Genomic DNA, 113,712 nt, shown 5'->3' on the forward strand with positions numbered 1-113,712 from the left:
ACGGCGGGCAGAGCTGGCGGATGCTGCGCGGCGACGAGGTGGGCGTACTGCTCGCCGACCACCTGATGCGCCGCGGGGTGACCGGGCTCTACGCCACCACCATCGTCTCGTCGTCACTGCTCCGGGCGATGTGCGCGGCCCGGGGGCTGCCCTACGACGAGACGCTGACCGGCTTCAAGTGGATCGTCCGGGCCGGCGGCGGGAGCGCGCCGCTGGTCTACGGCTACGAGGAGGCGCTCGGCTACTGCGTCGCCCCGGAGCACGTACGCGACAAGGACGGCATCACCGCCGCGCTGACCGTGGCCGAACTGGCCGCCGGCCTCAAGGCGCAGGGTCGTACGCTGACCGACCGGCTGGACGAGCTGGCCGCCGAGTTCGGCGTGCACCACACCGACCAGCTCTCCGTCCGGGTGGACGACCTGCGGGAGATCGCCCGAGCGATGGCCCGGATCCGCGCGGCCACCCCGACCACGCTGCTGGGCCACCCGGTCGACAGCACCCAGGACCTGCTGCCGGAGGCGGACGTGGTGATCCTGCGCACCGGGGCAGCCCGGGTGGTGATCCGGCCGTCCGGCACCGAGCCGAAGCTCAAGGCGTACCTCGAGGTGGTCGAGCCGGTCACGGACGGCGACGTCGCGGCGGCCCGGACCCGCGCGCAGGCCGCGATCGCGCAGCTCCGCACCGAGATCGCCGCCGCCCTCGGCCTCTAGTGCGAGGAAGGGCCCCTTGCCGACGCCTGGTGCGTGGGCAAGGGGTCCTTTCGTGTCGGGGTCAGGCGCGCTTGCCGAGGGCCTGGTCGACGGCCTTCGCCAAGGCGGCGACGACCAGGCCGACCGAGGGGCGGACCACCGAGTCGTCGGTGCTCACCTCGCCGGAGAAACCGGCGCCGGTGGCGATCTCCGCCAGCCGGCGGCGGGCGTCCGCGGCGGCCTCGCCGGTCACCCCGAGCGCCGATTCCATCCGGAGCACCACGACCAGGGTGGCCAGCGCGGCGGTCCGCTCGTCCGGTGCGGCCACGCCGGTCAGCGCCTCGGCCAGCCGCAGCCGGGTTTCCGCCTCGACGGACGTGTCCACCACCGGGTAGCGGTGCACGTGGATGAAGCCCAGCTCGGTCTCGTCGATGTCCCGGACCACGCCCTGCCGGCACAGGTCACCGAGGATCCGGTCGCGCAGGCCGTGCCGCAGGCGCTGCACCCACGAGGCCGGGGTGTGCGGGGTGTCGGCGGCGATCCGGCCGAGCACCTCGTCGGTGACCGGCTCGCCGGTGGGCGTCGGGTCGACCACGGTCAGGGACCCGTCGGCGTACGCGATCCGGCCGGCCAGGGCCAGCTCGACCAGGACCGCGGCGGCCATGCCCAGGTCCAGGCTGATCCGCGGCATGGTCGCCTTGCCGGTCGTGTCGTCGTAGGCGAGGAGCAGCAACTCCTCGGCGAGCGCAACACCAGTCATGGCCGGAGACGGTAGCGGGTCCGCGCACCACCGCGCGCGAACCCGCCGGACCCGGCACCGACCGGGGTAACGCGTCAGAAGCGGGGCATGCCGCCGAACTGGCGGTCGCCAGCGTCACCGAGCCCGGGGACGATGAACTTCCGGTCGTTGAGCCCCTCGTCGATCGAGGCGGTGACCAGCCGCAACGGCAGGCCGGAGCGTTCCAGCCGCTCGATGCCGACCGGCGCGGCCAGCACGCAGAGCACGGTGATGTCGGTGCAGCCCCGATCGGCCAGCAGCTGGCAGCAGTGCTCCAGCGAGCCACCGGTGGCCAGCATCGGGTCGAGCACCAGCACCGGCAGCCCGGACAGCTCCCGGGGCAGCGACTCCATGTACGCGCGCGGCTCGTAGGTCTCCTCGTCGCGGGCCAGGCCCACGAAGCCCATCGAGGACTCGGGCAGCAGGCCGAGCGCGGCGTCCGCCATGCCCAGGCCGGCCCGCAGCACCGGCACCAGCAGCGGCGGGTTGGCCAGCCTGGTGCCCACGGTGGCGGTGACCGGCGTCTGCACCGGGTACCGCTCGACGGGGAAGGAGCGCGCCGCCTCGTACACCAGCATGGTGGTCAGTTCGTGCAGCGCGGCCCGGAACGTCGAGGAATCGGTGCGCGAGTCCCGCATGGCGGTCAGCCGAGACTGGGCCAGCGGGTGGTCAATGACGTGTACGTCCACGATCGCTCAACCTACCGGTCCGTCCGGCGTGGCGGTGCGGCTGCGGCCGGACCAGCGACGCCGCTCACGCCGGCGCGTCACCGGGCGGGCGTGAGCAAGATCACTCAGTGGTCCCGTGCGTAGACTTCTCGGCATGACGGCGACAACGACGTCGGCCCGGTCGGAGCTCTCCGAGCTGGGACGATCCGAGACCGCTCTGCGGACCTTCCTGCACGGCCTGCCCGGCGTGGACCAGGTCGGCGCGGAGCAGCGGGCGGCACAGCTCGGCACCCGCTCCATCAAGACCACCGCGAAGGCCCAGGCGATCGACCTGGCCATCCGGATGGTCGACCTGACCACCCTGGAGGGGGCGGACACCCCCGGCAAGGTGCGCGCGCTGGCCGCGAAGGCGCTGCGCCCGGACCCGGCCGACCCGTCCTGCCCACACGTCGGCGCCGTCTGCGTCTACCCGGCGATGGTCCCGTACGTCGCCGAGGTGCTGCGCGGCAGCGGAGTGCACCTGGCCAGCGTGGCGACCGCCTTCCCATCGGGCCAGGCGCCGCTGGAGATCAAGCTCGCCGACACCCGGGCCGCCGTCAAGGCCGGTGCCGACGAGATCGACATGGTCATCAACCGGGGCGCGTTCCTGGCCGGGCGGTACAAGGAGGTCTACGACGAGATCGTGGCCACCAAGGAAGCCTGCGGGGACGCCCACCTCAAGGTGATCCTGGAGACCGGCGAGCTGGCCACCTACGACAACGTGCGTCGGGCCTCCTGGCTGGCCATGCTGGCCGGCGGCGACTTCATCAAGACCTCCACCGGGAAGGTCCCGGTCGCCGCGACGCTGCCGGTGACCCTGGTGATGGTGGAGGCGGTCCGCGACTTCCGGGCCGCCACCGGGCGGCAGGTCGGCGTGAAGCCGGCCGGCGGCATCAAGAACACCAAGGACGCGATCAAGTACCTGGTGATGGTCAACGAGACCGTCGGCCCAGACTGGCTCGACCCGGACTGGTTCCGCTTCGGCGCGTCCAGCCTGCTCAACGACCTGCTGATGCAACGCACCAAGCTGACGACCGGCACCTACTCCGGTCCCGACTACTTCACCCTGGACTGATAGCCGATGTTCGAATACGCACCCGCCCCCGAGTCCCGCTCGGTGGTGGACCTCAAGCCCTCGTACGGGCTGTTCATCGACGGTGAGTTCGTCGACCCGACCGACGGCGGCAGCTTCAAGTCGATCAACCCCGCGTCCGAGGAGGTGCTGGCCGAGGTATCCGAGGCCGGCACGCAGGACGTGGAGCGCGCGGTACGCGCCGCCCGCAAGGCGTACGAGAAGGTCTGGGGTCCGATGCCGGGCCGGGACCGGGCCAAGTACCTGTTCCGGATCGCCCGGATCATCCAGGAGCGCTCCCGTGAGCTGGCCGTGCTGGAGTCGCTGGACAACGGCAAGCCGATCAGGGAGTCCCGCGACGTCGACCTGCCGCTGGTCGCCGCGCACTTCTTCTACTACGCCGGCTGGGCCGACAAGCTGGAGCACGCCGGCTTCGGGTCGAACCCGCGGCCGGTCGGTGTCGCCGCGCAGGTCATCCCGTGGAACTTCCCGCTGCTCATGCTGGCCTGGAAGATCGCCCCTGCCCTCGCGGCGGGCAACACGGTGGTGCTGAAGCCGGCGGAGACCACCCCGCTGACCGCGCTGCTCTTCGCCGAGATCTGCCAGCAGGCCGAGCTACCGGCCGGCGTCGTCAACATCATCACCGGCGCCGGTGACACCGGCCGGACGCTGGTCGAGCACCCCGGCGTGGACAAGGTCGCCTTCACCGGCTCCACCGACGTCGGCCGGGCCATCGCCCGGTCCGTCGCCGGCACCCGCAAGAAGCTCACCCTGGAGCTGGGCGGCAAGGCTGCCAACATCGTCTTCGACGACGCACCGATCGACCAGGCCGTCGAGGGGATCGTCAACGGCATCTTCTTCAACCAGGGGCACGTCTGCTGCGCCGGCTCCCGGCTGCTGGTCCAGGAGAACGTCGCCGACCGGGTGCTCGAGTCGCTGAAGCGGCGGATGGCCCAGCTGCGGGTGGGCGACCCGCTGGACAAGAACACCGACGTCGGTGCGATCAACTCCGCCGCCCAGCTGGAGCGGATCCGCGAGCTGTCCGACGCCGGCTCGGCCGAGGGCGCCGAGCGGTGGTCGCCGCCGTGCGAGCTGCCCGACCGGGGCTTCTGGTTCGCGCCGACCATCTTCACCGGGGTCACCCAGGCGCACCGGATCGCCCGCGAGGAGATCTTCGGCCCGGTGCTGTCGGTACTCACCTTCCGCACCCCGGCCGAGGCCGTGGAGAAGGCCAACAACACGCCGTACGGGCTGTCGGCGGGGATCTGGACCGACAAGGGTTCCCGGATCCTCTGGATGGCCGACCGGCTGCGCGCCGGCGTCGTCTGGGCCAACACGTTCAACAAGTTCGACCCCACCTCGCCGTTCGGCGGGTACAAGGAGTCGGGCTACGGTCGCGAGGGCGGCCGACACGGGCTGGAGGGCTACCTCAATGTCTGAGCGGGTCGCGGTACGCAAGACGTACAAGCTCTTCATCGGCGGGAAGTTCCCGCGCAGCGAGTCGGGACGGTCGTATCTCGTGCAGTCCTCGAATGTGTCACTGGCCTCCCGCAAGGACGCCCGGGACGCGGTGGTCGCCGCCCGCGCCGCCGTGAAGGGCTGGGCCGGGGCGACCGCGTACAACCGGGGTCAGATCCTCTACCGGGCCGCCGAGATGCTGGAGGGTCGCCGCGAGCAGTTCGTGGCCCTCGGCGTGCCGGGCGACGAGGTGGACGCCGCGGTGGACCGCTGGGTCTGGTACGCCGGCTGGTCCGACAAGCTCCCCCAGGTGTACGGCGGCGCCAACCCGGTCGCCGGGCCGTACTTCAACCTGTCTTCGCCCGAGCCGACCGGCGTGGTCGCCGTCGTCGCCCCGGAGCGCCCGGCGCTGCTCGGCCTGGTCAGCGTGATCGCACCGGCGATCGTCACCGGTAACACGGTGGTGGTGGCGGCCTCCCCGACCGAGCCGCTGGCGGCGGTGACGCTGGCCGAGGTGCTGGCCACCTCCGACCTGCCCGGCGGGGTGGTCAACATCCTCACCGGCAGGATCACGGAGACCGCGCCGACGCTGGCCGCCCACATGGACGTCAACGCGATCGACCTGACCGGGGTGACCGACGCCGAACTGGCGGCCGACCTGGAGGTCAGGGCGGCGGAGAACCTCAAGCGGGTGCTCCGGCCGGCCCCGGCCGACCAGGACTGGTCCGCCGACCCCGGCCTGGCCCGAATGACGAACCTGCTGGAGACGAAGACCGTCTGGCACCCCAAGGGGGTGTGATCGGTCGGTCCCGGCCGTGGGGTTTCGGGGGGAGCCCGCCCGCTCCGGGCGGTCAGGCTTGATCCCTCCGCAGGCGGGCTCCCCCCGAAACCTGACCTGGGCCGGGTCCGCCCGGGTATTCGATCTTGCTGGCCGGCGCCTCCTGTGGGGGTCACCGGCCAGCGGTGTATCCGGTCGACCGACCACGCCGGTGATCATGGGTTGGCGAAAAGGATCGATCTCGCCCGACCCAGCCAACCTGATGATCGTCGGTGGCGGGGCGGGTGACCTCTCGGGGTGGCGGATCTACTACCGGGGGTAGGATTGCGGGGTGACTCGGTTGGGCGATCTTGAGCGTGCGGTGATGGACGTGCTGTGGGACGTGGTTCCCGGCACGTCGGACGGAGTGACCGTGCGCGAGGTGGCCGACGCGCTCGACGGCCGCGAGCTGGCGTACACCACGGTGATGACCGTGCTGGACCGGCTCGCCGGCAAGGGCATGGTGCAGCGGGAGCGGGAGGGCCGGGCCTGGCGGTACCGGCCGGCGGCCAGCCGCGAGGCGCACATCGCCCAGCTCATGCTCGACGCCCTCGACCTGGGCGGCAGCCGGGACGCCGCGCTGGTGCGCTTCGCCCGCTCGGTCACCGGCACCGAGGCCGAGGTGCTGCGCGCGGCCCTGGGGAGCGAGGCCGGGCTGACCCGGCCCGCGCCCACCGAAGGGGCCGAGCTGACCGACCGGGTGGACGGACCGGCGGGCCGGCGGGCAGCCGACGAGGCAGCGGAGCGGTAGGGCGCCATGGCGTACGCCGCGCACTTCGCCGCCACCATGCTGGCCTGCTATCTGACCGCGCAGGTACTGGCCCGGTCGACCTGGACGTGGCGTAGCCCTCGGGTGGCGATCATCTGCTGGCAGGCCGTCGGGTTGGCGCTGGGCCTCTCCGCGATGGGCCTGCCGATGGCGCTCGGAGTGAGCGGGTACGACCTGCCGACCGGCAGCGCACTGCTCGCCCTGACGACCGACCTCGCTCACGGCACCCTGCCGGTCGGGGAGACCGCCTTCCACCTGGCCGGTGTGGGCGTGGGCTTCGGCATCGGGGCGGTGCTGGTCACCACGACCGTGCGCAGCATCCACGGCACCGTACGCGCCCAGCGCCGCCACCGGGACCTGCTCACGCTGGTCGCCCGGGACGACCCGGCCGCGCCCGGCGCGCTGGTGCTGGACCATCCGAGCGCCGCGGCGTACTGCCTGCCGGGGGTGAAGCCGCAGGTGGTGGTCAGCGCCGGCACACTGACCCTGCTGGACCGGGCCGAACTGGCGGCGGTGCTCAGCCACGAGCGGGCGCACGCCCATGAGCGGCACGACCTGGTGCTGCTGCCGTTCACCGCGCTCTGCCGCGCGTTGCCGTGGTTCCGCTGGGTCCGTGACGCACACGAGCGGGTCGCCCTGCTGGTCGAGATGCGCGCCGACGACAAGGCACGCGAGCTGCACGCCGAGGCACCGCTGGCGGGCGCGCTGCGCCGGTTCGCCGCCGCCGGCCACCGGATCACCCCGGCCGGGGCGCTGGGCATGGGCGATCGGGACCTGGACGTACGCGTGCAGCGCCTGCTGGTCAGCGACCAACCGCCCCGGGTCCTCGGCGCCGCGGCCCTCGCGGTCGCCAGCACGCTGGTCGCCCTCCCGATCAGCCTCTTCCTGAACTGACCCGCACCCGCGCCGGCGCACTGCACCGCGCACCCGCACACCGCGCGACTTCGCGCCGCGCCGCCGTGCCCGTGCCTGCGCCCATTCAAGATCGCGCTCGATCCAGGATGTAGTGGCCTCTCGGGTCCGTGAGGCCACTACATCCAGGTTTGAGCGCGATCTTCCCCGAACCCACAACTACTACGTCTTGTCGTAGACTTTCTTACGACGGGGCGTAGTAGTTAATGTGTAGCCAAGCTACGTGTAGGGTGGCTATGACAAGGGAGCCAACGCTTACGGAGAGCCGGACATGGACACGCTGCTCCTCGCTCGCCTGCAGTTCGCCACCACCACCTCGATCCACTTCCTGTTCGTGGTCGTCACGCTCGGGCTGGTCACCCTGCTGGTCGGGATGCAGACCGCCTGGGTGGTCACCGGCAACCCGACCTGGGAGCGGCTCACCCGGTTCTGGGGTCAGCTCTACGTGATCAACTACGTGCTCGGCATCGCCACCGGCATCGTCATGGAGTTCCAGTTCGGTCTGAACTGGAGCGGCCTGTCGCGCTACGTCGGCAACGTCTTCGGCGCACCGCTGGCCATCGAGACACTGGTGGCGTTCTTTCTGGAGTCCACGTTCCTCGGCATGTGGATCTTCGGCTGGCACCGGCTCCGCAAGGGCGTGCACCTCGCGCTGCTCTGGGGCGTGGCGCTCACCGCGTACGCCTCGGCGTTCTGGATCATGGTGGCCAACTCCTGGTTGCAGCATCCGGTCGGCTACGAGGTGCGCGACGGGATCGCCCACCTCACCGACTTCGGCGCACTGCTCACCAACCCCAGCCTCGGCATGGCCTTCGGGCACGTGGTCTCGGCGGCGTTGCTGGTCGGCGGGATGCTGATGGCGGCCATCAGCGCCTGGCACCTGATCCGGCGCACCCCCGACTTCGCGCTCTTCCGCACCTCGCTGCGGATCGGCCTGGTCACCGCGGCGGTGGCGATCACCCTGGTGCAGGGCTTCGGCTTCGCCCAGTTCGGCCCGGTCGGCGCGGTGCAGCCGACCAAGTTCGGCCAGGGCCCGGAGGCGCAGGCGCTGATCGCCGAGTGGACGGCCCGGTTCGGCCCCGGCGACTACACCCCACCGGTGCTGGCCAGCGTCGGGCTGGGCTTCATGATCCTGATCGGCTTCACCCTCGGCTGCGTCTGGTTCCTGCTCCCCCTGCTCTACCGGGACTGGATCATCCGACTGCGCTTCCCGCTCTGGCTGGTCCTGCTCGCCCTGCCGCTGCCGTTCGTCGCGGTGATCCTCGGCTGGATCTCCCGGGAGGTCGGCCGTCAACCCTGGGTGGCGTACGGGCTGCTCCCCACCGAGCAGGCGGTCTCCCCGGTCGGCGCACCGGTGATGCTCGCCTCGCTGATCGGCTTCAGCCTGCTGCTGGGCACCCTCGCCGTCACCAACTGGGTCCTGCTCGCCCGGCACGCGGCCCGCGGCGCGGGCGACCCGCCGCTCGGCCGCCCGCCGGCAGTGCCGCAGCAGCCGTCCCAGCCCGAACCCGCCCTCGCCTGAGGAGATCTCCGTGGACCTCGCCTGGTACACCCTGCTCGGCCTCTTCTTCTGCGGGTACCTGGTGCTCGCCGGGTACGACTACGGCGTCGGGCTGCTGCTCGCCCGGGGTGGTGGTCCGGCCGGGCGGCGGGCGACGCTGACCGCGCTCGGCCCGTTCTTCCTCGGCAACGAGGTCTGGCTGGTCGCTGCCATGGGCATCCTCTTCGGTGCCTTCCCGGTGCTGGAGGGCGAGTTGCTCTCCGGGTGCTACCCGGCCGTCGCTGGCGCGCTGACCGGGGTGATCCTGGTCACCGCCGGGGTGCAGCTTCGCAGCAGACCCACCGACGAACGGATTCGGGCCCGTTGGGACCGGGTCGTGGTGGTCGGCAGCGCGCTCGCCGCGGTGGGCTGGGGCGTGCTGCTGGCCGCGCTGCTGCAGGGCATGCCGCGACAGGCCGACGGGCACGTCGCCGGGGTGTCGCATCTGGCCACTCCGTTCGCGGCCACCGCCGGGCTCGCCATGGTCGCCCTGGTCGCGGTGCACGGTGCGACCTTCCTCACCCTGCGGCTGCCGGCCGCCGACGCCGCCGCGGTCGGCCGGTTGGCCCGCCGGCTGGTTCGGGTGGCGCTCACCGCGGTCGCCCTGGCCACCGTCGTGGGCCTGCTCTCCGCCCGGGTACGCGACGCCGTCCAGCGGCCGGCGGTGGCCGTACTCCTGCCGGTGCTGCTGGCGGCGGCGCTGCTGGTGGCCCGCGCGGCGCTGACGAGGCATCGGCCGGGGTGGGCGCTGATCGCCACCGGCGCAGCCCTGGCGCTGCCGGTGGCGCTGGTCGGCGCGGCCCTCTGGCCCTACGTGCTGGTGTCCACGACCGACCCGGGCGCCTCGCTGACGGTGGCCGACGCCGCCGCCAGCGCACCGACGCTGCGGCTGCTCGGCTGGGTGGTGCTGCCCCTGCTGCCGGCCCTACTAGGCTTCCAGGCAATGTGTTGGTGGGTTTTCCGGGGACGGACCGACGGCAGGGCACCGGTGTACTGGTGAACCGCCGTCCCTTCGACCCGCGTCTGCTGCGCCGGGTCCCCGAGGCCCGGCGTGATCTTGCCGTGCTCGCCCTGCTCGGCGTGCTCGCCGCCGGGTTGATCGTCGCGCAGGCCACCGCGCTCGCGACGGCGCTGGCCACGGCCTTCGACGGGCGGCTGGACCGGCCGGCGCTGGCCGGCTTCGTGCTCACGGTCGCCGCCCGTGCGGCGTTGGTCTGGGCGCAGGGCACGGTCTCGGCGCGGGTCGCCGCCACGGTCAAGGCCACGCTGCGGGCCGACCTGCTCGGCGCGGTGGGCCGGCACGGGCCGGCCTGGGTGGCCGGTCAGCGGGCCGGTCAGCTCGCGACCCTGACCGGGCGCGGGCTCGACGCGTTGGACGCGTACTTCACCGGATACCTGCCGCAGTTGGTGCTGAGCGTGACGGTGCCACTGGCGGTGCTGGCCCGGGTCGTCCTCGCCGACTGGAGCTCGGCGGTGATCATCGCGCTGACCCTGCCGCTGATCCCGGTCTTCGGCGCGCTGCTCGGCTGGCAGGCGCAGGCCGCCACGGAGCGGCAGTGGCGCCGGCTCTCCCTGCTGGGCGGGCACTTCCTCGACATGGTCGCCGGGCTGCCGACGCTGCGCGCGTTCGGGCGGGCCCGGGCGCAGACCGAGGTGGTCCGCCGGATGGCCGACGGGCACCGGGTCGCCACCATGAAGACGCTGCGGATCGCGTTCCTCTCCGCGCTGGTGCTGGAGCTGGTCGCCACCCTCTCGGTGGCCCTGGTCGCGGTGCCGGTCGGCATCCGGCTGCTGGGCGGCGGCCTGGCCCTGCAGACCGCGCTGCTGATCCTGCTGCTCACCCCGGAGGCGTACCTGCCGCTGCGGGCCGCCGGCAGCCGCTTCCACGCCAGCATGGAGGGGCTCACCGCGCTGGACGAGGCGCTCACCATCTCCGCCGCGCCGGCCGCACCCCGGGCCGCCGAGGGCGCGGCCACTCCGGACGGCCGGGGCGAGATCCGGTTCGAGTTGGTGACCGTGGCGTACGAGCGGACCACCGCACTGCGCGACGTGACCCTGACCGTCCGGCCCGGCGAGCGGATCGCCATCATCGGGCCCAGCGGCGCCGGCAAGAGCACACTGCTCGGCCTGCTGCTCGGCTTCGTGACCCCGACCAGCGGCCGGATCACGGTGGACGGGGTCGACCTCGCCGCCGCCGACCCGGACGCCTGGCGCAGGCAGTTGGCCTGGGTGCCGCAACGGGCCCACCTCTTCGCCGCCTCACTGGCCGACAACATCCGGCTCGGCGCGCCGGACACCCGGCCCGAGGCACTCGCCGCCGCCGTACACGACGCGGCCCTGGACGACGTGGTGGCCGGCCTGCCGGACGGGCTGGACACGCTGCTCGGCGAGCGCGGGCATGGCCTGTCCAGCGGGCAGCGGCAACGGGTGGCCCTGGCGCGGGCGTTCCTCCGGAACGCTCCGGTGGTGCTGCTCGACGAGCCCACCGCCCGGTTGGACACCGCAGCCGAGGCGGTGGTGCTCGACGCCACCCGCCGGCTGGTCGCCGGGCGGACCGCGCTGCTGGTCGCGCACCGGCCGGCGCTGCTGGCCGACGCCGACCGGATCCTGCGGATCGAGGACGGCCGGGTCACCGAGCTGACGCCCGAGCCGACCGGGAAGGTGACCCGATGAGCACGGCACCCGATCCCCTGGCGGCCGGGCCGGGCCCGCTGGACGCGATGCCGGAGTTGGCGGCCGGCGCGGCACCGGCCGGGCGGGCGGCCGCCGAGCGGACGGTGCTGCGGCTGGCCCGGCCGTACCTGAGCCGGCTCGTCGGCGCGGGGCTGCTCGCCGCTGCCACCGAGTTCGCCGGGCTCGCCCTGATGGCCACCGCGACCTGGCTGCTGATGAGCGCCGCCGGCCAGCCGCCGCTGGACCGGCTCACCGTGGCGATCGTCGCGGTCCGGGCACTGGCGATCAGCCGGGGCGTGTTCCGCTACACCGAACGGCTCGCCGGGCACGACGCCGTGCTCCGCATGATCACCGACGTTCGGGCCCGGGTCTTCGCCACCCTCGCCGCCCGCCGCACCGCCGGGCACCGCTCGGGGGACGTGCTGAGCCGGCTGGTCTCCGACGTCGAGGCGGTCCAGGACCTGCTGCTGCGGGTGCTGGTGCCGGCCTCGGCGGCAGCCCTGGTCGGGTTGTTGGCGGTGGGCGGGGCGGCGTTGATCTCGCCGCCGGCCGCCGGTGTGCTCGCCATCGGCCTGCTCGTGGCCGGGGTAGCGCTGCCCGTACTGGCCACCGCGGTCACCCGGCGTAGCGCGGCCGAGGTGGCCCCGCTGCGCGGCGCACTGGCCACCGACGCGATCGACCTCACCCACGGCGCCGCCGACCTGGCCGCGTTCGGCGCGACCGACACCGCTCTGCACGCCGCCGAGCAGCGGGCCGGACGGCTGGCGCGGCTGGAACGCCGGCTGGCCGCCACCGGGTTCGCGGTGGACGCGGCCGGCGTTCTCGTCGCCGGCCTGACCGCTGCCGCGGTGGTGCTGGTCGCGCTCGCCGCCGACGTGCGGGGGGTACTGATCGGCGTGCTGGCCGTCGGCACCCTGACCGCCGTCGAGGTGGCGCTGGCCCTGGTCGCGGCGTCCCGCCAGTGGACCCAGCTACGGCCCGCCCTGACCCGCGTTGCCGCCCTGCTCGATGCGGACGCACCGGCTCCCCCGGCCGCCGGTCTCAAGCCGGACGGCGTGGACCCGGGCGGCCCGCACGAGCTGCGCTTCGTCGACGTGACCGTGCGGTACCGGGCCGGTGCCGCGCCCGCGCTGGACCGGGTGAGCCTGGACCTGCCGGCCGGGCGGCGGATCGCGGTGGTCGGCCCGAGCGGCGCCGGCAAGAGCACCCTGGCGGCCGTGTTGACCGGCGCGGTCCGGCCCGCGTCCGGCCGGGTCACCCTGGACGGCCACGACCTGTCGGCGTACTCCGAGGAGGAGCTGCCCCGCGCGGTCGGCGGGCTGCTCGCCGAGGCGTACGTCTTCCACGCCACCGTGCGGGAGAACCTGCTGCTCGGCCGGGCCATGGCGGACGACGAGGAGCTGACCGCAGCGACCGCCGCCGCTGGCCTGCTGGACTGGGTACGCGCCCAGCCTGCGGGTTGGGACACCCTGGTCGGCGAGGAGGGCGCCCAGCTCTCCGGCGGCCAGCGGCAGCGGCTCGCGCTCGCCCGGGCCCTGCTCGCCGCGCCGTCGGTGCTGGTGCTCGACGAGCCCACCGAAGGGCTGGACCCGACCGCCGCGGACGCGGTGCTCGCCTCCGCCCTCGCCGCCACCCCCACCGGGCACTCGGTGTTGCTGATCAGCCACCGGCTCAGCGGGCTGGCCGACCTGGACGAGATCGTCGTCCTCGACGGCGGCCGGGTGATCCAGCGCGGCCGGCACGCCGAGCTGATCGCCACCCCCGGCTGGTACCGGGACCAGTGGCTGCTCCAGGCGGCGGCCGAACGCGGATATCTGGCCCTCGCCCCCTGACCGGCCTCCGGGACCGACCAGGGTTTTCCCGGACGTCCGCGCACCGACGTCCGTGGCAGGGTGGTGCCATGCCGCGCTGTGAGGACGTGTTGGTGGAGGAGCACCTCCGGGAGCTGGCCGCCCGGTTGCAGGGGCCCGCGCGGCTGAAGACCGACCTGCTGACCGAAGCCCGGCACGGGCTGCTGGACGCCGTCGAGGCGTACCGCGAGGACGGGGTGCCGCCCACCGAGGCGCAGCGGCGGGCGGTGGCCGAGTTCGGCACACCGGCGCAGCTGCTCCCCTCCTGGCAGGCCGAGTTGGCGGTGGGTGCGCTGCGCGGGCTCTCGCTGCGGATGCTGGCCGTGGCCGGGGTGCTGGTGGTGGCGGGCGACCTGACCTGGAGCGGGGCGACCTGGAGCGATGGCCCGCGCCCGCCAGCCGTCTACCTGCTGCTCTCCGCCTCGGTCGACTGGATCTGGATGGGCGCACTGCTGTTCGCGGTGGCCGGTCTGCTGGTGGTGGTGGCGAGCGGCCGGTCCGCCCGGCCGGGCCTCGTGGTGGCGCAGCGGGCGGTGGGCGCCGGCCTGACCGGCGCCCTGGTCCTCGGCATGCTGGCCGGCGGCGCTCTTTTCGCCTGGTCGATCGGGCTCTGGGACGCGGCGCTGAGCTGGCCGCCGATGATCATCGGGGCGGTGCTGATCAGCGCCGCCTACTTCTCGCTGACCCGCGCGGCGCGCGGCTGGTTGCGGGCCACCGCCCGCTGAGTCGGCGGGCGGGCTCAGGCCGGGGTGCCGGGAGGTGGGCTGCCCGGGTCGAGGAACTGGCCGACCGTCGTGCGGAACTCGCGCCAACCCGCCCGCTCCCCGGCCAACGCCCGCCGGCCGGGGTCGGTGAGCTGATACGTCCGCCGCTCCCGGCCGTTGACCGTGCTCCAGGTGCTCGCCACGTGCCCGGCGCGCTCCAGCCGGCGCAGAGCCGGGTAGATGGTGCCGGTGGGCAGGTCGAGGTTGCCGTCGCTGCGCGCCCGCAGCGCCTCGATGATGGCGTAGCCGTGCAGCGCGCCCTGTTCGAGAACGGCGAGCAGCAGTGCGTCAAGGTGGCCGTGCAACGCCTGGGCCTTCATGCGTAGCAAGGCTACTTGTCCGACGGCCGGTCCGCCACCGGCAGCCCCCGGAGACGCCGGCGGTAACCTGTGGCTGCCGGCGCTGACCCGCAGGCCCGAACCGGTGCACCGCCCGGCCTTCGGGGTGCGGGCACCGGCCACCCAGACCCGCCGACTAGGGTATGTGCCCAGAGTCACTCGCCGGTCGGAGACGCCGGCGGGTGGGCAACCCGAAGCACACGGAGGTCAGCGTGGCCCGCCAGTCGCCCCAACGGCCCGACGCCGACGAGCCCGAGCTCGACGACACCACCGGCCCGGCCGAGCCAGACGAGGCCGACGAGACCGGCCGCGCGTCGACGCCGGCCGACCGGTCGCTCTGGGACGAGGTGCGGATCGACCCGGTGGAGATCGCCCTGCCCGCCGGCACCGGCTTCACGCTGCGGGCGTACCGGACGGCGGGGGAGCTGACCCCGACCGACGTGACCGAGCGGGACCAGGACGACCCGTTCCTCGCTCGCCGTCAGGTGGTCGAGGAGGAGGACGACGAGACCGTCGTCATCCTCGACGAGGAGTTGGCCGAGGAGTTCGCCGAGAGCGACGAGGAGGAGCCGTCGCGCCGTCGCCGCGACGGTGCCACGGACGCCGACGCGACCAAGGACGACGAGGACGAGGACGTCGCCAACGAGGCGGACGACGAGGAAGTGCCCGCCTTCCTCAGCCACCGGGGCAAGCTGCTGCTGTTCAAAACCCCCGAGTCGTTGGTGAGTTTCATCCGATCCGGCGCGCCCAACGATCTGTCCCAACTGGACAGCTGGAATGAATTGGCCGAACGGGTAGAGCCGGCCGATATCGCGCCGCTGGACGAGGACACCTACGAGCTCGACCTCGTGGTGGAGAACCTGCGCGGCGGGCACGACAGCTGGGATTCGACCCTGCTGATCGAGGCTGGTGAGGTCGCCCGTGACCTGTCGTACGCGTTGCGGCTGCCTGCGGTGTTGGACATGCTCTCCGCCGGGTCCAGCCTCGACGATCTGGACGAGGCGCTGCGGGCCACCGTCAACGGTGGGATCGGCGGTTTCATGGGCCGACGGCGGCTGAAGAAAATCGGGGCACAAACCGCAAGTCTGGGTTGGCGCACCATTGTCGGCAAGATCTCTGCGGTCGTGGACTGGCGCGACTGACCCGTACCGGGGAGCATCAGTTGCTGGCAGAGGAAAGACCTGTCCCGGGAGGAGGACGACGCCGTGGCGCTCGTGCGCGTGTACTGCGGTCTGGCCTCGGCGGACCCGGCTGATCGATCGGCCTCGGCCGGTTCGACGCTGACGTCCGCTGTGGTCGACGACGCAGGCCGTCTGCTGCATGTCTGCGAGATCGGCGACGACCCGGCTGGCTACGCCCAGCTCGTCGCGCTACTCGTGGAGCGGTCGGGCGGGCCGAGCGGTGCGGCCATCGCCGCCGACAGCGACGACCACACGGTCACCTCGCTGTTGAGCGCGGCGGGTCGGCCCCTGGCGATCGCCGACGACGACTCGGTGGACGACTTCGCCGAGCGGTTCGCCGACGACGACTCCCTGGAGGAGATGCAGTCGCCGCCGGCCGAACGTCGGGCTGTCGGCCTTGCCCGCGCGTTGCAGGCCGGCGCGCTCTCCGCGGTCACCCTGCCAGCACCGCGGGACCTCGCCGGCTACAAGCAGGTGCTCTCCGCGCACGCCGCGCTGGCCAGCGGTCGTCACTCCGCCGCCGTGGCCCTGCGCGAGGTGCTGCGCGAGCTCTACCCGGCGGCGCTGCGCGCGTACCCCGATCCGGCCGAGCCGGTCTCGCTGGCGGTGCTGGACGCGCTGCCCGAGCCGGGCATGCTCGGCGGCACCGTCGCCCGGGGCCGCGAGGTCTCGGTGGCGGCCGACGCCATCGCCGCGCACCTCGCCGCGGACGGGGTGGCCGACGCCGACGAGATCAACGATGCGGTCACCGCGTTGCGGGTCGCCATCTCCGAGACGCCGCGCCGCGCCGCGGTGAACCGGGCGCTCACCTCAGCGGTGGCCGAGACGGTCCGGCAGGCGGTCGCCTCGGTGCGCGCCTGCGACGCCGGTTGCGAGGCTCTGGTGAGCGCGCTCAGCTCGCGGGTCAGCACTCCCGCACCGGCGCCCGGCCGCCGGGCCGCCACCCGTCGTGGCGAGTCGATCAGCGACCTGGCCGGCATGGCCAACACCAGCACCGGGTTGCGGACGGTCCGGCCGACCTCGGCCCCGGCCGCCGCCGAGCCCGCACCCACCGGTGGTCGGCGCAGCCGCCCCGAGCCGGTCCCCGGCGGCGCCCCGCTGGCGTCGCCCCGCCCACTCGGGCCGCCGCCGGTCGCACCGGCTCCGGTCACCCCGCCGCCGGTCGCGCCCGCTCCGGTGGCCCCGGCCGCGTTCGCCGGCCCGCCGGTGTCCGCCCCGCCCGGGCGAGCCGAGTTCGGCCCGAGCCGGATCGACGGTCCGACCAACCGGCCGGTCTCCTCGCCGCCGCCCCCGCCTCCGGGGATCACGCCGATCGCACCGGCGCAGCGCGGCACGGTCCCGCCGGCCGAGGCCGGCGAGCCGTTCCGGCCGACGCTGACCACCGCCGCGATCAACAACGCGCGGGCCGAGCGGCAGCGCACCGTCATCCCGCCCCGCCCGAAGACCAACGGCCAGCCCCGCCCGAACCACCTGCAGCGTCCGGTCGAGGAGCCGCCCACCGGCGGGTTCAGCGCCACCGACCTCAGCATCCCGGTGCCCATCCCCCGGCCCGACCAGGAGTCGGCAGCGCCGGGCTCCCGGGCCAACTGGCCGCTGGTCAACAACCCGGAGGACCCGGCCGACAGTTCGCCGAACAACCCGGCCGCCTACTCGTATGGCGGCGGCCGTGGCATCGACGCTCCGACCGACCCGGGTCGCGCCGACGGCCGCGTCACCCCGCCCTGGCTGGCGGATGACCTGCCCCAGGAGCCACCCATGCTGCGGCTGGTGGAGCCGCCGCCGCTGGCCGATCGGGCGCTGCGCGAAGGGCTCAACCCGGCCGCTGACCCGCGCCTGGAGACGCCGCCGCTGCGGTTGGTCGACGCGGAGCAGGCCGCTCGCAACAGCCGCCCCGCAGCCCGCGCCGAGCGCGCTCCCGAGCACCGGCCGGCGCCTCCGGTCGAGCACCGGCCACCGCCGGTAGCAGACGAGGGCGACGGTGACCTCCTGATCTTCGCGCAGGCCAAGTCGGCCTGGTTCGTCGGGCAGACCGAGGAATCCGACCTGGACTGGTCGACGAAGGCCGACACCGGGTGGCAGGCCGCCGAGCAGGCCGCCCGCCCCGCGGTGGGTGCCGAGACGACGGCCGGGCTGCCAAAGCGGGTGCCGCAGGCCAACCTGGTCCCGGGTTCCCCGCTGCGCGAAGAGCGTCCACTGCGGATAGTGCGTGACGCTGCGAGCCTCGCCGAGAACACCACCGGCTACTTCCGCGGTTGGCGCCGCGGCCAGGAGATCGGCGGGTTCGCAGTGGGCGGCCGGCCGGGTCGCGAGGCCGCTGGCGGCTGGGACTTCAGCCGCGACCACGGCGACCGCGATGACGACCGGGAGTACGAGTACCGCTCCGCCGGCTACCAGTCCTGAGCGCTGTCAGCCACTCCGGCTGACAGCCCAGCGACACAAGCGCAGACCGACGACAAACGTCCGGGGTGAGAGGTCTCACCCCGGACGACGTCTATGTAAAGACCTCGGAAGGGACCTACCCTCCAGGGGTCGGATCCTTCCACGATCTCCGACGGTCGCGCACCGACCGGTCCTGGACAGCATTTAGCGCCCGGTGGCGGCCGAAGCTACCACCGGGCGCTGATCGCCCGATCAGGCCGGGGCGACGGCGCGCGTACGACGCATGGTGAGCACGTACTCGACCAGCGAGATCAACACGTGCTTCGTCGACTCCCGGTTACGGGCGTCGCAGGCCACCACCGGCACGTCGCTCGAGATCGCCAGCGCGTCCCGAACGTCCTGCGGGTCGTGGTACTGCATCCCGTCGAAGCAGTTGATGGCCACCAGGTACGGAAGCCGCCGGTGCTCGAAGAAGTCGATCGCCGCGAAGCAGTCGGCCAGCCGGCGAGTGTCCACCAGCACGACCGCACCGATGGCGCCCCGGACCAGTTCGTCCCACATGAACCAGAATCGGGTCTGACCCGGCGTACCGAACAGGTACAGGATCAGGTCACGATCGATCGAGATCCGGCCGAAGTCCATGGCCACCGTGGTCGTCGTCTTGCCCGGCACCTGCCGGGTGTCGTCGACGCCCACGCCGGCGGAGGTCATGATGGCCTCGGTGGTCAGCGGCGTGATCTCCGAGACCGAGCCGACCAGCGTCGTCTTGCCGACGCCGAATCCACCGGCGATAACGATCTTCGCCGACGTCACGCGCGCGCTCGGGTTCGGCGGGCGGTGCGACATGTCAGAGCCTGCGAAGTCCACTCAGCACCCTCTCCAGCAGTTCAGTGCCCACCGCGTCGTCGGAGTCGTCCAGGATGGTCGGCTCGTGGACTGCGACCAGGCCGTCCGTCGCCATGTCGGCGATGAGCACCCGGGCCACACCGAGCGGGAGCTGCATCCGCGCCGCGATCTCGGCGAGCGATTGCACGCGTCCGTCACACAGCGCGGCGATGTACTGGTGTTCGCGGCCCTGGCCGCCGTTGCCATTGGCAGCGGCCCGACCGCGCACCGTCGTCTCGACGAGCGCCTCCAGCGCGATGTCGAGCCGGGGACGGGTACGACCACGGGTAACGGCGTATGGACGGACCAACGCTCCGGTCGGTTCGTCACGATCGGCCATGTCGCCGCTCACCTCCTTCGTACCCCGTACCGGCTCCCACCGGTGACACCCGTCGTTGTTGTCGTTGCAGTTGCGCCGACCTCACGATCGGCGCGACGTCAGCCCAGCATTCCCGCGGCCGCACGCGGCTGCGGGGTCAAGGCGTCGCCCACCCGGTCGACCAGCAACGCCATCTCGTAGCCGACCTGCCCGACGTCAGAGCTGCGGGCGGCCAGTACGGCGAAGGACGAGCCATCCGAGATGGACATCAGGAACAGGAAGCCATTGTCCATCTCCACGACGGTCTGCAGTACGGCGCCTCCCTCGAAGCAGCGAGCCGCCCCCTGGGTCAGGCTGACCAGACCGGACGCGATCGCGGCGAGCTGGTCGGCCCGGTCCCGTGGCAGATCCCGTGACGACGCGAGGAGCAGGCCATCCGCCGAGACGGCGACCGCATGCGCGACACCGGGAACCCGGTCGGCGAAGTTGGCCAGCAGCCAACCAAGATCCTGCGTAGTTGTCATCCTTCTTGCTCCTTCTGCCCGCTCCCGGCCGCTGAGCCTGAGCCAGACTGCGAGGATTGCTGCCCTCCCGGAGTCGCCTCCGGGCTGGTCGGGTTGTCCGAGGTGCTACGCCCTCGCTGCACGCCCCGGTGGTAGGCGGAGAGCAGGCCACGGACCGCCTCCGGGGAGCGCCGCTGGACCGAGGTGGTGGGCTTCTCCACCGCGCCTGGCACCAACTGCGCCATCGGCTTGCGCTTCGGCAGACCGGTCGTGGTGGTCTCGCTCACTGGCGCCGTGCTGGCCGCTGCCGTGGCGGCACGCCAGCCGTCGTCGGCGGCGGTCTGCCAGCCGTTGGTCTGCTGCGGTTGGGGCCGGCGGGTCGGCAGGCTCTCGGCGAGGCTGGGGCGAGCGCCCCCGTTCGCTGTAGACCCGTTTTCCCGCGGCGCTCCTCCGGCCGTCGGAGTGTCTGCCATCGGCGTGTTACCTGTCGTCCCGGGTGGTGTCTTGTGGACGGCCCGACCGCTGGCCTCGACCGTAGCGAACTGCTGTGTCGCGGTGCCGCCGTTCGCCGCCGGCTGGGCTGCCGGGGCCGCCGCCTCATCCGTACCCGGCCGGCGGGTACGGAACCAGGCCGACTCGAGCTCCCGGAAGATCGGCAGCTCCATGGTCTCGTCCGCGTACCGCTGCCTGTTCTGGGCCTGCGGCTGGCGCGGCGCGGGCCGGCTCTGCGCCGGTGCCGCCGGGGTCGGTGCCGGCGGCTGGGCCGCGGCGGCCGACTGCTCGGGTCGTTGCACCCGTGGCAGTTCCGTCGTCATGTCCAGGGCGGCGGCGAGCCGCTCGGGAACCGGCGGGGTCGCCGCGTCCCGGTCGCCACCCGGCACCGGCGGCCAGGCCGGCGGTGCGGGGGCGTTGGGCGTCGACGCGGGCGGGGCGGATCGGGGCGCGAAGCCGCTGAACGACTGGCCGGAGGCCGGTGGCGCCGAGTACGGCTGACCGGACGCCGGGGTGGCCGAGACCGGCGACGCGGACACCGGAGGGCCGGCGTACGGCTGCCCGGAGGCCGGGGCGGCGGACACCGGCGAACCGGTGTACGGCGCACCCGAGTACGGCTGCCCGGAGTACGGCTGGCCGGAGGCTGGCGAGGCGGAGACCGGCGCACCGGAGTAGGGCTGGGCAGAGACCGGCGGCAGTGGCGGCGCGGAGACCGGCGGCGGCGAGTACGGGCGCGTCTCCGGGCTGCTGGGCAACTGCCTCGGGATGGCCTGCTGCTGACCGGTGTTCTGGGGCTCGTCACCGGACCGGCGCTGCGGCAGCGGGTCGATCGGCTGGCCGTTGGCCGTCCGCGGGGTGAACCCGTCCCCGCCGTTCGTCCCGGCCGCACCGGTGAGGTCCGACCAGGCCGGCATCGAGCGGTACGCACCGGTGTTGGCGGGGGTGCCGGCGCCGTTGCGCGAGGCCGGATCGAACGGGCGACCGCCCAGGGTGACCTGGTTGCCGGACTCGCTCGGGCGAGGACCGTTGCCCAGAGCGGGCAGCGCGCCGAAGGCCGGCGCGGGCCCACCGTGCTGCTGCGGGCCGCCGGCAGCCGGCAGCGCCGGCGGCTGCTGCACCCGGCCGGAGAGCGCCCGGGGCACCAGCACCGAGGTCGGCAGGGTCACGTCGGCGACCGTGCCACGGTCACCGCCGGGACGCAGCTCGACCCGGACCCCGTGCCGGGACGCAAGCCGGGCGACCACGACCAGGCCCATCATGCGGGACACGGCCACGTCCACCTGCGGCGGCGTGGCGAGCCGCTCGTTGAGCTCGTACAGCTGCTCGCGGCTGATGCCGATGCCGCGGTCCTCGACGTAGAGCGAGGCACGGTCGCCGACCCGGCGGGCCTCGACCATCACCTGCGAATCCGGCGGGGAGAACGCGGTGGCGTTGTCGAACAGCTCGGCGACGAGGTGCACCAGGTCGTTGACCGCGTGCGCGGCGACCTCGATGTCCCGGTCGATGACACCGAACTCGATCCGGGTGTAGTGCTCGACCTCGGACTGCGCGGCGCGCAGCACGTCGATGAGCGCAGCCGGCTCGCGCTGGACGCGGGTGGAGTCGGCGCCGGCGAGCACCAGCAGGTTCTCGTCGTTACGGCGCATCCGGGTGGCCAGGTGGTCGAGCTGGAACAGCTCGGCCAGCCGGTCCGGGTCTTCCTCGCCGCGCTCCAGCCGGTCGAGGTGACCGATGAGGCGGTCAACCAGGATCTGCGATCGGCGGGCCAGGTTGACGAACATGGTCGCGACGGAGGCGCGCAGCGCCGCCTGCTCGGCGGCCGTCCGGACGGCCTCCAGGTGGACGGCGTTGAACGCCTCGGTCACCTGGCCGAACTCGTCCTTGCTGCGCACCGGCAGCGGCTCGGCGATCTGGTTGGCCAGCTGCACCGGGGACAACTGCCCGACGACCTGCGGGTCGCGCAGCCGGGCCACCGCCTGCGGCAGACCGTACTGGGCGACGGAGAGGGCGCCCTGCCGCAGCTCACGCAGCGAGCGGGCCATCGAGCGGGCGACCAGGTAGGCGAAGAGGATGGCCAGCAGCAGCATGCTGAGCAGCAGGCCGGTCTCCAGGAACACCTGGCGCTGGACGTCCGAGCGCAGGTTGTCGGCCTCGGCGACCACGTCGCGGTCGAGCTTCGTCTCGACCGAGCGGATCAGCTTGGCGTTGGCCGTCATGGCCGAGTCCCACTGGTCCGGACCGAAGATCGCGCCGCGCATGTCGCCGGTGGTGTTGCCGTCCATCCAGCCGATGTAGTTCTGCGCCTCGCGGCGGTCACCGCCGGCGATCGTCTGATCGTGGAACGCGGCCTCTTCGGGGGTGGCGACGGCCTTGAAGCTCTGCTCCGCCTGCTGCTGGCCGGTGCCGCTGGCGATGTAGTCGGTACGCAGCACCGGGGTCAGCTGCTTCTGGTCCAGTGCGCGGTGCACGACGACCCGGCGTACGGAGAGGAACTCCTTCTCCCGGGCGACGGCCGCGGCGGCTCGCATCCGGTCGCTCAGCTCGTTGTTACCGGCGAGCTGGGTGGCCGACTCACGGATGGCGAGCAGGTTGTTGATCAGACCCTCGTACGCCTGGACGGTCTCGGTGAGCTTGAGCTTGCTGTTGTACACCTGGCTACGGGCGCCCGGCAGATCCTTCAGGTCCTGGTCGATCTGGTCGAGCAGGCCCTCCAGGCTGGCTGGCAGGTCCTCGATCTCGGCCCGCTGTTGCAGGTAGGGACCCTTCGCCTGGTCGACCCGGGAATTCACCCGGTTGTAGGCCTCCTGGTACTGCGCCTTCGGCTGCAGCCCGTCCGCCGCGGACAGCAGCACGGCGGCCGTCCGCTCGTCCTGCAGCGTGTCGACCAGGTCACCCGAGTAGCTCGACAGGTTGGCCAGGTCGCCGGCCCGGTTGGCATTGTTGAGGGTCTCCAGGTGGTCGACCAGACCACTGGTACCCACAACGACCGTGGCGATGGTCGGCACGATCATGATGAGACCGAGCTTGGACCAGATCGGCATGTCCCGGAGCCGGCTGGCCGGCCGGCGCAGCCGCGACAGGAAGGAGCCCGCCGTCTTTGGCCGTTTGCTCACGTCACCGCCCTCGCGATTACAGCTTCAGCGCGTTGCCCCGGGCAACGCCCAGCGACCGACCCGGCGGGTCGGACCCCCGAGATTCCACCATGTCGCCCGGCAAGAAGAAAGCCCAGGTTGTCACCGGCCGAATGTGTGATGAGATGTTGATACGATTTGATAGCAGTCCGTCTGGCCGGAGTAACTGAAGGTAATGGAACATCCGCACCGCGTTGTCCTGCTCGCCGGCCCTTCTGGCTCCGGAAAGTCCTACATAGCACAGCAAACCGGCCTACCGGTTCTCTGCCTGGACGACTTCTACAAGGACGGCGATGACCCTACGTTGCCGCACCGAAACGGTCAGGTCGATTGGGAATCACCTGAGTCGTGGGACGCCCTGACCGCGGTGGAGACGATTGCCCGCCTCGCCCGCGAAGGTCGGGCGGAAGTGCCGGTTTATGCGATCGGCGCAGATCGACGGGTGGCCACCCGGCCATTTGACGTCGCCGGATCGCCACTTTTCGTGGCCGAAGGGATCTTCGCCGCCGAGATTGTCGAGGAGTGCCGGCGCCGAGGGCTGCTCGCTGGCGCGTACGCGCTGCGTCGCCCGCGCGGCGCGACCTTCCTGCGCCGGTTGGCCCGCGACCTGTCCGAGCAGCGCAAAGCACCCCGCGTGCTGGTCCGACGCGGCGTGGCGCTGCTGCGCGCCGAGCCCGCGGTGTTGCGCCGGCAGACCGGGCTGGGTGCGGAGGCGGCCCGGGCCCGGGAGGTGCTGCACCGCGTGGCCGGCCTGCTCGCCGGCCACCCGCGCGGCTGACCGGTCAGGGCAGCAGCTTGGCGTACGCCGGCTTGATCACCTCATCGATGATCCGCAGCCGCTCGTCGAACGGGATGAAGGCGCTCTTCATCGCGTTGATGGTGAACCACTGCAACTCCCGCCAGCCGTAGCCGAACGTCTCCACCAACAGCGCCATCTCCCGGGACATCGAGGTGCCGCTCATCAGCCGGTTGTCGGTGTTCACGGTGACCCGGAAGCGCAGATCCCGCAGCAGGCCGATGGGATGGTCCGCGATCGAGTCCACCGCACCGGTCTGCACGTTCGACGACGGGCACAGTTCCAGCGGGATCCGCTTGTCCCGGACGTACGCGGCCAGCCGGCCGAGCACCGGCACCCCGCCCGGGCTGATGTCGTCGACGATCCGTACCCCGTGGCCGAGCCGGTCCGCGCCGCACCACTGGATCGCCTGCCAGATCGACGGCAGGCCGAACGCCTCGCCGGCGTGGATGGTGAAGTGGAAGTTCTCCCGCTGGAGGTACTCGAAGGCGTCCAGGTGCCGGGTGGGCGGGAAGCCCGCCTCGGCGCCGGCGATGTCGAAGCCGACCACCCCGCTGTCCCGGTGCCGCACGGCCAACTCGGCGATCTCCTGCGAGCGGGCCGCGTGCCGCATCGCGGTGAGCAGAGTGCCCACCCGGATACTCAGACCCGCCTCGACGGCCTGGGCGGTGCCCTCGGCGAACCCGGCCAGCACCGCCTCGACCACCTCGTCCAGGCTCAGGTCCTGTTCGAGGTGCTGCTCCGGGGCGAAGCGCACCTCGGCGTAGACCACCCCGTCGGCGGCCAGGTCCAGCGCGCACTCGCGGGCCACCCGGCGCAGCGCCGGCGCAGTCTGCATGACCGCCACGGTGTGCGCGAACGTCTCCAGGTAGCGCTCCAGGGAGCCCGAGTCGGCCGCGTCGACGAACCAGCGCCCGAGCGCCTCCGCGTCGGTGGTGGGCAGTTCGTGGCCCACCTCGGCGGCCAGCTCGACGATTGTCGCCGGCCGCAGCCCGCCGTCGAGGTGGTCGTGCAGCAGCGCCTTCGGGACCTTGACGATGTCCTCGTAACGGATTGTCGCGACCATGCTCAGACCCTAGTCGGCCGCACCGGGCCGGCCGACGGGACCGGCACGGACCGGTGGTCGGTGCGCCGCCCCGCCGGCACCAACTTCCGCACCGTTCCGGCCGGACGCCCCGCGTCGCCCGGCCGCAACGGCCGGCATGGCCTGACCGGCGCCGGTCAGGGACGCCAGCCGTACACCCGCTCGACGGCGAGCCGGAGCACCAGCCGGCCGTCAGCGACCATCGCCGCACGGTACTCGGCCCAGTCGGGGTGCTCGCCGCGGATCCGCCGGTAGACCTCGACCAGTTCCTCGACGCCTGCGTCGTCGAGCGCCGCCGCCGGCGGGGTGAATGTGACCACGCCCTCCGCGACCGCGTACGCCCCGCCGTCGGCGGTGGTGACGTGCAGGCTGGCCCGGGGATCGCGGCGCAGGTTGCGCACCTTGGCCCGGTCGCCGGTGGTGGAGCAGCGGATCAGGCCGGGTTCGGCGAGGTAGTCGAGGTTGGACAGCTGGGGCCGCCCGTCGCGGCGCAGGGTGACCAGCACGCCCCGGCCCCGCTCCCCGAACAGCTCCCACAGCCGTGCGTTCACGCCGGCACCCGCAGCGGGGCGAGGGCGGCGGCGAGCCGGTCCAGCTCGCCGAGCATCGTCTCGGCGGCGGCGTCACGCGCCGGGTTCGGCACCAGCTCGCCGGCATCGTCGAGGGCCTCCCGCAGGAACACGGTCACCGCCTCGTTGGCCGGCATCATCTTGAGGGTGGTCACCACCTGCTTGATCATCTGGACCGCGCGCAGGCCGCCCGAGGTCATGCCGTAGCTGACGAAGCCGACCGGCTTGTACTGCCACTCGGTGTAGAGGTAGTCGATCGCGTTCTTCAGCGGCGCGCTGAAGCCGTAGTTGTATTCCGGCATGACGAAGACGAAGGCGTCCCCGGCGTCGACGGTGGCGCTCCACTCCCGGGTGTGCCGGTGCAGGTAGTGACCCTCGGAGGGGTGGTGCGGCTCGTCGTGGAAGGGCAGGCCCACCTCGGCTAGGTCGACGAGGCGTACGTCGTCGAAGGCGTAGTGTGCGGTGGCGATGGCGGTGAACCAGTCGCCGATCCGGCGGCCCACCCGGCCGGGCCGGGTGCTGGCGACGATGACGGTCAGGCAGGGCATGGCGGTGTCGCTCCTGTGGTGGCGGGCCGGCGCGGGGCCGGCACGGTGAACGTGGGGATGAGGCGCTGCGCCAGCGGTCCGATGCTGACGGCGAAGAGGAGGGTGCCGGGGCCGACGGTGCCGCCGAGCGCCCAGCCCAGCGCGAGCACGCCGAGCTCGATGGCCGTGCGTACCCGCCCGATCGGCAGGCCGCGGGCGGCCAGCCCGGTCATCAGGCCGTCGCGTGGCCCGGGCCCGAGGCGTGCCCCGAGGTAGAGGGCCGTGGCGAACCCGTTGAGCAGGATGCCGGCGACCAGCAGGCCGATCTGGCCCGCGACCGGGGTCACCGGCGGCAGGACGGCGAGCGCGGCGTCGGCGGTGAACCCGACCACCACCGCGTTCGCGAGGGTGCCGACCCCGGGGCGCTGCCGCAGCGGGATCCAGAGCAGCAGCACGACCACGGCGACCAGGTTCACCACCTGGCCGAGGGGCAGCCCGGTCCGCTCGGCCAGCCCTTGATGCAGCACGTCCCAGGACGCGAGGCCCAGGTCGGCGCGGACCATCAGGGCCACGCTGACGCCGAACAGCACGAGGCCGGTCAGCAGGCGGACCAGCCGGCCCGGCAATCTGGTTGACATGTCACCAACCTTAGGCAGTGGATTGATGACATGTCAACCAGATGGCTAGGATGGTCGGCATGGACGAACCACGCTGGCTCGACGAGCAGGAGCAGAGCGCCTGGCGGGGCTACCGGCAGATGCGCCGCCTGCTCGACCTGGAACTGGCCCGCGAGCTGATGCGGGACGCGGGGCTCTCCGAGCCCGACTACGACGTCCTCTCCGACCTGTCGGAGACTCCCGACCAGCGGCTGCGACTCAGCGAACTGGCCGACCGGATGCTCTGGTCACGCAGCCGGCTCTCCCATCACCTGACCCGCATGCAGCAGCGCGGCCTGGTCACCCGCGAGGAGTGCGCGACGGATGGGCGGGGTGCCGTCGTCGCGCTCACCGCCGAGGGTCGACGCGCCATCGAGGCGGCGGCCCCCGGCCACGTGGCAGCGGTCCGCCGGCACTTCATCGACCTGCTCACCCCCGACGAGATCGTCGCGCTGGACGCGCTGGCCCACCGCGTGGTCGACCACCTGACCGGCCCGGACGACGCGCGGCGGTGACCGATGGTGGTGCAGGCACCACCATCGGACCGGCGTACGCGCACCATCGAAGTGACCCGTCCGGCTGCCTAGCGTCAACGGCATCACCAGAAGCCGACGCGGGGAGAGTTGCACGTGTTCACCACATTGGCCACAGCGGTGGTCCGCCGTCCGGGTCGGGTGATCGCCGGCTGGCTGCTCGCCATCGCCGCGCTCACCGCCGCCACCTTCGCCGTCTACGGGCCGACCGGACCGCGCCCCGCCGACAGCCAGGCCGACTTCCTGCCGGCCCGGTACGAGTCCGCGCAGGCCGCCGGCATCGCGGCGCGGATCTTCCCCGCGCAGCCCGGCAGCAGCGCGGTGCTGGTCGTCCGCCGGGCCGACGGGACCCCGCTGACCGCCGACGACAGCGCCCGCATCGACCGGCTGCCGCAGGAGCTACGGGTCGCCGGCGTCACCGAGGTGACCCCCGGCGCGGTCGCACCGGACGGGCGGCTGCGGCTGGCCGAGGCCCGCCTGTCCGGGGACGCGTACGAGGAGACCACCATCGCGGCGGTCGGGCGGCTTCGGGACGCCACCGACGATGCTCTGGCCGGCAGCGGACTGGTCGCCGGCTGGACCGGGGAGGCGGCCGGCGCCGCCGACAGCTTCCTGCTCGACATGATCGTCAACGGCGCCATGATGCTGGTGATCCTGCTCCTGCTGCTCGTCGTCTTCCGCAGCCCCACGATCGCGCTGGTCAACCTGTTCCTGGTGCTGCTGGTCGCGCAGGCCGCCACCGGCCTGCTTGCGCTGGGCGGAAAGGTCTTCGGGTACGCCCTGGACGCCTCCACCACGGGCCTGCTCCCGGTCGTGCTGCTCGGCATCGGCACCGACTACGCGGTCTTCCTGCTCTTCCGCTACCGGGAACGGCTGCGGGCCGGCGAGGACCGGCGCGCAGCGATGGTCCACGCGGTCGGCCGCATCGGCGGCCCGGTCACCGTGTCCGCGCTGGTCGTGGCGGTGGCGTTCGGCGCGTTGGTGCTCTCCCAACTGGCATCGTTCCGGGTGCTCGGGCCTGCCCTGGCCGTCGCCGTCCTGCTCATGGTGGCGGCCGCGCTGACGCTGTTCCCCGCGGTCTACTCGCTGCTCGGCCGCCGGGCGTACTGGCCGGCGAAGCTGGTCGCGTCGGGTGACGGCGGGACGCCGGGTGACGGTGCCGCCGCGCCGACCGGTCTGGCGGCCCGCGCCGGCCGGCTGGTCGCCCGCCGGCCCGCCCGGGTCGTGCTGGCCACGGTCGCCGCGCTCGGGCTGCTCGGCCTCGGCGCGCTGCACCACCGGCCGAGCTACGAACTCGACGCGCTGCCGCCCGGCTCCGAGTCGGCCCGGGCCCTGGACTGGCTCCGCTCCGGGCTGCCGGCCGGGACCCTCTCCCCGACCGTCGTCTACCTCACCGGGCCCGGGGTGGACGCGATCACCGCCGAACGGTTCGCCGCACGGCTCGCCGAGGTGCCCATCGTGGCGGCGCCGGGCGGGGTCGATGTCAAGGGGGACGTGGCCCAGGTTCAGGTGCTGCTCGCCGAGCCGCCGTACTCGCAGCGCGCCATGGACGCGGTGGAGCACCAACTGCGGCCGGCCGCGCACGCCGCGGCGCCGCCCGGCACCCAGGTGTACGTCGGCGGGGAGACCGCCACCTTCGCCGACATCCGGACCGTGCTCGACGAGGACCTCCGGCTGGTCTTCCCGGTGGGCGCCGGGCTGATCGGGCTGCTCCTGCTGCTGATGCTGCGCGGCCTGCTCGCCTCGCTGGGACTGCTCGCCGCCGTCGCGCTCGGCTTCGCCGCCACCCTCGGCACCAGTGTGCTGGTGTTCCAGGTCCTCGGCGGGCAGTCCGGGCTCAACTTCCAGCTGCCGCTGGTCGTGTTCCTCTTCGTCACCGCGATCGGAACCGACTACAACATCCTGATGGTCGCCCGGCTCCGGGAGGAGCTGCGCGCGGGACGCTCGCCCCGCCAGGCCGCCGAGGAGGCGGTACGCCGGGCCGGGCCCGCCGTCGCCGCGGCCGGGGTGATCCTGGCCGGCAGCTTCGGGGTGCTCGTGGCGTCGCCGATGATGGCCCAGATCGGGCTCGCCGTCGCCGTCGGCGTACTGATCGCCACGTTCGGGCTCTCCTGGTTGCTGGTGCCGGCGTCGACCGCGCTCACCGGCCGGGTGGCCTTCTGGCCGGCCCGTACCCGTCCCGAGCCCGGTGCGGCCACCCTGCCGGCGGGCGACACGGCCTCGGCCCCCGCGCTGGCGGCGGACGCCGTGACGGCTGGGACAATGGCCCGATGAGCGGGGTGCGGCGGGCCTGGGGCGAGCTGAACCAGTTGGCCGTCACGGCGGGGCTGGCCTGCGCGGGTATCGGCTTCGCGCTGGCCACGCTCCTGACCGCCGGGCTCAGCCTGCTCGGCGTCGGCCTACCTCTGCTCGACCGCACCCTCACCGGCACCCGGGCGCTGCTGGAGCGGCAGCGTCACCGGGTGCCCGACCCGCCGATCCGGTCGGCGTACCGGCCGGTGTCGGGCGGGCTGACGGCCCGGCTGCGGACGATGGCCGGCGACCCGGCCACCTACCGGGACCTCGCGTTCCTGTTCGCCCACTTCGCCTACGCCCCGGTCGCCGTGGTGCTCGCCGTGGGTATCTGGCTCGGCGCCGCGCAGGGCCTCGCCATGCCGGCGATCCACACCGTGGCGCCCGGCGCCGTCGACAACTACCTGGGCCTGCCGATCGACTCGCTGGGCAACGCGGGGCTGGCCGTGGTGCTCGGGCTGCTGGTGGGGGTCGGCGCGTACTGGCTGCCCCGGGGGCTGCTCCACCTGGACGAGGCGCTGACCCGTGCGCTGCTCGCGCCGACCGCCCGGGCTGCCCTCGCCGAGCGGGTGGTGGAACTGGCCGATACCCGCGCCCAGAGCGTCGATGCGCAGGCGGCCGAGCTGCGCCGCATCGAGCGGGACCTGCACGACGGCGCGCAGGCGCGGCTGGTCGCGATGGCGATGAACCTCGGCCTCGCCGAGGAGCTGCTGGCCCGCGACCCGGAGGCAGCCCGCGGGCTGGTCACCGAGGCCCGTACGAGCGCCGGCACCGCCCTGTCCGAGCTGCGCGACGTGGTACGCGGCATCCACCCGCCGGTGCTGGCCGACCGGGGGCTCGCCGGCGGCCTCGCCGCCCTCGCCCTCGGCGCGGCCCTGCCGGTCGACCTGGACGTCAACCTGCCCGACCGGCTGGCACCCCCGCTGGAGTCGGCGCTCTACTTCACCGCCGCCGAGCTGCTCACCAACGCGGCCCGGCACAGCGGGGCGGCGCGGGTGGCGATGCGGCTGCGCCGGGTCGGCACGACGGTCCGGCTGACCGTCTCCGACGACGGCCGGGGCGGCGCCGACCCGGAGCGGGGCACCGGGCTGGCCGGCATCCGGCAGCGGCTCGCCGTCTTCGACGGCCGCGTCCGGATCAGCTCGCCGGCCGGTGGGCCTACCGTGGTCGACGTGGAGCTGCCGTGCGAGTCGTGATCGCCGAGGACCTGGCACTGCTGCGCGACGGGCTGATCCGCCTCCTCACCGCGTACGGCGACGAGGTGGTGGCCGCCGTGGAGACCGGCGACGAACTGCTCGCCGCCCTGCTGGAGCACCGTCCCGACGTGGCGGTGGTGGACGTCCGCCTCCCGCCGACCCACACCGACGAGGGGCTGCGCGCCGCGCTGACCGCCCGGGAACGGCTTCCCGGCCTGCCGGTGCTGGTCCTCTCCCAGTACGTCGAGCAGCTCTACGCCCGGGAGCTGCTCTCCGACGGCGCCGGGGCGGTGGGCTACCTGCTCAAGGACCGGGTGGCCGACGTGACGCAGTTCGTCGCCGCGGTGCACCGGGTCGCCGACGGCGGGATGGCGATGGACCCCGAGGTGATCTCGCAGTTGCTGGCCCGGCCCGCCCGGGCCGCACCGCTGCGCCGGCTCACCCCGCGCGAGCACGAGGTGCTGGCGCTGATGGCCGAGGGACGCTCCAACGGCGCGATCGCCCAGCGCATGGTGGTCACCGAGAAGGCGGTCAGCAAGCACATCAACTCGATCTTCGCGAAGCTCGACCTGCGCGACTGCGACGACGACCACCGCAGGGTCCGCGCGGTGCTGACCTACCTGGACGCCTGACGTGGACCCCCGCATCGTCGACCGGCTCCGCTGCCCGGTCTGCGCCGAGCCGCTGGCCGAGGTCGCCGCTGGCGGTGCCAGCGCGCTGCGCTGCCCGCGCCGGCACAGCTTCGACGTGGCCCGCCAGGGTTACGTGAACCTGCTCGCCGGCCGCGCCCCGCACGTCGGGGACACCGCCGAGATGGTGGCCGCCCGCGCCGACTTCCTCTCCGCCGGCCACTACGACCTGATCTCGACCGCCCTCGCCGCCGCCGCGACACAGGCCGTTGAGCACCTGGCCGGGGAGCACCTGGCCGGGGAGCGCGAAGCCGAGGAGCACGAAGCCGGGGAGCGCGCCGTCGGGTCGTACCCCCTGGTGGTGGATGCCGGGGCGGGGACGGGCCGGCACCTCGCGGCGGTGCTGGCGGCGCTGCCGGACGCCGCGGGTCTCGCCCTGGACGTGTCGAAGCCGGCGCTGCGCCGGGCCGCGCGGGCGCACCCGCGCGCGGCGGCGGCGCTCGCCGACACCTGGCAGCGGCTGCCCCTGGCCGACGCCGGCACGGCCGTGCTGCTGAACGTCTTCGCCCCGCGCAACGGGGCGGAGTTCCACCGGGTGCTCGACCCGGCCGGGTCCCTGCTCGTGGTGACGCCGGCCGAGGACCACCTCACCGAACTGGTCGGCACCCTCGGCCTGCTGCGGGTGGACCCCGCCAAGGCCGACCGGGTCGCCGAGAGCCTCGGCGGACACTTCACCCCGGCGACGTCGACCGTGCACCGGCGGGAGCTGGCACTGACCGGCCCGGAGGTCGCGACGCTGGTCGGGATGGGCCCCAGCGCCTGGCACACCGACCCGGCCGGGCTCGCCGCCCGGGTGACGGCCCTCGCCGAGCCGGTACGGGTGACCGTCGCGGTGCGGCTGACCGTCTGGCGCCCGATGCCCCGCTGACCGCCCGCCGCTCCCCGTGCCGGGACCCGACCCGGCCGGTCAGGTGGAGAGGTCGACCTCTTCCCAGCCGGGGGGCTCGTCGTGGTACGGCCCGCGCAGGATCACCGCCCACTCCAGCGCCCAACGCCGCTGCCCGATCGCGTTCGCGTCGACCAGCCCGGGCACCGGCCGGCCGCTCCGCTCGGTCTCCAGGTACGCCCAGTCCAGGCAGTAGTGCAGGTCGAGCAGGGCGGCCACGTCGGCGGGGTGCTGCGGCGCGGTGAGGATCCGGGATCGCCAGTGCGGGAACATCTCCCCCGCGGCGATGTGCGGCAACCGCTCCATCAGCTGCTCGTCCACGGCGAGGGTCGGGTCGAGCTGCTTGGTCAGCCCGAGCACCCAGGCGAGCGCGAAGAGCGCGTCGTGGTGCAGCACGAACGAGCGGTGGTCGCCCTTGCCGCCCATCACGAACTGCCACTCCGGCGGGGTGACCATCTCGACCAGGTGCGAGCCGAGCAGCCAGCTCATCGCCGCCTGCGGGGGCATCCCGAAGCAGCGGGCCAGGATCAGGTGCAGCACGGCGATCCGCGCCTCGATCTCCGCCGTGGGGCGCAGCTCGATCTTGTCACCCGGCTCCCAGACGAGCGGGAACTGGGCCGGCGGCAACGGCAGGCCGAGCCGGGACAGCTCGTCCAGGCTCGCCTCGCGCACCTCACGGGGGTTGGGGGCAGGTACGGTCACAGCGGAGTCTTCCTGTCTGCTCGCGACGGCTCAAGGCCGGCTATCCCCCCTTGGCCTGCGAGAATAGCGCCCCCTGGTGACGGGCACCATGCCACCCCGACTCCGCGCTTGGTCAGCCGATCCGCTCGATGACCAACGGCGTCGCCGCTGGTGCGGTCGGCGCGATCCGCATGGCACGGGCAGCCTCTGCCAGCGCCGCCGGGATCCGCGCCGGGTCCTCGGCGCGCAGCTCGTAGAGGGGGTCGCCGGCCCGTACCGGGTCGCCCGGCCGCTTGTGCAGCACCACCCCGGCCGGCACGCTCACCGGGTCCTCCTTGCGGGCCCGGCCCGCGCCGAGCCGCCAGGCCGCCACCCCCATGTCGTACGCGTCGACGGCCGCGACGTGCCCGTCCTGCTCGGCGCGGACCACCTCGACCTCCGGGGCGACCGGCATCGGCGCGTCCGGGTCGCCGCCCTGCGCCCGGACCATCGCCCGCCAGGAATCCATCGCCCGGCCGTCCCGCAACGCCGCCGCCGGATCGGCGTCCGACAGGCCGGCCGCGTCGAGCATCTCCCGGGCCAGGGCCAGCGTCAGCTCCACCACGTCGGCCGGACCGCCACCGGCCAGCACCTCGACCGACTCGGTCACCTCGACCGCGTTGCCGATCGCCAGGCCGAGCGGCGTGGACATGTCGGTGAGCAGGGCGACCGTCCGGACGCCGTGCGCGCCGCCCAGCTCGACCATGGTGCGGGCCAGCTCGCGGGCCTGGTCGACGGACTTCATGAAGGCACCGGAGCCGACCTTGACGTCGAGGACCAACGCCCCTGTGCCCTCGGCGATCTTCTTGCTCATGATCGAGCTGGCGATCAGCGGGATCGCCTCCACCGTGCCCGTCACGTCGCGCAGCGCGTACAGCTTGCGGTCGGCGGGGGCGAGCCCGGCGCCAGCCGCGCAGATCACCGCGCCGACGTCGCCGAGCTGCGTGATGAACTCGTCGTTGCTCAGCGCGGCCCGCCAGCCCGGGATGGACTCCAACTTGTCCAGCGTGCCGCCGGTGTGGCCGAGGCCGCGCCCGCTCAGCTGCGGCACGGCCGCGCCGCACGCCGCCACCAGCGGGGTGAGCGGCAGGGTGATCTTGTCGCCGACGCCGCCGGTGGAGTGCTTGTCGACGGTCGGGCGACGCACCGCCGAGAGGTCCAGCCGCTCACCGCTGGCGATCATCGCGGCGGTCCACCGCGCGATCTCCGGCCCGGTCATGCCGTTGAGCAGGATCGCCATGGCCAGCGCCGACATCTGCTCGTCGGCGACCACCCCCCGGGTGTACGCGTCCACCACCCAGTCGATCTGCGCGTCCGACAGCACACCCCCGTCCCGCTTCACTCGAATGACATCAACAGCAGCAAAACCACTATTCATCAGAAGATCTCTCTAGTCGTATCGAGATACCGGCCCGCAACCGTGACCGACGTACGGCCGTGCCCACGACGGGGCCGGGGCCAGCAACAAAGATCAAGACCAGCGAACCGGGATCTCCATCGGCGGCTCACCCTCACCGGCCCAGAAGATGGTCCCGGTCGCGTCGACCACCACCACCCGGGGCGTCCGGGCCATTCCCCAGGTGATCGCCTCTGCGGGGTCGTCCCAGCTCGGGGCCTCCTCCAGCACACCGGTTTCGGCGCCCGCGTCGTCCCCGGCCGACCGCTCCCAGTACGCCGTCCAGACCTGCTGCCCGGCGGACATGTCCGGGTGTACGAAGACGGTGCCGCGTCCACGCCAGGCGGCCAGCCGCTCCGGAACCACCGGCACCGGCGTCTCGCCGGTCACCGCCTCCAGGTCCTCCACGCCGAAGGCGTGTGGCAGCAGCTCGGCCATCCGCAGCGGGCGGTCCCTGGTCTCGATCAGGCACTCCGGCCCACCGTGCTCCCAGAGCAGCTGCCGGCACCGGCCGCACGGCATCAGCGGCTCACCCGTGGCGTCGACGCAGGAGAGCGCGACGAGCCGACCACCGCCGGTGGCGTGCAGGCTGGAGACCACCCCGCACTCGGCGCAGAGGGTCACCCCGTAGGCGGCGTTCTCCACGTTGCAGCCGACCACCACCCGGCCGTCGTCGACCAGAGCGGCCGCACCGACCGGGAACGTCGAGTACGGCGCGTACGCATGCCGCATCGCATCCGTGGCGGCGGCGCGCAGGCGCGCCCAGTCGATCTCGGTCATCCCATCATTCTGCCGCACCGCCATCGTGGCCTGCGGCGGGACCACCTCGGCCCCGCCGCGTCGGCCACCGGGCGTCAGCCCTTGATGTACGGCTTGCCGTCGGCGGCCGGTGCCCGGACCCGGCCGACCAGCCCGGCCACCGCCAGGATCGTCGCCAGGTAGGGCAGCATGGCCAGGAACTGGCTGGGGATCGCGCTGTTGATCGCACCGAGATAGGTGGCGAGCTGGTCGGCGAAGCCGAAGAAGAGCGCGGCGAGCAGCGCCCCGGTCGGGTTCCACCGGCCGAAGATCAGCGCGGCCAGCGCGATGAAGCCCTTGCCGCCGATCATGTTCTTGGTGAACGAGTAGAGCGCCAGCGTGTAGGAGGCACCGCCGATGCCGGCGACCACACCGGCCAGCAGCACGTTGCGGTACCGCACCCGCAGCACCTTGACGCCGAGCGTGTCGGCGGCGGTCGGGTGCTCACCGACCGAGCGGGTACGCAGCCCCCACCGGGTGCGGAACAGCGCGATGTGGATCACCAGCACCAGGAGCAGGCCGAGGTAGAGGAAGATGTTGCCGCGGAACAGCGCCGGGCCGAGCACCGGGATGTCCTTGAGCAGCGGGATCTCCCAGTTGCTGAATCGGGGAGCGCTGTTGTACCGCTCGATGTTGGTCTGCATCAGCCGCTCGTAGAGGAAGCCGGTGACGCCGACCGCGAGCAGGTTCAGCACGATGCCGATGACCACCTGGTCGACCAGGTAGCGGATGGCGAAGATGGCCAGCAGCAGCGAGATGAACGCGCCGCCGAGCGCGGCGGCCACCAGGCCCACCCAGACGTTGCCGGAGATGCTGCCGAAGAGCGCGCCGCTGAACGCGCCCATCAGCAACTGCCCCTCGATGGCCACGTTGACCACACCGGAACGCTCACAGAGCACGCCGGCCAGCGCACCGAAGATCAGCGGCAGAGCCAGGATGAAGGTGCCCCGGATGATGTTGACCAGCGGCATGAAGTTCTGCCCGGTCGGCGCGGCGGAGACCTGCCAGCAGAGGAACGACAGGACGAAGCCGATCAGCCCGACCCCGAGCACGGTGGTGAACCAGCGCTTGGGCACCCCGGCGAGCAGGGCCGCGCCGGCGGCGATCGCGATGATCCCGAACAGGATCGCGCCGATCGTGCCGTTGATCTCCAGCGCGGCGCCGCCCGCGTCATCGCTGAGCGTGAACCGGGCCTGCTGGTCGGTGGCGAGCGCGCCGAAGAGCACCGCCGAGAGCAGGCCGAGCGCGAGCAGCACGAGGCCGACCTTGCGGTTCCGGGTCCAGAAGCCCTCGTCGACCGCGGCGACCGCCACGTCGGGGACAGCCATGGTGGACATGAGTTACCAGCCCTTCGCCAGGCTCGTCTGCAACCGGGCTGCTCGTGCGGCCCGGAGCTGGAAGATCGCCTTCACCAGGGCGGGCGCGGCGATGAAGATGACGATCAGGGCCTGGAGCACCGTGACCAGCTCCAGTGAGATCCCCGAGTACGACTGCATCCGGTTGCCGCCGGCCTGTAGCGCCCCGAACAGCAGCGCCGCCAGCAACACCCCCCAGGGCTTCACCCGCCCGAGGAGCGCCACCAGGATGCCGTCGAAGCCGATCTGCGCGACCACCAGCGGGGTCAACGCGCTGGCGGTGGAGCCGAGCACCATGTTCGAGCCGCCGAGACCGGCCAGGATCCCGGCGAAGACCATGATCAGGATGTACGTCCGGGTGACGCTGATGCCGGCGGTGCGGGCGGCGTCCGGGTTGGCACCGACCGCGCGCAGCTCGAAGCCGAGCGTGGAGCGGTTGAGCAGCCAGGCGACCGCCCAGGTGGCCAGCACGGCGAGCAGGATGCCGGCGTGCACCCGCAGGTTGTCGCCGAGCAGCCGGGGAAGCTGCGCGGAGCTGTCCACCGCCTTGCTGATCGCGTCGGTGCGGTTCGGATCCTGCACGCCGTTCTGCACGATGAGCCAGGTCAGGAAGTACGTGGCGACGTAGTTGAGCATGATCGTGTTGATCACCTCGTGCGCACCGGCACGGGCCTTGAGGATGCCGGGGATGAAGCCCCAGATCGCCCCGCCCAGAGCGCCGGCCAACACCGCCACCAGCAGGTGCAGGCCGGGCGGCAGCGGCAGCAGGAAGCCGGCCAGCGCGGCGAAGATCACGCCGATGGTGGCCTGGCCCTGGGCGCCGATGTTGAACAGGCCGCCACGGAAGGCCAGCGCCACCGACAGGCCGGTGAAGACCAGCGGCGCGCTGTAGGTGAGCGTCTCGGAGATCGGCGCGAGCACGGCCTCCCAGCCGTTGGTGCCGTTCAGCCAGCCGGAGAACGCCTCCGGGTCGAAGATCGAGCCCTTGAACAGGTTCGCGTACGCCTCGCTGACCAGCGTCCAGCTCGAATTGAGCGCGTCGGACGGGCGGGAGGTGATGTACGAGTAGGTGGCGAGCACGTCCGGATCAGAAATGATCATCAAGACCGCGCCGACCACGATCGCCAGCACCAGAGACAGCAGGGTCACCGTGAAGGTGTTGGCCGCCCAGAGGTTGTCCAGGAACAGCCGGCCCAGGGCGGGCTTCGGCTCCGGCGCCGGCCGGCCGGGCGCGGTCGCCGACTCGGCCTGTTCGGTGTTGCCCAGAGCGGTCTGCGCGGCCTGCGCCTCGCTCGCCGGTTCCTTGTCCGGCGAGCCGGACTGCGGGTTGGGGTCGCTCATTCCTCGTCCTCGCTCGCGGGGCGTGCGGCGCTCGCCGGGCCCCCGTCGGTCACCGGGCCGTCGGTCGGCGCACCGTCGGTGGCCGTTCCGCCGGTAGCCGTGCCGCCGGTCGCCGTGCCGTCGGTCGGCGCGGCGTCCGCACCGCGCTCGGGAAGCGCGTCCGGGCTGATGCCGGCCATCAGCAGGCCGATCTCCTCGCGCGGGGTGTCCGGGCCGACGATGCCGATGATGCGGCCCCGGTACATCACCGCGATCCGGTCGGCCAGCCCGATCACCTCGTCGAGTTCGCTGGAGACCACCATGACGGCGGTGCCGATGTCCCGCTCGCGGATGATCCGGCTGTGGATGAACTCGATCGACCCGACGTCGACGCCGCGGGTCGGCTGGGCGGCGATGAAGAGCTTCAGCGGCCGGGACATCTCCCGGGCCACGATCACCTTCTGCTGGTTGCCGCCGGAGAGGGTGCCCACCGGCGCGTCGGCCGATGAGGTGCGCACGTCGAACTGCTCGATCCGCTCCTTCGCCGACGTCGCGATCGCGTCCGGCTTGAGTGCGAGCCCGGCGCCGAACGGCGGCCGGTCGTAGATGTCCAGCACGAGGTTCTCCGCGACGCTGAACTCCTTGACCAGGCCGTCCACGCTGCGGTCCTCGGGCACGTAGCCGACGCCGGCGCGGAGCACCTTCTTGGTCTTCCAGCCGTCGATCCGGTCGCCGGCCAGGCTGACCGTGCCGGCGAGCAACGGGCGCAGGCCCATGATCGCCTCGATCAGCTCGGTCTGGCCGTTGCCCTGCACGCCCGCCACGCCGAGCACCTCGCCCGCGCGCACGGTCAGGTCCACGCCGTCGACCGCCCGGATCTGCCGGTCGTCGTCGACGACCAGCCCGGCCACCTCCAGCACCGGCTCGCCCGGCGTGGCCGGGGACTTCTCCACGGTGAGCCGGACGTTGCGCCCGACCATCAGGGCGGCCAACTCGTCGCGACTGGCCTCCGGCAGGGCGGTGCCGACGGTCTTGCCGCGCCGGATCACGGTGATCCGGTCGGCGATCGCCTTGACCTCGCCGAGCTTGTGGGTGATGAAGACGATCGACTTGCCGGCGGCCTTGAGCGACCGCATGACCGTCAGCAACTCCTCGGTCTCCTGCGGGGTGAGCACCGCCGTCGGCTCGTCCAGGATGAGCAGGTCGACATTGCGGGTGAGCGCCTTGACGATCTCGACGCGCTGCTGGATGCCGACCGGCAGGTCCTCGATCACCGCGTCCGGGTCGACCCGCAGGTTGTAGCGCTCGGACACCTCGGCGACCTCGCGCCGGGCCCGCCGCCGGTCCAGGAAGCCGGCGATGCCGCCCCGGACCTGCTCGGCGCCGAGCATGATGTTCTCCGCCACGGTGAAGACCGGCACCAGCATGAAGTGCTGGTGCACCATGCCGATCCCGGCGGCGATCGCGTCGGACGGGCCCTTCAGCTTCAGCGGCTTGCCGTCGACCAGGATCTCGCCCTCGTCGGGCTGGTAGAGCCCGTAGAGGACGTTCATCAGGGTCGACTTGCCCGCGCCGTTCTCGCCGAGCAGGGCGTGAATCTCTCCAGGCTCGACCGTCAGATCGATGTGGTCGTTGGCGACCAGATCACCGAACCTCTTGGTGATGCCGCGCAGTTCGAGTCTCAGCGCAACCTCCTGGAGTGCGAGCGATGGTGCAGCGTAGCTGCCGTTGACCGAGCCGGACTGGCCCGGTCACCGTGGCGCGCGATCGGCCGCTCCGGCCCCACGGGTGGTTAACCCGCGGCGCCGGAGCGGCCGGATCGGTCGTACCTGTCCCCCGCCGACCCTCCCGATGATCTCATCGGAGGGACCGGCCGGTCGTCACTTGGTCGGCTGGGCCTTCGAGGTGACGGTGATGGTGCCAGCGGCGATGTCCGCCTTGATCTTGTCGACCTCGGCCTTCAGCTCGGCCGGAACCTTGCTGTCGAAGTCGTGGTACGGGGCGATCGAGACACCGGTGTTGGCCAGGGTGCCCACGAAGCCCGGCTTGGCCTGCAGCTTCTCGCCACCGGCAGCCTTGAGCACGGCCTCCTTGACGGCCTCCGGGATGTTCTTGACCACCGTGGTGATGATCGCGGAGCAGTCCGGCGTGCTCTCGCAGCCGTCGACGTCCACCCAGATGGTGTTGTACTTGCCGCCCGAGGCCTTGGCCGCGGAGGTGGTGCCGAGGCCGGCGCCGCCGGCGACCGGCATGATGATGTCCGCGCCCTGGGCGACCAGCGCGTCGGAGACCTTCTTGCCCTCGTCCTGCTTGGCGAAGTCGTTGGTGAAGGAACCCTTCTGGGTCTCCTTGTTCCAACCCAGCGCCTGGACGTTCTTGCCCTTGGTCTGGTTGTAGTACGCCACGCCGTCGACGAAGCCATCCATGAAGATGGTCACCGGCGGGATCGGCAGGCCGCCGTAGGTGCCCACCTTGCCGGACTTGCTCATCCCGGCGGCCAGGTAGCCGGCCTGGAACGCGGCCTGCGCGGTGTCGAACTGCATCGGGTAGACGTTGGCGTCACCCGGGTTGGCGTCGACGATGCCGAACGTCTGGTTCGGGTTGGCCTTGGCGATCTTCGAGGTGGCGTTGGCCATCAGGCCACCGACCGCCAGGATGAAGTCGCACTTCTGGTTGACGTACTGCGTCAGGTTCGGCTCGTAGTCGGCCTCGGCCTTCGACGCCACGAACTTGGTCTCGATGTTGCTGTTGGCGGCCTTGGCCTCCTCGAGACCCTTCCAGGCCGAGGTGTTGAACGACTTGTCGTCGATGCCGCCGACGTCGGTCACCATGCAGGCGCTGAACTTCTTGGCGCCACTGCCGGCGTTGTTGTCATCATCGGGGGCCTCGCCACACGCGGCGGCGCTGAGCACGAGCCCACCCACCGCGAAGATCGAGGCGATCCGCATCCCACGCACCGAGCGCAAGACGTCTCCTTCCCATTGCACACCGCGCCTAGTGCGGTGGCAGCCCATCAGCCGACCTGCGGTGTGCCGCCGGCTGTCCCACGTTACGGACGGGAGCGTACGCCCGCGCCCACCCACCGGCCGACAATCGTGCACGACTGTTGAGTGCCTGTTACCCGCGTGTAACCCTTGCGTGGGGCAAGTCACTCATCGTGCTGGTAGGCGAGCAGCCGAGGCGCCCCCAAAGTCCCGTTTTCGAGGGGTGGCCCCCCGTCGGACGTTACCGCCAAAAGACCGCGACCGCCGCGTTGACCAGGGTCAGGCCGGCAATCGCGAGGAAGTGGCCACGGTTGACCGCGTCCCGCTTCCGGGAGAAGAAGACCATGACGAAGATCAGCAGCGCGAGCACCAGCTTCGTCACAATTTTCGCCGGTGCCGGCTCGTCACCGTCCCGCAGCGGGGCGGAGAGCCCGATCCCGGTCAGCAGACCGATCACGGACCCCCACAGCATGGCCGGGTTGATCCGTAGCCGGCCGCTGACGTACTGGGCGATCGTGCCGCCGAGCAACAGGGCGAACCCGATGAGATGGACATAGAGGAGAGTCAGTCTCAGTGCTTCCACGCCGCCCATCTTCCCCTATCAACGACAGTTTGTAGTAGCCCGGTCGTGGCGCTCGGCGCGTCCGAGCCACCGCGGCGGCGTTCAGCACAGCCGCCAGACCTGGAAGGTGGGGCCGTCCGCGGGCAGGGTCAGCGCACCGTCCGGGCCGGGCCGCAGCGCCGGCGCGCCGCCGTACACGTTCTCCGCCGCCGGCAGCCCGGCCAGCCGCACCGGCGCCCCGGCCGCCCGCCGAGCCAGCACCAGCACCGCCCCGGTCGGTGCCTCGCGCAGGAAGACGATCGTGTTGGGGTCGTGGTGCAGCCGGCGTAGGCCCCCGTGGCGCAGCGCCGGTTCGCCGCGGCGCAGCGCGATCAGCGCCTGGTACGCGGCGAGCGTGCCGGCGTCCCAGCTCTGCGGGCGGTGCCACGGCATCGGGGTACGCGAGGACTCGCCGTTCGTGCCGACCAGACCGAGCTCGTCCCCCGCGAAGATCATCGGAATGCCGGGCATGGTGGCGAGCAGACCGGCGGCCACCTCCTGCCGGGCGGCGTCGCCGACCACCGTCCGGATCCGGGCCGAGTCGTGCGAGCCGAGCAGTTGCCAGGAGTGCGTGTACGAGCGCCAGGAGATCAGCGACCGGTAGGCGTCCATGGTGCCGAGCACCGCGTCCGCGTCCCGCCGTGGCACCCCGCCCGGGGTGCCGAGGAAGTTCGGCACCGGCTGGTCACCGTGCCGCAGCCAGGACCAGACCGGATCGGTGAAGCCGACGTAGTTCATGGTGCCGTGCCAGCCGTCGCGGTCCAGGTCGCCGGTGTGGTCGTGGCCGTGCTCTGCCATCAACAGGCCGTCCGGCCGATCCGCGGCCAGCACCGAGCGGAGCAGCGCCGCCACCTCGTGGGTGTACGCGTCGGCGCCCCGTCGACCGGTCATGTTCGCCACGTCCACCCGCCACCCGTCCAGCCCGTACGGCGGGCGGAGCCAGCGGCGCAGCGCCGCGTCGTCGGCGGTGGCGAAGCGGCGGCGCAGCTCGGCGCTGCCCCAGTTCAGCTTCGGCAGCGACTTGATCCCGTTCCAGGACTCGTAGTCCCCGGTGATCTCGTCGAAGTAGTACAGCTCCCGCTCCGGGGCACGCACGTCGGAGGAGGCGGCGGTGAACCAGTCGTGCGCGTCGCCGGTGTGGTTGCTGGTGATGTCGCCGAGCAGCCGCCAGCCACGGGCCCGTACCGCGTCCGCGAGCCGGGCCAGCGCGCCGTCCCCGCCGAGCAGCGGGTCGACCCGGTCGAAGCTGGCCGCGTCGTAGCGGTGGTTGGAGCGGGCCGGGAAGATCGGGGTCAGGTAGACCGTGTTCACCCCGAGCCGATCCAGGTGGTCCAACCGCTCGGCGATCCCGTCCAGATCGCCACCGTAGAGCTGGTGCGGCGTTTCCGGGCCACGGCCGACCACGGGAGTGTCCCAGTGGCACGGGATCGCCCAGTCCGGCAGTGGCCGGGCGTCGGCCGCGGCGGACCGGGCGAACCGGTCCGGGAAGATCTGGTAGATCACCGCGTCCCGCGCCCAGGCCGGCGGCGGGGCGTGGGTGACCAGCTTGAAGTCGCCGTGGTCGGGCACGTCGTGGTCGACCAGCCCCGCCGCGGTCAGCCACCGGGGACCGCGCCGCCCCGAGAGCAGGAAGCGGTAGTTGCTCACCGGGTTGCGGGCCGGCACCTCGGCCCGCCACCAGACGTCTCCGCCGTCGGTGCGATCCACCACCGCCTCGGTGAACCTCGGCTCACCGTCACCGGTGGTGCGTACGTGTACCTGGCGGACGTCGGCGCCGGCCGGCGCCCGGACGAAGACGTCGACGACCTCCCCCAGCGTGGGCTCCTGCTGCGGGACGTAGCAGGCGGATCCGTCATGGTGCGGCTGCACGGCTGGCTCTCCTTTCGGGTGCACTCGGGGGTACTCGCGGACGGGCGCCGACGGCTACCCCTTCACGGCGCCGGCGGTCAGCCCGGAGACGATGTAGCGCTGGAGGAGCTGGAAGACCAGCACGGTGGGGATCGCGGTGAGCAGGGTCCCGGCGGCGAAGATCCCGAAATTGTTGTTGCGCTCGTTGCCCTGCAACATGCCGTACATGCCGACCGCGAGCGTCTTCGAGTCGCTGCTGGTGAGGAACACGTTGGCCATCAGGAACTCGTTGATGGTGCCGATGAACGCCAGTAGCCCGGTCACCGCCAGGATCGGCGCCACCAGCGGCAGCATGATCCGGAAGAAGACCTGGGCGTGCGAGGCCCCGTCCATGGTGGCCGACTCGTCCAGCTCCCGGGGCAGGGTGTCGAAGAAGCCCTTCATCAGCCAGGTGTTCACCCCGAGCGCGCCACCCATGTAGAGCAGCAGCAGCCCCCACGGGGTGTTGAAGCCGATCGACGGCCACAGGTCGGTGATCGTGCCGAAGATCAGGTAGATCGCCACGATCGCCAGGAACTGCGGGAACATCTGGATCAACAGCAGCGAGAGCAGCCCCACCCGCCGGCCGCGGAACCGCATCCGGGAGAAGGCGTACGCGGCCAGCGCGGAGAGGAACACCGACGCGAACGAGGCCACTCCGGCGATCAGCAGCGAGTTGACGAACCACCGCTCGAAGGCGGTCCGTTCGAACAACTCGCCGAAGTTGCCGAGCGACACCCCGCCGGTCGGCACCAGCTCGGTGGTGGAGAGCGTGCCGAGCGGATTGAGCGCGGCGGAGAGCACGAACACGATCGGGAAGAGGCTGAACAGCACGCCGAGCACGGCGACCAGGTGCCGCCAGCCGACCTGGGCGAACCAGCGGTTGCGGCGCCGGCCCGTGGCGTTGCGGTTGGCCGCGGGCGGCCGGCCCGCCGTGTCGCCGGTACGCGCGGCCCCGGTGAGTGTGGTCACGAGTACACCTCCTCCTGCTTGCGGGTCCGCCGGAAGCTGACGGTCGAGACCACCGCGACGATGGCGAAGATGAACAGCGAGATCGCGGCCGCGAAGCCGAACTCCGCGCCCTGCCCGCCGAAGGCGAGCCGATAGGTGTACGTGATCAGCAGATCGGTGGCGCCGTTGGTCGGGTTGTCGGCCGGGAAGGGCGCGCCCTCGGTGGTCAGGTAGATCGCGTTGAAATTGTTGAAGTTGTACGCGAACGACGAGATCAGCAGCGGGGAGAGCGCGATCAGCAGCAGCGGCAGGGTGACCGCGCGCAAGGACTGCCAGGGCGAGGCCCCGTCGACCGAGGTCGCCTCGGTCAGCTCCCGCGGGATGGCCTGCAACGCGCCGGTGGCCACCAGGAACATGTACGGGTAGCCGAGCCAGAGCTGCACCAGGATGACCGCGAGGCGCGCCGTCCACGGTTGGCCGAACCAGTCCACGTCCAGTCCGAACAGGTTGTTGATCAGCCCGAAGTCGGCGTTGAACATGTCCCGCCAGGCCAGCAGCATCGCGAACGACGGCATGGCGTACGGCAGGACCAGCAGCACCCGGTAGAGGTTGGTGCCGCGCATCCGGGGCGAGTGCAGCACGAGCGCGATCATCATGCCGAGCAGGAACGTCCCGCCGGTGGACGCGATGGCGAAGGCGAAGTTCCAGATCAGGGTGCTGAGGAAGGGGCCGGAGATGTTCTCGTCGGTGAGCACCCGGGTGAAGTTGCTCAGCCCGACGTTGACCTTCCAGCCCTGGGCCAGCCGCTCGCCGTCGGCGGCGACGAAGGCGCCCACCTCCTCGTCGGCGGTCCAGGTCTGCCCGGTCCCGGTGTCCCGGACGCAGTCGCACCCGGCCTCGTACGCCCGCACCGCCTTGCCCTCGTAGGCGCGGGACAGGCCGCTGGAGCGCAGCGCGCCGCCGGCGGTGGGCACCACCAGGTCGGTGATCTCCTTGCTGCGGGCGCTGGCCTGGCCGAAGTTCAGCACGGTGTAGCCCTCGGCGGCGGTGACCTTGCCGCCCGCGGCGACCGTGACGTCGGCGGCGTCGAGCTGACGTAGCCCGCCGGTGTCACCGGCGGAGACCGTTCCGGTGGTGGGGTCGGTGACCAGGAAGACCAGCGGGGCGGAGGCCGGGTCGCCCTTCGTGGCGATCGACAGGGCGTACTCGGCGGAGCCGGGCACCTGGGTGACCGAGGAGGTCTGGATCGCGACGATCGCGTCGTCCTTGCTGCCCCGGTGCCCGTCACCGAAGTTGGTGAAGGCGGTGCTGGCGGTGTACAGCACCGGGAAGACCTGGAAGGCGATCAGGAACAGGGTGCCCGGGACCAGGTACTTGGCCGGGATGTGCCGGCGGGTGAGGTACAGGTAGAACAGTCCGGCGGTGGTCGCCGCCAGCAGGGCCAGGCCGGCCCACTTTCCGCCGTCGATGAGCGGAAAGGCCGCCCAGACCGCGATACCGGCGGTCAGGCCGAGCAGGAGCACCTTGCCGGCGAGGCCGGTCAGGGTGATCGGCGCGTGGTCACGCGCGGCACGGGAGCGCGGGGGCCGGGAGCCGACCGGCCCCCGGCCCGGGGTCCGCGTGGCGGACCCCGGGCCGGACTGCGGCGTGCTCATTACTTGATCTGGCCCGAGATGGCCTTGCCGGCCGCGGTGATGGTGCTGGTCGGGTCTGCCCCACCGATGACGGCGGCCTGGGCCTTGCCGAACGGGTCCCAGATCGCGGCCATCGCCGGGATGGCCGGGAGCACCTGACCGTTCTTGCCGGCCTCCTGGAACTTGGCCAGGTCCGGGTCACTGCCCTTGACCTGGTCGAGGGCGGCGGTCAGCGCCGGCGGCCGGGGCTCGGCGTTGTACAGCGCGACGGCCAGCTCGGGCGTCGTGGTGTAGTTGGCCACGAACTCCTGGGCCAGCGCCTTGTTCTTGCCCTTGGCGGCGACGTAGAACGCCTGCACGCCCACGAACGGCTGGGCCTCCTTGCCGCCGGCGAAGCCGGGGATGGCGGAGATGTCGTACTTGATGTTGGCCTTCTTGACGTCGGCCACCGCCCACGGGCCGGAGACCAGGTAGGCGCACTTCTTACCGGTGAAGGTGGCGATCGAGTTGCTGTCCGAGATGGAGCGCTTGAGCACGCCCTCGCCCTTCTCGCCCAGCGCGCCGATCTTCTTGAACGCCTCGATCGACGCGGGCTTGCCCACGCCCAGGTCCTTCGGGTCGTAGTCGCCGTTGGCGCCGGCACCGAAGAGGTAGCCGCCGGCCGAGGTGTACAGCGGGTAGATGTGGTACGCGTCGCCGTTCTGGCCGACCTGGAGGCAGAGCGTCTCGGTGGCCTTCTTCGCCGCCTTGAGCTGCTTGCCCTGGGCGACCAGGTCCTCGATGGTCTTCGGCGCCTCGGGGGCCAGCTCGGTGTTACGGATCAGCGCCAGGTTCTCCTGGGCGTACGGCACGCCGTAGAGCTGACCGTTGAAGGTGACCGCCTTGACGGCGGTCTGGTTGAACCCGTTCTTCTGCTCGGCGGAGAGCTGCACCGGGTCGATGGCGCCGTTCTGCACCATGTTGCCGATCCAGTCGTGCGCGCCGACCACCACGTCGGGGCCGCTGCCCTGCTGCGAGGCGGTGACGAAGTTGGTCTGCAGGTCCTTGCTGACGGCCTGGACCTCGACGGTGACGCCGTTCTCCTGGCCGAACTTCTCGGCGAACGGCTTGAGAGCGGCGGTCCGCTTGTCGTCTGCCCAGATCACCAGTTTGCCGCCGGCCGCCTTGGGGGACTGGTTCGCGGCCGGCTCGTCGCTGTCGCCACCACAGCCCGAGGCGGCGAGCGCCAGGGCGAAGAGGGCGACCACACCCGCGGTACGGATGCGCATCGGTACTCCTGTCGTCATGGCGGGTCCGCCGGGGGAAGGGCGGCCCACCGATGGGAAGCTCTGGAAGTTTTTGCCTACCGGCGCTCGGGTGCTGCGCCGCTGCTCTCGCATGTTGCGGGGACGTTAGCAAGAGGTTGCAGATTATGGAAGCGTTTGCAGAGCGCCCCGCAAGAACTTGCCGGTGGGCTAAAGTGCCGCCATGCGCGCTCGACTGTCCGACATCGCCCAGCAGGCCGAAGTCAGCGAGGCCACGGTGTCGCGGGTGCTCAACGACCGCCCCGGCGTGGCCCCGGAGACCCGGCAGGCCGTCCTCACCGCTCTCGACGTGCTCGGCTACGAGCGCCCGGCTCGGCTGCGCAAGCGCAGCGCCGGGCTGGTCGGCCTGGTGGTGCCGGAGCTGGACAACCCGATCTTCCCCGCCTTCGCCCAGGTCATCGAGTCGACCCTGGCGCAGAGCGGGTTCACCCCGGTGCTCTGCACCCAGACCGCCGGTGGCGTCACCGAGGACGAGTACGTCGAGATGCTGCTGGACCGTCAGGTCTCCGGGATCGCCTTCGTCTCCGGTCTGCACGCTGACACCGCCGCCAACCACGACCGCTACCGGGCGTTGATCGCCCGGCCGTTGCCCGTCGTGATGATCAACGGGTACGTGCCCGGCATCGGTGCCCCCTTCGTCTCCTGTGACGACCGGGAGGCGGCCGAGCTGGCCGTGGCCCACCTGGTCGCGCTCGGGCACCGTCGGATCGGCCTGATCACCGGCCCGGACCGCTTCGTCCCGGTGCAGCGCAAGGTGGCCGGCTGGCGCTCCGCGATGACCCGGCTGGCCGGGGTCGCCGAGGCCGACCTGGGCCCGCTGGCCGAGCTGTCCCTGTTCGGTGTGGAGGGTGGCGAGGCCGCGGCCGGCCGGCTGCTGGACCGCGGCGTGACCGGCGTGGTGTGCGGCTCGGACCTGATGGCGCTCGGCGCGATCCGGGCGGCCCGCCAGCGCGGCCTGACCGTCCCCGGCGACCTCTCCGTGGTCGGCTACGACGACTCGCCACTGATGGCCTTCACCGACCCGCCACTGACCACCATGCGGCAGCCGGTCATCGCGATGGCGGTGGCCGCGGTCCGGGCCCTGGTCGACGAGATCAACGGGCACGGCGCCCCGCACTCGGAGTACCTGTTCCGCCCGGAGCTGGTGGTGCGCGGCTCCACGGCGGTCGCCCCGGCCGGCACCCGGACCGGCGGAGGCGGATCGAACCGGCACCGACCCGGCTCGTCGGCGCTGGCCGTCCCCGCCTGAGCGGCACCCCACCAGGCTGGGCAGCCGACTAACGCAGCAGCAACCCCGGCATGTCTTGCGCAAGAACTGCTTGACTCTTGCAGTGTTCGGGCGGCATATTGCTCAGACACCCGCGCTGCCACCGTCCGCGCCGCGCCGGGTGCCGCCGCCGCACCTGACCCGAGACAGACGGGGAACGCCACCGATGACCGTCAGCACCACCACCCCGCACCACACCGCCGACGACGACTGGTGGCGCTCCGCGGTCGTCTACCAGGTCTACGTGCGCAGCTTCGCCGACAGCGACGGCGACGGCATCGGTGACCTCCAGGGCATCCGGCAACGCCTGCCGTACCTGCGCGACCTCGGGGTGGACGCGCTCTGGCTGACCCCCTTCTACACCTCCCCCATGGTCGACGGCGGGTACGACGTCGCCGACTACCGGGACGTCGACCCGATGTTCGGCACCCTCAGCGACTTCGACGCGATGATCGCCGACGCGCACGCCCTCGACCTGCGGATCATCGTCGACCTGGTGCCCAACCACACCTCCGACGTCCACCGCTGGTTCGCCGCCGCCCTCGCCGCCGGCCCCGGCTCCCCGGAGCGGGCCCGCTACCTCTTCGCCGAGGGCCGGGGTGCGCACGGCGAACTGCCGCCGAACGACTGGGAGAGCATCTTCGGCGGCCCGGCGTGGACCCGGGTCGCGGACGGCGAGTGGTACCTGCACCTGTTCGACCCGGCTCAGCCGGACCTGAACTGGCGCCACCCCGAGGTCCGCGCCGAGTTCGAGGACGTGCTGCGGTTCTGGCTGGACCGGGGCGTGGACGGCTTCCGGATCGACGTGGCCCACGGCATGATCAAGGCCGAGGGGCTGCCGGACGTCGGCTTCAGCACGATGACCACCGGCCAGCGCCAGGTCGAGCTGCTCGGCAAGGGCCGGCTGCCCTACTTCGACCAGGACGAGGTCCACGAGATCTACCGCGCCTGGCGGCCCATCCTGGACAGCTACCCAGGCGGCCGGATGGCGGTCGCCGAGGCGTGGGCCGAGACCCCGCAGCGGCTGGCCCGCTACATCGGCCCGGACGAGCTGCACCAGGCGTTCAGCTTCGACTTCCTCGACGCCACCTGGTCGGCCGACTCGTTCCGCAAGGTGATCGACACCGCGCTGTCCGAGTCGACGGTGGTCGGCGCACCCACCACCTGGGTGCTGTCCAACCACGACAAGCAGCGGCACGTCACCCGTTACGGTGACGGCGCCGAGGGGCTGCGCCGGGCTCGCGCCGCCAGCCTGCTGATGCTCGCCCTGCCCGGCTGCGCCTACCTCTACCAGGGCGAGGAGCTCGGCCTACCCGAGGTGCTCGACCTCCCCGACGAACTGCGCCAGGACCCGGCGTTCCTGCGCACCGGCGAGAGTCGGGACGGCTGCCGGGTGCCCATCCCGTGGAGCGGCGAGCTGGCCCCGTACGGCTTCGGGCCGGCCGGCGGCGAGCTGAGCTGGCTACCGGCCCCGGCGACCTGGCGGGCCCTGGCGGTCACCGCGCAGACCGGCGTGCCCGGCTCGACGCTGGAGCTGTACCGGGCCGCGCTGCGCATCCGGCACGAGCACCCGGCGCTGGCCATCGACGCTGGCGGGGTGGCCTGGCTGGAGAGCGGGCCGGGCGTGCTGGCCTTCTCCCGCACCTCCGGCGCGACCGTGCTGACCTGCGTGGTCAACCTCAGCGGCGCGCCGGTCCTGATCGACGGGTACGGCCAACCGCTCGTCGCCAGCGCGGCGCTCACCGAGCAGGGCTCCGGCCATCTGCTTCCGGTTGACGCGGCCGCCTGGTTGGAACGGCGCTGAGCGGGTAACCCGTCACCAACCTGGTCGTCCGTCGTGCCCCGCGCCGGCGGGCGACTGGGCTACCGGCCCCTTGTGGTGGGGGGTGAGGTGGCACCGGCGCCACGCGGAGTCCGCTCCGGGTGGCGCCGGTGTCCGTCTGCGCCAAGGTGTGCTCCGTCCGCTGACCGCGCCGGCGCCCGGCGTCCCGGGTCCGGAGCGGCTCACTTCGCGGTGAGCAGCGCCGCGATGCGGGTGAAGCCGGCGCGTACCTCGGCCTCGTCCGGCGGCTCGGCGGGCTCGCCGTGGCCTGCCTCGTCGGCGGCGGCGTCCAACTCCTCGTCGATCACGTCCTCGAAGTCGCCGTACAGGTCGGCCCCCTCGACCTGGCGGTCCTCGTCCTCGGCGGCGACCTGCGCCGCGGCGATCTCGCTGCGGATCTCGTCGGCCGACAGCGCCGGCAGCAGCGGCTCCACGACGGCTATCAGCTGCTCGTCGGCCACCACCGCCTCGGCCAGCGCCAACGCGTGCGGCCGCTCGTACGGCCCGCAGACCACCGGCTCCCACTCGTCGAGGTCACCGAGTGGACCAAAGGTGATGATCCACGGCAGACCGAGCATCGGCGAGTCGGCCGGCAGGTCCAGTGTCATGAGTGCGCCCACCGGCTCATCATGGTCCGCGAACACGAGCGCCGACGCCGTTCGCCTCAGTTTCCGCCCGCCGGGCGCCCGATCAGCGACTGGTCAGCCGGGGCGGGCGGCGTCCAGGGCGGCGCGGACCAGGGCGAGCGCGGTGGCGGGCGGCACGCCCAGCCGGGTCGCCTCGGCCGCGTACCCGGCTGCCGCCCGGTGCAGTCGGTCGACGGCGTCGTCCCGGCCAGGAGCGACGAAGGTGCCGTTGCGCCCCCGGGTCTCCAGCAGCCCGGCCGCCTCCAACTCCCGGTACGCGCGGGCCACCGTGTTCGCGGCCAGCCGCAGGTCGGCGGCGAGCTGCCGGACGGTGGGCAGTCGGCTGCCCACCGGCAACCGGCCGTCGCCGATCAACTCGGCGAGCTGCCCGCGTACCTGCTCGTACGGGGGCACCGACGAGTCCGAGTCGACCGAGATCGTCACCTGCGCACCTTCCGCCATCAGCCCGCACCGCCCGGCGTACCGGGATCGGTGTCCTCGTCGAGAGCCACCGGCGGGGCACCCTCCGCCAGGTCCAACACCCGTCCACGCGGACTGGTCGCGAGGAGCGCCGCCCCGAACAGCACCAGCTGGTTGAGCAGGTAGAGGTAGAGCAGCAGGCCGACGGCGCCGGCCACCACGGTGTACGCCGGGTTCCGCTCGGTGCGCACCACGTAGTACCGCCCGACCGTGTTGAGCAGCGTGATACCGATCGCGACCAGCACCACCACCGGGCGCAGCCGGGACCGGCTCACCCGCAGCCGGGGCACCGCGACCAGCAGCGCGGTCGCGAGCACCGCGTTGATCAGCACGCTGAGGATCGCGCTGATCGTGGTCAGGCCGACCGAGCCGGTGCTGCGCAGCAGGAATCGCAGCAGCGACTCCAGGGCGTCCACCGCCGCCACCGAGACACCGAGCAGCACGAAGACGCCGATCATCACCCCGAGGTCGACCAGCCGCCGGATCACCAGGTTTCCGGGTTGCTGGTTGAGCCGGTACATCAGCCGCTGTGAGGAGCGGATCGCCTCCACCCAGCCGATCCCGGTGAAGACCAGGATGACCAGGCCGACCACGCCGACCGTGCCGCTGGAGTTGGCGATCTGCTCCGCGTCCAGGAACGGCAGGTTCTCCTTCAGGAACCCGGCCGCCGCCGCGCTGACCTCGTCGTTGTCCTCCAGGATCGCGCCGAAGATCGAGTACGCGACCAGCGCGAGGGCGAACACCGCGAAGAAGCCGTAGTAAGCGATCGCAGCGGCCAGTCGCCCGGCCAGCAACTCGGCGTAGAGCGCGCCGGCCCGCCACACGTGGTCGAATAGCCCCGACCGGGAGCGCGCGGCGCTCACCCAGCGGTCGATGCCCGCCTCGATCGCCCCGATCACGTTCACGCGATCATCCTCGCCGATCTCCCGCCGCCATAGGGGCAACCGGCTCCCGATGCTCGCCGACCGGCGCGTCGCCGAACGATGCGTCGCCCCCGGCGCGTCGCCGAACGGTCAGCCGCCGAGGCGGAAGTCCCGACGGGGCTGCCACCGGGCCTGCCCGCTGTGCGAGAACAGGGTGAACGCGTCGACCTCGAACATCGCGGAGAAGTCGGCCAGATCCTCGTACGCCTTGTCCAGCGCCTCCGGTGCCACGTCCTGCGCCACGGTGACGTGCGGATGGTACGGGAAACGGGTCTCGCGGTGCAGCTCCGGTGCCGCGCGGATGGCGCCGGCCAGCAGCTCGCACTCGCTGATCCCGGCGGCCACCGCCACGAACACCACCTGGGTCACCGGGCGGAACGTGCCGGTGCCCCGCAGGTGCAGCGCGAACGGCAGGTGCGCGGCGGCGACGGCGGCCAGGTGCCGTTCGACGGCGGGCAGGGCGGCCGTCGGGATCTCGGTCGGCCCGAGCAGCGTCACGTGCGCGGGCACCGCCAGCGGGTCGCCGGCCTCAACCCGCCGTCGGGTGAGCTGCGCCCCCCACGGCTCCGGGATGTCCACCGCGATGCCGACCTGGATCGTGTCGCCGGCTGGCGGCACCCCGCCACTGCGATCCACGCTCCGCGCCGCCCCTTCGGCCACCGACCCGCCCACCTGTCCGGGGGCGCTATTCGCCGCGTACCGGCGGGAAGAACCCGACCCGCTCGTACGCGGACCGCAGGGTCGGTCCGGCCACCGCACGGGCCTTCTCCGCGCCGGCGGCGAGCAGCTTGTCGAGCTGCGCCGGGTCGTCGAGGTAGGTGCGGGTGCGCTCCTGGATCGGGCGGACGAACTCCGCCACCACCTCGGCCAGGTCCTTCTTCAGGTCGCCGTAACCGCGACCGGCGTACGCGGCCACCAGATCGTCGATGCCGCGCCCGCTGAGCGCCGAGTGGATGGTCAGCAGGTTGGACACGCCCGGCTTGGTCTCGGCGTCGAAGACGATCTCCCGGCCGGTGTCGGTCACCGCCGAACGGATCTTCTTCGCCGACCGGGCCGGGTCCTCCAGCAGGTCGATGATGCCGGCCGGCGAGGACGACGACTTGGACATCTTCGCGGTCGGGTCCTGCAGATCGGTGATCTTCGCAGTGTCCTTGACGATGTGCGGCGCGGGCACCGTGAACGTCGGGCCGAACAGCGAGTTGAAGCGCTGGGCCAGGTCCCGGGAGAGCTCCAGGTGCTGACGCTGGTCCTCGCCGACCGGCACCGCGTTGGCCTGGTAGAGCAGGATGTCGGCGGCCTGCAGGATCGGGTAGGTGAACAGGCCGACGCTGGCCCGCTCGTTGCCCTGCTTCTGTGACTTGTCCTTGAACTGGGTCATCCGGCTGGCCTCGCCGAAGCCGGTGATGCAGCCGAGCACCCAGGCCAGCTGCGAGTGCTCAGGCACCTGTGACTGCACGAACAGGGTGCTGCGCTCCGGGTCCAGACCGACCGCGAAGAGCTGGGCGGCAGCCACCCGGGTCCGCTGGCGCAGCAGCACCGGGTCGTGCCCCGCGGTGATGGCGTGCAGATCCACGACGCAGTAGAACGCGTCGTGGGTCTCCTGCAGGGCCACCCAGTGCCGCACCGCGCCGAGGTAGTTGCCGAGGTGGAAAGAGTCGGCCGTCGGCTGGATGCCGGAGAAGACGCGGGGGCGGGCGGGAACGTCGGACATGGCGATAATTCTGTCAGCAAGCGACGGGGTCCGTCATGACGGGCCGGCGGGTCGGCCGTGGCCCGCCGCTGTCGGGGCGTTGACCTCGCGCGGTTCCCCCTGGCCGACCCGGCGGATCGGCCCGACCACGGCCCCGCGTTGCTGCCCGGCCACCGGCTCCGACGACCACCGCGCGCCGGCATCCCTCGACTGCCCGGTGCCAGCCTCGCGGCGCTGCTCGGTGCCGGCCTCCCTCGACTGCCCGGTGCCGGCCTCGCGGCGCTGCTCGGGCATCCGCACGGCGGAGACCGCGAGCCGGGCCACCCGGCGTCCATCCAGCGTCAGCACCCGCAACAGCCAGCCGCCCGACGGATCGGCCGGGCCGGGCCCGTCGGCGTCGACCGGTTCAGCGGGCACCGGCACTTCGTCGCCGGTCACCGGCAGCCGACCCAGCGCGGCCATCACGAACCCACCGACCGTCTCGTACGGCCCGGCGGGCAGCACCAGCCCGGTCCGCTCGGCGAAGTCGGCCAGGTTGAGCCGACCGTCCACCACGGCGGGCAGGCCGTGCACCGGGTCCGGCCTGGTGTCGTACTCGTCGTGGATCTCGCCGATCAGCTCCTCGATCAGGTCCTCTAGGGTGACGATCCCGGCGGTGCCGCCGTACTCGTCGACCACCACCGCCAGGTGCTGACCCTCCCGGCGCATCTCGGTGAGTGCGGGCAGCACCCGCTTGCTGCCGGGCAGCCGCTTCACCTCCCGGGTCAGCTCGCCGACGGTGACGCACGGGTCGGCGTCCGGACGCAGCAGTACGTCGCGCAGGTGCACGAAGCCGACCACGTCGTCGTGGGTGCCGTCGGTGACCGGGTAGCGGGTGTGCGTCTCGGCCCGGACCAACCGGGCGGCCTCGGCGATGGTCAGCCGGGCGGGCAGGAAGACCACCTCGGTGCGGGGCATCATCACCTCGCGGATCAGGCTGGCGCCGGCCACCAGGACCTCGTCGATGATCCGCCGTTCGTCCGGGTCGAGCACCGTGTTCGCGGCGACCAGGTCCCGCAGCTCGGCCTCGGAGATGCGCTCCCGGCCGGCCGCCGGGCCAGCTCCGAGCAGGTCGGTGACGAGGCGGGTGGCACCGTCGGCGGCGCGGACCACCATCCGGGCGACAGCCCGGGCGAGCGGGCCGGGGTCACGGCGGGGCCGCCCCCGCGCGCGTCGCCGGAGCCCCGTATGGGCCGCTTCCCGCATGACAGAGATGGTAGACACCGACGGCCCATCGCACCGGGGATCACGCACGCTCGGCGGCTATGTTCGGGTCTGTTTAATCGTGAGAGATTATGATGGAATGCGGATGGCGGCGTGGTCGGTAGGGGTACACGCGCCGCCGTAGGGTGATCACCGAAGGGCCACGTCCCGGGCTGGCCAGGCAGGAGGCAACGACGTGAAACTGCTCGTCACGGGGGGCGCCGGCTTCATCGGCAGCGTAGTGACCCGAATGCTGCTCGACGCGGGCCACCAGGTCGTCGTGCTGGACGACCTGCGCACCGGCCACCGCGAGGCGCTCGCTCCGGACGCGACCCACGTCGAGGCGTCCATCCACGACGCCGCCCGGATCGTCACCCCCGACGCAGGCTTCGACGGGGTGCTGCACTTCGCCGCTCTGATCGCCGCCGGCGAGTCGATGGTCAAGCCGGAGCTGTACTGGCAGACCAACACGGTCGGCACCCTCGCCCTGATCGACGCGGTCCGGGCCGCCGGGGTGCCCCGGATGGTCTTCTCCTCCACCGCCGCCGTCTACGGCAACCCCACCGAGCTGCCCATCCCGGAGAGCGCGGTCAAGGCGCCCACCAACACGTACGGCGCCACCAAGCTCGCCGTCGACATGGCGCTCACCTCCGAGGCGATCGCGCACGGGCTGGCCGCCGTTTCGCTGCGCTACTTCAACGTGGCCGGCGCGCACCTCGACGGCGACGTCGCGCTCGGCGAACGGCACGATCCGGAGACGCACCTGATCCCGATCGCGTTGGAGGTCGCCGCCGGCCGGCGGGAGAAGCTCCAGCTCTTCGGCGACGACTACCCCACCGTGGACGGCACGTGCGTCCGCGACTACATCCACATCGCCGACCTGGCCCGAGCCCACCTGTTGGCACTGGACGCCGCCGCGGCGGGCCAGCACCGGATCTACAACCTGGGCAACGGCAACGGTTTCACCAACCGGCAGGTGGCCGACGTGGTCCGCGAGGTCACCGGGCATGCGCTGCCGGTCGAGGTGGCGCCACGCCGCGAGGGCGACCCGGCCGAGCTGGTCGCCTCCTCCGCTCTGGCCCGCGACGAGCTGGGCTGGGTGCCGCAGAAGCCGACCCTGCACGACATGGTCGGCGACGCCTGGGCCTTCTACCGCACGCACATCCTGGAGCAGCGGTGAGCGCGAGGAGTGAGCCGGTGTTGCGAGCCCCGCAGTCGCGAACGGCGCAGGCAGCGGTGAGCGCGAGGAGTGAGCCGGTGTTGCGAGCCCCGCAGTCGCGAACGGAGGAAGCAGCGTGACCGACCCCACCGGTGACGTCGCCGAGCGCGCCGCCGCCGGCTTCACCGAGCAGTACGGCGGCCAGGCCGCTGGCCGCTGGGCGGCTCCCGGCCGGGTCAACCTGATCGGCGAGCACACCGACTACAACGACGGGTTCGTGCTGCCCTTCGCGCTGCCGCTGCGTTCCGTGGTCGCCGCCGACCGGCAGGACGGGGAGCGCTGGACGGTCTGGTCCGAGCTGTCCGGCGAGACGATCACCTTCGGCGCGGACGACGTGACCCAGCCGGGCCGGGTCACCGGCTGGGGCGCGTACGTGGCCGGGGTGGTCTGGGCGCTGCGCGAGGCCGGCCACCCGGTACCCGGCGCCCGGTTGGCGATCGCCTCCGACGTGCCGCTGGGCTCCGGGCTCTCCTCCTCGGCCGCACTGGAGTCGGCCGTGCTCGCCGCCCTGCTCGACCTGGGTGGGGTGGAGCTGGCCGCCGAACGGCAGCCTCGACTGGCGCAACGCGCGGAGAACGTCTACGTCGGTGCACCGACCGGAATCATGGACCAGTCCGCGGCGATCCGCTGCCGCGCCGGGCACGCCCTCTTCCTGGACTGCCGCGACGAGTCGGTCGAGCACATCCCGTTCGACCTGGACGCCGCTGGGCTGGCCGTGCTGGTCATCGACAGCCGGGCGCCGCACCGGCACGCCGACGGCGAGTACGCCGCCCGCCGCCGGTCCTGCGAGGCGGCGGCCAAGACCCTCGGCGTCGCCGCGCTGCGTGACGTCGCCATCGACCAGCTCGACACCGCGCTGGCCCGACTCGACGACGAGGAGACCCGGCGGCGGGTCCGGCACGTGGTCACCGAGGACCAGCGGGTGTTGGACACGGTGGCACTGCTGCGCGCCGGCCGGGTCCGGGACATCGGCCCGCTGCTCACCGCCTCACACGTCTCGATGCGCGACGACTTCGAGATCACCGTGCCGGAGATCGACACCGCGGTCGAGGCGGCGCTGGCGGCCGGCGCGCTGGGTGCCCGGATGACCGGCGGCGGCTTCGGTGGCTGCGTCCTCGCCCTGGTAGAGGCGGACCGGACCGACGCGGTAGCCGCCGCCATAACGGCCGCCTACGCCGAACGCGGCTTCACCGCACCCACCACCATCCCAGTCCTCCCATCCCCCGGCGCCACCCGCCTCAACTAACCCACCCACCCCCCCGGGGTTGATCAAGAGGTTTGCGTCAGGACCCGGGCTCGGACTGACGCAAACCTCTTGATCACCGGTCGAGGTGGTGGGGTGGGGGGCGGGGTGAGATCGTGCTCGTTCTTGGAAGTAGTGGCCTCGCCCATCGGGCGAGGCCACTACTTCCTGGATGGAGCGCGATCTTGCGGGCAACCGGGTCGGGTCGGGCCGAGCCTCGGTCAGCTGGCTTCGACGATCATGCCGGCGCCGACGGTGCGGTTGGTGGCCTCGTCGATGATGACGAAGCCGCCGGTGGTGCGGTTGCGCCGGTACTCGTCGGCCAGCAGCGGCACCGTGGTGCGCAGCCGCAGCCGGCCGATCTCGTTGAGCCGCAGCTCATCGGCCGACTCGTCGCGGTGCAGCGAGTTGATGTCCAGCCGGTAGTGCAGCCCACGCACGATCGCCCGCGCCGACCGGGTGGTGTGCTTGATCGCGTACCGGCCGCCGACCCGCAGCGGGCGGGTCTCGTCCATCCAGCACACCATCGCCTCGATGTCCTGGGCCACCGCGGGAGCGTTGTTCGGCCGGCAGATCATGTCGCCCCGGGAGATGTCGATCTCGTCGGCCAGCCGTACCGTCACCGACATCGGCGGGAACGCCTCCGCGACCGGCCCGTCGGCGGTCTCCACCGCGGCGATCCGGCTGGTGAAGCCGGACGGCAGCACCATCACCTCGTCGCCCGGCTTGAGCACGCCGGAGGCGACCTGACCGGCGTAGCCGCGGTAGTCGGTGACCGTGGTGGACTGCGGCCGGATCACGTACTGCACCGGGAACCGGACGTCGACCAGGTTGCGGTCGCTGGCGATGTGCACCCGCTCCAGGTGGTGCAGCAGCGACGAGCCCTCGTACCACGGCATGTTCTCCGACCGGGTGACGATGTTGTCGCCACGCAGCGCGGAGATCGGCACCACGGTCAGGTCCGGCACGTCGAGCTTCGCGGCGAACGCGGTGAACTCGTCGGCGATCCGCTCGTAGACCTCCTGCGACCAGTCCACCAGGTCCATCTTGTTGACGCAGAGGACCAGGTGCGGCACCCGCAGCAGGGAGCAGAGGAACGCGTGCCGGCGGGACTGCTCGACCAGGCCCTTGCGCGCGTCCACCAGGATCAGCGCGAGGTCGGCGGTGGACGCCCCGGTCACCATGTTGCGGGTGTACTGAATGTGCCCCGGGGTGTCGGCGATGATGAACTTGCGCCGCGGCGTGGCGAAGTACCGGTAGGCCACGTCGATGGTGATGCCCTGCTCCCGCTCGGCGCGCAGGCCGTCGGTGAGCAGCGCCAGGTTGGTGTACTCGTCGCCGCGGGCCGCGCTGACCGCCTCCACCGCGGCCAACTGGTCGGTGAAGAGCGACTTGGTGTCGTAGAGCAGCCGGCCGATCAGGGTCGACTTGCCGTCGTCCACGCTGCCCGCGGTGGCGAACCGCAGCAGGTCCATCGGACGGGCCTCCGGCCCGGACCCGCTGGGGACGGCGGCCGGGGCCACGATCTCGGTGGTCATCAGAAGTAGCCCTCCCGCTTGCGGTCTTCCATGGCGGCCTCGCTGACCCGGTCGTCACCACGGGTCGCGCCGCGCTCGGTGATCCGGGTGGCCGCCACCTCCTCGATGACCTTCTCCACGGTGTCCGCGTCGGAGCGGACCGCGGCGGTGCAGGAAGCGTCGCCCACGGTGCGGTAGCGCACCTGCGCCTTGAACCGCTCCTCGCCCGCCCGGGGACGGAAGAACTCGTTGACCGCGTAGAACATCCCGTCCCGCTCGATCACCTCGCGCTCGTGCGCGTAGTAGATCGACGGCAGGGGGATCCGTTCCCGGGCGATGTAGTGCCAGACGTCCAGCTCGGTCCAGTTGGACAGCGGGAAGACCCGGATCGACTCGCCCGGGTGGTGCCGGCCGTTGTACAGCGACCACAGCTCGGGCCGCTGGTTCTTCGGGTCCCACTGGCCGAACTCGTCCCGGAAGCTGAACACCCGCTCCTTGGCCCGGGCCTTCTCCTCGTCCCGGCGGGCGCCACCGAACAGCGCGTCGAAGCGGTGCTTCTCCACCGCGTCCAGCAGCACCGGTGTCTGGATCCGGTTACGCATGCCGTCGCCGGACTCCCGGACCAGCCCGCTGGCCAGGGCCTCCGGCACGCTCGCCACCACGAGCTGCAACCCCAGCTCGGCGACCCGCTGGTCGCGGTATTCCAGCACCTCGGGGAAGTTGTGGCCGGTGTCGACGTGCATGACCGGGAAGGGGATGTTGGCCGGAGCGAACGACTTCTGCGCCAGCCGCAGCATGACGATCGAGTCCTTGCCGCCGGAGAAGAGCAGCACCGGGCGTTCCATCTCGGCGACCACCTCGCGCATCACGAAGATGCTCTCCGCCTCCAGGGCGTCCAGGTGGGAGACCCGGTAGGCGGCGGGGGTGGTCATGACACCGGCTCGATTCGCTCGCTCATCCGATTTCCAGACCTTTCCGGTCGGACATGTCAAGAAGTGCGCCCAGGCTACCCGGAATGCCTCTGCAGCGCTGCAAGCAACCGGGAGGCGAGATCCTTGCGGCAGACCAACAGGTCCGGCAGGCGTGGATCCGCCTCGTTGTATCTCAGCGCAGAACCGTCGATTCGGGAAGCGTGCAGTCCGGTGGCCGTCGCCACAGCCACCGGCGCCGCCGAGTCCCACTCGTACTGCCCACCCGCGTGGATGTACGCGTCCACCTCTCCGGTGATGACCGCGGCGATCTTCGCGCCGGCCGAACCCATCGGCACCAGCTTCGCCCCCACGTCCTCGGCCAGGTCGGTGAGGAACACCGGCGGCCGGCTCCGGCTCGCCGCCAACCGGATCACCCGCGCGCCGGCCGTCGCCGCCTCCACCGTCATCGGCGGGTACGCCGGCGGGTAGTCCGTGCCCAGCACCCGGTGCTGCGCCGGCAGCCCCACCGCCCCGGCGACCAGCCCGTGCGGGCTCGGCGCGCTACGCGCCCAGAGCGCCACGTGCACCGCCCAGTCCGAGCGGCCCTCCTCGGCGAACTCGCGGGTGCCGTCCAACGGATCGATGATCCACACTCGGTCCGCGGCCAACCGGGACACCGCCTCGGCGTTCACCTCCGCCGCCCAGGCCAGCCGCGACCCCTCGTCCTCCTCGGAGAGCACGGCGTCCCCCGGCCGCCACTTCGCCAACTCGGTGCGGATCAGGTCGTGCGACACCTTGTCCCCGGCCGACTTCAGCGCGCCGGCGTCGCCGAAACCCAGCTCGGCCCGCAGGTCGAGCAGCGCCTGACCGGCCCGGGCCGCCAACCACCGGGCGAACGCACCGTCGATCATCGGAGGACTGCTCATCTGCCCGCTCCCGTCGCCTCGCCGCGACCCGTGCCCGCACCGGCCGCTCCGCCGCGACCCGCGTCGTCGGTCGCGGCACGCCGAAGGCGCAGACTACCGGCCCATCGACCCCGATCCGGTACGCCCCGCCCGGCTCAGAGACTGTCGGAAAGTCCCGAGGCGAGCGAGGCGGGGCTTCCCGACAGTCTCAACCGCCGTGGTAGAGGTTCTGAGTCGGCTCCACGCCCTTGACGACCACCGACTCCACCACGTCGGCGGCCCGGTCCACCAGGAAATCCAGCTCCTTGCGCTCCGCGGCGCCGAAATCCGACAGCACGTAGTCCGCCGGGTCCTGCCGCCCGGGTGGCCGGCCGATGCCGAACCGCACCCGGACGTACTCCTTGGTGCCCAACGACTTCGACATCGAACGCAGGCCGTTGTGCCCGCCCTCGCCGCCACCGCACTTGACCCGCACCTGGCCGTACCCGATGTCCAGCTCGTCGTGCACCGCGATCACCTGTGCCGGCGGCACCTTGTAGAACTGCGCCAGCGCCGCCACCGGCGCGCCGGAGAGGTTCATGTACGTCAGTGGCTTCGCCAGCACCAGCTTCGGCCCGCCGAAACCCAGTCGACCCTCGGCCACCTCGGCCACCGCCCGCTTGTGCCGGCCGAACCGCGCGCCCACCCGTCCGGCCAGCAGGTCAGCCACCATGAACCCGACGTTGTGCCGGTTCCCGGCGTACTCCCGACCCGGGTTGCCCAGGCCGACCACCAGCCACGGCCCCGCCTCGTCCGTCACGACCCGTCCCTCCCGCCGAACTCCCGATACGCCGACAGGCGCCCCCGAACGCTCGGGGACGCCTGCCGCACAGTACGAACCGATCAGGCCTCGGTGCGCGCCTCGGTGTTCTCCGCGCCCTCGGCGGTCGGGGCGGCGTCCGCACCCTCGGAACCCTCGGTGACCTCGCCGACCTCGGCCTCGGCCTCCTCGGTGGCCTCCTCGACCTCGGGCAGCGTCGCCTCGAGCTGCTCGGCGGTCGGCGCGGCGGTCACCGCAGCGACCGGCAGCGTCGCGTCGACGGCCAGCTCGACACCGGCCGGGAGCTGCACGTCGCCGGCGGTCACCTGGGAGCCCGCCTCCAGGCCCTCGATCGACGCCTCGAGGTGGTCCGGCACCTTGGTGGCGTCGGCGGTCACCGAGAGGGTGTCGTGGTCGTGCACGATCAGGGTGTCCCGCGCGGCCTCGCCGGTCAGCTGGACCGGGACCTCAACGGTGACCTTCTCGCCCCGGCGGACCAGGATGAGGTCCACGTGCTCGAAGGTGTCCTTGATCGGGTCACGCTGAATCGCCTTCGGCAGCGCCAGCACCTGCGTGCCGTCGGTGATGTCGATCGCGAACAGCTGGTTGGCGCCACCCTTGCGGATCGCCGCGGCGAACTCCCGGGACGGCAGCGCGATGTGCTTGGGCTTCTCGCCGTGGCCGTACAGCACGGCGGGCACCTTGCCGGCCCGGCGGGTACGGCGGGCACCACCCTTGCCGAACTCGGTACGGGGCTCGGCGCTGATCTTTACCTCGGACACGGGGAAACTCCTGATGCTTTTCGCTGCGGCGGCTTGTCGTCTTGCGGTGCTGGGGCGAGGGGCTCGCTGGGGCTCATGCGTCATGAACGACTGCCCGGAGCACCGCGTCGATGACGGTACCTCCGTGCGGCGCTGTTCAGCGGCCCGCCGGGCACCCTCGCCGTGGCAACCGCACCAGTCTACCCGAGCTGATTCCGGGGTTTCCGGCAGTCCCCGATCACGGGTCCAGGCCGGCGCGTCGGTGGCGTTCCCACCAGCGTGCCAGCCCCGTTTCCACCAGCTTGGCAGCCCCGGTCCCGCCGGAGCGCCGGATGGCGGAAACGGGGCTCACCGCAGCGCGACGCTCAGCTCAGGCCACCGAAGAGGGTGGTCACCGAGCCGTCGTCGAAGACCTCCCGGATCGCCCGCGCCAGCAGCGGCGCGATCGACAGCACGGTCAGCTTGTCCAACTGCTTCTCCGGCGGCAACGGCAGCGTGTTGGTCACCACGACCTCACTGATCGAGCTGTTCTTCAGCCGCTCGGTGGCCGGATCCGACAGCAGCGCGTGGGTGGACGCGACCACGATCTCCGCCGCGCCCGACTCCTTGAGGATGTCCGCCGCGCCGGTGATCGTGCCACCGGTGTCGATCATGTCGTCGACGATCAGGCAGACCCGACCCTCCACCTCGCCGACCACGCGGTTCGCCACCACCTGGTTCGGCTTCATCGGATCGCGGGTCTTGTGGATGAACGCCAGCGGGCAACCGCCCAGCCGGTCGGTCCACCGCTCGGCCACCCGCACCCGGCCCGAGTCCGGCGCCACCACGGTCATCGGCCGGCCCGCGTACTTGTGCTCCACGTACTCGGCGAGGATGTCCATCGCGAAGAGGTGGTCGACCGGACCGTCGAAGAAGCCCTGGATCTGCGCGGTGTGCAGATCGACGGTGAGGATCCGGTTCGCGCCGGCCGTCTTCAGCAGGTCCGCCACCAGCCGGGCCGAGATCGGCTCGCGACCGCGGTGCTTCTTGTCCTGACGTGCGTACGGGTAGAACGGCAGCACCACGGTGATCCGCTTGGCCGACCCCCGCTTCAGCGCGTCCACCATGATCAGGGTCTCCATGACCCAGGTGTTCACCCCGTGCGTCACGGACTGCACCACGAAGGCGTCCGAACCACGCACCGAGTCCTTGAACCGTACGAAGATCTCGCCGTTGGCGAACTCGTACGCGTCGGCCGGCGTCGGCGCCACGCCGAGCACCTCACCGATCTCCTTGGCCAGCTCCGGAAAGCCACGTCCGGAAAAGAGCATCAGGCTTTTGCGGTTTTCGGCGACGATGCTGCCCATGGGCCCGTCTGCTCCCGTTTCTCGGTGGTACCCGGCCCGGTGGTGGTGGCGCGGGGACTATTCGGTTGCAGTATCTCCCGTGCCGGACGCACCGCCCACCGTCTCGGCCCTCCCGTGCATTGCCTCACTGTCGCTTGCGGTGGCGGCCACACCCGACGCACCCTCGCCGGCGCCGGCCCGCTGCGCGGCCTCCGCCGCGGCCGTGCCGGCCCGCCGCTTCACCACCCAGCCCTCGATGTTGCGCTGGCGTGCCCGGGCGACGCCCATCGCGCCCGCCGGCACGTCCTCCACGATCACCGAGCCGGCCGCCGTGTACGCCCCGTCGCCCACCTCGACCGGCGCCACGAACATGTTGTCCGCCCCGGTCCGGGCGTGGCTGCCGATGACCGTGCGGTGCTTGTTGACCCCGTCGTAGTTCACGAAGACCGACGCCGCGCCGATGTTGCTCTGCTCGCCGATCGTCGCGTCACCTACGTACGTTAGGTGCGGCACCTTGGAGCCGGCGCCGATCTGCGAGTTCTTCACCTCGACGAACGTGCCGACCTTCGCCTTCTCGGCCAGCCGCGCGGCCGGCCGCAGGTACGCGTACGGACCGACGCTGGCGCCCGCGCCCACCTCGGCACCCACCGCGTGGCTGCGCACCACCGACGCACCGGGGCCGACGATGGTGTCGACCAGCGTGACGTCCGGCCCGACCAGCGCGCCGGTGCCGACCACCGTGCCGCCGCGCAGTTGGGTGTTCTGGTCGACGACCGCGTCGCGGTCCAGCGCCACCGTCACGTCGATCCAGGTGGTCGCCGGGTCCAGCAGGCTCACCCCGGTACGCATCCACGCCTCGTTGACCCGGTCGCGCAGCAGCCGGCGCAGCGTCGCCAACTCCACCCGGTCGTTGCAGCCCAGCGTCTCCACGTGGTCGACGGCCACGTGCACCGCCACCGGCTCGCCAGCCGAGCGGAGCAGCCCGAAGACGTCGGTCAGGTACTCCTCGCCCTGGTCGTTGTCGGTGGAGAGCTTGCCCAGCGCGGCGCGCAGCCGCACCGCGTCGAACGCGTAGATGCCGGCGTTGATCTCCCGGATCGCGCGCTGCGTCGCGTCGGCGTCGCGCTCCTCGACGATCTGCTCCAGCCGACCGTCGGCGTCCCGGACGATCCGCCCGAGCCCGGTCGGGTCGGGCACCTCGGCGGCCAGCACGGTGGCCGCCGCCGCGGCCTCCTCGTGCGCGGTCACCAGCGCGCCGACCGTCTCCGGCCGCAGCAGCGGTACGTCCCCGTTGATCACCACGACGGTGCCGGCGCCGTCCGGGACAGCGTCCAGCGCGATCCGGACGGCGTGCCCGGTGCCGAGTTGCTCGGCCTGGAGGACCGGCGTCGTGTCCGGTGCGATCTCGGTCAGGTGTCCCCGGACCTGGTCGGCGCCGTGGCCGACCACCACGACGGTGCGGTCCGCGGCCAGCGGCGCGGCCGCGCTCAGCACGTGGCCGAGCAGCGTCCGACCGAGCAGCGGGTGCAGCACCTTGGGCAGTGTCGACTTCATCCGCTTGCCCTCACCGGCGGCAAGTACGACGACGGTACGGAGGTGGGGCTGGGGCACGATGTGGCTCCCGTCGGGACGGCGGACACTCTCGCGGCCATGCTAACCGCGGTGCCCGGCGCGTTCCCGTCTTACCCCCACTGGAACCTAAAACGGACTTAGGGGGGCAGCTCGGCCGCCAGGGTTCGAACCTGAAATACGGGTACCAAAGACCCGGGTGTTGCCAATTACACCACGGCCGATCAGCGACGCGAGCGCGTCACATCAGGGATGAGCATCCCGCGCTACACCTTAGCGCCCCGGCCGCCGGACGCCATCGCTCATTCCGCCACGCCCGGCGACCGGCGGCGCCCCCGGACGGCGTCCGGGCGGGCAGTCCGAACCGGGCCCGGACGCCGTAGACGGGTTGACTAGAGGTTGTACCCGCCGGCGACCTCGATGTTCTGGGCGGTGATCCAGCGGCCCTCCTCGCCGAGCAGCGTGGCGATCACCATGCCGATGTCGTCGGGCTCGCCCACCCGACCGAGTGCGGTCTTCGCTGCGAGAAGCGGAATCACCTCGGGGAACCGCTCGAAGGCGTTGTCGGCGAGGCGCGTCCGGGTGGAGCCCGGGGCGACGGAGTTGACCCGGATGCCGCGGTTGCTGAACTCCTTGGCCATGTACCGGGTCAGCACCATGAGGCCGCCCTTCATCGAGGCGTACGCGGAGTAGCCGGGCTCCAGGCCGGAGGCCAGCGCCGAGTTGCTGCTGGTGTTGACGATCGCGCCGCCGTCGGCCAGCAGTGGCAGCAGTGCCTGGGTGAGGAAGAACGGCCCCTTGAGCAGCACCCGCATGAAACCGTCGAACAGCTCCTCGGAGGTGTCCTCGAAAAGCGCCATCCGCGCGAACCCGGCGTTGTTGACCAGGGAGTCGAACGTGTCCCGCTGCCAGGTGTCGCGCAGCGCGGCGACGACCGACTCGCGGAAGGCCGGAAAGGTCTCACTCCGGCCGACGTCCAGTGGCAGCGCGACGGCCGTGCCGCCCTCCTTCTCGATGCTCTCCACGGTCTCCAGCGCCCCGGGTTGGTTGTTGCTGTAGGTCAGGATGACCCCCGATCCGCGCTTGGCGAGCTGGATGGCAGCGCTCTGGCCGATGCCCGAGCTGGCGCCGGTGACGATAGCGACCCGCATGATTCGCCTGCCTGTTCATTCGTGGAGCCATCACATGCTCCTGGGAGTTGGGCTAACCCCAGAAAACCAGCGTGAGCAGGGCGAGTGATAGATGGATGCTCTCCATCTCTTGCCTGATCCTCTCTTTGTTGCGATTCACCCTGGACGGCACCACCACCGCTATCGCCACCCACCCCACCGACGTCACCGGTGTCGGTTCGGCGCACTGCCGAGCATCGATGCCACCAAGCTGCACGGTGCGGGCCCGCAGCGCCGCGCCGTCCCTGCGGTGAGGGACTGGCCGCGCCCCGGATCGCCGTACACCTCACGGCTCTGACCTGCGTTTTGGCCCGACCGCGCAAGGGTTTTCGGAACTTCCCCGTGCGATCTACGGTGCCGTAAGTTACGGTAACGTAGGCGTAGCTTCGTGATCGTTTCCGTCCCCTCTGCGAGGTGAAATGTCCACCGCTCTGCTCGAACCCAACACCGCCGGCCCCGGCCCAAAACCGCTCACCGACGGCAGTCAGTCCCCCGGAATCCTGGCCGCCCTCTGGGCCTTCGTAGTGATCCCCTTCGTCGCCCTGCTGGTCGCCGTACCGGTGGCCTGGGGTGGCTGGCTCGGCTGGACCGATGTCGTCATCGGCCTGGTCTGGTACGTGGTCTCCGGGCTGGGCATCACGGTCGGCTTCCACCGCTACTTCACGCACGGCTCGTTCAAGGCCAAGCGGTGGCTGCGGGTGACGCTGGCGGTCGCGGGCTCGCTGGCCGTGCAGGGCGAGATCATCCAGTGGGTGGCCGACCACCGGCGGCACCACGCCTTCTCCGACATGGAGGGCGACCCGCACTCGCCGTGGCGCTTCGGCACCAGCTTCTGGGCGCTGACCCGGGGCCTGTTCCACGCGCACGTGGGCTGGCTGTTCCGCCGGGAGCTGTCAAACCGGGAGCGGTTCGCACCGGACCTGCAAGCCGACCGTGACATCAGCCGGGTGGACCGGCTCTTCCCGATGCTGGTGGCCATCTCACTGCTCGGCCCGGCGCTGATCGGTGGCCTGGTGACCTGGTCCTGGCAGGGCGCACTGACCGCGTTCTTCTGGGCCGGGCTGGTCCGCATCGGTCTGCTGCACCACGTCACCTGGGCGATCAACTCGGTCTGCCACGTCTACGGCGAGCGCCCGTTCGCGATGCGGCAGGGCGACCGCGCGTCGAACTTCTGGCCGCTGGCGATCCTGTCGTTCGGCGAGAGCTGGCACAACCTGCACCACGCCGACCCGACCAGTGCCCGGCACGGCGTGCTGCGTGGTCAGGTGGACATCTCCGCCCGGGTGATCTGGCTGTTCGAGAAGGTCGGCGCGGCGTCACAGGTGCGCTGGCCGAAGCCGGAGCGCATCGCGGCCAAGCTGGTGAAGCCGGTCGCACCCCGCTAAATGCGGGCGGTGCTCCTGGAGGTCGCCTGGCAGGATGGTCGGATGACCGAGCGACGCGGGGGGACCGGACGGCTCGGCAGACGGGGGGCCGGGCCCGATCCGGGTACGGTCGGACGGCGCGGCTGGGCGGTCGGACCGCCCGCCAGTGAGGCGACGACGTGAACGGGCACAGCGGAGGCACCATCCCACGGCAGGGCGTCACCGAGCGCCAGCGAGGCGGCGACATGGCCGAGGTCAGCGACGGCGCCGACAGTCGGCGTACGGCGGCGGTCCCGCCGGCGAAACCCAAGTCCACCTCCCGGGTCCGGATGTCCGCGGCCCAGCGGCGGGAGCAGTTGATCGCGACCGGCCGGCAGCTCTTCGCCGAGCGGGGTTTCGACGCCACCTCCATCGAGGAGGTGGCGGCCCGCGCCAAGGTCTCCAAGCCGGTCGTGTACGAGCACTTCGGCGGCAAGGAGGGGCTCTACGCGGTGGTGGTGGACCGGGAGGTCCGGGCATTGCTGGACCGGATCACCACGGCGTTGACCGCCGGGCACCCGCGGGAGCTGTTGGAGCAGGCGGCGATGGCCCTGCTGGGCTACATCGAGGAGGAGACCAGCGGGTTCCGCGTGCTGGTCCGCGAGTCGCCGCTGATGTCCGCGACGGGCACCTTCAGCAGCGTGATGAACGACGTGGCACACCAGGTCGAGCACATCCTGGGCGCCGAGTTCAAGAGCCGCGGGTACGACCCGAAGCTGGCCGAGCTGTACTCGCAGGCGCTGGTGGGCATGGTTGCGCTGACCGGCAGTTGGTGGCTGGAGGTGCGCAAGCCGCGCAAGGAGACGGTTGCGGCGCACCTGGTCAACCTCGCCTGGAACGGGTTGTCGCACCTGGAGGCGAAGCCGACGTTGATCACCGCCCGCCGCCACTGACTTCACTCAGCGGCGGTGCACCTCGGCCACCGGGTGGTGACGGTGGCGCCGTTCCGCCTCGGCGTGCTCCTCGGGGCCGACCTTGTCGTACAGGCCGGTGCCGAGCAGGATCAGGCCGAACAGCATCGACACGACCACGGTCGACATCGAGAAGTTCAGGAAGTTCGCCTCGGTCTGCAGCACGGACATCATCAGGATGCTGGTCACCAGGAACACCACCCCGGCGGTGAGGTTCATGTAGTGGCCGAGGTTGCTGCGCCGGGACGCCCCCACGATCAGGACGACTCCGAAGACCACCGAGGCGAGCGAGAAGGCCAGGTTGGTACGCAGACCGAGGGCCCAGTGGCTGCCCCGGTCGAAGAGCGGATCGCCGATCGTCTCGACGACGCCCCAGATTCCGAAGACCAGGATGTAGACACCGATCAGGCCGGCGAGGACCCGGTAGAGCGGCCGTGCCGGATGGTTAACCGGAAAGTGCGGCATGCCCTGATCCCCATCCACCTGAGTTAGACCGTTTCAGGAGGATTGTCACCCGGGACAGAGGTGACTGTCCGGAGAACCACAATGGCGAGCAGGGTCCGCCGAAGGATGGACCAGGTCAGGTTTTCGCCGGAGCCCGAGCTGCGCAGGGATCAAGCCTGACCGCCCGGAGCAGCTCGGGCTCCGGCGAAAACCCACGGCCGCAACCAGAGGAAAACGATCAGAGGACCAGGCGAGCCTTCTGGAACGCCTCCGCCTCCTCGTCCGTGCCGACCTTGCCGTACATGCCGACCATGAGCAGCACCAGGGCGGCCACCATCACGACGACCACGGTGGCGATGCTGAAGTTGAAGAAGTTGGCATCGGTGCGGATGAACGCCAGACCGGCCAGGCTGACCACCATCATGATGTACGCCAGCCACTGGTTGACCGCCACGTCGATGTTGCGGCCGAGCGCGGTGCCACCCAGCACGATGACCCCGAGCAGCACGCTGAGCAGCGAGAAGCCGAGGTTGGTGCCCTGGCCGAGGACCCGGGTGCCGTCCTGCGCGAGGACCTCGTTGCCGGCGCTCTCGATGATGCCGAGCGCACCGAAGACCACCAGGTACAGACCGGTCAGCCCGCCGATCGCCCGGTAGACCGGCCGCGCGGGGTGGTTGACGGGGGTATGGGCCATGTCTGATCTCCAACGCCGTGGGGTAGGTGTCGCCGACGATTGTCCCGCATGTGGCGGTGTGACGCCGCACACGGCCCCCCACGGCTCCCGCGGCCCGGTCAGCTCTCGGGCAGGTCCTCGGCGAGGGTCATCCAGGTCTCCTCGATCCGCTCCCGCTCGGCGCGCAGATCCTTGAGCTGGGTGTCCAGCTCGGCGACCCGGGCGTAGTCGGTGGCGTCGGCGGCGAGCTGGTCGAGCAAGGTGGTCTCGCGCTGGTCGAGCTTGCCGAGCTGGCGTTCCAGCCGGGTCAGCTCCTTGCGGGCCTGGCGGACCTCGGCCGCGGACATGCCGCCCGCGGAGGGGCCGGTGGGCGCGGCGGTCGGGGTGGCACCGGCCCGCGGCGCGCCGGCACGCTCGGCGGTCCGCGCGAGGTACTCGTCGACGCCGCCGGGCAGGTGCACCAGCCGGCCGTCGCCGAACATCCCGAACGCCGACTCGGTGACCCGTTCGATCAGGTAGCGGTCGTGGCTGGCCACGATGATCGTGCCGGGCCAGGAGTCGAGCAGGTCCTCCAGTGCGGCCAGGGTGTCGGTGTCCAGGTCGTTGGTGGGCTCGTCGAAGAGCAGCACGTTGGGCTCGCCGGCGAGCAGCCGCAGCATCTGCAGCCGGCGGCGTTCCCCACCGGAAAGGTCGCTGACCGGAGTCCAGAGCCGGCGGTCGTCGAAGCCGAAGACCTCGGCGAGCTGGGCGGCGGAGACCTCCCGGTCGCCGAGCTGGACCCGGCGGGCGACCTCTTCCACGGCTTCGAGCACCCGCAGGTGCCCGGGCAGCTCGGCGAGCTCCTGGGACAGGAACGCCGGCCGCACGGTGGAGCCGGTGCCGAGGCGGCCGCCGTCGGGGCGGGTGATGCCGGCGAGCATCCGCAGCAGCGTGGTCTTGCCGGCACCGTTGGCGCCGAGGATGGCGATCCGGTCGCCCGGCCCGACCTGCCAGGTGACGTCGCGCAGGATCTCCTTGGGGCCGGCGAGCAGCTCGACGTTCTCCAGGTCGTACACCTGCTTGCCAAGCCGGGAGGTGGCCATCCGTTGCAGCGACATGGTGTCCCGCGCCGGCGGCACGTCGGCGATCAACGCGTTGGCGGCGTCGATGCGGAACTGGGGCTTGGAGGTGCGGGCGGGCGGACCACGGCGCAGCCAGGCGATCTCCTTGCGGAGCAGGTTCTGCCGGCGGGCCTCGGTGGCGGCGGCGACGCGTTCGCGCTCGGCTCGGGCGAGGATCCAGGCGGCGAAGCCGCCCTCGTACACGCGGACGGCCTGGTCGGCGACCTCCCAGGTGTTGGTGCAGACCGCGTCCAGGAACCACCGATCGTGGGTGACCACGACCAGGGCACCCTTGCGGCCGACCAGGTGCCGGGCCAGCCAGTCGACGCCGCCGACGTCGAGGTGGTTGGTGGGCTCGTCGAGGATGAGCAGGTCGGAGTCGCGGACGAGCAGCGCGGCGAGCGCGACCCGGCGCCGTTCGCCACCGGACATCGGGCCGACCGGTTGGTCGAGGCCCAGGTGCGGCATGCCGAGGCCGTCGAGGATGGCGCGCACCCCGGCGTCGCCGGCCCACTCGTGCTCGGCGCCCATGCCCTCGCCGAGCCAGGCGGTGCCGAGCACGACATCCCGGACGGTGGCGTCGGGGGCGAGGGTGAGCTGCTGCGGCAGCCAGAGCACCCGCAGGTCGCGGCGATGGGTGACCCGGCCGTCGTCAGGGTCCTCCTGCTTGGTGAGCAACCGCAGCAGGGTGGACTTGCCGGCACCGTTGAGGCCGACCACGCCGATCCGGTCGGCGTCGTCCAGGCCGAGCGAGACGTCCGTGAGTAGCCGCCCGGCGGCGCCGTACCCCTTGGACACCCGGTCCAGATTGACGATGTTGGCCACACTCCCACCCTTCATGATCAAGGCGTCCCGGTGCCGGCGGGCACCTGGACGCCTGACCCAAGGGTACGCGGACGCACCGGGCGCCCGCCGGGGCACCGACGGCGACTTGGTCAACTCCAGGTCGCGGCCGGACGCACCGGCGTCGCCCCTGGAGTTGACCTTGAGCAGGGTCAGACGACGCGGGCGCCGACCACCGGGCCGTGCGCGACCCGTGCCGCACGGCACACGCCCGCAGTGGTCAACTCGGCGGCGATCCGCTCCGCGTCGGCCGCTCCGGCGGCGAGGAAGACGCAGGTCGGGCCGGAGCCGGAGACGATGCCGGTGAGCGCCCCGGCCGCCTCGCCGGCCTTGAGGGTGTCGGCCAGCGCCGGGCGCATGGCCAGCGCGGCGTCCTGGAGATCGTTGCCGAGCGTACGGGCGAGCACCCGGGGGTCGCGCTGGCGCAGCGCGCCCAGCAGCGCGTCGGTGCTGCCCAGCGGGGCGCCGGCCGCACCGGAGTCGCGGAGCCGGTCCAGCTCGCGGTACGCGGCCGGGGTGGACAGGCCGCCGTCGGCGATGGCCACGACCCAGTACCAGGAGGTGGGGCGTGCCAGTACGGGGCTCACGGCCTCACCCCGGCCGGTGCCCAGCGCGGTGCCGCCGTAGATCAGAAACGGCACGTCGGAGCCCAGATCGGCGGCGATCCCGGCCAGCTCGTCGCGGGACAGCCCGGTGCCCCAGAGCGCGTCGCAGGCCACCAGCGCGGCAGCCGCGTCGGCACTGCCGCCGGCCAGCCCGCCGGCGAGCGGGATCTGCTTGCGCAGGTGCAGCCGGGCGTGCGGCTGCACCCCGGCGTAACCGGCGAGGGCGTGCGCGGCGCGGATCACCAGGTTGGTGTCGTCCAGCGCCAACTCGCCGGTGCCCTCGCCCTCCATGGTCAGCGCGAGCGTGTCGCCGCGCCGAGCGGTCAGCTCGTCGTAGATGGAGATGGCGTGGTAGACGGTGTTCAGCTCGTGGTAGCCGTCCCGGCGCAGCGGGCCCACCCCGAGGTGCAGGTTGACCTTCGCGGGCACCCGGACCTTCACCGGGCCGCTGGCCCCACGCCGCTCGTCCTCCTCGTCCGGTCGCCAGGCCTCGGTCACGGGGCGATCTCCCGCACGCGCAGGCGAATGTCGAACGGCTTGGCCACGATCAGCTCCTCGGTGTGGTCGGTACTCACCCGGACCTCCTCGACGGGCACGGCGTCAGCCTACTTCGCGGCCGGCGTACCGACTGGAGCCGACGCGGCGATGGCGGCGAACTGCTCGACGGTGAGCGACTCCCCCCGAGCGCCGGGGTCGACGCCGGCGGCGGTGAGCGCGGCGGCGGCCCGGTCCGCGCCGCCGGCCCAGCCGGCCAGCGCGGCGCGCAGGGTCTTGCGGCGCTGCGCGAACGCCGCGTCCACCACGGCGAAGACCCGTTGCCGGGGTACGTCGGCGCGGGGTGGTTGGCGGCAGGTGAAGGCGACCAGACCGGAGTCGACGTTGGGCACCGGCCAGAACACGTTCGGCGGCACCCGGCCGGCGCCCCGGGCCTGGGCGTACCAGGCGAGCTTGACCGACGGGATGCCGTACACCTTGGAGCCGGGACCGGCGACCAGCCGGTCGGCGACCTCCTTCTGCACCATCACCAGGCCGTGCCGCAGGCTGGGCAGCTCGGCGAGCAGATGCAGCACCACCGGCACGGCCACGTTGTAGGGCAGGTTCGCCACCAGCGCGGTCGGCGGAGGGTCGGCCAGCTCGGCGGCGTCGATGCGCAGCGCGTCGGCGCGATGCACGGTGAGCCGGCCGGCGTCCGCCCCGGCGTGCCGGGCGACGGTCTCCGGCAGCGCGCCGGCGAGCACCGGGTCGATCTCGACGGCATGCACGTGCCCGGCGACCGGCAGCAGCCCCAGGGTGAGCGAGCCGAGCCCGGGGCCGACCTCCAGGGCCACGTCATCGGGAGTCAGGCCGGCGGCCGTGACGATCCGGCGCACGGTGTTCGGATCGTGCACGAAGTTCTGGCCCAGCTTCTTGGTGGGCGCGACGCCCAGCCGGGCGGCGAGTTCCCGGATCTCCGCCGGGCCGAGGAGACCGGTCATGCCTGGGAGCGTAGCGGCGGCAGGGCCGACCGTCGGGCCGGGCTCACCACGGGCCGAAGACCCGGTCGCCGGTGGCCGAGATGGCCGCGCACAGCTCGTCCAGGTCGGTGCCGGTGGTCGCGGCGAGCGAGCGGACGGTGAGCGGGATCAGGTACGACGCGTTCGGCCGGCCCCGGTGCGGCATCGGAGTGAGATAGGGCGCGTCGGTCTCCACCAGGATCTGATCCACGGGGGTGAGCGCGGCGGCCTCGCGCAGCGCTGTGGCACTGCCGAAGGTGACGGTGCCGGCGAAGCTGAGCAGGTAGCCGCGGCGGACGCACTCGCGGGCGAAGTCGGCGTCACCGGAGAAGCAGTGCAGCACCACGGTGTCCGGGGAGCCCTCGTCGTCGAGGATCCGCAGCACGTCGGCGTGCGCGTCCCGGTCATGGATGACCAGCGCCCGGCCGTACCGCTTGGCGATGGCGATGTGCGCCCGGAAGCTCTCCTCCTGCGCGGCGCGCCCCTCGTCGCCGGTCCGGAAGAAGTCCATCCCGGTCTCGCCGATCCCCCTGACCCGCTCCCGGGCGGCGAGCGACTCGATCTCCCGCAGCGCCTCGTCGAGGTCGGCCAGCCGGGGCGCCTCGTTGGGGTGCAGCGCCACCGTGGCCAGCACGGCGGGGTGCCGGTCGGCGGTGTCCGCGCCCCACCGGGAGGAGGCGACGTCCACACCCACCTGGACCAGCCGGTCCACCCCGACGTCGGTGGCCAGCGCGATCGCCGCGGCGACCGGGTCATCGGCGGACCCGCCGCCGGGTACGCCGGCCTCGCTGACGGTGATGTCCAGGTGGGTGTGGCTGTCCAGCACCGGCCGGGGCAGTGGTTCGGGGGCGGGCGGGAACTCTCCGGCCCGCCGGGCGGCCCGCTCGCGGCGGGTTTCAGTGGGCTCGCTCATCAGCGACAGCATCACACACCGGGGCTGTCCATCCGCCCGCCACCCGACGTTCACCTCGACTACGCCGCGCGACTCTACCGTCGCCGCGTGAGCGAGCGCAGCGAGCGAACCATGAGGCGCGGCAGTGTGGCGTCTCGCGCCGCTGCCGAGCGGAGCGAGGTGGCGGTGTGAGCGTCACCCCCCAGTCCAGCGGCGCCGCCAGCGAACGTACCGGGCTGCGCGTGGCGTTCGGCGGCGGCGTCTACCCGGCCGAGGAGATCGCCCGGGGCGCCGCGTACGAGCTGTTCAGCGCCGACGAGGTGCAGGGCTTCGAGTGGGCGCCCCGACCCGGCAGTGCCCTGCCGTGGCGTCGGTTCGTGCACGTCACCGAGGTGGCCGCGGTGCACGGGGCGACGGAGCCGGCCGAGGAGCCGGAGACACCGCTGATGATGCCTGCGCACCGGGAGCGGGGTTGGGCGCAGCTGCAACAGCTCAGCCAGCAGCCGGCCTCGGCGGGTGACCCGATGCTGGCTGCGGCACGCGCGTCGGCGGTGATCCGGCGGGGCACCCGGATGGTGAAGGTGCTCTCCCCCCGGCAGCTCGCCGGGTACGTGCGGGGGTGGCTGCCGCACGGCTTCTGCTACCGCGAGCACGACGTGGCGCACCTGCGCACACCAGCGGCGACCACGGTGCTGCGTACCGACGGCGAGGTCGGGCGGGACGGCCTGGACGTGGCGTACGCGCTGCGCTGGCGGGCCGCCGACCCGGGGGACTACGCCGTGCCGGTGGGCGAGGCGCACCGTGGCCTGACCGCGCTGGCTCCCCGGGACCGGCTGGGTCCGCCGGTGCTGGGCACGGGCTTCGTGCCGAGCAACGGCCAGCTCATCCCGGAGTTCATCACCCGGGACTTCGCCGATTTGCCGATGCCGGCGAACGCCGCCCTGCTCGCCTACCCGGCGGAGGGGGTGGAGGTGGTGCTCTACACCTACCAGGCCGAGCAGCGCGGCTGGCTACGGATGGTGGGCCCGCAGTGGCGACACCTGCTGTCGGCGGTGCCGGGTCTCTCCCCGGACCAGGAGTACGTGCCGACCGGGGACTCCCTGCGCTCCACCCAACTGGTCGGCGTGCACGGCGACAGCGAGTACGAGGCGGTGGCCGATCTGCCCGGCGGGTTCCGGGTGCTGGCGATGACCCGGGCGGCCCGCTACCCGGTGGAGCAGGTCGCTCGGCGGCTCCGGTTCGCGCAGTGGCGGGGCGTGCCCTGCCTGGTGCTGCGGGAGGAGGCCGGCTGGCTGCGGCTGCGGCTGCGCTTCCCGGACCCGGACACGGTGCTCGCCACCGGGGCGCAGTGCCACGATCGCGGCGTCTACGAGGCGTGGGCACCGGGCGCCGAGGTGACCGACGACCAGGTGATGGACACGCGGTACGCGATGTGACGCCGGCCGTCCAGGCGAGGCGAGGCGCGGCCCCGGGATTCCCCCGGGGCCGCGCTCAGCCGTGCGGCCGTGCCGTGCTCAGCCGGCCAGCCGGGCCAGCTCCTCGTCGACGATCGACGGGTCGAGCTTGCGGAACACCGGCTTCGGCGCGGCCAGCGGCCGCCCCGACTCCAGCGGCACCGACTCCCAGCGCGCGCCGACCGTGTAGTCCCCGGTCAGCACCGGGTACGCCGGCCCGCCGTCCAGGTCGTCGACCTGCTCGATGACCGGCATCGGCGCGTGCACGCCGGTGCCGCCGAGCAGCTCGTGCACCTGCTGCGCGGAGTGCGGCAGGAACGGGGTGAGCAGCGTGTTGGCGTCGCTGACCACCTGGAGGGCGACGTGCAGGATGGTGCCCATCCGGGGCTTGTCCGCCTCGTCCTTGAGCTTCCACGGCGCCTGCTCGGAGAGGTATCGGTTGGCCTCGGCGACCACCCTCATGGCCTCACCGATCGCCTGCTTCTGCCGGTGCCGGCCGATCAGGTCGCCGACCGTGGTGAAGCCGGCCCGGGCCACCGCGAGCAGCGCCTCGTCGGCCTCGGTGAGCCCGGCCGCGTCGACCGACGGGATGGCGCCGAAGTTCTTCGCCGCCATCGAGACGGACCGGTTGACCAGGTTGCCCCAGCCGGCGACCAGTTCGTCGTTGTTGCGGCGGAGGAACTCGGCCCAGGTGAAGTCGGTGTCGTTGCTCTCCGGGCCTGCGGCGGCGATGAAGTAGCGCAGCGCGTCGGCGTCGTAGCGCTCCAGGAAGTCCCGGACGTAGATGACCACCTTGCGGGACGAGGAGAACTTCCGGCCCTCCATGGTCAGGTACTCGCTGGAGACCACCTCGGTGGGCAGGTTGAGCCGGCCCAACTCGCCCGGCTCACCGTCGCGGGAGCCCTCACCGGAGTAGCCGGAGAGCAGCGCCGGCCAGATCACCGAGTGGAAGACGATGTTGTCCTTGCCCATGAAGTAGTACGACCGGGCGTCCTTGCCCTCGCCGTCGGTGGACCACCACCGGCGCCAGGCCTCCGGGTCGCCCGAGCGGCGGGCCCACTCGATCGAGGCGGACAGGTAGCCGATCACGGCGTCGAACCAGACGTAGATCCGCTTGTCCGGCCGGTCCCGCCAGCCGTCCAGCGGGATCGGTACGCCCCACTCCAGGTCCCGGGTGATCGCCCGGGGCTGGAGGTCGTCGAGCAGGTTGCGGGAGAACCGCAGCACGTTGGGCCGCCACCCCTCCCGGGTGTCCAGCCACTGCCGCAGCACGTCGGCCAGGGCGGGCAGGTCCAGGAAGAAGTGCTCGGTCTCGACGAACTTCGGGGTCTCCCCGTTGATCCGCGACTTCGGGTTGATCAGGTCGATCGGGTCGAGCTGGTTGCCGCAGTTGTCGCACTGGTCGCCACGGGCGCTGTCGTACCCGCAGATCGGGCAGGTGCCCTCGATGTACCGGTCGGGCAGGGTGCGCCCGGTGGACGGGGAGATCGCGCCCATGGTGGTCTTCGGCAGGATGTAGCCGTTGCGGTACATCCCCTCGAACAACTCCTGCACCACCGCGTAGTGGTTGCGGGTGGTGGTGCGGGTGAACAGGTCGTAGGTGAGCCCGAGACCGTGCAGGTCCTCCACGATCACCCGGTTGTACCGGTCGGCCAGCTCGCGCGGGGTCACCCCGTCGGCGTCGGCCTGCACCTGGATCGGGGTGCCGTGCTCGTCGGTGCCCGAGACCATGAGCACGTCGTGGCCGGCCATCCGCATGTACCGGGCGAAGACGTCAGAGGGAACGCCGAAACCGGAGACGTGGCCGATGTGGCGGGGGCCGTTGGCGTACGGCCAGGCCACTGCCGCGAGAACGTGACTCATGAGCAGCAAGCCTAGTGACCCGTCCGGTGCGACCGCGAACCAATAGGGGGTGCCGGGGCGGCGGACCATGCCGACCACCCCGTCCATTGGTCCGATTTGTCGCCGACACGCGGCTGAGCTGCCCGATCCTCCTCGTGGACCGGTGTGCAATGAACGACGTGACTGGCAGACGAGCGGCCCGGAATCACGACGACCGTCCCACCGGTCCCGCGGTCGACGACGACCCGAGCCCCGGACCTGGCGGGTCGCGGGGCGGGTCGGTCGCGCCCCAACCCCGGCCGGTGCCCGGGGAAGACGCGAACCGTGCCCCGGACGACGCCACTCCCCGACCAGCCGTCGCCCCACGACCTGGCCCCAACCCCCGACCGGGCGCCGCGCCGGCACCCGGCTCCGCCCCCGCCGCCGATCGGCCGGGCCGGCAGCGGCCCACGCCGGCAGGGCGGCCGGCCACGCCGAGGCGGGACGACGCGGCGGGGCTCGCCGCCACCCCGGCCCGTCCGGCGCCGGCCGCGCCGGCACCCACCCCGGCCCGTCCCGCTCCGGCGGCACCGGCACCCAGCCCGGCCCGCCCCACCCCGTCGGGCTCGACGGACGGCTCACCGTCCGGCGGTGGGGAGCCCGCCGCAGGGGTCGTCGAAGTGGAGCCGACCACCGGGGCGCCGGTGGACGCGGTGCCACGCCGGGTGCCGGTCCGGCAGCTGAGCCGCTGGCACCGGGGCGCCCGCCGGACCGACGACGGCGCCGTCTGGGCGCCGATCGAACAGGTGCACTGGGACGGCACCCCCGTCCGGGAGGACCCCGCGCCGGAACGGGACCGCGGCTCCGGCGCGGCGTGGCGCCGGGCGGGGGCCCGTACCGCCCCACCGCCGGACCCGCTGCCCGGGCTCGCCGCGCTGGTGCTGCTGAGCCTGGTCACGGCCTTCTTCGCCTGGGTCAGCGCCGGCCCGTTCTGGCTCGCGGTCGGTCATGCCCGGGTCGGCACGGTGGTGATCGACAAGTGCACCGGCGGCGAGCTCACCCAGCGTTGCCGGGGGATCTTCATGGCCGACGACGGGCGGTTCCTGGCACACGGGGTACGGGTCACCGGGGTGCCCGCCGGGAGGAACGCTCCGGGGACGGCTCTGCCAGCGAGGATGGCCGGCCCGGACGGCGGCACCGCGTACGCCGACACCGGCATGGGCCGGCACCTGCGCTGGGTGCCCGGCCTGTTGGTGATCCTCGCCTGCGCGGCCGGCATCACCCGGTGGACCGGGTCGACCCGGCTGGCCGGCCGGCGGAACCGCCGCTGGGCGGTGAGCGCCGCGATCGCCGGCCCGGCCCTGATCACCCTCGGCTTCCTGGCCGCCGCCTGGTGAACACGCCTCGGGGCCGGCGCGGCGGGAGTGGGGGTCAGCTGTGCACGATCGTGTAGACGTCGCGGCGGCGCAGCGCGTACTCGGTGGCGACCTCGGTGATGGCGTCGCGGCGGGACCGGCCGGCCGCCTCCCGCTCGGCGACGGCCGCGCGCAGGGTGTCGTCGTCGGGCCGTTCCGGGGCCGTCACCGGCGCCCCGGCCACGACGAGGGTGATCTCCCCGCGCGGATCCCCCTCGGCGGCCCACCGGGCCAGCTCGCCGAGCGGGCGACGGAGCACCTCCTCGTAGGTCTTCGTGAGCTCGCGGCAGACCGCGGCCGGCCGGTCCGCGCCGAACGTCTCGGCCAGGTCGGTGAGCGCCGCGCCGATCCGGTGCGGCGCCTCGAAGAAGACGAGGGTGCGCTCCTCGGCGGCGAGGGCGCGCAGCCGCGACCGGCGGGCCCCGGGGGTACGGGGCAGGAACCCCTCGAAGCAGAACCGGTCGACGGGCAGCCCGGAGACGGCCAACGCCGTGGTCACCGCGCTCGGCCCGGGGGCGACGCTGACCGGGGCCCCGGCGTCCAGTGCGGCCCGGACCAGTCGGTAGCCGGGGTCGGAGACGCTCGGCATTCCGCCGTCGGTCACCAGCGCCACCACGTACCCGCCGAGGATGACCTCGACCAGCTCGGGGGTCCGCCGCTCCTCGTTGCCCTCGAAGTAGGAGACGATCCGACCGCCGACGGTGATGTCGAGGTCGCGGGCCAGCCGGGTGAGCCGCCGGGTGTCCTCGGCGGCCACCACGTCGGCGCTGGTCAGCACCTCCCGGAACCGAGCCGAGGCGTCGGCGGGGTTGCCGAGCGGGGCACCGAGCAGGATCAGGCGCCCAGCTTCGGACATTTCACCCACGGGATCGTCTCCTTCATTGACAGCGGATACCGGTATCGGGGACGACGGGCGCCACAGGACACGTTGGCAGCCTACGATCGCCGGGTGACGAGTGCGTCGACAGCGCAGAGCCGGAGCGCCGACCCGGCAAAGACGGTCGAAGTGACCGCAGGCGAGCACCGCCCCGACCAGACAGCAGCGGCGCCCAGCGTCGCCGGGACCGGGGTGACCGGCGTGGTCCGGCGTGGGTTCACCACCGTCGATACCCGACTGGACCGGTTCTCGTGGCTGGCCACCGCCGTGGTGGTGGCCATCGCGGCGATCCTGCGCTTCGTCGGCCTGTCCGGGCCGAAGGGCAAGATCTTCGACGAGACGTACTACGCCAAGGACGCCTACGGGCTGATCAGCCGCGGCGTCGAGTGGAACTACAAGGACAACGCCCCGTCGTACGTGGTGCACCCGCCGCTGGGCAAGTGGCTGATCGGCCTCGGCGAGTGGGCCTTCGGCTACCAGGACGCCGAGTCGAAGGTCTCCGTCCCCGGGCACCTGTTCACCACCGCGCCGGAGTTCGGCTGGCGGTTCTCGGCGGCCGTGGTCGGCACCCTGTCGGTGCTGCTGCTGGTCCGCATCGGCCGGCGGATGTTCCGTTCGACCGTGCTGGGCTGCGCGGCCGGCCTGCTGCTCGCCCTGGACGGCTTCCATCTGGTGCTGTCCCGCGCGGCGCTGCTCGACATCTTCCTGCTCTTCTTCGTGCTGGCCGCGTTCGGCGCGCTGGTGCTTGACCGGGACGCCCGCCGTCGGCGCTGGGCGCGGGCCCTGGACGACGGGCTCGACCCGACCCAGCGGGGCCGCGCCGGCCGACCGCCGACCGGCTGGCGCACCTGGCCGTGGTGGCGGCTCGCCGCCGGGGTGCTGCTCGGCTGCGCCTGCGCGGTGAAGTGGAGCGCGCTGTACTTCGTCCCGGTCTTCGCGCTGCTGGTGCTTTTCTGGGAGGTCGGCGTCCGCCGCTCGGCAGGGGTCCGTCGGCCCTGGCGGGACACCCTGCTCGACGAGCTGCCCTGGCTGGTGCTGGCCGGCGTGCTCATGGTGGGCACCTACATCGCCACCTGGTCGGGCTGGCTGCTCAGCGACGACGGCTACTACCGGCTCGCGTCGTCCTACCCGAACGCCCCGCTCAGTGACACCCCGCTGATCGGCCCGCTGATCAACCTCTTCGAGTACCACCGCGCGGCGTACGGCTTCCACACTGGGCTGGACGACCCGCACAAGTACCAGTCGTGGCCGTGGCAGTGGCTGCTGCTCGGCCGTCCGGTCGCGTTCCACTACTCCGGCGACGGCGCCTGCGGCGCGCCGAGCTGCGCCTCCGAGATCCTGCTGCTCGGCACCCCGCTGCTCTGGTGGTCGTTCCTGCCCGCCCTGGTGGCGCTGACCTGGCTGGGCGTGGCCCGCCGGGACTGGCGGGCCGGCGCGATCCTGCTCAGCGTGGCGGCGGGCCTGCTGCCCTGGTTCGTGTTCGCTCTCGATGGCCGGACGATGTTCTCGTTCTACACCGCTCCGGCGCTGCCCTTCATGGTCCTGGCCGTGGTGTACGTGCTGGGCGCGCTGATCGCCCCGGCCGGGGGTGACGTCGGTGCGGTGGCCCCGCTGGTGCCCGGTGACCCGGGCTACGAACGCCGGCTGGTGGGCAGCATCGCGGCCGGGGCGTACGTGCTGCTGGTGGCGCTCTGCTTCGCGTACTTCTATCCGATCTTCGTGGGCAAGGTGATTCCGTACTCGGACTGGCTGTCCCGGATGTGGCTGGACGGTCGCTGGATATAAGCATCGAAAGGCGACGCGCAGCGCAGCGCGACGAAAACGGGCCCGCACGCTTCAAGCGTGCGGGCCCGTTTCGACAAAGACGCGCGCCCCGATCGCCTGCCACGGGGGAAGCGGGCGATTGGGGCGCGCATGAAGAGCTTAACCACCGCGCACCACCGGCACAACGGGTCGACTTAGGTCAGATTTCCGACGGATGCCGGCCGGGCCGACACCTCCCCTCCAGGCGTTGACCGAGGGTGACCCGGCGTGGACCCAGAGCCAAGAACGGGCTGGTCCGAGGCCGTCGCCGACCCGTTTCGAGACCGCCATCGAGCGACCCGGGGCGCTAGGCTCGCCGGGACCGGGCGCCGCGATCGTGACGAGGGCGGGGGATGCCATGCAGTTGCTGGACCGGGTCCGGGTGATCTGCCTGGCCCTGCCCGAGGTGACCGAGCGGCCCAGCCACGGGTCGCCCACCTGGTTCGTCCGGGACAAGAGCGTCTTCGTGACCCTGCACGCCGATGGGCACCACCACAACGACTTTCCCCACCTGTGGTGCGCCGCCCCTCCGGGAGCCCAGGCCGAGCTGACCGCCGCCGATTCGGCCCGGTTCTTCCGACCGCCCTATGTGGGCGGTCGGGGCTGGCTCGGCGTACGGCTCGACGGCGCGGTCGACTGGACCGAGATCGACGAGTTGTGCCGCGATGCCTACCGGGAGATCGCGCCGAAGCGGCTGGTCACGCTGCTTGACGCCGCTCCCGACGAGCCGGCCTGACCCCACCCGCCACACCCCACCGCTCTCGCCCACCGCCGGTCCGGCACCTGGACCATCGCCAATCCGCCACCCAAATGATCATCCAAAGTGGATCTCACTACACTGCGGCCCGTGATCAACTTCAGACGATCGGCGGCCGTCCTCCTCGGACTGCTGGCGACCACCGCACTGACCGGGCCGGCCCCGGCGGCGGCCGACGACCAGGAGCCGGTGGCCGAGCCGCCCCGGGTCGAGCTGGTGCTCGACGTCAGCGGCTCGATGCGGGCCGCGGACATCGACGGGCGCAGCCGGATCTCGGTCGCCCAGCAGGCGTTCAACGAGGTGGTGGACGCGCTTCCGGCGGAGACCCAGCTCGGCATCCGGGTGCTCGGCGCGACCTACCGGGGCAAGGACAAGAAGGTCGGCTGCCAGGACACCCAGCAGATCGTGCCGGTCGGGCCGGTCGACCGGGCCCGGGCCAAGGCGGCGGTGGCGACGCTGCGACCGACCGGGTTCACGCCCGTCGGCCTCGCGCTGCGCACCGCCGCGCAGGACCTGGGCACCGGGGCCACCACCCGGAGGATCGTGCTGATCACCGACGGAGAGGACACCTGCGCCCCGCCGGACCCGTGCGAGGTGGCTCGGGAGCTGGCCGCCCAGGGCACCAGCCTGGTGGTCGACACGCTCGGTCTGGCCCCCGACGAGAAGGTCCGCAAGCAACTGCTCTGCATCGCCGGTGCGACCGGTGGCACCTACACGGCGGCGCAGAGCGCCGAGGAGCTGACCGACCGCATCAAGCAGCTCGTCGAGCGGGCCGGCGACACGCACACCCTGGCCCCGACCGTGGTCGGCGGCACGAACGCCTGCGACTCCGCCCCGCTGCTGGCCCCCGGCGTGTACGCCGACCGGGAGTCGTTCTCCGAGCACCGGTACTACCGGGTGCCGGTGCGTCCCGGGCAGGAGCTGCGCGCGTCGGTGAGCATGGCGCTGGACCGGCCGGTGAACCGGGACTACGGGGTGCTGCTGCGGGCCACCGCGGCGGACGGCCGGGAACTGGTCCGTGGCGCGGACGCCGGCAGCGGGCGCGCCGACGTGCTCTCCGCCGGGCTGCGCTGGTCGGCCAGCGCCGACGACGAGGACTCCACCGAGGCCGAGGCAACCCCGACGGCGATCGAGCCCACCACCGTCTGCCTGGTGGTGAGCAACTCCTTCGCCCCGCGCCCCGGCACCTCGGCGACCCCCGGCATGCCGGTGGAGCTGACCATCGACGTGGTCGCCGCCGCACCCGCGCCCGACGGGCCGGACCTCGGTCGGGGCTGGATGCTGCTCGCCCTGCTCACCGTGGCCGGCCTGCTCACCGGCCTGCTCGCCGGGCTGCTCACCCGCTGGTGGGTCGCCACCTGGAGGGAGAACTGATGCGTACCGCACTGTTCCGGTCGCTGGCGGCGCTGGTCGCCGCCGGAGGGTCCGCGCTGCTGCCCGCGGCGGCCGTGGCCGCCCCCACCCCCTCTCCGGGAGCCACACCGGTCACCCGGGCCGGCACGTCGTTCCTCACCGCCACGCCGATCACCGCCGGGCAACCGGTGCGGGTGGACGCCTCGGTCGGCGACCACCTCTACTGGTCGTTCCCGGCGACGGCCGGGCAGGTGCACGAGATCAGCGCCACCGTCACCTTCCCGAAGGCGCGCAGCGGAGCCTCCACCTGGACCGTCGACGTCTTCGACGGGTTGCGCCGCCGCCAGGCGTGCACCGCCGGGGCGCAAACGCCGACGGTGGACGCGCAGGCGTCGAGCGTGGCGCTGGGCTGCACCCTGCGTGAGGTGCGGCCCTGGGCGGAGCCATGGTCGGCCGACCCGCTGCCCGGCACGTACGTCATCCGGCTCTCCGTGGTGGACCTGCCGGAACCGGACCTGGGCGCGCCGATCGACGTGGACCTGCTGGTCGGCACGGTCGCCGACCGGGGCGCCTCGGCCGACGACGGCGAACTGGCCGCGCCGCTGGTGCCGAACACCAAGGCGGGCACGGTGCTCAACGCCGTACCGGCGGCGGACCCGGAGGCCGACGACGAGGGTGACTCACCGGCGGACTGGCTCCCGGATCTCGGCTCGCGCTGGGTCTGGACCGGCATCGGCGGCGTGCTCGCCGCGGTGGCCGGAGTGGTCGGCTTCGCCCTGACCCGCAGGCCCGTACGCCGCTGAGATCGTCCGGCCCCGGTGGCCGCCGCCGAGCGGCGGCCACCGGGCGGCCTCAGCCGCGCTGCGAACCGCGCGGCAGCCAGCCGATGAACCGATTCTGGAGCGACATCACCGGGGTGGCGCGCAGGTCCTCCGTGGCGGCGGCGAGACAGGAGCCGAGGTAGACGCTGAGCATCGCCCGGTCACCCCCGTACTCCGCCAGCAGCCGACTGCGCTTCGTCGCGCACGGCCACTCATCGCCGCAGGAGCCGCAGCTCCAGCCGGGGGTTGTCGGGGCGTGCTCGTCAGCCCGCGCCCCCGGCCGTTCCGCACCATGGGTCATCGCACGTCCTCTCCAGATGTCCGCGGGACTGCCTGTTGCCGTGCCCCCGCCAGCGGCTGATGGTCCTCACCCCCGGTGTTGTCCGGGGAGCGCTGTGCGTACCTCCGGTGTTACATCTTTGCGGTACGTTGTCCCCTCGTGACAGTCGGAAAGTTGACGGTTGACCGCATGCCCTGGCAGCACGTCCATTCCTACCGACGGGTAAGCGGTCATGCGTGACCTGCTGCCAGCAACGGTCGCGGTGGCCGTCGCCGGCCCGGACGACTGGGCCGGGGACCTGCTCGCCGCCGAGCAGGCATGTCTCGGTGAGCGGGCGGTGCAGACCCGTCGGCGGGACTTCACCGCCGGGCGGGTGTGCGCCCGCCGGGCGATGACCGGCCTCGGCCTCCCGCCGGCGGCCGTGCCCGCCGCCGCCGACCGAGCTCCGGTCTGGCCGGCCGGGATCGTCGGAGCCATCACCCACACCACCGGCTACTGCGCCGCCGCGGCGGCGCGCAGCACGGATATCCGGTCCGTCGGAATGGACGCCGAGCAGCACCGCGAGGTCAATGCGGGAGTACGCCGACTCGTGCTGCTGCCCGAGGAGGAGGAGAGCTGCGCCCGGCTGCCCGGCGGCATCTCCTGGCCGGTGGTGCTGTTCAGCGCCAAGGAAACCGTCTACAAGGTCTGGTACCCGATCGTCGGGAGCTGGCTGGACTTCCACGACGCCCGGCTGGACCTGGACCCGGACGCCGGTACGTTCACCGCCCGGATCGCTCCGGCGCGAGTGGACGCGGCGGCGGTCGCCGACCCGCCGGCCACCGTCACCGGCAGGTTCGTGGTCGCCGACGGGCTGGTCCGCACCGCCGCCATCCTCCCGCTCCGCTGACTCCCGGGTGCCACACGTCCATCCGTCGGGCATCCCGGCCCGGCACCGTCCATGGTGGTCGGTCGGCTGCTCTGCCGCCCATCCGACGGCAGCGTGGGACGGGGTCCGGAGCGGCGACCGGGCGGTACGCGACACACGGTAGCGTCGGCGAGTTCCCGAACCGCACGTACCGAAGTGTCTAGGAGTACGGTGACCCACCCCCAGCCCCCCGTCGGGCCGCAGGACCCTCAGCAGCCGAGCCCGGAGCCGCCGACCCAGCGGTTCCCGGCGACATCGCAGCCGCAGTCCGCCGCCGACCCGACGGTCCCGCAGGCACCCGTGCCGGCCAACCCGTGGTCGGCGGCGGCGAACGCGCCGCAGCCGCCGGTGTCCGGGATGCCGGTGTCCGGGGTGTCGCAGCCGGGCGTACCGGATCAGTGGGCGCCACCGACCGTGCCGCAGCCCCCGTACGCCAACGCGCCGCAACCCCCGTACGCCGCCGCGCCGCAGCCGCCCTATGCCAGCGCGCCCTACCCGGCCTCGCCCGACCAGCCCTGGCCGCAGCCACCGTTCTCGGGCGGCGCGTACCCGGCGGCTGGCGGCGGCGCGTACCCGCCGCCCGGCGGCCCGGGCCATCCGCTCACCATGCCGCCGCCCGCGCCGGCGAAGAAGTCCAAGAAGACCGTGGTGATCGTCGCGGTGACCGCGGCCGTGCTCACCCTGCTGTGCTGCGCCGGCGGCATCGTGGCCGTGGTCATCGGCGCGAACCGGGCCGCCAACGAGGTGACCGAGGCGCTGCCCACCCCCGGCGTGACCCGGGGCGTCGGGCAGTCGCCGAGAACCGCCCCCTCGTCGAACCCGCCCTCGACCGACGACGACACCCGGAACATGTCGGCCGGGGAAACCCTGGTCATCGATGGCGACGACGGCACCGTCGAGGTCACCGTGACGAAGTTCAGCACTGCCACCAAGCCCTGCGCGTCCTACGGACTCAAGCCCGACAACGGCATGTACGTGATCGCCGATGTAACCGTGACGGTCACCAAGGGCACCGGTTCGGCGAACCCGCTCTACTTCCAGTGGGTCGCCGCCGACGGCACCGAGACCAATGCGATCGCCGGCATCTTCTCCGGCTGCGGCAAGTCCATGTCGGCGGGCAACGGCCTGGCCGCCGGCACCAAGCGCACCGGCACGGTGGTGTTCGACGTGTCGGGCACCAACGGCGTGCTGGAGTACCAGCACGAGTTCGAGACCGCCGGTTCCTGGAGGCCGTAACGCCTGCGGCGGGGCCGGCCCAATGACCGGCCCCGCTACCGGTGCGGCTGCGGAGCTGAGCAGTCCGGCGGCGCGTACCCGGTCTCCCCTGCCAACCGCGCCGCCCGGCCGTCCAGCCGCAGTGCCTCGACGGCGTCTCCGGACTGCTCGGCGACACGGGCGAGGACGCGGGACACCCGGATCTCGATCGGCCGGTATCCGGAGCGGGCGGCCAGGGTCAACGCGGCCCGGCCGTGCCGCCCGGCGGCCTCCGGGTCGCCCCCGGCCAACTCGGCGGCGGCGAGGCCGGTCAGGGTCGTCGCCTCGCACCAGCAGAACCTCGTACGCCGTGCCAGTTCGAGCGCTCGGGCATGCTGCTCGGCCGCCTCGCCCGCGTGCCCCAGCGCCAGCAGCACCCGCCCCAGTGCGTCCGCCGCCCATGCCTCGGTTCCCGCGTCGCCGATCTCCCGGGTCAGGGCCACCGCCCGCTCGGCGTCAGCACGGGCCAACTCCGCTCGATCCGTGCCGCACCAGAGCACTGCCCGGCCGGCCAGAGCGGTCGCCTCGCCGTAGCGGTAGCCGAGGTCCTGATTGGCGGTGAGCGCCCGGGCGTAGAGATCATCGGCGCCGCGCTGGTCTCCCCGATCCCGGCGCACGTTGGCCAGGTCGACCAGGAGCACGGCCACGTTGTAGTGCGCGCCGGCCCGCTCACCGCGTTCCAGGGCGGCCCGGAAGTGGGCGTCCGCCTCCGCGAACGCGCCGAGCTGCCAGTGTGAAAACCCGAGGTTGGCCAGGGACATCGCCTCCCCGCCGTCGTTGCCCGATCGGCGGCTGAGCGCCAACGAGAGGCGGGCACAGTCGATCGCCGCCTGCGGGTCGCCGAGTCGCTGGTGTACCGCGCTGAGGTTGTTGAGGATTCCGGTTCGTCCCTCCTCCCAGCAGTCCGCGTCAGTGCACCGCAGCCCGTCGAGCAGATGGTCGCGAGCCTCCTCGTACCGGCCGCTGTTGACCTGCACGAGCGCGATGCTCTGGTGCATCGCGGCCTGGGCGCGGGCGTCGCCCTCGGCCTGGGCCGCGGCTAGCGCCACCGTGGCCGCGGTCAGCCATTCCTCCCGCCGACCCCGCTGGTGGAAGTAGGCGCGCAGCGCGTCGGTGAGGTGCCAGGCGTACCGGCGGGGACCGCGCCGGGCAGCCTGCTCCACCGCCGCGGTGAGGTTCGCCGACTCGGCATCCAGCCAGGCCAGGGCCGCGTCGTTGTCCGGGAAGGGATCCACGGCCACCGGTCGCGGCAGCCGCACGAAGTGCGGGATGATCCGGCGGCCCGCGGCGTCCGCCGTGTCCAGGTAGTGGTCGAGCAGCCGCCGTAGGGCCTCCTCCTGGGCGGCCTCGTCCTCCTCCCCGATGACCCGGTCCATGGCGTAGCGACGCAACAGGTCGTGGAAGCGGTAGCGCTCCCCCGGCTGCCGCTCCAGCAGGTGCGCGGCGGCCAACGCACGCAGCCGCTGGGTGGCGGTGGCCACCGGCACGCCGGCGACCGCGCCCGCCGGGCCGGCGGTGACGCTCGGCCCGGGTACCAGAGCGAGGCGGCGGAACAGCTCCCGCTGCGGCTCCGGCAACACCCGGTAAGACAGGGCGAACGCCTTCGTGACCGCGCCCTCCTCGGCGCCGTCGACGGTGAGCCCAGCCAACGGGTCCCCGTCGGTCAGCTCACGGACCAGACCGGCGATATCCGGTTTTCCCGCCGCCTGAACATTGGCAGCGGCAATGCGAAGTGCCAGCGGCAGGTGACCGCAGAGCCGGGCCAGCTCGGCTGCCGCAGTCGCATCGGTCTGCACGGCCGCCTCACCCAGCAGCGTCGCCAGCAGGCGTACCGACTCCACCGGGGTGAGCACGTCCAGCGGGAGCGGTCGGGCGTCGGCTCGGACCACCAGCTCGCCGAGGCGGTGCCGGCTGGTGACCAGTACGGTGCCGCAGGACGGGATCAGCGGCAGCACCTGGTCGGCGTGGCGGGCATTGTCCAGCACCAGCAGCACGTCCCGGCCGTCCAGCAACGAGCGGAGCAGTGCCGCTCGGCTGTCCAACCCGTCCGGCACCGCCCTCGGGTCGACCCCGAGCGCTGTCAGCAGGTGGGTGAGCGCCGTTTCCGGCGGCACCGGATCTCGGTCGGCGTCGAAGCCCCGCAGGTCCAGGTGGAGCTGCCCGTCCGGAAACGCCGCGCGGACCCGTTGCGCCCAGTGCACCGCGAGGGCGGTCTTGCCCACCCCGGCGGTGCCGCTGATCACCCAGACCCGGGTGCCGGCGGCTGGCTCGGCCAACCCGGCGTCGAGCCGGGCCAACTCGGCGTCCCGGCCGGTGAGGGTCGTGCTGCTGTGCGGCAGCCCGGCGGGGCGGACCGGCACGGAACCGGCTCCTCCGAGCGGTACGGCGACGTCAACGGGCGGCCCCAGCGTCGGGTCGGCGCGCAGGATCCGTTCCTCAAGGCGGCGCAGTGCCGGGGCCGGGTCGAGGCCGAACTCGTCGGCGAGGCGATCGCGTACCTGTCGGTAGGTGGTCAGCGCCCGGTCGGCGCGACCCTCCCGGTACAGGGCGAGCATGAGCTGACCGACCAGCCGCTGGCGGCCGGGTTGCCGGACCACCGCGTCGGTCAACTCGTCGGCGACCTGCCGGGAACGCCCCCGCCGCAGCAGCACCTCGGCCCGCTCCTCCACTGCCGCCCAGCGGGCCTCGCGCAGGCCGGCGCACAGCCGGTGCCGCACCTGCTCGTCGGCCACGCCGGCGAGCGGCTCCCCCCGCCACAGAGCCAGCGCCTGATCGAACAGATCCACGGCGACGTCGTCGCCGGCCGTCCGGGCCTGCGCGATCAGTGCGGTGAACTGGTGCGCGTCGACCGCCAGTGGGTCGACCCGGAGCAGGTAGCCGGGCTCGCGGCCGATCAGCTCCACCGGCGCCCCCGCCCGCCGCAACGCGGTGCGCAGCCGCGAGACCAGCGCCTGCACGGTGCCCCGGGCACTGCGTGGCGGCGCCTGACCCCACACCAGGTCGATCAGTCGGTCTACCGCCACCACTCGGTCCGGCTCCAGCAGCAGCACCGCGAGAACGAGTCGGGGCTGGCGCCCACCGAGGTCGACCCGGACACCGTGCGTCCACGCCTCAACCGAGCCCAACACACGGAACTCCATCGACCCACCTCCCCGTCGGCGAGTATGACGGTCTGCAATGGACTGTCTGCAAGCCGGTTGCAAGCTGCCTGCATACATGGCTGTGGATCGTGACTCCCATCCCGACCCGGCGGTCCTGTGGCCGTCCGGTTGGGACGCGCGGTCGACACCGGCCGCACGTCACCTCGGAGAGGGAGAACGGCGAGTGGAGAAACTCAGGCGGCCCGGCCTACGCCGGCTGGGCCTGGCGGCGGCGGGCGCGGTCGCGGTGACCGCGCTCGTGGCGGCCGCAGGTATCGGTCGGGCCGACCCCGGCGTGCGCTACGACGCGCAACCCGAGTCGCTGGCCTTCGGCAAGGAGATGTACGACTTCCAGACCGTCGAGCAGATGACGGCCACCTCACACCTGGTGGTCTACGGCACGGTCACCTCGGTGGAGCCCGGCCGGCTCGCCAGCACGGACGAGGACCCGGCAGCGGTTGGCGGTGACGTTCGGCTGCGAACGGTGACGATCAGCCGGTCCGACATCCTGCACAACCCAAAGGGGTTGATCATCCCGGCGTCCATCACGCTCGAGGAGGAGGGCTGGGACGAGGAGGGCCGCGGCTACGTCTCCAACAACGTGGCGTGGAGTGAGGTGGGCGACACCGGCTACTTCTTCCTGCGCCGCGCCGCCGGCGTCAGCGACCCGTACACCTACCAGCTCGCCAGCTCCGACGGGCGGGCGCTGGTGGTCGACGGCGCGCTCCGGCCCAGCAACGTGGAGACCGAGCTCGCCACGTCAATCACCACGATGGGGCCGTCGTTCCTGAACAACACGGTCGTCGCGGCGAGCGGGCAGGTCGCCGCAGGCACGTTGACCGAGTCGGTGCCGACCGCGGAGCTGCCGCTGCCTCCCGAGGAGAGTGGGGAATGAAGCGTACGACGATGGTCCTGGGTGCCACGCTGATCGCCGTGGTGGCGTTCGCGCCACCGGCCGTGGCCGGACACGGAGGCAAGGCCAACAGCGGCAAGCCGGACAACAAGGAACAGGCGGTGGAGTCGAACTCGTTGACCACCGCCGGCAAGGCGGCGGTCTCGCACGGGCGGGCGCAGCTCGACCGTTCGCAGATCAACACCTCGACCGGCGGCGGGGACATCCACGTCTACGACAAGTCGTACTCCAACTCCTGGTACGGCCAGACGCGCTGCACCGACACCAACTGGTGGAACGGGCTGTGCGACCAATACGACGTCAAGTTCAACACGCGGACGATGAGCGGCAAGTCCACGGCCTCCTGGCAGAGCCTCGGCTGCCACGAGCTCGGGCACACCGGCTCGCTGGGCCACCGCTCGAAAGCCGCCGACACGGACAACAACTCCTGCATGCGCAGCGATATCTGGCCCAGGAACTTCGACACCCATGACATCAACGCGATCAATGACAACGTCTAAGGGTCGCCTGCTGTTCTCCGGTGGGGCGGTGGCCGCGGTGGCCGCCGTCGCACTGGGCGGCTGGTGGCTGTCCCGGCCAGAGCTGCCCTCGGACTGGTCAGGTCGGAGCCAGTTCTGCGCCGAGGCGCAGAACTTCGCCCTGGCCAACCAGGGCGAAATCACCGGTGATCAACGGGTTGAGGCGATGACCGGCCTGATCCGCTCCGCACCACGGGAGCTGACCCCGGACCTGGAACGGCTCGCCGGTGCACTGGGGGGTCACCACGAGCCTGCCACCGCGCACGACCACGGCACGACCGGGTCGAACCCGGAGACAGCCGAGCACGACGGGGGCACGGCTGCCCACGAGCACGACGCGGGTACGACTGCGCACGAGCACGAACACGCGCCCGCCGCGGACGCCTCCCCGCCGGACACGGCGGCTGTGCAGGCGAGCGGACGCCGCGCGGGTGAGTTCATCGAACGCACCTGCGGGGTCAATCTGCCCAACATCCGCACCTGACCGACGGGCATCGCCGGGGGCGGCGTAAGACGGTTCACGCGCCACGGGGGGCGGCCGGCCCGGACCACGCGTCCGGGTCGGTCGGGCCGCCGACCGGCGGGTACGCCGCCAGCTCCAGATCGTCCCGAACGGGATCGATCAGTACGTCGCGCACGACCGGCCGGAAGAGCGCCACGGTCTCGGCGATGAACCGAAGCCGGCCAACGCCGAGCACACGTAGTGCCGAGCCGTGGCCGTACCCGACCACACAGGCTGCGCCGAGCAGCAGGACCCACCAGCCGACTGCCACCGCTGCCCGCGCCGGTCGTCCGACCGCGGCGAATCCCACGCGAAGACGTTGGGTGTGAAACGGCACGTGCGACTGCTCGTCAGCCAGGATCCGGCCACCAACATCCGTCAGCAGCGGGTCAGCGGTGCCGTCGCGTACCGCTCGGTAGTAGCGCAACGCCACCACCTCAGCAACCATCAGCGTCATCAGCTCCAGCCGCAGGCCCAGTGCGCGCCGCAGCGCCACGAACACGCGGTCGCTCCAGTGTCCGTCGATGATCGACGCGCCCGTACTGACCAGCAGATGCTTGAGGAGCCGGGCGTGGTTCTGCTCCTCGGCGACGAACATCCGGACGGCCACCAGATAGTCCGGGTCGCCGGCACGTTCGCTCTTGCCGATGAGGTTCGCGCCGTCGCCATCTTCGCCGGCCTGAAATCTCTGCAGGCTCCGAATCAGGGCTCTGTCCAGCGGGCGCCCCGCATCCCACGGTGGTTCCGATTCAAGCCGGCGCCGTTCGGCATTGGCCTCAAAAATGCGTACCCATTCCTGGAAACTCATGTCGCCCGCCCCGTTTTCCTTGCGCTGTCTCACAACGCTAGGTGGATGGCTTCCGGGGCGACAACGGTCAGCAATCGACCTCCACGGGATCTGCACGTCCCGATCACATCTCGTCCTGCTCCGAGACTGTTACCGCAGGCCTACCGCGCCCACGCCTCCCGCCCGGTGGTGACCGGCCGGCCGGTGCGTACCGATTCTTCGATGGCGAGGCTGATCAGGTGGTCCTGGCACGCCTCGGCCAGGGAATACGGCGCCGGGCCCTCCTCCCGCGCCCAAGCGCCGGCGCGAGCCATGATGTCGGCCACGGCGATGTCGTCGTCGGACATTCCGCTGCCGACGAACGGATTGCGGTAGACCACGCCGCCCTCGAAGCTGATGTGCTTCAGGTCGAGCCCTTCCAGGTTCAGGTCGATGCCGGTCTGCCGCCGCACCAGGGACGACTCGACCGGCGTGGTCGGGTCGACCAGCCGGACGACCCGATCGTCCACCAACTCACCGAGCGAACCCCGCACGACCAACCGGCGGGTGCGCAACGGGTTCCACCACTGGTTGTCGGTGAAGTCGTACAGCCCCATCCGCCCGCCGAAGTCGATGGTCGCGAGGGTGGTGGTGAGCTGCTGCGGGGTGGCGTCGCCGCTCCAGCCGGCGGGCGACAGCGGGTTGGCCAGCGGCGCGACGAAGGCCCGCGCGCTGACCTCGGCGGCGTCGTACCCGACGCCGAGCAGGCCACGGATCAGCGAGACCGCGTGGTACAGGTGCGTCGAGGAGATCTGCACGGAGGTCGGCTCGCCGAGCAGCCCGGCGCGGACCAGCTCCAGGCGGGCCGCGTGCCCGGGCATCAGCAGGTACTGCTCGGCGACCTGCACCAGACCGCTGTCCCCGACGTCGGACCAGAGCGACCGCAGCCCCGCCAGGTCGGGCGCGGGCGGCGTCTCGGCGAGCACCGGCACACCAGCGGCGACCAGCTCGCGGGTCGCGGCGGGCGTCACCGACCAGGGCACCGACACGATGACGAAGTCCGGCCGCTCGTGGGCGAGCAGCTCGGCCGTCGTGCGGAAGGTCCGCACGCCCCACTCGGCCGTCACGGCGTCACCGCGCGTTTCGGTACGCGTGACCACCCCGGTCGCGCGGAACCGCTCCGGCAGCAGCCGAGCAAGACGTAGGAAGAACTCGCCCCGCCAGCCGCTGCCGACCATGCCGAACCGAGTCTGGGCGGTGGAATTCATGTGGACTCCTCACGTCGAGTCCGGATGCTAACCGGCCTACCGCGTCCTCCCTCGCTACGGTTGCTCGGGATCCCGCAGAAGGAGGTCAATGATGGCTGTCGGGCAGCTTGGCGCAGAACCTGGGACGACGGTGGTCGAGGTATCCGAGCCGCGACCTCCGCTCGACTACTACCTGCTCCTGACGAAGCCGGGCGACCGCGATCCGATCGGTGAGGTGGAGGGAATCGTGGTCGAGGAGTTCACCCGTCACCACGATTTCTCGGCGGCGGGGCTGGACAGCGCGGGCTGGACGCCTTCGGGTGACGGCTGGTGGAGTTCCGCTTCTTTCAGCCGCGGCATGCGCACCGATCCGGCCTTGCTGGCGAGGGTTGTTCCCACCTCTCGCAGCACTGCCGAAGATGTCCACCGCAAGCTGGGTGGCGGGCAACTACCTGTCGAAGCAGTGCTGCGTACCTACTTCCGCGACCACCAACCGTTCCCGAACGTTCCGCCGCTGCGACTCGGTCCCGCGCAGCCACCCACCGGACTCCACGAACGGCGCGTCTTCCGCGTCCTCTTCGCCAAGGATCTCCGGGAGGAGCAGGTGGCGAACCTCAGGGCGGTCTGGCAGCCGACGGTCGACGACGCTGCTCCTGCACCGGGATCAGTCGTCGCCGGTGCCCTGGACAAGGACGGCGACCGGTTCACCTGGGACGTGCGCAGAGTCGGTCGAGGGCTTGCCTGGTCCCTCGACCTCACTGTCCTGTTGAAATCCAACGCCTCGCAGGCGCTGGGATCGACCCTGTACGACTTGACGAACGTGCTGCGACAGCACGGCTTGATACCCGTGACGACCGAGCGGTTCTCCTGAACGCGAGTCTCGACAACGCCGACGGGCCGCAGGAGTAGGCGGTATCAAGTCGATGGTTCGGCACCGGACGATCGCGCTACGGTTCGCCGATGAGCATCCTGCCCGGTGCGACGAGACAGTCGTTCGCAGGTCGCGATCTTCGGCACCGCACCCTTGACAGGCACTCTTTCAAGTTGTGCGACTTTCGCGGCGTCGACCTACGGGGCGCCTCCCTCCGAGGTGCCAGTTTTGCTGGCTGCGATCTTCGGGATGCCGACCTGCGTGACACGGATCTGTCCTACGCGAGGTTCAGCGACGTTCGGACTCACGATCCGGAGTACGGGCGCACGGATGTCAGTGGAGCCCGGTGGGACGGGGCCAACCTTCGAGGCGTCCGCACCGAACGCGTCATCGGGTGGCCAGGCGACCTCTGAGGGGCGGAAGCGCTGCCGTCGATGTGGGTGACCGGCCTCAGCCATAGGCGTACTCGTCCACGTCAAGCTCTGCTCGCGTCAGTCGAAGAAACTCCAACACCCGGGCATCAAGGTGCCAGCCCAGCAACTGGTGCTGACCGGGAAGCTTCTCCAAGCCTTCGACCGGGGTGGTCAGGTCTTCTTCCTCGCCGTCCGGATGCTCGAACACCCGGACGACCTGCAGCATGCTTCCGCCCGGCCCTCCGTCAAGGCTCTCCAACTCGGCGGCGAGCTCCCCGAGACGTTCCGCGTGCGCGAACAACCGATCAAGGATCTGGCTGATCTGGTCGTCGACCGTCAACCCCGGCCTGCGACACACGACCTTCCACCGGTGGCTGGCGGGCCTCGCAGGGTTGGCGTGACGACTGCCGCGAACGCTGATCTCGTCCGGCTCGATACCGAGCCTGGCCGTGATCTCGGCGGCCGAAACCCGGTGCGAACTCAGCGCGAAGTACGCGTACTGGGAGATCATCACCGCCGGACCCTATCCACACATGCACCGGCTTCGGTCCCCCCGGATTACACCGGGCGTGGGCCGCGATAGGGCAGGGTGGCGCTGTAGACCACGTTGGTGGTGGTGCTGCCGAACGAGGCGAGTGCGTTGACGACCTGTTCGAGGTGCGCCATCGACGTCGCGGCCACCTTCAGCACGTAACAATCGTCTCCGGTGGTACGCAGGCACTCCAGAATCTCCGGCCGTCGCTCCAGCAGTTCGCGCAGTGGTTCGTGCCGGCTGCCGGGGTACTTCAGCCGCACCACCGCGAGTACGGCGAAGCCCGCCTTGGGCAGATCCACCTCGGCGCGGTAACCGCTGATCACACCGGTCGCCTCCAGCCGTCTCACCCGTTCGGTGGTGGCCGACGCGCTCAGCTTGACCCGGCGGCTGAGCTCGGTGATCGGCAGGCGGCCGTCGTCCTGCAACTCGATCAGGATGGACCAATCGACAGCATCAAGATTCTCGGCCATCAGACCAATCTACCGACGGATTCACGGCAAAATCCAGCAAGGGCAGGGAACACGGTGTTCACAAGCCAGAGCCACGCTGGCTAGCCTCAGAGCTGTGCAAATTGGCGTGAACGTACCGAACTTTGCCCCGGGCACCGACCCTGAGGTGCTGCGACAGTGGGCGCAGACGGTCGAGGGCCTCGGCTTCGACCTGCTGATGGTCTCCGACCACATCGCGGTGACCCCGGACGTGGCCGAGCAGTATCCTGCGCCGTTCTACGAGCCGTTCACCACACTGTCCTGGCTGGCTGGGGTGACCCGCCGGGTCCGGCTGGGCACCACCGTGCTCATCGTCCCGTACCGGCACCCGCTGCTCACCGCCCGGATGGCGGCGAATCTCAACCGGCTCAGCGGCGGCCGGCTCGTCCTCGGGGTCGGCGTCGGCTGGGCCCGGCAGGAGTTCGAGGCGCTCGGCGTACCGTTCCGGCGGCGCGGCGCGCTGACCGACGAGTACCTGCTCGCCATGCGTGACGCCTGGCGCAACACCGACGACTATGACACGGAAGCGATCCCGATCTGGGTCGGCGGCAACAGCGACGCCGGCATGCGTCGCGCGGTACAACTCGGAGACGCGTGGCACCCGCTGCGGATCACGCCTGGATGGTTGGCGGAGGCGGCCGGGCGGCTCAAGGCCATCGCCGACGAACTGGGTCGGCCGGCGCCCCCGTTGATGCCGCGCATCGCACTCCGGGAAACCCGTGAACCGGTCACCGCCCCAGACCGGCTCGCCGGTGTCGGCACCATCGAGCAGATCATCGCCGACATCGATCAGATCCGTCTGCTCGGCGCGGAGACGGTGGTGCTCGACCCGTTCAACGGCGACCTGACCGAAATCCGCCAGCCCGAACGCGCCTGGCGGACACTCGCGGCCGTGGCCGCACACCACAAATCCCAGGAGGACCGATGACCCCCGACGACGAGAAGTTTCTCCGCCGTGCCGTGGAAATCGCCGACCAGGCCGGGGCGTCCGGCGAACGGCCGTTCGGCTCGTTGCTCGTCGGTGCGGACGGCACGGTCCTGATCGAGGACCACAACACCGTGGTCTCCGACTCGGACATCACGGCCCACCCGGAACTGAAGCTGGCCCGCTGGGCCGCCCGGGAACTCGCCCCCGACGTGGCGGCCGGCACCACCATGTTCACCAGTTGCCAGCCCTGCCCGATGTGCGCGACCGCGATCGATCGGTCCGGCCTGGGCCGGGTGGTGTACGCCCTGTCCACCGAACAGTTCGAGGCTGTCAAACCGGCGACCCCGCCGCTGCCCCCGGTGCGGTACGAAGGGCCGGCGCTGTTCGACGAGGCGCGCCAGCCGATCGAGAACCACTACTAGTCGTCACAGCGTCGATCACTTGTCCGCCGTACTCGACGAGGGTTTCAGCCTCCGGATCGCCACCGGGATGATGGTCGTGCTCGTCGGGGTACGGCCTGACCCGCAGACGCAAACGGTCTCCGCCGGCACCGGTGCCGGCGGAGACCCCGCCGCGCTGGCCGCGCCGAGAGCCTGACCCGCCCCTGCCTCCGGTAAGCACGAGCCCCGCCGCCACGCATCGCCGGGCCGCGCCAAGTCTCACAAATCCCGACGCATGCACACCCGCGGCCACCGGTCCAGTCCATGCGCCGCTTCCCGCCGCCGGATCGCACGGAGCCCTGGCGTCCACTGGCTCTCATCCAGGACCCGGAAGCCACATCGCAGGTAGTAAGGCCCGTTCCACGGCACCTCGGCAAACGTGGTCAAGGTCAGCGCCAACACGCCACCGGCCAGCGCACGATCCGCAGCATGCTCCAGCAGCGCCCGGCCCACTCCCCGGCGCGCATGATCCGGATGTACCGACACCTGCTCGACGTGGAGGTTCCCGTCGACGTGATCGGTGATCAAATACGCCACCGGACGATCGGCCCGATCGACCGCCACCCAGCCCCGACCAGCCCGCTGATACCCCGACAGCACCCCCACCGGCAGCGGCTCGTCGTCGGCGATCTCCGGCATGCCGACATCGCGGAAGCACTGTCCGGCTGCACGCTCGATGTCCCGCAGAACCTCAAGTTCATCTACGCCGACCACCCGGATTCTCATCACGCGGTCAGCAGGCCGACGCCGAGGCTGATCACACCCGCAGCTAGGGAGAGCGCGCCGATCCACAGCACCCAGACGAACCTGTTGGGTCCGGTGATGTTCCTGCCGGCGGAAGAGGCGAAGAACCCGGCGGGCATCAGGATCGCGGCGACGGGCAATCCCAACCGGGCGATCCACAGCAGGACGCCGGTAAGGCTCGTGGCGTCCACATAGAGCAGTCCGACCAGGCTCAGGATCACCAGTACGCCGGCATGGCCGTGCCCGGCGCGCGCGAAGGACTTCTGAAAGTCGGTCATCGGCGCAGCGCCCTGGGCGATCCGGGTCATGAACCAGCCGCCGAACTGGATGGTGACGATGGTGAGTAGAACCACCCCGGCGATCACGCGGGATTCGGTACTGAGAGCCATGGTCTGCACGGCGAACTCCTTCAGATCAGCTTGACGAGGGGCTATCGGGCAACGGTCGCTGATCTTGCGACGCCGGAGCGCGGCAAGCGCAGGACGCGTCGGGCCACGGTGCTGTCGGCCGATCGGGCCACCCAGACAGCGATGACGACGTAGAGGACCTGCTGTGGGATTCGCAGCCACAGCGGAGTCGGCTCATCCCCGTTGAACGGCACATCGGCGACGGCGGCGTAGACGTTCGCCGGAAGCAGCAGCACGTAGAGCGCGGCAAGGCTGATCCCGGCCGCCCAGCGAGTCGCGGTCAACACCAGGCCCACGGCGCCCAGCAGCTCCAGCACGCCGGTCAGGTAGACCATCGCATCGGCGAACGGCACGACTGGCGGCACCATCCGGACCAGATCGGCGTGATTCGGCATCACGGTGACGCTCGGCGGAACGAAATGCGCGACCGCGGTGACGACGAGCATGACCGCCATCGCGTGTGCCGCGCTGGCCGCCCAGGTGGCGAACCGGCGCACACCGAGCGCACCCAGTAGGCGGGAGCCCAGCAAGGCGATCACCAGAATCACTTCGAGCATGATCTTCTCTTTCAACGGATAGTGAAGCTATCTGTTTATAGATACTGGTACTATCCATCATGGGAGAGACGGAGTCAAGGATGCGCATCGCGGAGCTGAGTCGGCGGTCAGGGGTTGCGGTACCGACGATCAAGTACTACCTACGGGAGAGCCTCCTGCCGCCCGGCGAGCTGACCAGCCCCAACCAGGCCAGCTACGACGAGCATCACCTGAATCGACTTCGCCTGATCCGAGCCATGATCGACCTGGCCCAGGTTCCGGTAGCCAGAGTCAGAGCCGTGCTGGAGGCGCTCGATTCCGACACCCTGTCCCTGCACGAGCGGATCGGGGTGGCGCATCGGGCCGTCACCCCGAGTCGGCAGCTGGCCGTAGGCGACAGCGCGCGCACGACCGCCGCCATGCAGGTGCAAGAACTCCTCCAACGGCGAGGCTGGGCTGTCGAGCCGGATTCACCTGCGATCGCCACCCTGGTCGAAACCATCTCCGTTCTGCGGTCGCTCGGCCAGGATCACCTGATCAGCTTCCTGGACTCCTACGCCGAGGCGGTTGAGCGGTTCGCCGAACTGGAGGTCGCTGCGGTCGCCTCCCGGACCGAGCCCGATCAGATCGCCGAGAGCGTGGTGATCGGAACCATCCTCGGCGAGACCCTCGTCGCGTCGCTGCGACTGTTGGCCCAGGAGAGCATCTCGTCCCGGCGCCTTGGCTAGTCAGCGGGAGGAATATCCCGGTCCTCGTGTACCGCTCGCCGTCGTCGCCGTGTCCCGCAACCACCACGCTCCCCGACGATCGGTCGGGGCTGTGGATCATCCTGGTTGTCTGCCCGTCCGGCGAGGACAATTGTTCTTGCTGCTGAGACTCGGAAGCCCCGGTTTGGTCGGTCGCCGCGTCAGCGACCGTCGCGCGGGTGCTGCGGCGGCTCTAGAACGTCCGATGGTGGTGGTGGCTTCTTCGGGCCGAACCCGCGCCGCACCGCCCAGAACGCGATGCCCGCCACGATGACGACGACCAAGAAGAAGCATGCTATGCCCCCGGTGATGCCCATATCGCAAAATTATCGTGTTGCGCACAGCGGGGGACTCTGTTTCGAGGACCTACCTGACTACTCAGGCGGCCCGGGCTTCGTCGTCTGGCGCGCCGTCGGCGAGCTGCAACCGACGCGCTGGAGGGCCGAAGGCCAGAGGCGCGGCGGCGGGCCATCGGCCCGGCCCAGGTTCGGCGGCGCGTGCGGCCCGGACGCGGGCCGCCAGCACGCACTCGGCGCGGCGGGTGCGGGTCCGGCCCGTAGCAGCGGGTGAAGGGGACAAATGGCTTGCACAGGCGTCGGCTGGGAGTTTGACTGCTCGCCATGCCTTTCCCCTCACCGATCTTCGTTGCGGGTACGGGTCGTTCGGGAACGTCACGGATCGCCGACATCATCGGCGAACATCCGCTGATCCATCGGATTCCCATGGAGACCCGGTTTCTCATCGACCCGGGTGGCCTGCGGGACCTGGCCGATGCGCTCACCGATCGATACGACCCCACCGTCGGTGAGGACGCCCTGCACCGGCTGAGCGACTTCCTCACCGTACGAGTGCCCGGCCGGCGCGACGATCGCGGCAAAACCGTTCCCGAGCTGGTCGGCGAGCGGCGCTACCGGGACGCGGTGCAACAGCTTTGGCCGCAGTTGATCGCGTACACATACGACGAACCTGCGCCCGCGGAAGGCTTCGGCAACGCCGACCGGCCTGCCGGGCCGTTCGAGCCGCTGAGCCGCCGGCGGGTACTTCCCAGGTATTTCAGCGACCGGGGCGAACTGCTCGGAATCTTGCGGGGCCTGATCGACACCATGTTCGGCGGAGCAGCCGCCGACGCGGGCAAGCCGACCTGGTGCGAGAAGACACCGTTCAACCTGCTGTGCATGGAGTTCCTCTGGGAACTGGTCCCCGAAGCGACCATCGTGCACATCAAGCGTCACCCGGTCTCAGTGCTCGCATCCCACCTGGCCCAGCCATGGGCACCGCCCACCGTCGACGGCGCGCTCGCATACCTCAAGCCGGTCTACCACCGATGGCTCACCTGGAAGAACACGGTCGACCTGACGGGCAGGCGATACATCGAGGTGAAAGCAGAAGATCTCGCAGCCGACTGGCCCGGGCAGCGCCGCGCCCTGTTCGAACGGCTCGACGTCGACGACTTCGCCACCCCTTCAACGTTTCGGTCGCACAAGCTGACGAACCGCAACGACCAATTCGACGACGAAACCCGCGAGTTCATCGAAGAAGCGCTCGGCAAGGTCATCCCGGCCATGGGATATGAGTGACGGCTCTGGCTCTCTCCACCTTGACGACGCCGCGTCGCGCCCCTCGAACGCCCGGTAAACGCTGCTTCAGCCGAACCGCATCGCAGACCACTCGTTCCTAACCTTTCCGGCCGTCTTTTGAGCCCGCGCTTGTGGGCGGGTGCACGCTTCTGCCGCTGTCCGCGCGTCCCTGGACCGTCGCCCGTCCGTGTAACGCGGGTCGCTCGATCCAGTCCACGGCAGCCCGTCCGCGGTCAGCGCCGCTGCCGCATGTCAGAATGCCCCCAAACCTGGAGCAGAGCCGGCAGAACGGGCGAGCCGATGACGACGAGCAGGGCGGCCGGGCTGGTGCGGAAAGCCGGGGATCCACAGCGGGCTACGTTCCTGGAACTCTTCTTCGACCTGGTGTTTGTCCTCGCGCTCGCTCAGCTCTCGCGCGGCCTGGCCGAGGATCTCGGGTGGAGCGGCGCCTTCCGGACGCTGGTGCTGCTGGGGGCCATGTGGTGGGTCTGGTCCAGCACCGCGTGGCTAACCGACCGGACGGACCCGCAACGACCGATAATCCAGGCGCTGGTCATCGCGACCATGGTCGGCAGCCTGGTGATGGCGGCCGCGGTGCCCGAGGCATTCGGCGACACAGGCCTGATCTTCGCGGGCGCCTACGTCGCCGTCCAGCTCGGCCGCGGGCTCGTCCTCGTGGCCGTTCTGCGTGGCCACGAGCTGCAGCGCATCGGCGTGCGCGGGCTGTTCTGGTACGGCCTGTCGGCGCTGCCGTGGATCGCGGGGGCGGTCGCGGACGGTACGGCGCGTGGCGCGTTGTGGGCACTCGCGGTGGTCCTTGACCACACAGCAGGCAGAATCGGCTTCCCCACCCCAGGGGCGGGCCGTACGCCCAGCCAAGACCTTGTGATCTCGGGCGAGCACCTGGCCGAGCGCTACCGGCAGTTCTTCATCGTCGCGCTCGGCGAGCTGATCCTGGTTACCGGACTGGCGCTGAGCAGCAGCGGCTTCGCGCCGGACCGGGTCGCCGCGTTCGCAGTGTCGATCGCGACCACCGTGCTGCTGTGGCGGATCTACATCTACCGCGCTGGGCAAGTCCTGGCGGAAGCGATTGCCGTGTCTGCCGACCCGGTCCGCCTCGCCGGATCGGCGTCATACGCCCACCTGGCCATGGTGGCCGGCGTGGTCGCTGCAGCCGTCGGCGACGAACTTGTCATCGCCCATCCACTCGGGCACACCCCACCGGCCTGGATCGCCGTCATCCTCGGCGGACCCGCGCTGTACCTGGCCGGGCACGCCCGCTTCGAGCACGCGGTATTCGGCCACGTGTCCCGGTCCCGACCGATCGGCGTCCTTGCGCTGGCCGCCCTGACACCGGCGATGCTCCCCCTGCCGCCAGTCGTGGTCGCCGCCGCTGCTGCCCTCGTTCTGACCGGGATCGCCATATCCGACGCAGCCCGCGCCCGCAGACGCCCGCCCGAGCCGCCGTCACCACCCGGCTAGCCGGAAAGTGTCACCCATGTCTTGAGACTGTTCTGCATGCAGGTCCTGAGACCCGACACGCGGATCATCCGAGTGTCGTACTCCGCTTGATCCGTTACACGGCGGGCTCAACCGGTCAGCGCAAGGGCTCGGCGAGTCGATGAGAATGCATCGATTCGATCGAGGGAGATGTTGATGACCGCCCATCTGACGTTGGAGCAACGACAGCTGGCCCGACGGCTAAGCGCTAGGGGCTTGTCGTTGAGGGAGATCGGCCGCCAGGTCGGCTGCTCCCATGAGATCGTCCGAAGCGTCGTACGCCGCGAATCGAAGCGCCCGGTGCGATCCGACTTTTGGCAGCCGGGGCCCGGGCGGCTCACCCTTGCCGACCGGGAGGAAATCAGCCTTGGTCTTCATAGCCGCGAGTCGTTCACGTTGATCGCTGCCCGGCTCGGCAAGGCCACCTCGACGGTCTCACGCGAAGTGGCTGGGAACGGCGGCCGGGATGACTACCGCGCATGGCGGGCTCACCAGCGAGCTCGAGCGCGGGCCCGACGCCCGAAGACGCCGAAGCTGGCCTGTGCGTCGCTGGCCGGGAAGGTGACCGAGTGGCTGCGGGCCTGGTGGTCACCCGAGGAGATCTCCCGCCGCTTGCCAATCGAGTTTCCCGGCGATCCCCTGATGCGGGTGAGCCACGAAACCATCTATCAGGCGCTGTTCGTGCAGGGCCGCGGTGAGCTACGCCGAGAGCTGGCTCGCTGCCTGCGCACCGGCCGAGTCAAGCGCCGTGCCCGCCAGCGGCCCGAGAACACCGGCCGGATCCCGAACATGGTCATGATCAGCGAACGCCCCGCCGAGGCCGACGATCGTGCGGTGCCCGGCCACTGGGAGGGCGATTTGATCCTCGGCAAAGACAGCAAGTCCGCGGTGGGCACCCTGGTGGAGCGAAGCACGAGATTCCTGCTGTTGCTGCACCTACCCCAGGGCCGTACGGCGCACAGCGTCGAGCACGCGATGCGGCAGGCCGTCGCCACCCTGCCCGATGAGCTGGTTCGCACCGTCACGTGGGATCAGGGCAAGGAGATGTCCCAGCACGCCCAATTCACAGCCGCCACCGGCATCCAGGTCTATTTCTGCGACCCACACAAGCCTTGGCAGCGTGGATCGAACGAGAACACCAACGGCCTGCTCCGCCAGTACATGCCCAAGGGAACCGACCTATCGCTCCACACCGCCGACGACCTCGCTCGTTTCGCCCGTAGCCTCAACACCCGCCCCCGCAAGACCCTCGGCTTCATGACACCATCCGAGAAGCTCACCGAGCTCGTTGCGCACACCGCTTGAACCCGCCCACGGTGCCTTCAGCTGATACGTGACGCTTCGCCAGCGCTGGACCGAGGCCCCCGCACCTCTCACTCGCTGCGGCACTCCAGCCTGCGGATCACCCTGGAAACCTACGTGTACTGGTCGCCGAAGAAGGACCGCCGCCGCAACATCATCAGCGGCGCGCTCCGCGACGCGAGCGCCAAACGAAAACGGGGCCCGAAGGCCCCGGATCCTCGCTGATTTGTGCCGGATCTCTGCCCGCCGATCTTGCTGGCGGGATTTCCCCTGGTCAACGGTATTGCTGGTGGAGCTGAGGGGATTTGAACCCCTGACCCCCTCGATGCGAACGAGGTGCGCTACCAGTCTGCGCCACAGCCCCTCCGCCGGCGAACCGGCTTCGGTCCCACCCGGCTTACACCGGGCGGGCCGGCAGCAAGGCTAACAGGTCGCCGGCTCTCACCGCGAATCCGCCCCCGGCGCGGCGCTCCCCCACCCCAAAGATCCACTCGACGTCTCCGAAACCGGGGCATCAAGGACGCCGCGACACCCCGACCCCCAGGAAAACGAGTCGATCAAGCGCCAGCGCCGGCAGCTCGCCGACATGGGGGTGTCGCCGCGGACGGACACCCCCACATCGGCGCCCCGGAGTCGATCAAGCGGTCGGCGCGCCGGCAGCTCGCCGACATGGGGGTGTCACCGCGGACGGATACCCCATATCGGCGCCCTGGAGTCGATCAAGCGCCAGCGCCGGCGGCGAGCCGACGTGGGGGTATCGCCGCAGTCGGATGCCCCCACATCGGCGTACCGGAGTCGATCAAGCGGTCGGCGCCGGCAGCTCGCCGATGTGGGGGTATCGCCGCGGACGGACACCCCCACATCGGCGCCCTGGAGTCGATCAAGCGCTCGCGCCCCGCCAGGGAGAGGATCGCCGCAGCTGGCCGCGCGGGGCGGATCAAGCGCGACCGGGCCGCGCGGGGCGGATCAAGCGCGACCGGGCCGCGCGGGGACGATCAAGCGCGACCGGGCCGCGCAGGGCCGACCAAGCACCGCAGCGGCTGCGCGGGGCCGATCAAGCGCCGCGGCCGGCCTCGTACGGGCGTCCGCGCAGTCCACCCGACCGCCGGTACGAGACCGATCCGCCGTTGACCGCAGCCGGCAGGTCGCCCGGCCGGTCCAGGCCCATCGCGGCCCGGCGTACCCCCTCGCGCTGGGCGGCCAGGCGGCGCTGGACCTCCCGCCGGGCCGTTGCCCGGCGAGCCTGCTCGCGGCGCACCTCGGCCTGCCGGGCGGCCAGCCAGGCCGCCTCCCGGGCCCGGGCGCGGCGCCGACGGCGGCCGGCCAGTGCCTGACCCCGCAGGTGGACGACGTACACGGCCAGCAGCAGGAACGTGACCGAGAAGCTGATCCAGAAGCCGGGGCTGACGAACAGCACGCCGATCAACTCGACGAAGTTGAGCAGCAACAGGGCGGCGAGCACCCGGCGACGGCGGTACACGGCGGGGGTGTGCTGCCGGCGGGGCGGCGGGCGGCGGCGGGACCGCTTCGGGGCGGGGGGTACGGCTCGCAGCCGGCCGGAGCGGCGGCCCGCCGGGGGCGCGGAGACCGGCGCGGTCAGCACTCCAGTAGTCGCATCCTCACTCAAAGTGACGACTAGCGAACGCGGAGGGTGAACGGGTCGCCGTCCCGGCACAGTGCGGCGTCGCCGGCGGCGCTGGAGCACCCGCGCCGTCGACTGCGCCCGCTCCGCCACCAGCCGCTCGGTGGCGTCGTACCGGCGGACCAACGCCGGGGCCAGGGCGAGCAGGCCAGCGGCGGCGAGGACGGCGAGGAGCACCGAGGTCGGCACCCTCACCCCTCCCGTCACCGAATTCGGAGCAACCGCCTTTCGACCGCAGGATCTTCCACCGATTGCGCTCGGTTGCGTGGATCGTCCGGACGGGCAGCGCTTGCCGCAGCTTGCAGTTACTTGAGGTTACGGCGCACCGACCGGGATGCCGCCGCGCCGCGCCGATCCCGCCCGTGGGACGACCTACCGCGCAGCGGCGCGCACCCGGTGCCAGCGGGCCAGCAGACCGCCTTCGGCAGCGATCTCCTCACTGGTCATCGCGTATCCGATGTGGTCCCGCCAGGCGCCGTCGATGTGCATGTAGCGCACGTGGTACGACTCCTCGCGGAAGCCCAGCTTCTCCACCACCCGCCGGGACGGCCGGTTCTCCGGCCGGATGTTGACCTCCACCCGGTGCAGCCCGCCCGGGCCGAACGCGTGATCCACGGCCAGCGCGAGCGCCGTCGGGATCACCCCCTGACCAGCGACTCGGGCATCCACCCAGTAGCCGACGTACCCGGAGCAGAACGCCCGCCGCACGATGCTGCCCACGTTGAGGTGCCCGACCAGCCGATCCCGGTCGGCCTCACGCAGGCAGACGGCGAACGGCATGCCCTCACCCTCGCGGGCCGAGCGCCGCTGGTCGCGGTGCACCCAGCGGAACGCGGCCGGCGAGTTCAGCTCGTCCCAGCTACCGGGCAGCGACGACTCCCAGGGTGCCAGCCAGGCCCGGTTGGCCCTGCGCACCTCCGACCACGCGGCGGCGTCGGAGCGCCGGTAGGGCCGCAGCAGCACCGGACCGTCGACCAGCACCGCCGGCCAGCCGGGCGCCCGCGCGGGGCCGAAGAGACTCACCCGGACAGTCTCCCGCGCGGGACCGTGTCGTGCGCAAGTGGACCCACCGCGCTCACGACAAAGGACCGCACAACCGCGCGGGCGCATGCGGCGCGCGAACCGCCGGAACGGACCGGCACAACCGCGCGGGCGCATGCGGCGCGCGAACCGCCGGAACGGACCGGCACAACCGCGCGAGCGCATGCGGCCCGCGAAACACCCGAACGGACCACCGCAACCGCGGGCGGGCCGACCGGGGCATCGTCACCGGCGACGGTCCAACAACAGGACGTCCACCGTGGAGCCGGCCGCGGCGGTGGTGACCCGTTCGCCGAGCACCAGCAGCCCGTTCGCCTCGGCCAGCCCGGAGAGGGTGAACGGCCCACCGCTGAGCGGCTGCACCGTGTAACCGCCGCCGCGCCGCTCAGCGACGTGTGCGGGCCGGAACTCGCGCAGCCCACCCGGGGACGACACGGTCTCCAGCAGGTGAGCCCGCACGCTGGGCCGGAAGACCGGCTCGGCGCCGGCGAGCAGTTGGATGGCAGGGCGGGCCAGCACCTCGAAGCCGATCAGCGCGGCGCCCGGGTCGCCGGGCAGGCAGACCACCGGCACCTCCTCGGCGCCGACCGTGCCGAACCCGAGCGCGGTACCGGGATAGAGCGCCACGTCGGTGAAGGTGACCGGCCCGGCCCGGCTGCCCTCCCGGCGGGACAGGATCCGGCGCACCATGTCGCCGGGGCCGGTGCCGGTCCCCCCGGTGGTGATGATCAGGTCGGCGCGCAGGGTCTGGTCCTCCAGCAGACCGCGCAGCCCCTCCGGGTCGTCGTCGCAGATGCCCACCCGGTACGCCAGTGCGCCCACCTCGGCGGCGGCGGCGGTCAACGCGTGCGAGTTCGCGTCCACCACCTGCCCGGGCTGGCTACCCCGGCCCACGTCGACCAGTTCGTCGCCGGTCGCCACGATGACCACCCGCGGGCTGGGCCGGACCACCACGTGCCCGATGCCGGTGGCGGCGAAGACCGCGACCAACGCCGGGGAGACGTACGTGCCGGCCCGGGCGAGCAGGGTGCCGGCGGGCAACTCCTCACCGGCGCGGCGGACCCCGTACCCCCGCTTGGGGGTGCGGAAGATCTCCACCGCGGCCATTCCCTGGTCGGTCCACTCCACCGGAACCACGACGTCGGCGGCGACCGGCAGCGGCGCCCCGGCGGCCACCGAGAAGCACGAACCCGGGGTGAGCCGGACGGGCCGCCAGCTCGCCGCGCCGAGGTCGCCGACCACGTTGAGCCGGATGGTCCGACCCCCGGGCGTGCCGGAAGGAGCCGGGACGTAGCTCGGCCCCCGGCCCCCTCCCGAGATGTCCTCCCAGCGGGCCGCGTACCCGTCCACGGCCGCCTGGTCGAAGGCCGGGAAGGCGTGCGGCGCGACGACGTCCTCCGCGAGGACGTTGCCGTGCGCCTGGGTGAGGTCGAGGTCGAGTGGCGGCAGCGCGCGTAACCTGCGCAGCACGCTGCCCAGGTAGTCGGCGAGCGGCGTCAACTCGTTCGCGGCCGCCTCGGCGTCGGCCGTCGCGGTCATGTACCAGATCCGCCTGCCGCGTCGGCGTTGACGAAGTCGGCCAGCCAGGCGCGGAACTCGGTGCCGAGGTCCTCGCGTTCGGCGGCGATCTGCACCACCGTCTGGAGGTAGCCCAGCGGCATGCCGGTGTCGTAGCGGGTGCCCCGGTAGACGATCGCGTGCACCGGCGTGCCCTCGGTGCGCAGCAGCTCCATCGCGTCGGTCAGCTGGATCTCGCCGCCGCTGCCCGGCTTGGTCCGCCGGATCGCGTCGAAGATCCGGCCCGGCAGCACGTAGCGGCCGAGCACGGCGAGGTTGCTCGGCGCGTCCTCCGGCTGCGGCTTCTCCACCATGCCGGTCACCTTGACGACCTCGCCGATGTCGGTCAGCTCCGCCTCGGCGGGCTCCACGGAGGCGATGCCGTACCGCTTGGTGTCGGCCGGGTCGACCTCGAAGAAGGCGAGCACCACACCGCCGGTGCGGGCTTGCAGCTCCAGCATCGCCGGCAGCAGCGGCTCGGACGGCTTGACGAACTCGTCGCCGAGCAGCACCGCGAAGGGCTGGTCACCGACGTGCGACTCGGCGTACCCGACGGCGTGGCCGAGGCCGAGCTGCTCCGGCTGCCGGACGGTGTAGATCTCGGCGAGTTCGCTGGGCCGGCGCACGGCGGCCAGCCGCTCGGTGTCGCCCTTCTCCTCCAGCCTGGTCTCCAGGTCGGGGCGACGGTCGAAGTGATCCACCATCGATGTCTTACCCCGGCCGGTAATCAGTAACACGTCACCGATGCCGGCCTGGGTGGCCTCCTCGACGATGTACTGCAACACCGGCCGGTCCACCACCGGCAGCAGCTCCTTGGGCACCGCCTTGGTGGCGGGCAGGAACCGGGTGGCCAGTCCGGCCGCCGGGATGACGGCCTTGACCGCCAGGGGACGGCCGGTTGCGGCGACCGTCGGTGAAGGGCTCGCTGAGTGCTCCGACATGCCGCGAGACTATCGGCCACGGCTCTGCCGCGGCGGGTGTGGCCCGGAAGACGCGCCGCCGCCCGACCCAGGCCGGGCAGCGTCCGGGCCGGCCAGGGCCTCGTCCGCGGCGCTGGCCGCCGGGTCGTTGGCCGATTCCGGCCGAGCGTGCGCCGGCCCCACCGGCGGCGATTCCGGTACGCCCACAGCCGGCTCCGACCGGGCGTGCCCGCCCGGCTCCCGGATGACCTGCACGGGCTGGCCGGCGCGCGGCAGCCCGTCCGGTGGGCTCACCGCCCCCGCCGGGACCGGGATCTCACGCGTCGGCACGTCCGGGCACAACTCGGCGACCCGGTAGGTGTCCCGGCCGGCAGCCTTGGCTGCGTAGAGCGCGTCGTCGGCGGCCTCCAGCACGTCCCGCCCGGTGCTGCCGTGGTCCGGGTAGACGGCGATGCCCACCGACACGGTCACCACGACCGGCCCCGCGTACGCCTCGACGGCGATCGGCGTCTCCCGGACCGCCGCGCCCAGCCGCTCCGCCACGATCGCCGCGCCCCGGGAGTCGGTCTCCGGTAGCAGCAGCACGAACTCCTCGCCGCCCTGCCGGAAGGCCAGGTCCACCTCGCGGATCTCGCCGCGCATCCGTCGGGCGAACTCGGCCAGCACGGTGTCCCCCGCCGCATGTCCGTACGTGTCGTTGACGTCCTTGAACCGGTCCAGGTCCAGGGCGAGGACGCTGAGCATCCGGCCGAACCGGCTGGCCCGTTCCACCTCCCGTCGGATCGACTCGCGCAGGTAGCGGTAGTTCCACAGCCCGGTGAGCGGGTCGGTGAGCGAGAGCCGCTGCGCCTCCTCGTGCACCCGGACGTTGTCCACCGCCACCGCCGCGTGCCCGGCGAAGGTGCGCAGGGTGACCAGGTCGTCGTCGTCGAACTCGTCGGCGCCCAGCCGGTCGTAGAGGGCCAGCACGCCGAGTGCCGCCGCGGGTGCGCCAGCCTCCTCGGCGGGTGCGGAGCCGCCAGCGGCGCCCCCGATCGGTCCGAACGACCCGACCGGCCCGACGCCCCCGATCGGCCCGGCCGGGGTGGCCGTCGCACCGCCGCCCGGCGTGGCGAACGGGACCGCGACGTACGTGCGGCAGCGCGGCTCACCCACCGGGACCTCGGTGGGCTCCATCCGCCCCCGCTGCGGCTCGCCGGTGGCGGCCACCGCGCCGACCACCCCGACGCCCACCGGCACCCGCAACGTCTGCGGCCCGTCCGCGGCTCCCTCCGGCCAGCGCCCGTCCAGCCCTTCGGTGCACTGCGCCACGAGCACCCCACCGGCCTCCACCAGCAGCACCGCTCCGGCCCGCGCCCCGGTTGCCGCGATGGCGCTGTGCAGGATCACCCGCAGGATGCGCTGCAGGTCGTGCGTGCTGGCCAGGGTGTCGCCGAGCACCGCGAGGTGCCCGCGTAGCTGGTCCCGGCTGCTGGTGAGCGCCGCGACGTAGGACCCGGTCTCCCGGGTCATCCGGTTGAACGCCGCGGCCAGCCGGCCCAACTCGTCGCGGCTGCGCACCGGCACCCGGGCGGTCAGGTCGCCGTGTGCCACCCGGTCCACCGCACCGGCGAGTTCCATCAGCGGCCGGGTGGTCACCCGGGCCAGTCGCCAGGCGGTCAGGACGGCGAGCAGCCCGGCCAGCCCGACCACGCCGGCCAGCGTGGCGTGCAGTCCCGGTGGCCGCTCGCTGGGCACCGAGAGCACCAGCGGCAGCGGCTGCCCGGTCGACGGGCCGATCCGCCGCACGTACCGGCCCTCGCTGGTCTCGGTGACCCGCTCGTTGTCGACCGTGCTGGCAGCGGCCAGCACCGCGTCGCGTACCTCGCGCGACTCGGTGGTGTGGGTGAACCGCGCGGCGCTCGCACCGCCGTCGAGCAGGGTGACCGCCACCCCGGTCACCGCCGCGAGCCGGGCCACGAAGGCCGGGTCGACCAACTGCGCGGCCGCCACCGTGCCGAGCAGGGTGCCGGCCCGGTCGCGCAGGTCGACCCGGGCGGCCAGGGCACGGACCGGGCCGGACGACGCCGCGGTCGGGCCGGTGCAGTCCCGCCAGGGGGTCGACGGCGCGCCGGGCGAGGCGTAGGTGACCCGACCGGTCACGTCGGTGATCAGCACTGCGGCGGCCAGCCCCCGGCCGACCAGTTGATCGGCGGCACCGGACGGGTCGGCGGTGAGGGCGACCGCGTCGGCGGTGGCACGTAGCTGTTGGCAGAGCGCGTCGATCGAGGTACGGACGGTGGACGCCGCCACCCCCAGGCGCTCGGTGGAGCGGCTGCGATCGACGGCGGTGACGATGGAGGCGACAAAGAACGCGCCGAGCAGGACCGGGCCGAGCACCACTACGAGGAAGGCTGCCGTCAACCGCCCGCGTAGCGTCACTCGGTCCCCCCGGAAGTTCCGCCTCCGTTGCTTGCGATGCTGACACAGAGCAACCGCGGGAGAGGCGTTGCGTCAGGAGTGTTGCGTGCCGGAATTTTCTGATGAAGCGGAAGTGACCCGAGTGGCGAAGCGGGACACCCGCGCCGAGCTGCTCGCCCACCGCCGGTCGCTGTCCGGGCCGGCCCGGGCCGCAGCCGCCGGGCGCGTCCAGGCCGAGCTGGTCGCGCTGGTACGCCGGCTGCGCCCCAGCCGGATGACGGCGTACGTGCCGGTCGGTTCCGAACCGGGCGGGGCTGATCTACCGGAGGTGCTGCGGGCGGCGCTGCCGGCCGACGCCGAGCTGCTGCTGCCGGTGCTCCGTGACGACCTGGATCTGGACTGGGCGGCGTATACCGGACCGGACGCTTTGATCGCTGCCGGCCGGGGTATCCGGGAGCCGACCGGTGCCCGGCTGGGGGTGGCCGCGGTGACCGCCGCGGAGTTGGTGGTCGTACCGGCTCTGGCGGTCGACCGGCAGGGCCGGCGGCTGGGGCGTGGCGGCGGCTCGTA

At 72.1% G+C, this 113,712-nt stretch carries 105 protein-coding genes, 2 tRNA genes and 1 pseudogene (2 of these 108 running past the window's edge); 47 read left to right on the forward strand and 61 right to left on the reverse strand.

The genetic code is table 11. The annotated features are described in order from the left end of the window. Nucleotides 1-710, forward strand: the 3' portion of a protein-coding gene (locus ACFY29_RS11145) for a phospho-sugar mutase (protein WP_386985198.1). The gene continues 970 nt to the left of window position 1, outside the view; 710 of the gene's 1,680 nt are visible here — the last part of the coding sequence; the start codon falls outside the window, past its left edge; its stop codon occupies nt 708-710. A gap of 61 nt (nt 711-771) precedes the next feature. Here the strand turns inward: ACFY29_RS11145 and ACFY29_RS11150 are convergent, their stop codons facing one another. Next, entirely contained in the window at nt 772-1,449 is a 678-nt protein-coding gene (locus ACFY29_RS11150) for a GPP34 family phosphoprotein (RefSeq protein ID WP_328423431.1), read from the reverse strand. Between the two features lie 74 nt (nt 1,450-1,523). Next, a complete protein-coding gene (gene upp, locus ACFY29_RS11155; protein WP_386985200.1) occupies nt 1,524-2,156 on the reverse strand; it encodes a uracil phosphoribosyltransferase in 633 nt (210 codons plus the stop codon). 133 nt (nt 2,157-2,289) lie between these two features. Here upp and deoC point away from each other — a divergent pair, with 133 nt between their 5' ends. From deoC to ACFY29_RS11205, 10 genes are all read left to right on the forward strand, one after another. Further along, nucleotides 2,290-3,249, forward strand: coding sequence for a deoxyribose-phosphate aldolase (gene deoC / locus ACFY29_RS11160; protein ID WP_386985202.1), 960 nt, complete (start codon nt 2,290-2,292; stop codon nt 3,247-3,249). Nucleotides 3,250-3,255: 6 nt separating this feature from the next. Beyond that, nucleotides 3,256-4,686, forward strand: a complete 1,431-nt coding sequence (locus ACFY29_RS11165; protein ID WP_386985203.1) for an aldehyde dehydrogenase family protein — start codon at nt 3,256-3,258, stop codon at nt 4,684-4,686. Then, complete coding sequence (locus ACFY29_RS11170; protein WP_386985205.1) at nt 4,679-5,503, forward strand: aldehyde dehydrogenase family protein; 825 nt, start codon at nt 4,679-4,681, stop codon at nt 5,501-5,503. Before ACFY29_RS11165 ends, ACFY29_RS11170 begins: the two co-directional genes overlap by 8 nt. Nucleotides 5,504-5,813: 310 nt before the next feature. Then, nucleotides 5,814-6,272, forward strand: coding sequence for a BlaI/MecI/CopY family transcriptional regulator (locus ACFY29_RS11175; protein ID WP_328423421.1), 459 nt, complete (start codon nt 5,814-5,816; stop codon nt 6,270-6,272). Between the two features lie 6 nt (nt 6,273-6,278). Beyond that, nucleotides 6,279-7,184: a M56 family metallopeptidase gene (locus tag ACFY29_RS11180; protein ID WP_355602418.1), complete on the forward strand. Its 906-nt coding sequence runs from the start codon at nt 6,279-6,281 to the stop codon at nt 7,182-7,184. Between the two features lie 289 nt (nt 7,185-7,473). Then, nucleotides 7,474-8,724 carry a cytochrome ubiquinol oxidase subunit I gene (locus ACFY29_RS11185; protein ID WP_386985208.1) on the forward strand — a complete coding sequence of 417 codons (1,251 nt, stop codon included), beginning with the start codon at nt 7,474-7,476 and terminating at the stop codon, nt 8,722-8,724. A gap of 10 nt (nt 8,725-8,734) precedes the next feature. Beyond that, a complete protein-coding gene (locus ACFY29_RS11190) occupies nt 8,735-9,742 on the forward strand; it encodes a cytochrome d ubiquinol oxidase subunit II (RefSeq protein WP_386985209.1) in 1,008 nt (335 codons plus the stop codon). Next, the gene (cydD, locus tag ACFY29_RS11195; RefSeq protein ID WP_386985211.1) at nt 9,739-11,415 is read left to right on the forward strand and encodes a thiol reductant ABC exporter subunit CydD; all 1,677 of its coding nucleotides are present in this window, start codon (nt 9,739-9,741) and stop codon (nt 11,413-11,415) included. Before ACFY29_RS11190 ends, cydD begins: the two co-directional genes overlap by 4 nt. Next, complete coding sequence (gene cydC / locus ACFY29_RS11200; RefSeq protein WP_386985213.1) at nt 11,412-13,247, forward strand: thiol reductant ABC exporter subunit CydC; 1,836 nt, start codon at nt 11,412-11,414, stop codon at nt 13,245-13,247. The genes cydD and cydC overlap by 4 nt, the downstream gene beginning before the upstream one ends. Nucleotides 13,248-13,315: 68 nt before the next feature. Continuing rightward, nucleotides 13,316-13,990, forward strand: coding sequence for a permease prefix domain 1-containing protein (locus ACFY29_RS11205; protein ID WP_386985215.1), 675 nt, complete (start codon nt 13,316-13,318; stop codon nt 13,988-13,990). Nucleotides 13,991-14,004: 14 nt separating this feature from the next. Here ACFY29_RS11205 and ACFY29_RS11210 read toward each other — a convergent pair whose 3' ends face one another. Further along, nucleotides 14,005-14,349, reverse strand: coding sequence for a helix-turn-helix transcriptional regulator (locus ACFY29_RS11210; RefSeq protein ID WP_328423409.1), 345 nt, complete (start codon nt 14,347-14,349; stop codon nt 14,005-14,007). A gap of 200 nt (nt 14,350-14,549) precedes the next feature. Here ACFY29_RS11210 and ACFY29_RS11215 point away from each other — a divergent pair, with 200 nt between their 5' ends. Both ACFY29_RS11215 and ACFY29_RS11220 read left to right on the forward strand, forming a co-directional pair. Then, nucleotides 14,550-15,509 carry a DNA primase gene (locus ACFY29_RS11215; protein WP_386985217.1) on the forward strand — a complete coding sequence of 320 codons (960 nt, stop codon included), beginning with the start codon at nt 14,550-14,552 and terminating at the stop codon, nt 15,507-15,509. Between the two features lie 39 nt (nt 15,510-15,548). After that, nucleotides 15,549-17,948, forward strand: coding sequence for a transposase (locus ACFY29_RS11220; protein WP_386986650.1), 2,400 nt, complete (start codon nt 15,549-15,551; stop codon nt 17,946-17,948). 231 nt (nt 17,949-18,179) lie between these two features. Here the strand turns inward: ACFY29_RS11220 and ACFY29_RS11225 are convergent, their stop codons facing one another. From ACFY29_RS11225 to ACFY29_RS11240, 4 genes are all read right to left on the reverse strand, one after another. Then, the gene (locus ACFY29_RS11225) at nt 18,180-18,773 is read right to left on the reverse strand and encodes an ATP/GTP-binding protein (protein WP_328423405.1); all 594 of its coding nucleotides are present in this window, start codon (nt 18,771-18,773) and stop codon (nt 18,180-18,182) included. Between the two features lies 1 nt (nt 18,774). Then, complete coding sequence (locus ACFY29_RS11230; protein WP_030329021.1) at nt 18,775-19,152, reverse strand: DUF742 domain-containing protein; 378 nt, start codon at nt 19,150-19,152, stop codon at nt 18,775-18,777. 98 nt (nt 19,153-19,250) lie between these two features. Then, nucleotides 19,251-19,655: a roadblock/LC7 domain-containing protein gene (locus ACFY29_RS11235; RefSeq protein ID WP_007455462.1), complete on the reverse strand. Its 405-nt coding sequence runs from the start codon at nt 19,653-19,655 to the stop codon at nt 19,251-19,253. Beyond that, the gene (locus ACFY29_RS11240) at nt 19,652-23,239 is read right to left on the reverse strand and encodes a nitrate- and nitrite sensing domain-containing protein (RefSeq protein WP_386985220.1); all 3,588 of its coding nucleotides are present in this window, start codon (nt 23,237-23,239) and stop codon (nt 19,652-19,654) included. Before ACFY29_RS11240 ends, ACFY29_RS11235 begins: the two co-directional genes overlap by 4 nt. 502 nt (nt 23,240-23,741) lie before the next feature. Here ACFY29_RS11240 and ACFY29_RS11245 point away from each other — a divergent pair. Then, nucleotides 23,742-24,035 carry a hypothetical protein gene (locus tag ACFY29_RS11245; RefSeq protein WP_386985222.1) on the forward strand — a complete coding sequence of 98 codons (294 nt, stop codon included), beginning with the start codon at nt 23,742-23,744 and terminating at the stop codon, nt 24,033-24,035. A gap of 4 nt (nt 24,036-24,039) precedes the next feature. Here ACFY29_RS11245 and ACFY29_RS11250 read toward each other — a convergent pair whose 3' ends face one another. The 4 genes from ACFY29_RS11250 to ACFY29_RS11265 form a co-directional block, all read right to left on the reverse strand. Further along, nucleotides 24,040-25,119, reverse strand: coding sequence for an adenosine deaminase (locus ACFY29_RS11250; RefSeq protein ID WP_386985224.1), 1,080 nt, complete (start codon nt 25,117-25,119; stop codon nt 24,040-24,042). A 155-nt stretch (nt 25,120-25,274) separates the two neighbouring features. Further along, the gene (locus ACFY29_RS11255; RefSeq protein ID WP_328423397.1) at nt 25,275-25,688 is read right to left on the reverse strand and encodes a PPOX class F420-dependent oxidoreductase; all 414 of its coding nucleotides are present in this window, start codon (nt 25,686-25,688) and stop codon (nt 25,275-25,277) included. Continuing rightward, on the reverse strand, nt 25,685-26,254 hold the full coding sequence (locus tag ACFY29_RS11260; RefSeq protein WP_386985226.1) for an NADPH-dependent FMN reductase: 570 nt from the start codon (nt 26,252-26,254) through the stop codon (nt 25,685-25,687). Before ACFY29_RS11260 ends, ACFY29_RS11255 begins: the two co-directional genes overlap by 4 nt. After that, complete coding sequence (locus ACFY29_RS11265; RefSeq protein WP_386986653.1) at nt 26,242-26,889, reverse strand: YitT family protein; 648 nt, start codon at nt 26,887-26,889, stop codon at nt 26,242-26,244. Before ACFY29_RS11265 ends, ACFY29_RS11260 begins: the two co-directional genes overlap by 13 nt. A gap of 41 nt (nt 26,890-26,930) precedes the next feature. On the opposite strand from ACFY29_RS11265, the gene ACFY29_RS11270 reads away from it, so the two are divergent. The 5 genes from ACFY29_RS11270 to ACFY29_RS11290 all read left to right on the forward strand — a co-directional run bounded on the left by ACFY29_RS11270 (nt 26,931) and on the right by ACFY29_RS11290 (nt 32,467). Continuing rightward, nucleotides 26,931-27,404, forward strand: a complete 474-nt coding sequence (locus tag ACFY29_RS11270; protein WP_386985228.1) for a MarR family winged helix-turn-helix transcriptional regulator — start codon at nt 26,931-26,933, stop codon at nt 27,402-27,404. A 114-nt stretch (nt 27,405-27,518) separates the two neighbouring features. Beyond that, a complete protein-coding gene (locus ACFY29_RS11275) occupies nt 27,519-29,696 on the forward strand; it encodes an MMPL family transporter (RefSeq protein ID WP_386985230.1) in 2,178 nt (725 codons plus the stop codon). Continuing rightward, a complete protein-coding gene (locus ACFY29_RS11280) occupies nt 29,693-30,910 on the forward strand; it encodes a sensor histidine kinase (RefSeq protein ID WP_386985231.1) in 1,218 nt (405 codons plus the stop codon). The genes ACFY29_RS11275 and ACFY29_RS11280 overlap by 4 nt, the downstream gene beginning before the upstream one ends. Then, nucleotides 30,898-31,542 carry a response regulator transcription factor gene (locus ACFY29_RS11285; RefSeq protein ID WP_328423387.1) on the forward strand — a complete coding sequence of 215 codons (645 nt, stop codon included), beginning with the start codon at nt 30,898-30,900 and terminating at the stop codon, nt 31,540-31,542. The genes ACFY29_RS11280 and ACFY29_RS11285 overlap by 13 nt, the downstream gene beginning before the upstream one ends. Before the next feature lies 1 nt (nt 31,543). Next, entirely contained in the window at nt 31,544-32,467 is a 924-nt protein-coding gene (locus ACFY29_RS11290) for a putative RNA methyltransferase (RefSeq protein ID WP_386985233.1), read from the forward strand. 39 nt (nt 32,468-32,506) lie between these two features. On the opposite strand, the gene ACFY29_RS11295 is transcribed toward ACFY29_RS11290, so the two are convergent. From ACFY29_RS11295 to ACFY29_RS11350, 12 genes are all read right to left on the reverse strand, one after another. Next, nucleotides 32,507-33,187 (reverse strand): DUF4272 domain-containing protein, encoded by a 681-nt coding sequence (locus ACFY29_RS11295; RefSeq protein ID WP_328423385.1) that lies wholly within the window; start codon nt 33,185-33,187, stop codon nt 32,507-32,509. 112 nt (nt 33,188-33,299) lie between these two features. Further along, nucleotides 33,300-34,583 (reverse strand): thymidine phosphorylase, encoded by a 1,284-nt coding sequence (locus ACFY29_RS11300; RefSeq protein ID WP_386985236.1) that lies wholly within the window; start codon nt 34,581-34,583, stop codon nt 33,300-33,302. 93 nt (nt 34,584-34,676) lie between these two features. Then, a complete protein-coding gene (locus ACFY29_RS11305; protein WP_386986656.1) occupies nt 34,677-35,405 on the reverse strand; it encodes a cytidine deaminase in 729 nt (242 codons plus the stop codon). A gap of 50 nt (nt 35,406-35,455) precedes the next feature. After that, a complete protein-coding gene (locus ACFY29_RS11310; protein WP_328423380.1) occupies nt 35,456-36,736 on the reverse strand; it encodes an ABC transporter permease in 1,281 nt (426 codons plus the stop codon). Between the two features lie 3 nt (nt 36,737-36,739). Beyond that, nucleotides 36,740-38,095 carry an ABC transporter permease gene (locus ACFY29_RS11315; RefSeq protein WP_386985238.1) on the reverse strand — a complete coding sequence of 452 codons (1,356 nt, stop codon included), beginning with the start codon at nt 38,093-38,095 and terminating at the stop codon, nt 36,740-36,742. Next, nucleotides 38,092-39,759 (reverse strand): ABC transporter ATP-binding protein, encoded by a 1,668-nt coding sequence (locus tag ACFY29_RS11320; protein ID WP_386986659.1) that lies wholly within the window; start codon nt 39,757-39,759, stop codon nt 38,092-38,094. The genes ACFY29_RS11315 and ACFY29_RS11320 overlap by 4 nt, the downstream gene beginning before the upstream one ends. 195 nt (nt 39,760-39,954) lie before the next feature. After that, a complete protein-coding gene (locus ACFY29_RS11325) occupies nt 39,955-41,022 on the reverse strand; it encodes a BMP family ABC transporter substrate-binding protein (RefSeq protein WP_328426289.1) in 1,068 nt (355 codons plus the stop codon). 277 nt (nt 41,023-41,299) lie between these two features. Next, nucleotides 41,300-41,641 carry a hypothetical protein gene (locus ACFY29_RS11330; protein WP_328423376.1) on the reverse strand — a complete coding sequence of 114 codons (342 nt, stop codon included), beginning with the start codon at nt 41,639-41,641 and terminating at the stop codon, nt 41,300-41,302. A gap of 81 nt (nt 41,642-41,722) precedes the next feature. After that, nucleotides 41,723-43,528, reverse strand: coding sequence for a glycoside hydrolase family 13 protein (locus ACFY29_RS11335; protein WP_386985241.1), 1,806 nt, complete (start codon nt 43,526-43,528; stop codon nt 41,723-41,725). Nucleotides 43,529-43,582: 54 nt separating this feature from the next. Next, complete coding sequence (locus ACFY29_RS11340; protein WP_328426286.1) at nt 43,583-44,398, reverse strand: sugar ABC transporter permease; 816 nt, start codon at nt 44,396-44,398, stop codon at nt 43,583-43,585. Nucleotides 44,399-44,514: 116 nt separating this feature from the next. Beyond that, nucleotides 44,515-46,152: an ABC transporter permease subunit gene (locus tag ACFY29_RS11345; protein WP_386985243.1), complete on the reverse strand. Its 1,638-nt coding sequence runs from the start codon at nt 46,150-46,152 to the stop codon at nt 44,515-44,517. Then, nucleotides 46,152-47,399 carry an extracellular solute-binding protein gene (locus ACFY29_RS11350; protein ID WP_386985245.1) on the reverse strand — a complete coding sequence of 416 codons (1,248 nt, stop codon included), beginning with the start codon at nt 47,397-47,399 and terminating at the stop codon, nt 46,152-46,154. The genes ACFY29_RS11345 and ACFY29_RS11350 overlap by 1 nt, the downstream gene beginning before the upstream one ends. A gap of 199 nt (nt 47,400-47,598) precedes the next feature. On the opposite strand from ACFY29_RS11350, the gene ACFY29_RS11355 reads away from it, so the two are divergent. Both ACFY29_RS11355 and ACFY29_RS11360 read left to right on the forward strand, forming a co-directional pair. Beyond that, complete coding sequence (locus ACFY29_RS11355; protein ID WP_328423368.1) at nt 47,599-48,684, forward strand: LacI family DNA-binding transcriptional regulator; 1,086 nt, start codon at nt 47,599-47,601, stop codon at nt 48,682-48,684. Nucleotides 48,685-48,868: 184 nt separating this feature from the next. After that, nucleotides 48,869-50,506 (forward strand): glycoside hydrolase family 13 protein, encoded by a 1,638-nt coding sequence (locus ACFY29_RS11360; RefSeq protein WP_386985247.1) that lies wholly within the window; start codon nt 48,869-48,871, stop codon nt 50,504-50,506. Nucleotides 50,507-50,706: 200 nt separating this feature from the next. Here the strand turns inward: ACFY29_RS11360 and ACFY29_RS11365 are convergent, their stop codons facing one another. The 6 genes and pseudogenes from ACFY29_RS11365 to ACFY29_RS11390 form a co-directional block, all read right to left on the reverse strand. Further along, the gene (locus ACFY29_RS11365) at nt 50,707-51,144 is read right to left on the reverse strand and encodes a hypothetical protein (RefSeq protein WP_328423365.1); all 438 of its coding nucleotides are present in this window, start codon (nt 51,142-51,144) and stop codon (nt 50,707-50,709) included. Nucleotides 51,145-51,225: 81 nt separating this feature from the next. Continuing rightward, a complete protein-coding gene (locus tag ACFY29_RS11370; RefSeq protein WP_386985249.1) occupies nt 51,226-51,594 on the reverse strand; it encodes a GntR family transcriptional regulator in 369 nt (122 codons plus the stop codon). Between the two features lie 17 nt (nt 51,595-51,611). Then, nucleotides 51,612-52,535 carry a YhjD/YihY/BrkB family envelope integrity protein gene (locus tag ACFY29_RS11375; protein WP_328423361.1) on the reverse strand — a complete coding sequence of 308 codons (924 nt, stop codon included), beginning with the start codon at nt 52,533-52,535 and terminating at the stop codon, nt 51,612-51,614. Nucleotides 52,536-52,643: 108 nt separating this feature from the next. Then, a complete protein-coding gene (locus ACFY29_RS11380; RefSeq protein ID WP_386985251.1) occupies nt 52,644-53,225 on the reverse strand; it encodes a 2'-5' RNA ligase family protein in 582 nt (193 codons plus the stop codon). A 13-nt stretch (nt 53,226-53,238) separates the two neighbouring features. Next, complete coding sequence (gene trpS, locus ACFY29_RS11385; protein ID WP_328423356.1) at nt 53,239-54,264, reverse strand: tryptophan--tRNA ligase; 1,026 nt, start codon at nt 54,262-54,264, stop codon at nt 53,239-53,241. 216 nt (nt 54,265-54,480) lie between these two features. Next, nucleotides 54,481-55,488 (reverse strand): annotated as a pseudogene (locus ACFY29_RS11390) (hemolysin family protein); the annotation flags it as partial. 247 nt (nt 55,489-55,735) lie between these two features. On the opposite strand from ACFY29_RS11390, the gene galE reads away from it, so the two are divergent. Together galE and galK are read left to right on the forward strand one after the other, a co-directional pair. Then, nucleotides 55,736-56,665, forward strand: coding sequence for a UDP-glucose 4-epimerase GalE (gene galE / locus ACFY29_RS11395; protein ID WP_386986662.1), 930 nt, complete (start codon nt 55,736-55,738; stop codon nt 56,663-56,665). A gap of 115 nt (nt 56,666-56,780) precedes the next feature. Further along, on the forward strand, nt 56,781-57,950 hold the full coding sequence (galK, locus tag ACFY29_RS11400) for a galactokinase (RefSeq protein ID WP_386985253.1): 1,170 nt from the start codon (nt 56,781-56,783) through the stop codon (nt 57,948-57,950). A gap of 218 nt (nt 57,951-58,168) precedes the next feature. Here galK and ACFY29_RS11405 read toward each other — a convergent pair whose 3' ends face one another. From ACFY29_RS11405 to ACFY29_RS11445, 9 genes are all read right to left on the reverse strand, one after another. Next, nucleotides 58,169-59,485 carry a GTP-binding protein gene (locus ACFY29_RS11405; protein WP_355602363.1) on the reverse strand — a complete coding sequence of 439 codons (1,317 nt, stop codon included), beginning with the start codon at nt 59,483-59,485 and terminating at the stop codon, nt 58,169-58,171. After that, nucleotides 59,485-60,396, reverse strand: coding sequence for a sulfate adenylyltransferase subunit CysD (gene cysD, locus ACFY29_RS11410; protein WP_386985256.1), 912 nt, complete (start codon nt 60,394-60,396; stop codon nt 59,485-59,487). Before cysD ends, ACFY29_RS11405 begins: the two co-directional genes overlap by 1 nt. Nucleotides 60,397-60,470: 74 nt before the next feature. Further along, the gene (locus ACFY29_RS11415) at nt 60,471-61,301 is read right to left on the reverse strand and encodes an inositol monophosphatase family protein (protein WP_328423344.1); all 831 of its coding nucleotides are present in this window, start codon (nt 61,299-61,301) and stop codon (nt 60,471-60,473) included. 187 nt (nt 61,302-61,488) lie between these two features. Next, the gene (pth, locus tag ACFY29_RS11420; protein ID WP_328423343.1) at nt 61,489-62,079 is read right to left on the reverse strand and encodes an aminoacyl-tRNA hydrolase; all 591 of its coding nucleotides are present in this window, start codon (nt 62,077-62,079) and stop codon (nt 61,489-61,491) included. 83 nt (nt 62,080-62,162) lie between these two features. Next, entirely contained in the window at nt 62,163-62,861 is a 699-nt protein-coding gene (locus ACFY29_RS11425; protein WP_328423342.1) for a 50S ribosomal protein L25/general stress protein Ctc, read from the reverse strand. Between the two features lie 344 nt (nt 62,862-63,205). After that, on the reverse strand, nt 63,206-64,186 hold the full coding sequence (locus tag ACFY29_RS11430) for a ribose-phosphate diphosphokinase (RefSeq protein ID WP_328423340.1): 981 nt from the start codon (nt 64,184-64,186) through the stop codon (nt 63,206-63,208). Nucleotides 64,187-64,243: 57 nt separating this feature from the next. Further along, on the reverse strand, nt 64,244-65,779 hold the full coding sequence (glmU, locus tag ACFY29_RS11435; protein ID WP_386986665.1) for a bifunctional UDP-N-acetylglucosamine diphosphorylase/glucosamine-1-phosphate N-acetyltransferase GlmU: 1,536 nt from the start codon (nt 65,777-65,779) through the stop codon (nt 64,244-64,246). A gap of 107 nt (nt 65,780-65,886) precedes the next feature. Then, nucleotides 65,887-65,958, reverse strand: a tRNA-Gln gene (locus ACFY29_RS11440). Nucleotides 65,959-66,126: 168 nt separating this feature from the next. Further along, the gene (locus ACFY29_RS11445) at nt 66,127-66,885 is read right to left on the reverse strand and encodes an SDR family NAD(P)-dependent oxidoreductase (RefSeq protein ID WP_386985259.1); all 759 of its coding nucleotides are present in this window, start codon (nt 66,883-66,885) and stop codon (nt 66,127-66,129) included. A 128-nt stretch (nt 66,886-67,013) separates the two neighbouring features. Here ACFY29_RS11445 and ACFY29_RS11450 point away from each other — a divergent pair, with 128 nt between their 5' ends. The 3 genes from ACFY29_RS11450 to ACFY29_RS11460 all read left to right on the forward strand — a co-directional run bounded on the left by ACFY29_RS11450 (nt 67,014) and on the right by ACFY29_RS11460 (nt 69,199). Beyond that, on the forward strand, nt 67,014-67,157 hold the full coding sequence (locus ACFY29_RS11450; protein WP_386985261.1) for a hypothetical protein: 144 nt from the start codon (nt 67,014-67,016) through the stop codon (nt 67,155-67,157). 165 nt (nt 67,158-67,322) lie between these two features. Further along, nucleotides 67,323-68,288: an acyl-CoA desaturase gene (locus tag ACFY29_RS11455; protein ID WP_328423336.1), complete on the forward strand. Its 966-nt coding sequence runs from the start codon at nt 67,323-67,325 to the stop codon at nt 68,286-68,288. Between the two features lie 224 nt (nt 68,289-68,512). Continuing rightward, on the forward strand, nt 68,513-69,199 hold the full coding sequence (locus ACFY29_RS11460) for a TetR/AcrR family transcriptional regulator (protein ID WP_328426281.1): 687 nt from the start codon (nt 68,513-68,515) through the stop codon (nt 69,197-69,199). Between the two features lie 6 nt (nt 69,200-69,205). Here ACFY29_RS11460 and ACFY29_RS11465 read toward each other — a convergent pair whose 3' ends face one another. The 6 genes from ACFY29_RS11465 to ACFY29_RS11490 all read right to left on the reverse strand — a co-directional run bounded on the left by ACFY29_RS11465 (nt 69,206) and on the right by ACFY29_RS11490 (nt 75,300). Then, the gene (locus tag ACFY29_RS11465) at nt 69,206-69,682 is read right to left on the reverse strand and encodes a DUF4383 domain-containing protein (protein ID WP_328423334.1); all 477 of its coding nucleotides are present in this window, start codon (nt 69,680-69,682) and stop codon (nt 69,206-69,208) included. Nucleotides 69,683-69,899: 217 nt separating this feature from the next. Then, on the reverse strand, nt 69,900-70,355 hold the full coding sequence (locus ACFY29_RS11470; RefSeq protein WP_386985264.1) for a DUF4383 domain-containing protein: 456 nt from the start codon (nt 70,353-70,355) through the stop codon (nt 69,900-69,902). Nucleotides 70,356-70,453: 98 nt separating this feature from the next. Then, nucleotides 70,454-72,259 (reverse strand): ABC-F family ATP-binding cassette domain-containing protein, encoded by a 1,806-nt coding sequence (locus tag ACFY29_RS11475; protein WP_328423330.1) that lies wholly within the window; start codon nt 72,257-72,259, stop codon nt 70,454-70,456. Nucleotides 72,260-72,429: 170 nt separating this feature from the next. Then, nucleotides 72,430-73,380: a 4-(cytidine 5'-diphospho)-2-C-methyl-D-erythritol kinase gene (locus ACFY29_RS11480; protein ID WP_386985266.1), complete on the reverse strand. Its 951-nt coding sequence runs from the start codon at nt 73,378-73,380 to the stop codon at nt 72,430-72,432. A 107-nt stretch (nt 73,381-73,487) separates the two neighbouring features. Then, nucleotides 73,488-74,357, reverse strand: coding sequence for a 16S rRNA (adenine(1518)-N(6)/adenine(1519)-N(6))-dimethyltransferase RsmA (rsmA, locus tag ACFY29_RS11485; RefSeq protein ID WP_328423325.1), 870 nt, complete (start codon nt 74,355-74,357; stop codon nt 73,488-73,490). 43 nt (nt 74,358-74,400) lie between these two features. After that, a complete protein-coding gene (locus tag ACFY29_RS11490; protein WP_328423323.1) occupies nt 74,401-75,300 on the reverse strand; it encodes a TatD family hydrolase in 900 nt (299 codons plus the stop codon). Nucleotides 75,301-75,455: 155 nt separating this feature from the next. On the opposite strand from ACFY29_RS11490, the gene ACFY29_RS11495 reads away from it, so the two are divergent. Continuing rightward, nucleotides 75,456-76,703, forward strand: a complete 1,248-nt coding sequence (locus tag ACFY29_RS11495; RefSeq protein ID WP_328423321.1) for a hypothetical protein — start codon at nt 75,456-75,458, stop codon at nt 76,701-76,703. A 78-nt stretch (nt 76,704-76,781) separates the two neighbouring features. Here the strand turns inward: ACFY29_RS11495 and metG are convergent, their stop codons facing one another. Further along, nucleotides 76,782-78,584, reverse strand: coding sequence for a methionine--tRNA ligase (gene metG / locus ACFY29_RS11500; protein WP_386985269.1), 1,803 nt, complete (start codon nt 78,582-78,584; stop codon nt 76,782-76,784). 281 nt (nt 78,585-78,865) lie between these two features. On the opposite strand from metG, the gene ACFY29_RS11505 reads away from it, so the two are divergent. Further along, a complete protein-coding gene (locus tag ACFY29_RS11505) occupies nt 78,866-79,939 on the forward strand; it encodes a hypothetical protein (RefSeq protein WP_386985271.1) in 1,074 nt (357 codons plus the stop codon). Between the two features lie 34 nt (nt 79,940-79,973). Here the strand turns inward: ACFY29_RS11505 and rsmI are convergent, their stop codons facing one another. Continuing rightward, complete coding sequence (gene rsmI / locus ACFY29_RS11510; RefSeq protein ID WP_386985272.1) at nt 79,974-80,813, reverse strand: 16S rRNA (cytidine(1402)-2'-O)-methyltransferase; 840 nt, start codon at nt 80,811-80,813, stop codon at nt 79,974-79,976. 93 nt (nt 80,814-80,906) lie between these two features. Between rsmI and ACFY29_RS11515 the strand changes: the two genes are divergently transcribed. The 4 genes from ACFY29_RS11515 to ACFY29_RS11530 all read left to right on the forward strand — a co-directional run bounded on the left by ACFY29_RS11515 (nt 80,907) and on the right by ACFY29_RS11530 (nt 85,550). Then, the gene (locus ACFY29_RS11515; RefSeq protein WP_386985273.1) at nt 80,907-82,619 is read left to right on the forward strand and encodes a dolichyl-phosphate-mannose--protein mannosyltransferase; all 1,713 of its coding nucleotides are present in this window, start codon (nt 80,907-80,909) and stop codon (nt 82,617-82,619) included. Nucleotides 82,620-82,995: 376 nt separating this feature from the next. Next, entirely contained in the window at nt 82,996-83,373 is a 378-nt protein-coding gene (locus ACFY29_RS11520) for an MmcQ/YjbR family DNA-binding protein (protein WP_386985275.1), read from the forward strand. Nucleotides 83,374-83,484: 111 nt separating this feature from the next. Beyond that, nucleotides 83,485-84,768 carry a VWA domain-containing protein gene (locus tag ACFY29_RS11525; protein ID WP_386985277.1) on the forward strand — a complete coding sequence of 428 codons (1,284 nt, stop codon included), beginning with the start codon at nt 83,485-83,487 and terminating at the stop codon, nt 84,766-84,768. Beyond that, nucleotides 84,768-85,550, forward strand: coding sequence for a peptidase (locus tag ACFY29_RS11530; RefSeq protein ID WP_386985279.1), 783 nt, complete (start codon nt 84,768-84,770; stop codon nt 85,548-85,550). Before ACFY29_RS11525 ends, ACFY29_RS11530 begins: the two co-directional genes overlap by 1 nt. Before the next feature lie 49 nt (nt 85,551-85,599). Here the strand turns inward: ACFY29_RS11530 and ACFY29_RS11535 are convergent, their stop codons facing one another. Beyond that, nucleotides 85,600-85,869 (reverse strand): hypothetical protein, encoded by a 270-nt coding sequence (locus ACFY29_RS11535; RefSeq protein WP_386985281.1) that lies wholly within the window; start codon nt 85,867-85,869, stop codon nt 85,600-85,602. 211 nt (nt 85,870-86,080) lie between these two features. Here ACFY29_RS11535 and ACFY29_RS11540 point away from each other — a divergent pair, with 211 nt between their 5' ends. Then, nucleotides 86,081-86,737 (forward strand): 4'-phosphopantetheinyl transferase, encoded by a 657-nt coding sequence (locus ACFY29_RS11540; protein WP_386985282.1) that lies wholly within the window; start codon nt 86,081-86,083, stop codon nt 86,735-86,737. Between the two features lie 189 nt (nt 86,738-86,926). Further along, complete coding sequence (locus ACFY29_RS11545) at nt 86,927-87,991, forward strand: hypothetical protein (RefSeq protein WP_386985284.1); 1,065 nt, start codon at nt 86,927-86,929, stop codon at nt 87,989-87,991. 35 nt (nt 87,992-88,026) lie between these two features. On the opposite strand, the gene ACFY29_RS11550 is transcribed toward ACFY29_RS11545, so the two are convergent. Beyond that, complete coding sequence (locus tag ACFY29_RS11550) at nt 88,027-91,149, reverse strand: BTAD domain-containing putative transcriptional regulator (protein ID WP_386985286.1); 3,123 nt, start codon at nt 91,147-91,149, stop codon at nt 88,027-88,029. 184 nt (nt 91,150-91,333) lie between these two features. Between ACFY29_RS11550 and ACFY29_RS11555 the strand changes: the two genes are divergently transcribed. From ACFY29_RS11555 to ACFY29_RS11565, 3 genes are read left to right on the forward strand one after another with little or no spacing between them, the layout of a single operon-like run. Then, a complete protein-coding gene (locus tag ACFY29_RS11555; protein WP_328423300.1) occupies nt 91,334-92,044 on the forward strand; it encodes a hypothetical protein in 711 nt (236 codons plus the stop codon). Beyond that, the gene (locus ACFY29_RS11560) at nt 92,041-92,562 is read left to right on the forward strand and encodes a hypothetical protein (RefSeq protein WP_386985287.1); all 522 of its coding nucleotides are present in this window, start codon (nt 92,041-92,043) and stop codon (nt 92,560-92,562) included. Before ACFY29_RS11555 ends, ACFY29_RS11560 begins: the two co-directional genes overlap by 4 nt. Continuing rightward, the gene (locus tag ACFY29_RS11565; protein WP_386985289.1) at nt 92,549-93,064 is read left to right on the forward strand and encodes a hypothetical protein; all 516 of its coding nucleotides are present in this window, start codon (nt 92,549-92,551) and stop codon (nt 93,062-93,064) included. The genes ACFY29_RS11560 and ACFY29_RS11565 overlap by 14 nt, the downstream gene beginning before the upstream one ends. Nucleotides 93,065-93,098: 34 nt before the next feature. On the opposite strand, the gene ACFY29_RS11570 is transcribed toward ACFY29_RS11565, so the two are convergent. Next, complete coding sequence (locus ACFY29_RS11570; RefSeq protein ID WP_386985290.1) at nt 93,099-93,923, reverse strand: ferritin-like domain-containing protein; 825 nt, start codon at nt 93,921-93,923, stop codon at nt 93,099-93,101. A gap of 107 nt (nt 93,924-94,030) precedes the next feature. Continuing rightward, nucleotides 94,031-95,116 (reverse strand): Gfo/Idh/MocA family protein, encoded by a 1,086-nt coding sequence (locus tag ACFY29_RS11575; RefSeq protein WP_386985292.1) that lies wholly within the window; start codon nt 95,114-95,116, stop codon nt 94,031-94,033. 91 nt (nt 95,117-95,207) lie between these two features. On the opposite strand from ACFY29_RS11575, the gene ACFY29_RS11580 reads away from it, so the two are divergent. Next, nucleotides 95,208-95,966: a hypothetical protein gene (locus ACFY29_RS11580; RefSeq protein WP_386985293.1), complete on the forward strand. Its 759-nt coding sequence runs from the start codon at nt 95,208-95,210 to the stop codon at nt 95,964-95,966. A gap of 89 nt (nt 95,967-96,055) precedes the next feature. Then, a complete protein-coding gene (locus ACFY29_RS11585) occupies nt 96,056-96,379 on the forward strand; it encodes a pentapeptide repeat-containing protein (protein ID WP_386985295.1) in 324 nt (107 codons plus the stop codon). A gap of 37 nt (nt 96,380-96,416) precedes the next feature. Here ACFY29_RS11585 and ACFY29_RS11590 read toward each other — a convergent pair whose 3' ends face one another. Further along, entirely contained in the window at nt 96,417-96,890 is a 474-nt protein-coding gene (locus ACFY29_RS11590; RefSeq protein WP_386986668.1) for a DUF4279 domain-containing protein, read from the reverse strand. 47 nt (nt 96,891-96,937) lie between these two features. Next, nucleotides 96,938-97,384: an Lrp/AsnC family transcriptional regulator gene (locus ACFY29_RS11595; RefSeq protein WP_386985297.1), complete on the reverse strand. Its 447-nt coding sequence runs from the start codon at nt 97,382-97,384 to the stop codon at nt 96,938-96,940. Between the two features lie 94 nt (nt 97,385-97,478). Between ACFY29_RS11595 and ACFY29_RS11600 the strand changes: the two genes are divergently transcribed. From ACFY29_RS11600 to ACFY29_RS11610, 3 genes are read left to right on the forward strand one after another with little or no spacing between them, the layout of a single operon-like run. After that, complete coding sequence (locus ACFY29_RS11600; protein ID WP_328423286.1) at nt 97,479-98,330, forward strand: TIGR03619 family F420-dependent LLM class oxidoreductase; 852 nt, start codon at nt 97,479-97,481, stop codon at nt 98,328-98,330. Beyond that, entirely contained in the window at nt 98,327-98,752 is a 426-nt protein-coding gene (locus tag ACFY29_RS11605; protein ID WP_355602311.1) for a nucleoside deaminase, read from the forward strand. The genes ACFY29_RS11600 and ACFY29_RS11605 overlap by 4 nt, the downstream gene beginning before the upstream one ends. A gap of 19 nt (nt 98,753-98,771) precedes the next feature. Continuing rightward, nucleotides 98,772-98,927 carry a hypothetical protein gene (locus tag ACFY29_RS11610; protein WP_386985298.1) on the forward strand — a complete coding sequence of 52 codons (156 nt, stop codon included), beginning with the start codon at nt 98,772-98,774 and terminating at the stop codon, nt 98,925-98,927. Between the two features lie 62 nt (nt 98,928-98,989). Here ACFY29_RS11610 and ACFY29_RS11615 read toward each other — a convergent pair whose 3' ends face one another. The 3 genes from ACFY29_RS11615 to ACFY29_RS11625 are packed head-to-tail and all read right to left on the reverse strand — an operon-like array spanning nt 98,990 to nt 100,478. After that, nucleotides 98,990-99,496, reverse strand: coding sequence for a GNAT family N-acetyltransferase (locus ACFY29_RS11615; protein ID WP_386986671.1), 507 nt, complete (start codon nt 99,494-99,496; stop codon nt 98,990-98,992). Beyond that, entirely contained in the window at nt 99,496-99,903 is a 408-nt protein-coding gene (locus tag ACFY29_RS11620; RefSeq protein WP_328426275.1) for a hypothetical protein, read from the reverse strand. Before ACFY29_RS11620 ends, ACFY29_RS11615 begins: the two co-directional genes overlap by 1 nt. A 41-nt stretch (nt 99,904-99,944) precedes the next feature. Next, nucleotides 99,945-100,478 (reverse strand): hypothetical protein, encoded by a 534-nt coding sequence (locus tag ACFY29_RS11625; protein WP_328423280.1) that lies wholly within the window; start codon nt 100,476-100,478, stop codon nt 99,945-99,947. 80 nt (nt 100,479-100,558) lie between these two features. On the opposite strand from ACFY29_RS11625, the gene ACFY29_RS11630 reads away from it, so the two are divergent. The 4 genes from ACFY29_RS11630 (at nt 100,559) to ACFY29_RS11645 (ending at nt 105,585) form a co-directional block, all read left to right on the forward strand. Continuing rightward, entirely contained in the window at nt 100,559-101,185 is a 627-nt protein-coding gene (locus tag ACFY29_RS11630; RefSeq protein ID WP_386985300.1) for a MerR family transcriptional regulator, read from the forward strand. 638 nt (nt 101,186-101,823) lie between these two features. After that, nucleotides 101,824-102,780, forward strand: a complete 957-nt coding sequence (locus ACFY29_RS11635) for a sulfotransferase family protein (RefSeq protein ID WP_386985302.1) — start codon at nt 101,824-101,826, stop codon at nt 102,778-102,780. A 300-nt stretch (nt 102,781-103,080) separates the two neighbouring features. Next, the gene (locus tag ACFY29_RS11640) at nt 103,081-104,262 is read left to right on the forward strand and encodes a low temperature requirement protein A (protein WP_386985303.1); all 1,182 of its coding nucleotides are present in this window, start codon (nt 103,081-103,083) and stop codon (nt 104,260-104,262) included. A gap of 174 nt (nt 104,263-104,436) precedes the next feature. Beyond that, the gene (locus ACFY29_RS11645) at nt 104,437-105,585 is read left to right on the forward strand and encodes an IS30 family transposase (protein ID WP_386985305.1); all 1,149 of its coding nucleotides are present in this window, start codon (nt 104,437-104,439) and stop codon (nt 105,583-105,585) included. Nucleotides 105,586-105,869: 284 nt separating this feature from the next. Here ACFY29_RS11645 and ACFY29_RS11650 read toward each other — a convergent pair. From ACFY29_RS11650 to ACFY29_RS11675, 6 genes are all read right to left on the reverse strand, one after another. Further along, nucleotides 105,870-105,946 (reverse strand) — tRNA-Ala (locus ACFY29_RS11650). Between the two features lie 690 nt (nt 105,947-106,636). Beyond that, complete coding sequence (locus tag ACFY29_RS11655; RefSeq protein ID WP_328423270.1) at nt 106,637-107,419, reverse strand: hypothetical protein; 783 nt, start codon at nt 107,417-107,419, stop codon at nt 106,637-106,639. A 177-nt stretch (nt 107,420-107,596) separates the two neighbouring features. Next, a complete protein-coding gene (locus ACFY29_RS11660; RefSeq protein ID WP_328423268.1) occupies nt 107,597-108,247 on the reverse strand; it encodes a GNAT family protein in 651 nt (216 codons plus the stop codon). Nucleotides 108,248-108,490: 243 nt separating this feature from the next. Then, nucleotides 108,491-109,804 (reverse strand): gephyrin-like molybdotransferase Glp, encoded by a 1,314-nt coding sequence (glp, locus tag ACFY29_RS11665; RefSeq protein ID WP_328423266.1) that lies wholly within the window; start codon nt 109,802-109,804, stop codon nt 108,491-108,493. After that, nucleotides 109,801-110,763, reverse strand: coding sequence for a UTP--glucose-1-phosphate uridylyltransferase (locus tag ACFY29_RS11670; RefSeq protein ID WP_328423264.1), 963 nt, complete (start codon nt 110,761-110,763; stop codon nt 109,801-109,803). Before ACFY29_RS11670 ends, glp begins: the two co-directional genes overlap by 4 nt. Nucleotides 110,764-110,772: 9 nt before the next feature. Next, a complete protein-coding gene (locus ACFY29_RS11675; RefSeq protein WP_386985309.1) occupies nt 110,773-113,163 on the reverse strand; it encodes a diguanylate cyclase in 2,391 nt (796 codons plus the stop codon). An 85-nt stretch (nt 113,164-113,248) separates the two neighbouring features. Between ACFY29_RS11675 and ACFY29_RS11680 the strand changes: the two genes are divergently transcribed. After that, on the forward strand, nt 113,249-113,712 hold the 5' portion of the coding sequence (locus ACFY29_RS11680) for a 5-formyltetrahydrofolate cyclo-ligase (RefSeq protein ID WP_386985310.1). The gene runs 214 nt beyond the window's last position; 464 of the gene's 678 nt are visible here — the first part of the coding sequence; it begins with the start codon at nt 113,249-113,251; the stop codon falls past the right edge of the window.

This window comes from Micromonospora sp. NPDC000668 (genome assembly GCF_042897975.1).
Lineage (GTDB): Bacteria > Actinomycetota > Actinomycetes > Mycobacteriales > Micromonosporaceae > Micromonospora.

Coding starts and splice junctions, on each gene's coding strand:
- rsmA (WP_328423325.1), bottom strand. CDS start 74,357: ATGACCGGTCTCCTCGGCCCGGCGGAGATCCGGGAACTCGCCGCCCGG.
- ACFY29_RS11625 (WP_328423280.1), bottom strand. CDS start 100,478: ATGCTCGAAGTGATTCTGGTGATCGCCTTGCTGGGCTCCCGCCTACTG.
- ACFY29_RS11465 (WP_328423334.1), bottom strand. CDS start 69,682: ATGCCGCACTTTCCGGTTAACCATCCGGCACGGCCGCTCTACCGGGTC.
- ACFY29_RS11355 (WP_328423368.1), top strand. CDS start 47,599: ATGCGCGCTCGACTGTCCGACATCGCCCAGCAGGCCGAAGTCAGCGAG.
- ACFY29_RS11550 (WP_386985286.1), bottom strand. CDS start 91,149: ATGGAGTTCCGTGTGTTGGGCTCGGTTGAGGCGTGGACGCACGGTGTC.
- ACFY29_RS11325 (WP_328426289.1), bottom strand. CDS start 41,022: ATGCGGATCGCCTCGATCTTCGCGGTGGGTGGGCTCGTGCTCAGCGCC.
- ACFY29_RS11150 (WP_328423431.1), bottom strand. CDS start 1,449: ATGACTGGTGTTGCGCTCGCCGAGGAGTTGCTGCTCCTCGCCTACGAC.
- ACFY29_RS11460 (WP_328426281.1), top strand. CDS start 68,513: ATGGCCGAGGTCAGCGACGGCGCCGACAGTCGGCGTACGGCGGCGGTC.
- ACFY29_RS11300 (WP_386985236.1), bottom strand. CDS start 34,583: ATGAATAGTGGTTTTGCTGCTGTTGATGTCATTCGAGTGAAGCGGGAC.
- ACFY29_RS11415 (WP_328423344.1), bottom strand. CDS start 61,301: ATGAGCAGTCCTCCGATGATCGACGGTGCGTTCGCCCGGTGGTTGGCG.
- ACFY29_RS11535 (WP_386985281.1), bottom strand. CDS start 85,869: ATGACCCATGGTGCGGAACGGCCGGGGGCGCGGGCTGACGAGCACGCC.
- ACFY29_RS11280 (WP_386985231.1), top strand. CDS start 29,693: ATGAGCGGGGTGCGGCGGGCCTGGGGCGAGCTGAACCAGTTGGCCGTC.
- deoC (WP_386985202.1), top strand. CDS start 2,290: ATGACGGCGACAACGACGTCGGCCCGGTCGGAGCTCTCCGAGCTGGGA.
- ACFY29_RS11305 (WP_386986656.1), bottom strand. CDS start 35,405: ATGGCGGTGCGGCAGAATGATGGGATGACCGAGATCGACTGGGCGCGC.
- ACFY29_RS11455 (WP_328423336.1), top strand. CDS start 67,323: ATGTCCACCGCTCTGCTCGAACCCAACACCGCCGGCCCCGGCCCAAAA.
- ACFY29_RS11490 (WP_328423323.1), bottom strand. CDS start 75,300: ATGCTGTCGCTGATGAGCGAGCCCACTGAAACCCGCCGCGAGCGGGCC.
- ACFY29_RS11185 (WP_386985208.1), top strand. CDS start 7,474: ATGGACACGCTGCTCCTCGCTCGCCTGCAGTTCGCCACCACCACCTCG.
- ACFY29_RS11360 (WP_386985247.1), top strand. CDS start 48,869: ATGACCGTCAGCACCACCACCCCGCACCACACCGCCGACGACGACTGG.
- ACFY29_RS11210 (WP_328423409.1), bottom strand. CDS start 14,349: ATGAAGGCCCAGGCGTTGCACGGCCACCTTGACGCACTGCTGCTCGCC.
- ACFY29_RS11595 (WP_386985297.1), bottom strand. CDS start 97,384: ATGGCCGAGAATCTTGATGCTGTCGATTGGTCCATCCTGATCGAGTTG.
- glp (WP_328423266.1), bottom strand. CDS start 109,804: ATGACCGCGACGGCCGACGCCGAGGCGGCCGCGAACGAGTTGACGCCG.
- ACFY29_RS11270 (WP_386985228.1), top strand. CDS start 26,931: ATGGACGAACCACGCTGGCTCGACGAGCAGGAGCAGAGCGCCTGGCGG.
- ACFY29_RS11580 (WP_386985293.1), top strand. CDS start 95,208: ATGGCTGTCGGGCAGCTTGGCGCAGAACCTGGGACGACGGTGGTCGAG.
- ACFY29_RS11615 (WP_386986671.1), bottom strand. CDS start 99,496: ATGAGAATCCGGGTGGTCGGCGTAGATGAACTTGAGGTTCTGCGGGAC.
- ACFY29_RS11530 (WP_386985279.1), top strand. CDS start 84,768: ATGCGTACCGCACTGTTCCGGTCGCTGGCGGCGCTGGTCGCCGCCGGA.
- ACFY29_RS11225 (WP_328423405.1), bottom strand. CDS start 18,773: ATGTCGCACCGCCCGCCGAACCCGAGCGCGCGCGTGACGTCGGCGAAG.
- ACFY29_RS11565 (WP_386985289.1), top strand. CDS start 92,549: ATGACAACGTCTAAGGGTCGCCTGCTGTTCTCCGGTGGGGCGGTGGCC.
- ACFY29_RS11250 (WP_386985224.1), bottom strand. CDS start 25,119: ATGGTCGCGACAATCCGTTACGAGGACATCGTCAAGGTCCCGAAGGCG.
- ACFY29_RS11630 (WP_386985300.1), top strand. CDS start 100,559: ATGCGCATCGCGGAGCTGAGTCGGCGGTCAGGGGTTGCGGTACCGACG.
- ACFY29_RS11590 (WP_386986668.1), bottom strand. CDS start 96,890: ATGATCTCCCAGTACGCGTACTTCGCGCTGAGTTCGCACCGGGTTTCG.
- ACFY29_RS11230 (WP_030329021.1), bottom strand. CDS start 19,152: ATGGCCGATCGTGACGAACCGACCGGAGCGTTGGTCCGTCCATACGCC.
- ACFY29_RS11645 (WP_386985305.1), top strand. CDS start 104,437: ATGACCGCCCATCTGACGTTGGAGCAACGACAGCTGGCCCGACGGCTA.
- ACFY29_RS11470 (WP_386985264.1), bottom strand. CDS start 70,355: ATGGCCCATACCCCCGTCAACCACCCCGCGCGGCCGGTCTACCGGGCG.
- cydC (WP_386985213.1), top strand. CDS start 11,412: ATGAGCACGGCACCCGATCCCCTGGCGGCCGGGCCGGGCCCGCTGGAC.
- ACFY29_RS11205 (WP_386985215.1), top strand. CDS start 13,316: ATGCCGCGCTGTGAGGACGTGTTGGTGGAGGAGCACCTCCGGGAGCTG.
- ACFY29_RS11430 (WP_328423340.1), bottom strand. CDS start 64,186: ATGGGCAGCATCGTCGCCGAAAACCGCAAAAGCCTGATGCTCTTTTCC.
- metG (WP_386985269.1), bottom strand. CDS start 78,584: ATGAGTCACGTTCTCGCGGCAGTGGCCTGGCCGTACGCCAACGGCCCC.
- ACFY29_RS11260 (WP_386985226.1), bottom strand. CDS start 26,254: ATGCCCTGCCTGACCGTCATCGTCGCCAGCACCCGGCCCGGCCGGGTG.
- ACFY29_RS11180 (WP_355602418.1), top strand. CDS start 6,279: ATGGCGTACGCCGCGCACTTCGCCGCCACCATGCTGGCCTGCTATCTG.
- ACFY29_RS11170 (WP_386985205.1), top strand. CDS start 4,679: ATGTCTGAGCGGGTCGCGGTACGCAAGACGTACAAGCTCTTCATCGGC.
- ACFY29_RS11575 (WP_386985292.1), bottom strand. CDS start 95,116: ATGAATTCCACCGCCCAGACTCGGTTCGGCATGGTCGGCAGCGGCTGG.
- ACFY29_RS11445 (WP_386985259.1), bottom strand. CDS start 66,885: ATGCGGGTCGCTATCGTCACCGGCGCCAGCTCGGGCATCGGCCAGAGC.
- ACFY29_RS11670 (WP_328423264.1), bottom strand. CDS start 110,763: ATGTCGGAGCACTCAGCGAGCCCTTCACCGACGGTCGCCGCAACCGGC.
- ACFY29_RS11585 (WP_386985295.1), top strand. CDS start 96,056: ATGAGCATCCTGCCCGGTGCGACGAGACAGTCGTTCGCAGGTCGCGAT.
- ACFY29_RS11605 (WP_355602311.1), top strand. CDS start 98,327: ATGACCCCCGACGACGAGAAGTTTCTCCGCCGTGCCGTGGAAATCGCC.
- rsmI (WP_386985272.1), bottom strand. CDS start 80,813: ATGTCCGAAGCTGGGCGCCTGATCCTGCTCGGTGCCCCGCTCGGCAAC.
- ACFY29_RS11640 (WP_386985303.1), top strand. CDS start 103,081: ATGACGACGAGCAGGGCGGCCGGGCTGGTGCGGAAAGCCGGGGATCCA.
- ACFY29_RS11315 (WP_386985238.1), bottom strand. CDS start 38,095: ATGAGCGACCCCAACCCGCAGTCCGGCTCGCCGGACAAGGAACCGGCG.
- ACFY29_RS11235 (WP_007455462.1), bottom strand. CDS start 19,655: ATGACAACTACGCAGGATCTTGGTTGGCTGCTGGCCAACTTCGCCGAC.
- ACFY29_RS11345 (WP_386985243.1), bottom strand. CDS start 46,152: ATGAGCACGCCGCAGTCCGGCCCGGGGTCCGCCACGCGGACCCCGGGC.
- cysD (WP_386985256.1), bottom strand. CDS start 60,396: ATGACCACCCCCGCCGCCTACCGGGTCTCCCACCTGGACGCCCTGGAG.
- ACFY29_RS11520 (WP_386985275.1), top strand. CDS start 82,996: ATGCAGTTGCTGGACCGGGTCCGGGTGATCTGCCTGGCCCTGCCCGAG.
- ACFY29_RS11405 (WP_355602363.1), bottom strand. CDS start 59,485: ATGACCACCGAGATCGTGGCCCCGGCCGCCGTCCCCAGCGGGTCCGGG.
- ACFY29_RS11165 (WP_386985203.1), top strand. CDS start 3,256: ATGTTCGAATACGCACCCGCCCCCGAGTCCCGCTCGGTGGTGGACCTC.
- ACFY29_RS11560 (WP_386985287.1), top strand. CDS start 92,041: ATGAAGCGTACGACGATGGTCCTGGGTGCCACGCTGATCGCCGTGGTG.
- galE (WP_386986662.1), top strand. CDS start 55,736: ATGCTGCTCGACGCGGGCCACCAGGTCGTCGTGCTGGACGACCTGCGC.
- trpS (WP_328423356.1), bottom strand. CDS start 54,264: ATGTCCGACGTTCCCGCCCGCCCCCGCGTCTTCTCCGGCATCCAGCCG.
- ACFY29_RS11635 (WP_386985302.1), top strand. CDS start 101,824: ATGCCTTTCCCCTCACCGATCTTCGTTGCGGGTACGGGTCGTTCGGGA.
- ACFY29_RS11540 (WP_386985282.1), top strand. CDS start 86,081: ATGCGTGACCTGCTGCCAGCAACGGTCGCGGTGGCCGTCGCCGGCCCG.
- ACFY29_RS11310 (WP_328423380.1), bottom strand. CDS start 36,736: ATGTCCACCATGGCTGTCCCCGACGTGGCGGTCGCCGCGGTCGACGAG.
- ACFY29_RS11350 (WP_386985245.1), bottom strand. CDS start 47,399: ATGCGCATCCGTACCGCGGGTGTGGTCGCCCTCTTCGCCCTGGCGCTC.
- ACFY29_RS11620 (WP_328426275.1), bottom strand. CDS start 99,903: ATGGCTCTCAGTACCGAATCCCGCGTGATCGCCGGGGTGGTTCTACTC.